Below are 115,343 nucleotides of genomic sequence, written 5' to 3'. Positions count from 1 at the left end.
TCGCCGAGCGCAGCGACAGCAGCCTTCGATGCACCGTAAGTCGTCATGTTGCGCGGCATCCCGCGCAGTGCGCTCATCGACGAGATCAGGACGACGTGCCCCGCATTGCGCGGACGCATGAGCTCGAGCGCCGCCTCACTCTGGGCGAGCGCACCGAGGAAATTGGTCTGCGCGGTCTGCACATTCGCGTGGAAGTAGCCCGTGCCCAACGGCTGCCCCTTGCCGAGACCGGCATTGACGATCACTCGGTCGAGACCGCCGAGTTCCTCGTCGAATTCCCGGAAGACCGTGAAGACGTCGTCGTGCCTGTTGACGTCCAGCGACCGCACCGCGATCGTGATGTGCGGGTGCTCGGCGAGCAGTTCCGACCGCAATGCGTCGAGGCGATCGACCCTGCGTGCCGCGAGCGCAAGATTGCTTCCACGCGCGGCGAATTCGCGCGCCATACCGGCCCCCAGACCGGAACTGGCTCCGGTGATGAGGATGTTTCGTCGCTGCGGCCGACTCATCGGCCCTCCTTCTCGAGTTGGTCGATGAGTTCGTTGCACCGAGAATCGAGGTAGCCGACAACCACCCAGAAGTTCTCGAACGCGGGATTGGTGGTGTGTCCGTGGTGATAGCGGTAGTAGATCTGCTGGGCGATCACGGCGAGCCGGAACAGACCGAAGACCTCGTAGAAGCCCCAGTTGTCCACCGGCAGTCCGGTTCTCTCGGAGTAGTACTCGACGATCTCGCGACGGGTGAGCATGCCGGGCAGATCCGACGGCTGTCGCTTGGTGGCGAGCATCATCGGGTCGTCGTCGGCCTGCACCCAGTACGCGAGCGACGACCCCAGGTCCATGAGCGGGTCGCCGATCGTCGCGAGTTCCCAGTCGAGCACCGCAACCGGCCGCAGCGGGTCGTTCTCGTCGAGGACGACGTTGTCGATACGGAAGTCTCCGTGCACGACCGTCGACGCGATATCGGCGGGCTGCGTCTCGTCGAGCCAGCGGATGACGCGGGCGAAATCGGGCACGTTGTCGGTCCGGGCCAACTCGTAGCGCTTCGCCCAGCCCGCGACCTGCCGCGCAACGTATCCGGTGCCCCGGCTGAATTCGTTCAGCCCGGTGGTCTCGGGGTCGACGCCGTGCAGTTCGACGAGCAGATCGACGATCCGCAGGCACAGGGCCCGGGTCTGTTCCGGCGTCAGGTCCAGGGTGGTCGGCGGGTCGGTTCGCAGGATCGTGCCGGGCACGCGTTCCATGACGTAGAAGTCGCTGCCGAGGACGCTGTGGTCGGTGCACATGCCGACCATGGCAGGCACGTGCGGGTAGGCCGGTGCGAGCTGCGACTGGATGCGGTACTCACGCGCCATGTCGTGCCCGGACGACGGCTTCGCCCCGGCCGGCGGACGACGCAGCACGAGATCGCGGTGCGGATACCGCAGTAGGTAGGTCAGATTGGATGCGCCACCTGCGAACTGGCGCACCTCCGGAATCCCCGCCATACCGGCGTGTTCCTCGAGCCATGTCGCAACGGACCGGACGTCGAACGTGTCCTCGTCGCGGACGGCTCGCGCGTTGTCAGGAAATTCGGTCACTCCTTGATCCCCATCTCAGTTGTGTTTACCGAGTTCGAATCGTGCCACGCGGCGTTCGTGCACCTCGCCGGGGCCGTCCGAAAGGGGCAATGCCGGCGCGGCGATACAGGCACCGAAGAAAGTCGTCGGTCAGTACTGCGGAAGACAATACTGCGGAAGACAGTACTGCGGACCGTCGTGACTGCAGACCGTCGTGCCCGACGGCCCCGCAGCACGCGACGTCACATCCCTGGGATCTGGATCGTGACGCCGGGAAACACTTCGATCTGCGGAGGCAACTGAACCTGCGGCGGAACCTCGATCGGCGGCGCCGGGATCGTGATCGGCGGCAGCTCACCCAGGCCGGGGAGTTCGAACGCGGGAACCGGACGCCCCGTGGTCGTCGGCGTGCTGATACCCGCGTCGGCCGGCACGCCGGCCTGTCCACCGATCGGGTCGGGCCACGGGAAGCTCTCCGCGTCGGTGTCCTCGAGCGCGGTGTCCATCGTGTCCTTCCAGATGTCGGAAGGCAGGCTCGAGCCGTAGATGGAGCCACCCCACAGATTGGTGATCGGCCCTGCATCCGAGGTGCCGATCCAGACGGCGGTCGAGAGCGACGGTGTGTACCCGACCATCCACGCGTCCTTGTTCATGCCGGTGTCGCCGAGCTGAGTGGTGCCGGTCTTCGCAGCCGACGGCCTGCCGCCTGCGAGCGCGTGGCCACGCGAGTACGCCGCGACCGGCAGCAGCGCCTGGGTCACGTTGTCGGCCACAGCCGGGTCGATGCGCTCCTCGGCGGGAGACGCGGGCCGGTCGAGGAGGACCTCACCGTCGGAGGTGGTGACCTTCTGCACGAAGTACGGCTGATGGAAGGTGCCCGACGCCGCGAGGGTTGCATACGCCGATGCCATGTCGATCACCCGCGACTGGTACTGACCGAGCACGATGCCGCCCTCCGGAATGCCGTTGGCCTCGCTGAGTGTCGTGCCCTCGACTCCCGGAATCTCCATGGGGATCCCGGCCTCGTGCGCCGCGTCGGCGATCTTCTGAGGACCGTTCTCCATCGACATCATGAGCCTGTAGAAACTCGTGTTCAGCGAGCGCTTCGTCGCCTCCGCGATCGTGCACTTACCGCACGATTCGCCTTCGACGTTGTTGATCTCGAGATTGCCGATGGTCAGCGGGGTGCTGTCGTAGCGGGCGCCGAGACCGATGCCGTCCTTCAGCGCCGCGACCAGACCGAACACCTTGAACGACGAACCGGTCTGCAGCGGCGCCTGTGCGTAGTCGTAACCCGCACCTTCCTCGCCGCCGTAGTAGGCCCGCACCGCACCCGACCTCGGGTCGACGGACACCACGGCGGTCCGCAGGTCCTCGGGTTCACCTTCGAGGTTGCCTCGCGCCGCGTCGACTGCACCTTGCTGGGCCACGGGGTCGATCGTGGTGACGATGCGCAGGCCTTCGGTGTTGAGCACCTGCTCACTGATTCCGGCTGCCGAGAGTTCACGCAGCACCTGCGACCGGATCAGTCCCTCGGGGCCGGGTGTCTCATTGGCTCGCGCCAACTGATCCGACGGGACGGTCTCCGGGAACGCCGCTTCCCCACGGTCTCCGGGGCTGAGCACGCCCATCTCGACCATGCCGTCGAGGACGTAGCCCCAGCGCGCCTCGATCGCGGGGCGGTTGAATTCGGGATCGAGCGACGACGGCGTCTGGATGACGCCGGCGAGGACGGCACCCTCGGAGACCGTCAGGTCGCCGACCGGCTTGCCGAAGTACGCCTGCGACGCCGCGGCGATTCCGTAAGCGCCCCGGCCGAAGTAGATGGTGTTCAGGTAGGCCTCGAGGATTTCGTCCTTCGACCATTCGCGGGCCATCTTCGAGGAGATGACCAGTTCCTTCATCTTGCGGGTGAGGGTGCGATCGGCGCCGACGAGCACGTTCTTGACGTACTGCTGGGTGATCGTGGAACCGCCACCGGCGGTGTCCTTGCCCAGGACATTGTCGCGGGCCGCACGAGCGAAACCGGAGACCGAGAAACCTGGATTGCTGTAGAAGTCGCGGTCCTCTGCGGAGAGCACTGCATTGCGGACGTGCTCGGGGACCTCGTCGATGCCGACCTCGACGCGATTGCCCTCCGGCGGCACCACCCGGGTGATCTCGGTGGTGTCATCGGCAGCGTAGATGCGGGCGATCTGGTTGGTCGTCATGTCGGACGGGCGAGGAACCTCTGTCGAGACATACGCACCGGCGAACACTCCGATCGGCGCGAGAATCAGCAGCACAACCACGACGAGTACGACATATCGGACGGTTCGCCACCGCCGTGACTTCGAATCAGCGGAAGAACGACCGCTGGTGGACGTCGACGGATTCGGGCTCACGCGTACCACTTTCTCCAGGATGGGACTCGGCAGATTCTTCCATCCTGCCGACCGCATGGTACGAAGTCACGCGCATAAGTGACGTACGCAGCACTACGACGAGTCTGTGCGACGCCACGCGCGATAGGTGAACCACCACGCGAGCGCGAAGGCTGCCAGCACCAATGACGGCACGATACCCGGCTCGGGTGACAACATCTCTGCGACCGCCCCCACCACCGCCATCACGGCGAAGATCGTGATGACACCGAGCAGCATCTCGAGTCGCTGACGGCGGGGGAGGCGACGACTCACGACTTCACGCCACCCGCCGTCAGACCCGAGATGATCCGGCGTTGGAAGATCAACACCATCACGACCAGCGGCACCATCACGAGCGTGCCACCCGCCATGATCGACGCATACGGCGTCACATAGGGATCGGTGCCCGTGAACCGCGCCATCGCCACCGTCACCGGGGCCGTCCGCTCACTCGAGAGTTGCGACATGAGCAGGTACTCGTTGACCGTCGCGATGAACGCGAGGATCGCGGTGGTGAACAATGCGGGGGCCGCGAGTGGCAGCATCACCAGGCGGAACGCCTGCCCGCGGGTCGCGCCGTCCATGCGCGCGGCTTCCTCGAGTTCCCACGGCAGTTCGGAGAAGAACGAGGTGAGCGTGTACACCGTCAGCGGCAGCACGAACGAGATGTTCGGGATGATCAACGCCTGGTAGCTACCGATCCAGCCGATGTCGGTGAACAGCTGGAACAGCGGTGTCACGAGCGCGACGACCGGGAACATCGACGCGCCGAGAATGATGCCGGTGACGAAGTACTTGCCCCGGAACTCGAAACGCGACAGAGCGTACGCGGTGAACACACCGATGAGCAGCGCGATCAGCGTGGTTGCCCCGGCGATGATGACGCTGTTCATCAGCGCGCGAGAGAAGTTGACCTTGGCGTCGGGGTCGAGTGCGTCGGCGAAGTTCTGCAGGGTCGGATTCGTCGGCCACAGACTCGTGCTGAACGTCTCCGACGGATCGCGCAGCGCCGTGACGACCATCCAGTAGCACGGAGCGAGCCCCCAGACGATGATGATCGCCACCCCGAGATAGGTGCCGATCGATCCCAGCCGGAACCTGCGCGCACGCTTCGGGCCGGGACGTGGGGTCTCGTCGGCAGTCGTCTCGGTTGCGGTGATCGTGCCGGTCATGCCGCGTCTCCCTTCCGCTGCTTCTCCTGCGTACTGACTGCATTGGCGCCGAGGAACCGCACCAGGATGAAGGCGACCGCGAAGATGATGAGGAATGTGATCGTCGACAGCGCGGACGCCGAGTTGGCACCCTGCCGCATCTGGTCGACGACGAGCACGGAGATCGTCGAGGTGGCGGGGTTCGAGCCCATCATGATGGCGGGCAGGTCGTACATGCGCAGCGCGTCCATCGTGCGGAACAGGATTGCGACCATGAGCGCAGGCTTGACCAGCGGCAAGGTGATCTGGGTGAAACGTTGCCAGGCGTTCGCGCCGTCGACCTTCGCCGCCTCGTACACATCCGACGGAATCATCTGCAGACCCGCGAGGATGAGCAGCGCCATGAACGGCGCCGTCTTCCACACATCGGCGACGATGATCGCGAAGCGGGCGGGCCACGGATCGGCGGTCCACAGGATGTCGGTACCGAGCATCTTGTTGGCGATGCCGTCGTTGGCGAAGATGAAGAACCACAGCTTGGCGGTGACGGCGGTGGGGATCGCCCACGGCACGAGGACCGAGGCACGCAGGAGGCCGCGACCGCGGAACGACTTGGCCATCACAAGTGCCATCGCGAAGCCGATCACGGTCTCGATCGACACCGTGACGACCGTGAAGAAGAACGTGTTGAAGATCGACTGCCAGAACTGGGCGCCCAGGGTGCCCGGCGGACAGGAGATCGATCCGGTGGCAGTACCACAGGTCTGGGTGATCCAGCGGGTGTAGTTCTCGATACCCACGAACCCGCCGGTGACGAACCGGCCGGTCTCGGGGTCGAGCGACTTCGCGTCACCGTGCAGCGACATCCAGATCGCTCTGCCGAGCGGGTACAGGATGATCACCGCGAGGACGATCATCGACGGCGCGATGAACATCCATACCGGCACCTTCCGCCGCGACTTCGCCGGCGGCGCAGTCATCGGCGGTGGTTCGGGCGTGCGGTGTCGTCCGGCCACACGTCCGCGGTCGGGACGATCCGTCCCGACCGCGGTGTGTGGCGGATCCGCGGGTGCCCCGACCTGCGGTTCTGCCATCTACTGCTCCTAGTGGATCAGTTGCCGGCGGTTTCGATGCCGGCCTGAGTGTCGTCCAGGGCCTGCTGGACGGGCTTCTCGCCCCGGATCGCAGCGTAAGCGTTGTCGGAGATCGCCTTCGACACGGCCGAGTAGTACGGCGACGACGGGCGGGGCTTCGCGCTCTCGAGTGCTTCCTTCAGCGTCGAGAAGTACGGGTACTGCGCGAGGATCTCCGGGTCGTCGTAGACCTCGGCGAGGACCGGTGCGCCACCGACCTCGGCGTAGTACTCCTGCGACTGACGGGTCGTCATGAACTCGAGGAAGTCGCGGGCCGTCGCCGGAGCGTCCGTGAACGCGCTGATACCGACGTTGTAGCCACCGAGGGTGGACACACCCGGACCGTCGACGCCCGGGAGTACCGCGATGCCGTACTTACCGGCGACCGACGACTCTTCGCCGTCGGTGTAGAAACCGGGCCACGTGCGCATGAACAGGGCTTCGCCGTTGCCGAAGGCTGTCTGCGACTCACCTTCGGTGTAGGTCTGTGCGGCGGCCGGGATGGTGCCGTCCTCGAAGGAGTCGACGATGAACTGCAGGCCCTCGGCCGTCTGCTCGTCGATGGCCGGGGTGAGACCGTCCTCGGCGACGAAGCTGCCACCGAAGGCATTGACGATCTCGGTGACGTTGACCGTCAGTCCCTCGTAGTTGCTGAACTGACCGATGTAGCAGGCGATACCCGCTTCTTCGGCCTTCGGGCATTCTGCCTTCAGCTCGTCCCACGTCGCAGGGGCCTGGTCGACGAGGTCGGTGCGGTAGTACAGGAACGCACCGTTGGTGTTCTTCGGCGCGGCGAACAGCGTGCCGTTGTAGGTGGCCGACTCGACGGTCGCGGGCAGCAGACCTTCGGTGTCGATCGCGTTGTCGCCCTCGAGCGGCAGAAGCCAGCCGTTGGCAGCGAACTCGGCAGTGTTCGTGACGTCGACCGCGACGAGGTCGTACTCGTCGCTCTGTGCCTGCATCCGCTGCGCGATATCGGCGTACTGGTCGTTGGCCTCGCGCGCGAGCGGCTTGAAGGTGACCTGCTCGTCGGGGTTCTCGGCATTCCAGTCGGCGATGATGTTCTCGAGTGCCGCGTTCAAGGGGTCCTGCCCCTCGACGATGGTGATCGGGCCACGGCCCTCACTGGATGCGGCGCCCGTGTCGGACGACCCCGAGTCGCTGCCACCGTCATCGGATCCGCACGCCGTCAGGACCAACAGCGCCGCCGAGGAGGCGGCGATGACAGCTCTGCGCATCGCCTTCTTCTTCGAAACCATGAACATCTCCCGTGTGAGTTCGGAAAATCAACTCGCCGGCAACCGCTCGGCCACCGACACCGGCCACTACTGTGGCACGGGACACCCTGAAAAGTCGGCATTCCGCCCACCCTTGATCGGTTCTGTGTCGGGCACCCCAGCACCCGACCAGGCCTGATCAGCCGATGCGCAGGCCGTCCGACGTCTTGAACACGTGCACCTGATTCGTATCGAACCGCAAGTGGAGTCGATCGCCCTTCTGAGGCGGAGTGCGCCAGTCGCTCCGCGCCACGATCTCCTGGCGGATCCCACCGACAGTGGCGTTGCCGTACAGGTACGCATCCGAACCGAGTTCCTCGACGACATCCACATCGACGGCGAGCCCGTCCTCGGCGATCTCGAGATGTTCGGGTCGGATGCCGAGCGTCACTTCCGACTCGGTGACCTGGCCGAGGGTGTCGCGCGGCACCTGGACGTGGACATCGCCCACCATGACCCCGCGGTCGACGACGGGGAGGGTGAACAGATTCATTGCGGGTGAGCCCATGAAGCCGGCCACGAACACGTTGGCCGGCTGGTTGTAGAGCGCGCGCGGCGACGCGCACTGCTGCAGGATGCCCTTGTCGAGCACCGCGACGCGATCACCCATCGTCATGGCTTCGACCTGGTCGTGAGTGACATACACGGTGGTCGTGTTGAGGCGCCGTTGCAGCTGCGCGATCTGCGTGCGGGTCTGGACGCGCAGTTTCGCGTCGAGGTTGGACAGCGGCTCATCCATGAGGAACACCTGCGGTTCCCGCACGATCGCACGACCCATGGCGACACGCTGCCGCTGGCCGCCGGACAGGGCCTTCGGTTTGCGGTCGAGATACTGCTCGAGGTCGAGCATCTTGGCGACCTCGGTGACCCGCTCACGAATCTGGGATCTCGGGGTCTTCGCGAGCTTGAGCGCGAATCCCATGTTCTCGGCCACCGACATGTGCGGATACAGGGCGTAGTTCTGGAACACCATCGCGATGTCGCGTTCCTTGGGATCCTGCGCGGTGACGTCGCTGTCTCCGATGAGGATGCGGCCACTGTGCACCTCTTCGAGGCCCGCGAGCATCCGCAGCGACGTCGACTTGCCGCAGCCCGAGGGCCCGACCAGGACAAGGAACTCGCCGTCCTCGATCTCGAGATCCAGTGCGTCGACCGCGGGTGTACTCGAGCCGGGGAACAGACACGTCGTCTTGTCGAAGGTCACCGAGGCCATCGCAGATCCTTTCCGAAGCGGACACGCTCGTGCGCTACCGGAATCTACCGTGCATCTTCGCGGTCCACCGCCACCGGCGCGTCGTCGTCGCCCCACACCTGGATCCCACGCACCCCCGGCACATCGCCGCGATGGAAGACCGGGTCGCGTCCCTGCTTACGTTGTGCGCTGTAGTTATGGAACAGCGCGTACGCAATACCCGACAACGGGACCAGCGCGATGAGGTTGACCGTCGCCATCACACCCATGGCCAGATCGGCGAGCGCCCACACGAGCGGCACCGAACCGATCGCACCGAGGAACACGCACACCACCACGGCCGAACGCAGATAGGGCAGGGCCTTCCTCGAACCGGTGAGGAACTCGATGTTCGATTCGCTGTAGTAGTAGTTGCCGATCACGGAAGTGAAAGCGAGGAAGAAGATGAGGACGGCGAGGAAGTGCACGGTCCAGTCGCCCAGCTGCAAGGCCATCGCGTTCTGAGTCAGCGCGGCCCCTTCGAGACCCGACCCGAACTCCGGCTCGGACAACAGGATGATGAACCCGGTGATCGAACACACCAGCCACGTGTCGAAGTAGACGCCGAGGCTCTGCACCAGGCCCTGCTTGACCGGATGCGACACCGACGCGGTCGCCCCGGCGTTCGGCGCCGAACCCATGCCGGCCTCGTTCGAGAACAGACCGCGCCGGATGCCGTACATGAACGCGGCACCGAACCCGCCTCCCGCAACCTCTCGGATGCCGAAGGCGTTCTCGAACACCAACTTGAACATCCCGGGGACCTCACCGATGTTGAGGACCACGACGATGATTCCGATGATCAGGTAGGCAATGGCCATGACCGGCACCACCACCTGCGACACACTCGAGATGCGCCGCACCCCACCGAAGATGACCAGGGCGACGAGGATCGCCACGGCGATGCCGATACCGACCTGCAGACCCGTCGTCTTCTCACCCACCGAGCTCGACACGGCGTCGACGATCGAGTTGGTCTGCACGGCGTTGAACACGAATCCGTAGGTGATCGTGATGATCACCGCGAAGATCATGCCCATCCATCGTTTACCGAGCCCGTATTGCATGTAATAGGCCGGTCCGCCCCGGAATGCGCCTTTGTCGCGCACCTTGTACAGCTGGGCAAGGGTCGACTCGACGAATGCGGTGGAGGCACCGATCAGCGCCATCGCCCACATCCAGAACAGTGCGCCGGGGCCGCCGATACTGATCGCGATCGCCACTCCCGCGATGTTGCCCGTTCCCACCCGTGACGCCGCCGAAATGGAGAATGCCCGGAACGCCGAGATCCCCTTCTCCCCGTCGGGGAGATCCTCGGGCTTCTCCACGATGGACCGCAGCATGTCGGGGATCAGTCGGATCTGGATGAAGCGTGACCGCACCGTGTAGTACAGACCGGACCCGACGAGAAGCGCGATGACCGCGTACCAGTACCAGTCGTTGATGTCGGTGACGAATTCGACCGCGGTGTCCATTCCACTGATCTTGGCGGTCGCGGAACGGTTCCGCACCGCTTTCGGCCCGGAAGCCCTCAGATCCGGTCGGCGAGCCGGGTGCCCTGCTCGATCGCGCGTTTGGCATCCAGTTCCGCTGCGACATCGGCGCCGCCGATCACGTGGGTCACCACCCCGGCGAGGGTGAGTCCGTCCAGCAGATCACGCACCGATTCCTGCCCCGCGCACACGATGATCGTGTCGACGGCGAGCACCCGGCGCTCGCTGCCGTCCTCGCCGAGACTGATGTGCAGACCGTCGTCGTCGATGCGTTCGTAGCCCACGCCCGAGAGCTCGTGGACACCCTTGTGTTTCAGTGCCGCCCGATGCACCCAGCCACTGGTCTTTCCCAGCCTCGCTCCGATCCGGCCGGCGGTGCGCTGCAGGAGATAGACCTCGCGCGGTGACGGGGACGGTTGCGGGGTGGTCAACGCTCCGGGCGCATCCTCTGCGTCACTGACACCCCATTCTCGTTTCCACTCGGCGAGGTCGGTCGCCGGGGAAGTGGTGTGCGTGAGGAACTCGGAGACATCCACGCCGATGCCGCCTGCGCCGATCACCGCGACCCGCTCACCGATCGGCGCACCGCCGCGCACTGCCTGCGCATAGGTCAGCACACTCGGATGGTCGATGCCGTCGATGGCCGGAACCCGCGGCGTGACACCGGTCGCGACGACGACCTCGTCGAATCCGTCGGTCAGATCTGCGACCGTGGCGCGCGTGTTCAACCGGACGTCGACGCCGGTGAGCTCGAGCTGGCGCGTGTAATACCGCAGGGTCTCGGCGAATTCTTCCTTGCCAGGGATGAGCCGCGCGATGCCGAACTGGCCACCGATCTGCGCGTCCGCTTCGAACAGGCTGACGCGATGTCCGCGTCGCGCGAGGTTCACCGCCGCCGACAGACCTGCGGGGCCTGCGCCGACGACCGCGACGGACTTCCTGCGGCGCGTGGGCGAGAGGAGCAGCTCGGTTTCGCGTCCGGCGCGCGGATTGAGCAGGCACGAGACGTGCTTGTTCACGAATGCGTGATCGAGGCACGCCTGATTGCAGGCGATACAGGTGTTGATCTCGTCGGGGGCACCCGCGGCGGCTTTGCGCACCCAGTCGGGGTCGGCGAGCATCGGCCGCGCGAGCGACACCAGGTCGGCGCGACCGTCGGCGAGGATTTCTTCGGCGGTCTCGGGCATGTTGATGCGGTTCGACGCCGCGACAGGAATGCTCACATGCTTCGCGAGTCTCGCGGTGAAATCCACGAACGCGGCGCGGGGCACGGAGGTGACGATCGTCGGTACCCGCGATTCGTGCCAGCCGATGTCGGTGTTCAGCAGCGTGGCGCCTGCTGCCTCGACTTCCTGTGCGACCGCGACGATCTCGTCCCAGCTCTGACCGCGGTCGACGAGATCTGCCATCGACAGCCGGAAGGAGATCACGAAGTCGGGGCCGACGGTCTCGCGGACCCCGCGGACGATCTCGACGGCAAGGCGGCGACGCTTCTCCGGGGTGCCGCCCCACTCGTCGGTGCGCCGGTTGGTGCGTTCCGCAAGGAACTGGTTGATGAAATACCCTTCCCCGCCCATGATTTCGACTCCGTCGTAGCCGGCCTGCTGTGCGAGCCGGGCACAGCGGACGAACGCGCGGATCTGCCTGCGCACACCCCACGACGTGAGTCGCCTGGGCCGGAACGGATTGATGGGTGCCTTGATCGACGATGCCGAGACGCTCAGCGGCCAGTAGCTGTACCGGCCCGCGTGCAGGATCTGCAGCACGATGCGGCCGCCCTCGGCGTGCACGGCGTCGGTGATCGTGCGGTGCCGTCGGGCCTCGATCCGGTTGGTGAGCTTCGCACCGAACGGCAGCAGCCATCCGGTCCGGGTCGGTGCGTAACCCCCGGTCACGATGAGCGAAACGCCGCCGCGGGCCCGCTCGGCGAAGTAGGCGGCAAGGCGTGCGGTGTTCTTGGCGCGATCCTCGAGCCCGGTGTGCATCGACCCCATGATCACGCGATTGGGCAAGGTGATCGAGCCGAGGTCGAGCGGCGACAGCAAGGTCGGGTAAGAGTCGGTCCCCGTAGTTCGCGTTGTCACGATTGTTCCTGTTCCGAAGGGGGTGTGAGGGCGTCGAGCATGTCCTGGCACCAGTCGCGGAAGCCTTCTTCGACGCGGACGCCGCCGCGCAGCACCAAGTACTGGTGCAGCGCAGGACCGGCGAGCGATGCCGGCGCCGGGAAGTCCCGTTTCTCGATGAGCCGATAGACGTCGAGGCGAGCGTCGTGAGCGTCACGGTGCCGGGTGATCTCCGCGAGCAACTCGGGCATGGTGTCGGGGCGGCCGGCGCGGATCTTGACGGCCAGTTCGCTGCGCAGATGGTCGGGTTCCGACGGTTCGGCGATCCAGCGGTCGAGTTCGGTGTGACCGGCTGCGGCCACGGTGTAGATCTTCTTGTCGGGCCGGCCGTCCTGTGGCACAGTTTCGCAGGTCACCCAGCCGTGTTCCTCCATACGTCGCAGGACCCGGTAGATCTGCTGATGGGTCGCGCTGTGGAAGAACCCGATGGATTTGTCGAAGCGACGAGCCAGCTCGTAGCCGGATCCGGCACGCTCGTCGAGTGAGACGAGCAGCGCGTGTTCGAGTGCCATGAACCTAGTATGCAACCAGGTTCATATGCAATCAAGTGCATTCCCTCGGTGACCCGATCGGCGAGCGCACGACCCTCTACGCTCGACGCGTGAGTTCGGACAAGATGCTGACCCGCATCGGCGGTCTGTTGCGCCAGGCGGAGTCGACCGACAATCCACACGAGGCCGATGCCTTCCTCGCCGCCGCCCAGCGGCTCGCGACCTCCGCCTCGGTCGATCTCGCGGTGGCCCGCGCCCACGCCACCGCCAAGGAACGTCGTGCGACACCGGTCCAGCGACTCATCACCATCGGCGAGGCCGGGAAGAAGGGGCTGCGCACGTATGCGCAGCTGTTCCTCGCGATCGCTGCCGCCAACGACGTGCAGTGCGACATCACCGCCACCTCCACGGTCGTCTACGCGTACGGCTTCACCGACGACATCGACGTGTGCGAAGCCCTCTACTCGTCGCTGCTGGTGCAGATGGTGCGCGCGTCCGATTCCTACCTGCGGTCCGGTACCTACCGGAACGAGACGACAGTGCGGACGGTGGTCGAGCGACGCGGGGGCAGGCAGGTCCGCACGAGGGTACGGAAGCCGGTCGCGGGCGTCACCGCACGCCTGAACTTCCAGTCGGCGTTCGCCGCGCGGATCGGCACACGCCTCGCCGAAGCGAAACAGGACACCGAGCGTGAAGCGGAGAAGTCGGCGCCAGGAACCGCTCTCGTGCTGCGCGGCAAAGAACTCGAGTTGCGCGATTTCTACCGCACGACATCGGAGGCACGAGGAAGCTGGCGGGGGAACCGTGTGGCGGCTCGGTCCACCGATGCGCAACGCGCCGGGGACCGTGCCGGACGTACGGCGCGACTCGGCAACTCGCCCGAGCTGCCACCTGCCGCGAGGAGGCTTGAACGGTGACCAAGGTGCGCGACACACAGAAGACCTCGGTCTACGAGGCGGAGGCGCTCGTACGGCGCATGTTCGATCTCGCGGATGAGCGCGGGCTGCGCACCGTGGAAGTGGCAGGGTCCCACGTCACCCTGCCCGTCGAACGACGTTTCGCATCGCTCGACTCCGCGCAGCAGTACATCGACAAGGTGCTTGCCCTGAACTGGGTGCGTGAGCGTTGGTCGCGCGCAGCACTGCCTGTGCGAGTCCGTGCGCGGTCGGGAAACACCGCGGCGCACTACGAGAGCGACTGCGCCACCATCGCTCTCCCCGTACATCGCGGCAATCAGGCATGGGCGTTCCGCGAACTCGTCGTGCTGCACGAACTGGCCCACCACCTCGACCCGCAGGACCCGGACGATCCGACCGAACCCGCCCACGGGCCCGCGTTCATCGACCGGTTCCTGACGTTGGTCGACGAGATCGTCGGGCCCGAGGCCGCATTCGTGTTGCGCGCGTCGGGGATCGCGGTCCGCGAGTGAACTCGCGTCACATACCGGCGATCTCCACACGCTCGTAGTCGCCGACACCTGCGGCAAGCACCCGCAAGTGGTCGTCCATGGTGCCGAGAGTGTGCTCGATCGCGGTGAGCCGGCTCAGATAGTGCCCGATGGAGTGTTCGGCGGTGACACCGATACCGCCGTGCATCTGCACCGATTCCTGACCGATCTTGCGTGCCGACCGCCCGACCTGCAGCTTCGCACGCGAAGCGATCACCGGGTCGACGATCCCATCGGCCAGCGCCATGGTCGCGTACAGGCTCATGCTCGCCGCCAGTTCGTACTGCACGTACATATCGGCGGCACGGTGTGTCAGGGCCTGGAATGTCGCGAGCGGAACACCGAACTGCTTGCGCTGCTTCAGGTAATCCGCCGTGGCGCGCACTGCTCGATCGATCGCGCCGGTCGCCTCGGCACACAGCACCGCCTGCGCCCGGACCTGCGCGGCGACGATCGCGGCCGACGCGTCGGTGGCCTCACCCAGCGCGACAGCGGCGACGCCGTCGAGCACGATCTGCGCAGCGCGTCGCTCGTCGTTGGTGTGGTACGCCGTGCGGGTGAGGCCGTCGGCCTCGGCGGAGACGACGAACAGGCCCACACCGCCGTCGGGAAGCTGCGCCGACACGATCAGCGTCTGCGCGCAATCACCGTGGAGCACAGGGTTCTTGCGTCCGGTCAGGGTCCAGGCGTCGCCGCTGCGCACAGCGGTGGTGGCCACGGCCGCGGACGGCCAGCGGGTTCCCGGCTCGTCGTGCGCGAACGCCATCAGCAACGCGCCTTCGGACAGGCGCGGCAGTAAATCGTCGCGCTGGTCGTCGCTGCCGACCTCCGCGACGAGTCCGCCCGGCAGGTATACGGCGGCAAGTACCGGCTCGGGTGCCAGGGCCGCGCCGAGTTCGGTCGCGACGGCCATGACCTCGACAGGGCCGGCGCCCATTCCGCCGTGCTTCTCGGGGAACGGCAGGCCGAGCACCCCGAGTTCGGCGAGCTGCTGCCACACCTCGCGGCTCCAGCCGAGCTCGCCCTCGGCGACACTGTTGCGGGTCTCCACGTCGTACGCGCCGGCGAGCAGATCGCGGACGGTCTTGCGGAGCAGGTCCTGTTCGGTATCGAGATCGAAGTTCATGTCCTGGGCCTCACAGTCCGAGAATCGAGGAAGCGATGATCGAACGCTGCACTTCGCTCGACCCGCCGTAGATGGTCACCTTGCGGTTGTTGAGATAGGTCCCGGTGGTGAGCTGCGCCCACTCCGGCGAATCGATGTCGGCGGAACCGGTGGGGAGCGAATCCGGGCCGGCGATGTCGACGAGGAGTTCGGTGGCGGCCTGCTGGAGTTCGGAGCCGCGCATCTTGAGCAGCGACGATGCCGGGTTCGGCTTGCCGTCGGCCGATCCTGCGACGACGCGCAGCTGGGTCAGCTCGAGAGCGATCAGCTCGTTCTCGAGTTCGGCGAGGCGGGCGGCGAACAGTGGGTCCTCGAGGAGCGTGCCCTCACCCAGCCTGGTCGCGGCGGCGAAGCTCTTGGCGCGTGCGAGCTTGACCTTGGTGGCCCCGACTCGGGTGATGCCGATACGTTCGTTGCCGAGCAGGAACTTCGCGTACGACCAGCCGGCGTTCTCGTCGCCCACGAGATTCTCCGCGGGCACCCGCACGTCCTCGAAGAAGACCTCGTTGACCTCGTAGCTGCCGTCGATGAGTTTGATCGGGCGGACGGTGATGCCGGGGGTGTTCATATCGATCAGGAGCATCGAGATGCCGGCCTGCTTCTTGACATCGGGGTTGGTGCGGACGAGGCAGAAGATCCAGTCGGCGTGCTGACCCAGCGTCGTCCAGGTCTTCTGACCGTTGACGATGTAGTCGGCGCCGTCGCGCACCGCGCGGGTCTTGAGCGAGGCGAGGTCGGAGCCGGCTTCGGGCTCGGAGAATCCCTGGCACCACCAGATGTCGAGGTTCGCCGTGGCCGGAAGGAAGCGCTCTTTCATCTCCTGCGACGCGAACTGCGCGAGGACCGGGCCGATCATGGAGGCGTTGAACGGCAGCGGCTCGGGCACCGACGCGAGCTGCATCTCGGTGAGCCAGATGTTGCGCTGCACCGGAGTCCAGTCCTTGCCGCCCCACTCGACGGGCCAGTTCGGGACCGCCAGGCCGTGCGCGTTGAGGATCTGTTGGGCCCGGACGAATTCGTCCTTGCCCAGAGACTTACCGGCCGCGACCTTCTCGCGCAGCTCGGCGGGGAATTCGGTGGTGTAGAAGGTGTGCAGTTCGTCGCGGAACGCGAGCTCCTCGGCGGTGAGTTTCAGATTCATGGGTGGCCCTCTGTCGCGGTTGTGCGGTGGGGAGACCAGCGGAAAGGCTGCTGATCTGTACTCCCGAACCGTAACCTGACACTGTAAGGTTGTCCAGTACGACAACAGGGAGGAGAAGCACATGGCGCGGCCACGCACCCCCATACTGAGCCGGGAACTCATCCGTGAGACGACATTGCGCCTCGTCGACGAACACGGCCTCGACGCCGTGTCCATGCGCAAGATCGCGAACGAACTCGACGTCCGCGCACCCTCGCTGTACAGCCACTACGCCAACAAGGACGAACTGCTCGACGACATCGCCCGCACCGTCGCCGAGAACGTCGACGTGAGCGGATTCGACGACGACGATTGGCAGAACGCCCTGCGTAGCTGGGCACGCTCGTACCGCAACGCCCTTGCCGCACATCCCAACATGGTGCCGTTCCTCGCCTACGGCCCGAGCGACCGACCCGTGGCTCTCGACCGCGCCGATGCCGTGCACGGCGGTCTCACTCGCGCAGGCTGGCCGCCACGGACCGCGACGATGATCGGGGCGTCGATCAAGTACATCGTCGTCGGCTCCGCGATCACGTCGTTCGCCGGTGGGTTCATCGACGACATCGACACCTACAACGAACGCTATCCACACCTGTCTCAGGCGCACCGGCTCCGCGAGTACGCCGCCGAGATCGACGAGGACAGTTTCGAGCTGGTCCTCGGCACGTTCTTGTCGGGTCTCGCCGCGCAATACGCGGCGCTCGAGAAGGGATGACGACGGTCAGGTACGCCGCAACCGCACGAACCTGATCCGGTTCCCCGCCTCACGGAAGTCACTGTCACTGCCGTCGACCTCGAATCCCATCGTCGCGGACAGCTTGACGGCAAGCTTCCGGTGGCGGCGCGCATAATGCGCGAAAAAGTGCGCACCCTCGTCCGGCTCGAGAAATTCCGCAGTGACCGCGACCCGCTCTCGTCGCGACTCGACGCGTGCGTGCGGATCAGCTCGCAGATTGCGATACCAGTCCGACGTGGCTCCGAAGCCGACCGCGACGACGAAACCGTCGTGTGTGTCGTCGTAATCGACGACCTCGAGCACCACATACCGAGGTTTCCCGGTCTTGCGACCCCGGTGCTCGAGGAGAAGAAAATGGCGCCCCAGCAGGAACCCGAGGTGCCACCGATACAACCGGATCGGCGAACGGAAGAGCCGACGCCGGATACCGGTGGGCGGTGCAGCGGGTTCCGTGACGCGCATGTCTTCCACCATGCACCGTCGCGGCGCCCGTGTCGACACGCCGACCCACGTCCTACGGGTTGCGCGCCACAATCACGCATAACTTCGATAAGCATGCAGCACAACGGCGAGTCTCGTCGGGCACGCAACCACCCCCGGTGGTGGCCTGCCATGCTGGGCCTCGCAGCGGCCGTGGCGTTCGTCGCGCACGATCGACTGCTCGGCTTCGACACCTTCTACGGATTGTTCGGCAACACGGTCGACGCCGAGGTCTACCGGTACGGCGGAACAACCGTCCGGACCGCCGAACCGCTGTACGACTTCGTCCTGCACGGCGCGCTGCCGTTCACCTATCCGCCGTTCGCCGCGCTGGCATTCGTGCCCCTGTCGGTCCTCTCCATCCATGGAACGGAAATCGCGCTCAACCTGGCCAATCTCGTGCTCGTGTATCTCGCGGTGTGGTTGTGCTGGCGGCAACTCGGCTACCGGGATTCGGGGCGGACCCGGCTGATCAGCATCTTTCTCGCGGTGCTGTTCACGTGGATCGAACCCGCACGCATGACGATCTGGCTCGGACAGATCAACCTCGTGCTGCTCGTGCTGGTGCTGTGGGATCTCGGGAGGCCCGAGCACTCCCGGCTACGGGGGATCGGGGTCGGGATCGCCGCGGGCCTCAAGCTCACCCCGCTGTTCTTCATCGCGTATCTCGCAACGCTGCGTCAGTGGCGCGCAACGGTCGTGGCCACTGCGACATTCGTCGCCACCGTGCTCCTCGGTTTCGTCGTGATCTTCTCGGACTCCTGGCGATTCTGGACCAGTACCATCATCCGGTCGGAGCGGATCGGGCTGATCTCGTCACCCGCCAACCAGTCGATCCGCGGGATCCTCGCTCGCACCCTGCACACCGAAAATCCCCCGATGTGGTTGTGGCTGCTGTGCGCCGGAATCGTCGGACTCCTCGGGTTGTGGGCGGCATACCTCGCGCATCGCAACGGCAAATACCTCCTGAGCCTGACCGTCGCGGGACTCACAGCCCCGATGGTGGCGCCGTTCTCGTGGGGACATCACTGGGTGTGGGTCATTCCCCTACTCGTGCTGTGCTTGGACCAAACCCTGCGCTGGCGGCGGTGGTGGGGATACCTCCTGCCGTTCGCCGCGGCGATTCCACTGCTGGCGTGGTACCGGTCGTATCCCGACGGCGTGGTGGCTATCGGAATCTTCATGACCCCGGGCACACCGCTGCAGCAAACGGTCCTGCAGGCCACCTACCCGATCGTCTACGCGGTGCTGCTCGTCGTCGTGCTCACGACCAATCGGCGCAGCCGTGCTCGTAGCGAACGGCCCCAGCGGAATCCGGCTGCGGCGCGAACCCGATCCGAATACGGTTGACGCATGACTCGCTCCATTCGCATCGGTCTCCAACTTCAGCCCCAACAACAGCCCGACTACGGGGTCATCCGCGACACGGTGCTCCGCGCCGAGGACGCGGGTGCCGACATCGTCTTCAACTGGGACCACTTCTATCCGCTGTACGGCGATCCCGACGGTGCTCACTTCGAATGCTGGACGATGCTCGGCGCGTGGGCCGAGCAGACCGAACGCGTCGAGATCGGCGCGCTCGTCACCGGCGGCGGCTACCGCAACCCCGACCTGCTCGCCGACATGGCGCGCACCGTCGACCACATCAGCGGCGGTCGCCTCATCCTCGGCATCGGCTCCGGCTGGTTCGAGAAGGATTACGACGAGTACGGCTACGAATTCGGGACCAAGGGGTCGCGGCTCGATCTGCTCGCCGAGTACCTGCCGCGCATCACCTCACGACTCGGCAAGCTGAACCCGCAACCCACCCGGCATATTCCACTGCTCATCGGCGGTGGTGGACCCAAGAAGACGCTGCCCCTGGTCGCGAAGTACGCCGATATCTGGCACAGCTTCGGCGAATTCGAGACCCACACGGAGAAGTCGAAGATCCTCGAGGCGCGATGCGCGGATGTCGGTCGATCACCGTCGGAGATCGAACGGTCGACGCCGTGGCCGGGGCTCGAGAATGTCGCGGCCTACGTCGATGAGGGCATCACCCTGTTCACCGTGAGCGCCGGGGGCCCCGACTACGACCTGACCCAGCTGGTCGAGGCGATCGGGTGGCGCGACGAGAATTCGCCACCCCCGCTGGCAGGTCTGGCGTAGCACGGACGACAGGCTACGCGGCCCGCATCTCCCCGTCACACCAGGTCGGCGTCGTGGACGAGCAGCGCGATCTGGGTCCGGTTGTCGAGTGCGAGCTTGGTGAGGATGCTCGACACGTGGGATTTCACCGTCGTGACGTTCATGGTCAGCGCCGCTGCGATCTCGGCATTGGTGTCCCCGTTCCCGACCCTCACCGCCACCTCGTGCTCACGGGGCGTCAACACCGCCAGCGCCGCGCGTGCGCGCTCGTACGTGCCCGCCTGTACGACAGTGCGCTCCATCAGCCGGCGGGTGATCGCGGGCGACAGGATCGGATCTCCGGCTGCGACACGGGCAACGGCCTCGGCGATCTGCGCCGGCGGAGTGTCCTTCAGCAGAAAGCCTGCAGCGCCGGCGCGAAGCGCGTGCAGGACGTTCTCATCGGTGTCGAAGGTCGTCAGCACGATGACCTCGGGCGGCCGAGGCCGTCCCCGCAACAGTGTCGTGGCGGTGATGCCGTCCACACGGGGCATCTGAAGGTCCATGAGCACCACATCGGGGCGGTGTGCGTCGGTGGCGGTGACGGCTTCGCCCCCGTCTCCCGCTTCTCCGACGACGACGATGTCGCCGACTCCGTCGAGCATCATGGAGAGGCCGGCACGCACGAGGGCGTCGTCGTCTACGAGGACCACACGGATCACGTCGGCAATGGTAGCCGTGCCCTGAGGTGGAACCGGCCGTCGATTCGCTCGTGGTCGAGCCGTCCTCCCGCGAGCCGGACCCGTTCGGTGAGCCCGACCAGGCCCAACCCACTGCCGGGCGCGGCCGGGGTGGTCCCGGGCGCGAGTAGCGCGTTCCGGATCTCGATCTCGAGTTCCGCCCCGGGCAAGCCGCTCAGTGTCACCTCGACCTCGTTCCCGGCTGCGTGCTTGCGCGCGTTCGTGAGTCCTTCCTGGACGATCCGGTACACGGTGCGACCCACCGAAGGCGGCAGATCGCCGGGGAACTCTCCGCACAACGTCACCTGTTGACCGGCCGCGCGGGTCTCTTCGATCAGCGCCTCCAGGTCCGCCGCAGTCGGGCCGGGGCCGCTCGATGCTGCCGCATCGTCTTCGCGCAGTAGCACGATCACCTGTCGCAGCTCCTCCAACGCCTGGTGTACCCCGGAACGAACCACCCCGGCGGCCAGCGCGACCTTCTCAGGCGACGCGTCAGGCCGGAATTCCAGCGCACCCGCGTGCGTAGCAACCAGCGACAGACGGTTGGCGAGGACATCGTGCATCTCCCGGGCCAGGCCCCGCCGCTCCGCCGCTCGGGCCTCGGCGACGAGGCGGCCCTGCTCGGCCTCCGCGCGGCGGGCGCGCTCCCGCAACGACATCACCAGATCGCGGTGTGACCGGGCCAGCGTGCCCCAACCCAGCAGCGCGAGGTAGGCGACCGTCACCAGGATCGCCCACCAGTCGAAGCCGAGGGCCGGTACGGGGTTCCGAACCCACTGGAGCAGATGCGCCGCGATCCCGGCGACCGCGACAGCCACAGCCGTGCCGAACCGCGTGCGCCACGCGACCTGGAGAGCCCCCACCGTCGCTGCGGTGGTAGCGATGGGCGAGAACGCCGCGAGGACGGTCGCGGCGAGGGCCCCGGCCACCGGCCGCCACAGTTGCAGCATCGCCGCGGCCAGGCCGAGGACCGCGACGGCGAAGTCCAACGGTCCCGGATCAGGTTGCGACCACAGTGTCAGTGCGGTCAGCACGCCGACTCCGGTTGCCATACCGATCAGTTCGCGGGGGCGGGGATTTCGGCGCTCGATCACGGGGCGATGCTATCCACGGATCGACCGGTTCCGTCACCTACGAAAGTAGGAGGCGCCCCGGCCTCGCGGCCGATGTGGCAGGGCTCGCACACGTACGACACTGACCGGCATGAGCATCCCTTTCGGCTACCTGATCGGACTCGCCGTCCTCGCGATCCCCGCCGTGCCCGTTCCGCGCCTCCGCGAAGGCGCAGGCACCGTGGTCTTCCTCCTGTGCATGGTCGTCAACGAACTGCCGTTCCTCGCGATCGCCGGTTTCGCCGCCAGCACTGCTCTCGCATACTCCGAGGGCGACCTCACCTCACCGCTCACCGTCGCTGCCGCCGTCGTCGCCGCGGCGTGCATCGGGCTGATCACGTGGAAGGGGATACGTACCCAGCGGGTCCTCCGAGACGCACTGGGCGACATCATCGTCACCCGTCGTGTCTCGTACTTGCGACTCCTACTGCATCCCTTCCCCTTCCGACCACGATCGGTCGAGCGGACCGCGAATATCGCCTACGGCACGGCGGGCAAGCGCAATCTGATGGACGTCTACCGGCACCGCTCGCACCCCACCGGTGCCCCCGTCCTCATCCACTTCCACGGTGGCTATTACGCCATGGGCCGCAAGAACACCCAATCCCGGCCGATGCTCCACCACCTCGCCTCCCGAGGTTGGGTGTGCATCAGCGCGAACTACCGGCTGCGCCCCGAGGCCGGTTTCGAGGACCACTTGATCGACGCCAAGCGTGTCATCGCCTGGGTCCGCGAGCACGGCCACGAGTGGGGCGCCGACCCCGACCGGATCGTCCTCACCGGCTCGTCCGCCGGTGCCCACATGTCGACGATGGCAGGCTTCACTCAGGGCAGGTCGGAGTACCAGCCGGGCTTCGAGGAGGTCGACACCTCGGTATCGGCAGTCGTCGGTCTCGGCGGCTACTACGGCCCGTACTTCGGTCGCGGCGACGACACCGATCCGTTCGCCCAGGCCCACGCGGATGCGCCCCCGGTCATGATCGTTCACGGCGACCACGATTCCCTCGTCCACATTTCCATCGCCCGCGCCTTCGCGAAGCGGCTGCGCGAGGTCTCGTGCCGGACGGTCTACGCGGAACTGCCCGGCGCCCACCACGGCTTCGACGTGTTCCACTCGCCCCGTTTCGACGCGGTCGTCGATTCGGTCGAGGCCTTCGCGACCCGGGCCTGGTCTCAGGCCCCGGGGCAGGCCACACGGTGAGCCGTCGCGTCGGGCACGGTGTGCCTCGTACGATCGGAACTGCATGCCAGATGTACCGACGCTTCCACCGTGCACCGCCGGCGACTGGGACAACGCTCGCCGGCGGCGGCGCCTGCGCGACACGAGGACAGGTCACAGCTGGCGCCGGTTCGGCCGGGCACGCCGGTTCCTCGCGCGCACCGCGATCGCCACGGTGCCGCTCATTGCCCTCTACACCCAGTACTGGCATTTCGACGTCGCACCCATGCGGGAGCAACTCGCCGAGACGCAGCCGCGCATCCATCACATCTACGACGCGCAGGATGCCGACGGCCGCGACACCGCCGTCGTCGACCTCGTCGGACTGGGCAATCTCGACGCCACAGACACCGCGAGGGCGCTGCCCGCGCTGAGCGGCCTCGGGGACGTGTGGGCAGTCGAGTACGACAACTCCGGTCTCGACACCGCCGTGGTGAGCCGTCTCGTCGCCGCACGCGCCGAGACCTTGGGCATCGACTCGGTGATCCTCACCGGCCACAGCATGGGTGGGATCATCGCGCTCGAGGTCGCCGAGCATCTGTATCAGGACACACCGCTCGAGGTGCTCGGGGTGATCCTCGACTGCACACCGATCGACCTGCACGCCGTGCGCGCAGACAGCCGCGATGCGGGCGAAGAGCTGCTCCGGTGGATCGGCTGGATCCCCGGTGCCCGTGAAAGCCGGATCATGCGGATGACCATCGAGATCGCGGCACGCCAGCACAGGTTCGTCCTTCCGTCGGATCGTTGGTACCGACGCATCGACGGCTCCGAATTCCTCGACGTCGTCGATGAGGTCCTGAAGGACAAGATCCTGTCGACCGACTCCGCGAGCAACGGTCTGATCGAATCGCAGTTCCGGGCGATCGTCGCATCCGGTGCCTCCGACAGCCTGCGGGTGCTCGCCACCGAGCAGGACGACAAGGTGCGACCGGCGATCGTGTTCGTGCGGCCACGGCACGCGCTGAACGACCAGGTCGTGGACGTCGAGTACACACAGCAGGCCCTCGTCGAACACTCCGGCGGTGTCGACGGCACCCTGCTGGTCGCAAAGATCGATCACACCGGTCACGCGAATCCGATCCAGGCACCCGAGGCCTACGACAACGCGATCACCGACCGGGTCGAACCGTTCATCGATCTACGCCCTGGAGAGAACCTCGGCAGCGACAACGACGGCGACACCGGCACGACAACCGGGCCGTCCGTCGGTCCGTGACTTTCTACGGCACCCACCCCACGTTCACCTTCTCGTTGCCTCCAACTCGCTTCGAGCTTCTACGGTCCCTCGGTTGAACCTAGAGACTGAGGGAGACAGCCCCGTGGCCCGCAAAGAGTTACCTCTGATCGTCATGCACGACGGAAAATCGTCGCGCTCGAACATCACCTGCAAGTACAAGTGCGGTGACGCCTGCTCGCACGACGTACCCAACACCTCCGGCGGTGCCTACTTCGGCGACATCGTGCGTCACGCGATGTCGCGGCGTGGCGTGCTGCGCGGCGGCGCGATGGCCGTCCTCGCCGTGGGCGCCGGCGGCGCACTCGTCGCGTGCTCCGATGATTCCGCCGCCGCGCCCGCCGAAGGTGGTGGCCAGGGAGCCGTCGATCTCGGCCCCAGCCCGGCCGGTACCGACTTCGTCGCCGTTGCCCCCAACACCGACGATGCGGTGACCGTACCCGAGGGTTACGAGCAGGAAGTCGTGATCCGCTGGGGAGACAAGGTTCTCCCGGATGCCCCCGAATTCGACATCGACAATCAGTCTGCTGCCGCACAGGAGAAGCAGTTCGGATTCAACAACGACTTCGCCGGGCTGCTGCCCGTCGACGGCGTCCCGAACACATACCTGCTCGTGGTCAACCACGAATACAGCACCGAACCGTTCATGTTCGCCGGGTACGACGGCGAGAATCCGACGGAGGAGCAGGTACGCATCGGTATTGCGAACCATGGCCTGTCCGTCGTGCAGGTCAAGGGAGAGTCCGGATCCGGTCGTCTCACACCCGAATTCGGCGAGTACAACCGTCGGATCACCGGAACCACCGAGTTCCTCGTCACCGGTCCGGCCGCGGGCAGTGACCTGCTGAAGACGACCGCCGACCCCACCGGCACGCGAGTCGCCGGAACGTTCAACAACTGTGCCGGTGGCGTCACGCCGTGGGGCACCGTGCTGTCCGGCGAGGAGAACTTCAACCAGTACTTCGCGAACGCCGAGACCGTCACCGACGCGGCCGGCGCCGAACGCCTCGCCCGGTACGGAATCGAAGGCGGCGCATCCGAACGCAAATGGGAGCGCTTCGATCCCCGGTTCGACATCGCCGCGGAGCCCAACGAGGTCAACCGGTTCGGCTGGGTCGTCGAGATCGACCCCTTCGATGCCTCCTCGACCCCCGTCAAGCACACTGCGCTCGGCCGATTCAAGCACGAGGCCGCGAACATCCACGTCACCGACGACGGCACCGTCGTCGCGTACAGCGGCGACGACGAGCGCTTCGACTACATGTACAAGTTCGTCTCGTCCCGCACGATGCAGGACGGAAACTCCCGCGCGGCAACGGCACACAACATGACACTGCTCGACGCAGGCACGCTGTACGTCGCGGCCCTCACGGGCGACAGTCCCGATGCGATCGACGGCTCCGGCGACCTGCCCGAAGGCGGCGCGTTCGCCGGTACCGGCACGTGGATTCCGCTGCTGCGCACGGGCGAGGACGGCACTGGCGAGTCGCTCGTCGACGGGATGAGTGCCGAAGAGGTCGCGGTGTTCACTCGACTGGCAGGCGACCGGGTCGGCGCCACCAAGATGGACCGCCCCGAGGATTTCGAGGCCAACCCGGTCTCGGGCAAGGTCTACGTCGCATTGACCAACAACACGAAGCGCGGTGTCGACGGTGGCGCTGCTGCCGACGAAGCGAACCCGCGCAACAACAACAAGAACGGTCAGGTTCTCGAGATCGACGACGACCACGCCGGTACGTCGTTCGCATGGAATCTCCTGCTGGTGTGCGGCGACCCGTCCACCGCCGACACCTACTTCGGTGGGTTCGACAAGTCGCAGGTCAGCCCGATCTCGTGCCCCGACAACCTCGCGTTCGACCCGCACGGCAACCTGTGGATCTCCACTGACGGCAACGCACTCGGCTCCAACGACGGCCTGTTCGCGGTGGTGCTCGACGGACCGCGCCGCGGCGAGACGAAACAGTTCCTCACCGTCCCGGTCGGTGCCGAGACGTGTGGTCCGATCATCGAGGACAGCCGCGTCGTCGTGTGCGTCCAGCATCCGGGTGAGACCGACGATGCGTCGTGGGACAGCCCGGGATCGCACTGGCCCGATGGCGGCACCTCGCAGCCGCGCCCGTCCGTGGTCGCGGCATGGAAGACCGGCGGCGGACAGATCGGCGTCTGACCCTTATGGTCGAAAGGTCAACCCAGCCAGTCCAACACCGCTGCAGCGGTCCAGGATTGCTGCATGCTACCCAAGGGCTCGCCGGTGAACGGCTCGTAGTATTCGGCGAACGAGCCGCCGGCGGCCTGCCGTAACCCTTCTGCTCGCAGGGTGTTCGCGCGTTCGACCCAACCGCGACGCGCGAACACCCACGAGAACAACCACGTCATGACGGGCCACACCGGACCCCGCCAGTACTCCCGCGACCGGAAGTCCACCGACACCGGCGACGTGGACGGCGGCACCGCGTATCGCAGGTCGGGGTGCCCGCAGAACTTCGGTCCTTCGAAGGTGTGTAGCAACGCCCGCTCGGTTTTCCGGTGCAGGCCACCACTGAGCAGCGGCGCGAACATCGCGAGAGTGTCGGTGGCCACCCACTTTCCGGTCCGCAGGTCGAAGTCCTTCGCCGCACCCATCCGCGCATCTGTCGAGTCGACGACGCCGCGACGGAACCTGTCGGCCCATTCGTGCAGTTCACGCACGTCGGCGTGGGGTCGCGATTCTTCTTCACCGATGTCGGCGAGCACCTCACACGACAACGCGAACACGGCGCTGACGAACACATCCTCGACCGCGAAACTCATTGTGGTGGCGAGTACATCGTCTTCGTACTGTGCGGTCTTCATCTCCTCGAGCAGCCACAGATAGCGGGCGTACTCGACGTTGCTGGGTCGCTCACCCGGATCCGCGACATGGGCGAGATCCTCACGACGGAAATCCGGGAGTGCGTCGACGACGACATTCGCATAGGCGGTGTCCCACCGGGGCGAGTTGTCCATGCCGGATTCCCAGCCGTGGTACACCGCGATGCGCCCGTTGCCGCCGACGTCCCTGGCCTCCGCCAACCACCGATGCCAGCGCATCAGATCGGGCCAGCGTCGGTCGAGGAACTCGTCGGCGACCGCCCGGGTGCTGCGACCGTGCCTGCGGGCGTGGTCGAGGATGCGCTGGACCGCGATCGCGTGCACCGGCGGCTGCGTGATACCCGACGTCTGCACCCCCTGCGGGGCATGGGCCGCGAGGCGGTTCACCTCCCATCGAGAGGGGCCTGGGAAGTATCCGTCGACACCGTTCGCGAACACGATGTGCGGAATCATCCCGTTCTTCCACTGCGCCGACAGCAGCGTGTCGAGCTCGACGACGGCACGTTCCACACTCAGCGGCGCGAGCCCGATCGACACGAACGCTGCGTCCCAGCTCCACATGTGCGGGTACAGCTTGGGTGCTGCGCTCGTCATGGTTCCCAGGTCGTTGCCGCGAAGAAGATACGCTGCGCGCGCTGCGAGCTGGGTGGGGGTGAAGCCGCGGTCCGCCATCGTCCCATTCTGAGGCCTCCCGGCGAAGATGCACGCCTTCGCCCACATCGCTCATCAGAAAGTATGGACCAGTACCTCTGGACGCGGCTCCCGCACAGCCCACCGGAAGCTCAGGCGTTAGGCTCGACGCATGGGCAGACGCAGGACTGGCCGGGAGAAGCCGACTGGGTCGAGCCATGAACCGGTTGCGGGGTTGTACGACACGGACACAGGCACATGTGAGCTGGTCAAAGATCCGTATCGCGACTCGGGATGGATTCTCGAGGTCAACGGTGTGCCCAGTTCCCACATCGATCCGGACGACCCGACGCTGCTCGAGTTCGAATACATGCGCTGGATCACGATGCTCGTGCACAGCCAGTTCTCCCGCGACACCCGGCTGCGCGCCCTGCACCTCGGCGGCGGTGCGTGCACCATGGCGCGGTACCTCGCTGCGACCTATCCCGATGCCAGGCAGGTTGTCGTCGAGATCGACGGTCGCCTCGCCGAGCTGGTGCGCGAATGGTTCGACCTGCCGCGCGCACCTATGCTGCGGATCCGGGTGGGGGAGGGCCGAGCAGTCCTCACCTCGCTCACCGATGCGACGCGGGACGTCATCATCCGCGACGTGTTCGCGATCAACAAGACACCGGTGGCGTTGACGACGCTCGAGTTCACCCGACATGTGCTGCGGGTCCTGGCTCCCGGTGGGCTGTACGTCGTGAACTGCGGCGACACCCGTGACCTGACCACTGCCCGACGTGAGGCCGCGACCATCGGCTCGGTGTTCGAACACACCGCGATGATCGCGGATCCGGCCATGCTCAAGGGCAGGCGCTATGGCAATCTCATCATCGCGGGCAGCGACCGGCCGCTCGGAGAGTCCGACGCCCTGGCCCGTGACCTGCTCGGTGGTGCCGTGCCCGCTCAGATCAGGCACACTGCGGAGACGCACAAGTTCGCGGCGGGTTCGAAGGTTCTCGACGACAGCGAAGCGCCTCAGCGGAGCACGGCGGCACCGCAGCGGGGAACACGTGGACCCCTCTGATCGTTGAAGCTTGCATGACCTCGACACATTCGCCCGTCCTCCAGGTATTCAAGCTGGGTTCGCCCTGGCAAACGATCGATCCGTTCCTGTTCGTCGCACACCACGTCGACGCGTATCCCGCCGGCAATGCCGATCTCGGGCCGGATGCGCCGCTCGACGGACGCCCGCTCGGCCAGGACTTCGGCAATCCTGCGGGGTGGAACATGTACCACGGCACCACCGTCCCGGGATTCCCCGGCCATCCACACCGTGGGTTCGAAACGGTGACGTTCGTCCGATCGGGTTTCATCGACCACTCCGACTCTGTCGGCGCGTCCGCCCGATTCGGGGAAGGCGACACGCAGTGGCTCACCGCCGGGCATGGCGTCGTGCACAGCGAGATGTTTCCGCTGCTGAACCGGGACGCCGACAACCCGCTCGAACTGTTCCAGATCTGGCTGAACCTGCCTGCCGAGTCGAAGACCGCCGACCCGCATTTCTCGATGCTGTGGAACGAGGACACGCCGACGGTGACGTTCACCGACGACGCCGATCGGGCCGTCTCCGTCCGGGTGCTCGCCGGAAGGCTGGACGACGCGACAGCGCCTGCGCCGCCGCCGCACTCGTGGGCGTCGCGCTCCGACACCGACGTGGCAATCTGGAATATCGACCTGTCGCCAGGCGCACAGTGGGTGCTGCCTGCGGCAGCAGGTGCCGGAACACAGCGTGTCCTTTACGTGTACAACGGTTCTCCGGTGCAGATCGGTGATCAACAGGTGAGCTCGGGGCACGGCGCCGTCGTCGATGCCTCCGAACCCATCACACTCTGCGGAAGCGACGACACCACCCAGATCCTGATGCTGCAAGGACGTCCGATCGGCGAACCCGTTGCGTCGTACGGCCCGTTCGTCCTCAACGACGAAGCCGGCATCCAGCAGGCGTTCGACGACTACCGCCGCACGGGTTTCGGTGGCTGGCCGTGGGAGAGCAACGACCCGGTACATGCTCCCGACGCCGGGCGATTCGCACGGTACCCCGACCAGCGGATCGAAAGGCCCTCAACGCCACAATCGTAGGTGAACGTCAGCGTGACGGCGACACCCTGACGATGCCGTGCCGCTTCATCAGTACCCTCGTCGATCGACGGTACGACGAGGGACGTGCCGGCAGAATCCACTGCGACAACCTGGTCAGAGGTCCTACGTTGGCATCGATTTCGTCGAGTACCTCATCGACCTGCCGTAGCGAAAACGGGATGATATTGGTTCCGCGAGCAGGTTTTCCCTCACTTCGCTCGATCATCCAGTCCAGTCGCGTCCGAACGAATTCGCGGCGTTGCTCCAGCGGTGGCAACTCTGCGCCACCCAGCAGGTGGTCGGCGGTCCAGAGAGCGGCGGCCTCTGCACTGAGCGGACTGAACAGCGACGACCCGTAGCCGATGAAATACAGATTGGACACATCCAATGGCAGGATCTGACGATAGAGGAGGAAGTTGCCCTCCAAATCCGTGAGACGTCGTTGGATCTCGTCGTCCAGAAACGGCACCCGTTGTTCGAACCCCGTTGCACACACGATGACGTCCGCAGGTACGACGCTTCCGTCGGACAGTTCGGCGACCGCGCGACCGTCCTTCTCGTACAACGCGGTGATGGCGGTTCCGCGACGTACCTCGATCGTGCCGGATTCCACTTTCTCGTAGAACCGCTCGGTCGCAAGGCTCACCGCGTGGCGAACAAGCCGCTCGAAGGAACCCTCGGGAACCAGGCCGACCCGATCGAGCGACAGTTGCCTTCGCACGATCCGCTGGATGAATCCGAGCATCCCGTCCCGCACGAACCTTCCCGGGCCCGTGAGGAACCGCCCGAACCCCCGCTGCTCGATATGCTCGAACAATCCCTCGCTGAGCCGGGTGAGGAGAATGTACTTGTAGTTCAGCATGTTTCCGAGCTTGCGGGGCATCTTCCAGGTGACCTCGCGAGCAACCACAGTCATCGTAGCCGAGACCTCACTGAGAGCCTCTGCAACATCGCATGCAGACTTTCCGTAGCCGACTACCAGCACGTGCTTGCCTGCCGCCTCGTCGAGATCGTGGAAATCGGACGCCGCGCACAGTCGGCCACCCACTTCCTCGAACTCCGCCACGCCCGGATACGAGGGAATGAACGGGTCGGAGAAGATTCCATTGGCAATCACAACGTGGTCGTACCAGGCATCCTCGGCGTGTCCGGTCGCGACGTTACGGGTCGAGACCGACCAGCGGCCGGTGTTCTCGTCCTGGAGCATGGAGGTCACTTCGGTTCCCAGTCGCAGGTACGACTCCAAGCCGAAGAACTCGACATAGCCGGCCAGGTACCGCTGAACCTGAGCGCCGGTCGGCCACTCCGGATACCACCGCGGCATCGGATAATCCGAGAACGCATACGTTCCTTTGTTGTTCTGGGTCATCACTCCCGGGTAGCGACGGGTCACACTCCACACGCCGCCCACATCCGGTGTCCTGTCGTACACGACCACATCGAATCCGAACTGCTTCAGCACCTTCGCGGTGCACAGTCCCGCAACCCCGGCCCCGACGATGGCAATCTTGGTCTTGTCCGCCGAGTGTCCCCCCGAGACCGGGCCGCCGTTCCGCGGAGTCGACGCCCATGAGTCGTTCACAGGACTTCCTCCGGCACGAGCGACTCACCGAGGAAACCGTCTACCAACTGCTGGAATCGCGTTGCGTGTTCGATCTGGGTCCAATGCCCGCACTTACCGAACACGTGCAGCTGAGCGTTCGGAATCATGTCGAACATGTGCCGTGAGGCCTCGACCGGTACCACGCGGTCCTCTCTACCGTGCACGATCAGCACCTCGTGTCCGATCTTCGCGAGGCTCTCGTCCGCTACGATCTGAGCATCGAGCCAGCGCTGCCGTGGCTCCGGGAATACCTGCTCGAAGGCTTCTTGGGCGCCCGGGCGGATCGTGGCACGATAGCGCAGTTCGGCGAGTTCATCGGTGACGAGCGTCCGGTCGTACGCCATGATGTCCATGATGTTCCTCATGTTCTCCACCGACGGCGTGTATCCCCACAGCGCGTCGAGCTCGGGCGTGAAATCGATCTTCACTCCACCCGCGCCCATGAGTACGATTCGGTCGAGCCGCTCAGGGAATCGGGTGGCGAGATGAAGGGCAAGCCCACCACCGAACGAGTTCCCGACGACGTGCACCTTCTCGATACCCAATCCATCGAGCAACGAGAGGATCTGATCGATCCAGGTGTCGAAGATCTCGAACCGGACAGGGTCGGGCAGCGTCGTGTAGCCGAATCCCACCAGATCGGGTGCGATCACCCGAAAGTTCTCCGACAGTACGGGAATCAGGCCCCGCCAGTTGGCCCACGCCGACACGCCGGCACCTGAACCGTGCAGTAGGAGGACCGGTGCTCCCACGCCGCTTCCCACGTCGTGATAGTTGGTCTCGAATGACCCTGTACGGAAGGTCTTCCCGATCTCGGGATTGGTTGCGTGTGTCATCGTGGATTCCTAGCTCTGGAAAACGGAAACGACCGACTGCAGAAGGTCGTCCTGGAGGCGTTCGGGAGACGGGTATGCACGCTTGCTGTGCGAAAGTCCGGTCTGAACAAGCATTTCGCACATCTTGTACGCGACGACACCGGGATTGAGGACGGGAACGTCGAGCACCGACGACAGATACGCGTGGCTCTGATGCATGGTGGTCGATCCGAGCACGATGACATCGGCTCCGTCATCCTCCACGGCGGCGCGCGCCTGACGTTCGAGCTCGGTGAAGACGAACTCTTCCTTCCCTGCAAGAAGTTCCGCTGCATCGGGCCGGACTCCGATGTCGCGTACCGACGCGAGGCGTGCGCTGATTCCGTTCTCCCGAGCGGCCTTGTAGTACAACTCGTGCCACTGGGGCCACATCGTGACAACCGAGAATCGCTTGCCGAGTAGACAGGCAAGCAGCATGGTTGCCTGACTCGGCGCGACCACCGGGATCGTCAAGCGCGAGCGAAGCGCGGCGAGGGCGGAGTCGCTCATCGAGTTGACACATACACCCACGTAACCCTGTTCCTGTGCCCGGCATCCTGCCTCGAGAACGAAGGCGTCGGCGAGAGTGGTTTCGTAGGCGCTGTCGAGCGTCGCGCCACCGGCCCTGGCCGAGACGAAGACATTCTCGAAGGATGGGTGGACGAACTCGCCTGACAGCTGGGCAGCGAAGGCATCCAATGCCTCTGGCGGTACGGGAACGGGAACGATATTGAGCACACGGTTCACAGGTCGAGTTCCTCTCTGGTTCGGGTGAGGGTGTCGACGACGGCGTAGGCTACGGCCTTGGTCGCCATCATCACGTCGGCCACGGAGGCGACACCCATTCCTCCTAGCCCCTCGTTCAGGTCATCGGGGGCAGTTTCCGGCGGCCACGGATATCCGATGCGCGCGCACGGTATTCCGAGACGCCGGATCAGTGTGCCGTCGGTCTGGCCACCGAGGAGCGGCGTCGTGGTGTACGGGCGACCCTCGACCTCCTCCCATCCTCGTCGGCACGACTGGACTATCCAGTTCTCCGGGTCGGTCATGCCGCCGGGCAGCGAGCCGTACATCTCCCAATCCAGATCGAGGTCGGGGTTCCGTCTGCGAATCTCATCGATCATCTGCGCAAATTGGTGACGAACGTCGCCCGGTGTCACGCGGGGATTGACCCGGACGTCGAGGTAGATCTCCGTGGTCGCGGACGGGAAGGCAGGCTTGTCCGGGCTCCCCGACCGGACGGCCGAGATCCAGCCCTCGGGAATGGTCGAACCGGACGTGTTGCGTGCGGTGTACTGGGGCAGCCACGCCTCGATCTCTTGGATCACCGTGGCAGCCGGCACGATCGAGGAGCGGAATCCCTTGGTTCCCCTTGTGATTCCGGCGTATCCGAAAGTCCCGCGCACCGACACCTTGAACCAGCACATACCTGGCTCTTCCGGGTATACCGCCCACCACGGCTTGAGCACGACGGCATGGTCGGGTGCCATTCCGTGGGTGAGCAGATGAAACACACCGCTACTCATCCCGACGTTGTCGCGTTCGCTCATCGTCACCGGCATCCCGCCGCCCGCGAACCCGATTGCGAGGTCCCCGATCAGGGGAAGATCGGCGTCGACGACGGCATGCATGACTTCGGTGAGCCCGGCGACCATGCACTTCGGATTCGAGGCGCCCAGGCCGACGACGAGATCCCCGTGAACCGTAGCTTCGGGAATCATGTCGGATCGCAACGATTTTCCGATCCAGGGGACATCCGATTCGGGATCGATGTGCGTGTCGATAGGGGCGTAGAGCAACAGCCTGCTACCTCCACCCGATCCCTGCATCTCGCCGATCGCGTTGCCGGTGTGTTCGGAGATCGGCTGGTATCGCGCATCGATCCCGACCCGCTCACGGAGGTGGGACGCCATGAACTCGGACGCTGCCCGCTCACGGCCGGTGGGACTGTGAATGCCGATCAGATCGACGAGCAAGTCCCGGAATCGATCAGCGTTCAGGTTCGCGCAGACGGCCTCGTACATCTCGCGCCGACGATCGTCGAGCGGGAGCGCCTTGGTTGTCGATATATCAGTCATCTGTTTCTCTCTCCGATATGCCGGGCCTCGCAGCCAGGCCGGCGCGATCCGTCAGACAGGTCGCTATGCGCACCAGCGCCTGATCCGCATGTGCGGGTGCCACAAGCTGGATTCCGAGAGGCAGGCCATGGACGCCGCGTCCTGCCGGGAGCCCGACAGCGGGACATCCGCTCACACTCGCGAGCTTGTTGAACACGGGGTCACCGGTTCCGGTACCGATCACAGGTGCTTCGCCCGGCGCGGCGAGCGTGACCAGCAGGTCCAGGTCGTCGAACAGGCGATCGACCACGGTGCGTGCCCTCCTGAGCACCGTTCTGGCAGACTGAATCGCATTCGACGGCGCCTCGCGACCCGACTGCAGGAAATTCGTCAGTTGCCTGCTGATACTTCCCGGACGCGACCCGTGGATACGTTCGGCGAGCGCAGCGGAGGCTTCGGCCGCCATGAGCAGGGTGTGCGCGTCGTCGAGGTCGGCGAGGTCGGCCGGAATCTGCACATCGACGATGTCGGACACCAGCCCACGCAGGCCGGAAGTGAAGTCTTCCAGGAGTGCGGCCGCCGCCGGAGTTGCGCGGTCGTCCCACGGTGGTCGCAGCACTCCGACCCGTAGTTCTCGCAGTGGTGCCAGCACGGTAGCCGGGGGAGGGACGTGTCCGGCGGTGGAGAGGGATTCGTCGATGGCGCCCAACCACGCGGGATGCCGGGCGAATGCGCCGACCGTGTCGAAGGTGAGCGCGACGGGCAGTACACCGTCAAACGGCCAGCGCCCGTATGTCGGCTTGAGCGTGAACACGCCGCAGAAGGAGCCCGGCCGTAGGACCGATCCGGCAGTCTGGGTTCCCAACGCCAACGGCACCTGGCCGTCTGCGACCGCAGCAGCAGAACCACTCGACGATCCTCCGGGAGTATGTCCCGTGTGATGTGGGTTGCGTGTCTCGGTCGGTCGATACGTTGCGAACTCGGTAGTGGTCGTCTTTCCCATGATCACTGCGCCGTCGCGGCGCAGACGCCGAACGACTTCGGCGTCGCCGTCGGGCCGGTGGCCTTTCCACAACTCTGATCCGTATGCCGTGGGCTGGTCATCGGTGTCGATGATGTCCTTGATACCGAACGGAATTCCGTGCAGAGGCGAGCGCCGTTGCTCGGAGTCACGTGCCGACGCCTGACTCAGTGCGAGCTCAGGGTCGACGTGTGCCCAAGCCATGATCGTCTCGTCACGTTCCTCGATGCGCGCCAAGCAACGCTCGACTGCCGCGACGCTTCGATGCTCGTCGGCCAGGATGTCAGTGATGGGGGAGGTGGGTGCGGTAGGGCCGGACACCGCGGTCACCCCGCCTTCTGTGGTTCGTGACCCCATCGGGACGGAGACCGGAAGGTCTTGACCTCCCACTCGTCCGAGTCGATGAGCTCGCCGCCGTATCCGATCTCTATCGCGAATCCCGATGGCGTGCGCATGTAGAAGGACGTCACGCCGTCATTGGTGTGGCGCCCGAATGTCATCTGAAGATCGATCCCTGCAGCGTTGATGATGTCGTATGCGCGGCCCACGTCGTCCAGGGATGCCGCTTCGATCATCAGATGATTGAAATCACCTCCGGTGAACGAGAAGCATTCGTTCATCAACGCAAGGCTGTGGTGCCGGGGGTTGCAGTGCAGGAACGTCGCGTCGGCACCGTCCCACACGATGTAGTCGGTGAGCCGGAAGCCGAGCACCCGGGTGTAGAAGTCCACGGCGGCCGGGTAGTCCTTGCACATCAGCACCACATGTCCGAGACCGAGGGTCCCGGTGACGAATCCGCTGATCACATTGCCGTGCACGAGAGGGGCATGGTCGATCGTCGGGCCGAAGCAGACCTCATTGGGGAATCCGTCGTGGTCGACGAACCGGAACGCTTCGACAGCGAACCGCTCCTCCGCGGGACCGGCCGGAATCCACTCGACGTCGATTCCCTCGGTCGTGACCCGGTCCGCCAGGGTCCGCAGCATATCGGGACTGTCGACCTCCCACGTGATCGACCGGATTCGGTCCTGTTCCGCGGGATACAGTGCGATGCGATGGTGGTGGTCATCGATTCGGATCAGCAGCGGATCCTGTTCCGTTTCGCGGGGGCGTGCGTACAGCCCCAGCAGGTCCACCAAGACGTGGCGCCAGGCCTCGAGGTCGGTGACCTCGACACTCATTGCGCCCAGACGGGAAAGGCTCATCTCTTGCCTCTGTTCGGAAGTAGCGAGTCAGCTGGGTAGGAACTGCTCGGCGTGGATACGCTCGGCCGGCATCCCGAGTTCGAGCAGCCGCTCCTCCGCGGCTTTCAGCATCGCCGGCGGGCCGCACAGGTAGGCGGAGGTGAGGGGGTGCTCGACGTCCGCTGCGTTCAGAACGCTGACGGGGTTACCCTCCAGCACTCCGGTTACGGCGGTCGGTTCGTCGACAACCACGCGCACGTCGAGTTTGGACATGAAGCCCTGCCGGGCTTCCAGCTCGTCGAGATGGAACAGGTCGGTTTCACGGCTGCAACCGAATACGAGCCTGATCGGATATTCGTCGCGTGCGGTCTGCAGCTTCTCGAGCATCGACAGCATCGGGGCCAGTCCGGTACCTCCGGCAATCATGAGAACCGGGCCGGACTCGTCGATGAGTCCGAAGCTACCTGTGGGACCCTCGATCTCGATCCGGTCTCCGACCACGGCGTTGTTGCGGAGGTAATCCGACATCACGCCGGTGGGTAGCACCCGGATCGTGAAGGTCAGTTTCTTGCGGTCTCGTTCGCCGGATGCCATCGAGTACGAACGCCATTCGTCGGTGCCGGGCACCTGCATTCGCACGTACTGCCCGGCTCGAAACGCAAAGCGCACCGACTTGGGCAATTTGAGTTGCAGTTCCACCGCAGTCTCACCGAGCCAGATGATCGCACCGACCTTTGCGGTCGCCGTGATCACGGGGTACTCGTCGAGCATCGATGCCGGGTAGTCGAGGTCGATCTCGGAATCGCCACGCACGTGCGATTGACACAACAACCTTTGGCCAGCGTCGATTTCGTCCTTCTTGAGCGAGTACACGCGCCCTTCGGGCATGATCACGTCACCGCGTGCGACCCGGCCCACGCATGTTCCGCACGTGCCCACCGTGCATTGACTGACCAATCGCACACCGGCTTCGGTCGCCGCTTCGAGAATCGTGGTATCGGCCGGTACCTGAACGGTTTTGGTTCCATCTGTGAAGTTGAGACGGACATTGCTCTGGGTGGCCATCGAGCGCTCCGGAAGAGTGTCGGTCGGGGCGATCGACACGACGCTAGTCCTCGTCCTCGTAGGGGGACTCGAAGAAGCCGCGAGGGTGCCGCGACGCCATCTTGCGCCATGCAACGATGGAATAATCCATGTCGCAGAGCATTTCATTGTTCCAACCATCGAATCTGGTGTAGTGCTCCTCAGTGGCTTCGCGTGCGAAGACGTCACTGTTGTTGAACCCCTCGAGTGCGAGAGGGAGCATGAAATTGTCGTACTTGAAGTTGAACTCGGCGATGTCTTCTTCAGTGGTCACGCGGGTGGCGATGACCTCCCAGTACTCGTGATGGTGATCGTCGATCGGCACGTAGAACTCGTACTGCACGTGATCGGTGATCGGCCAATGCTCAACCATCAGGACCCCCGGAACCCACAGTGACGTGCGGAAATAGTGCGGCACAGTACCTCGGGCCTTCATGTTGACCTTCGGGTTGTCCAGCACCGGCTCGTAGAGGTCCGGCCGGTCGTAACGGTTCATCACGCCCTTGGGACCGTCCGGGATGTCGATTTCCTCGGTCGCGGAGTCGGTCAGAGCGTTGACTCCGAGCGGCAGCGCCCGGTCGAGCGCTACCAGAATCTGGTTGTCCCAGTGCACCAGAAGGTGACCGGGATCGAGGCCGTTCTCCGCCGCAAGACGCCAGTTGCCCACCAGTTTGCGGTGGATGCCACGAATGACAATTCCCTCGTCCAGTAGGTGCGCGACTGGAGAATCGTTGGGGTCGTTGGTAACCGGTGCCGGAAGGTCGGCACTGAGAGGGGGTGGGGTGCCGTAGTCGTCCTCTCCCACGAACACGTAGATGATCCCGTTGACCTCTTCGACGGGATAGGTGCGGATGCCCACTTTCCCGATCAGTGAGTCATCGGGATTTCCTACAATAGTGGTGAGGCTGCCGTCCTCGAGTCCGTAGGTGAATCCGTGGTACCAGCAGGTAATGGTGCCTTCCGACAAGCACATCGGCTTGGCCGAGAGTTTCACACCTCGGTGGATGCAACGGTCGGAAACCGCGTATGCCTTGCCGGCCGAACGTCGCAGTGCGATGTCGTGACCGCCGATAGTGACACCTTTGGCAGTGTCGTCCTCGAGTTCGTGGGACAACAGTGCGGGATACCAGTGATTGGCGTAGCCCCAATCGGCCTTGACGTACGGCGCGTACTGCCGGGTGGCTCCGGCGGACGAGCCGCTGTGAGAGGTAGTTGTCATCGAAGTGACCTCCGGAGGATGTGGTCGGGGAATAGTGGCTCCCATCCGCATGGTCTTGCCGGATGGGCGAGCGGCCCGGGCTGATGGGCCATCGATTCGAAGTCGAAACAAGGGGGTGTTGCAGACCACAATATCCATCCTCCGTGGAATGTCAATCAATTTTCTATGAATGATCAACTGATCATTCGAGTCGTCGCTGGTAACATCTGTGTCCAACACCCCATGCGCAGCACAAGCCACCGACGAGCGGACTACGGAAGAAAAGATGAGCAACACCGAACCCCGGTCGTCCGGACAACCCGAGTCGCTGGCACCGGGGCGACGCTGGCACCTCGCGGACAACGCCTACGAAGAGGCGCTGACGGCCTTCGAGTTCGCGATCCTCCAGGTCGAGGGCGGCTTCCAGCGGTTCGCGGTCCAGGCCATTCGGGTTTCCTCCGACATCGACCTGACATTCAACGAGGTCGTCGCTCTACACGTCGTGCGCATGCAGGAACGATCGAAGGACACAGCGACGATCGCCCAGCTGACCAATCGGGACGATCTTCCGAATCTGCAGTACAACCTCCGGAAATTGGTGAGCCTCGGCTTGCTGGAGCGCACCAAGTCGGGGACTTCGTCGGTCTTCACTGTCACCCCGACCGGCCGTGAGGTCACCGATCGGTACGCCCAGTTGCGCCAGCAGACCTTGAGCACCAACCTCGAGGAGCTCAGCGACAGCGTGACGAAGATGCATCACGCGGTCCGGTCGATGCAAGTACTCACCGGCCTGTACGAGGCGGCCAGTCGCGAACTCGCAACAATCAACACGGCCGCATTCTTCGACCCTCTCCCCGGTGAGGGCGCCGAGTCCGAACCTCCCACGAAACCTGCCGGCTGAGTCCGCTCACGTACCGATCGCGCTCGGTCCTGACAGCTCGCACGGCCTCATGACAGGGCGGCGAAGTTCATCACGACCGCATCTTCCGAAGACGCGGACAGCAATGAAAACGCCGTTCATGCAACCTATTTCAAATACGATGGTTGACGAATACACGAGGAGATCATAGGCTGACGCAGCCATATGTAGCGCTCTGCTCCGAATGTGGACAGCCAATCACTCTGCCGCCCGAAAGGGACCTCCCCATGACAGCTCTCACGCCGCTGCCACTACTCACCGCTCTTCAGGATTCCGGCCACGGAGCCGACGGCCCCGATGCGGTCCGGGTGGGCGACAGCGCCCTCACCCGATCCGAACTCATCGCCGCAGCATCCGCAGTGGCAAACGAGATCGCCGGTGCTTCAAGCGTTGCAGTCGATGCCACGGCGAGTATCGAGACGGTCATCGCGGTAACGGGATGCCTCATGGCGGGCGTGCCGGCTGTTCCGGTTCCGCCCGACTCCGGCCCGAGCGAGCGTGCACACATCCTGAAGGACTCCGGCGCACAGATCTGGCTCGGCTCTTCGCGTGAGGACATCTCTCTTCCATCGGTCGCGGTCGACGCGCAAGCCCGTTCCTCGGCGACGCATCGCGAGCCGGATCCTGAGGCAACAGCGATGATCATGTATACCTCGGGTACCACCGGTTCCCCGAAAGGCGTCGTACTGTCCCGCTCCGCGATCGCCGCCGGGTTGGACGGCTTGGCCGAGGCGTGGAACTGGAGTCCGGATGACACTCTCGTGCACGGGCTTCCACTATTCCACGTGCACGGGCTCATCCTGGGCGTCGTGGGAGCTCTACGGCACGGCTCGCCCATTGTTCACACGGTACGACCTACCCCCGAGGCGTATGCGGCAGCATCCGGTTCGCTGTACTTCGGTGTTCCCACCGTGTGGTCGCGAATCTGCGCGAACACCGCGGCCGCACGGGCCCTCACATCGGCACGGCTCCTCGTCTCGGGCAGTGCCCCTTTGCCGGTTCCACTGTTCGAACGGATCGTGAAGCTCACCGGTCTCACCCCGATCGAGCGGTACGGAATGAGCGAAACCCTCATCACGCTCAGCACACGGTCCACCGGTGAACGCAGACCCGGCTGGGTGGGGAGTCCCATCCGCGGAGTGCGAACGCGCCTGCTCGACCAATCGGGCAATCCGGTCCCGCACGACGGGGAAACAGTGGGTCGGCTCGAGGTTGCGGGCGACACATTGTTCGGCGGATACCTCGGAAACCCAGCCAAGACTGCGGAATCCATGACTGCCGATGGTTGGTTCAAGACCGGCGACATCGCCGCGATCGACGAACAAGGCTTGCACCGCATCGTCGGACGGGAGTCGGTCGACATGATCAAGTCCGGCGGATACCGGGTCGGGGCAGGCGAAGTAGAGCAGGCACTGCTGAATCATCCCGAGGTTCGCGAGGCTGCGGTCATCGGTGTTCCCGACCACGATCTGGGGCAGAGAATCGTCGCGTACGTGGTGGGCGACTGTCACGACGATGGTGCGCTGCCTGATTTCGTCGCGCGCACCCTTTCGATCCACAAACGTCCGCGAGAGATCCGATTCGTCGATACCCTGCCGCGCAACGCGATGGGCAAAGTCCAGAAGAAGATCCTGATCGACGATCACCTGACGAAGCGATGAGCCTCGAGCGTGCCGAGATTCGGACGGAGACCCACCGGAACGTCGCAGTTCTCATAATCGATCACCCGCGCCGGCACAATGCACTCACCGGTGGGATGCTCGACGAATTGATTTCCGTACTAGAACAACTCGCGGACGACCCCGCGATTTCGGTCGTTGTACTCACTGGTACAGGAGCACAGTTCTGTGCTGGCATGGATATTCGTGAACTTCGATCGGCACGTGTAGAAGGCATCCGTATGGAAGATCGAGTCACCGATGCAGAGGAGGCGCTCGCAGCCTTTCCCAAGCCGACAATCGCAGCCATCCGCGGATACTGCATCGGCGGGGGTGCACAACTCGCTCTTGCATGCGACTTCCGGGTGGCTGCAGAAGGTTCCGAGTTCGCTGTCACTCCAGCGAAGCTCGGCGTGATCTACCCAGCGCGGACAATCCGTCGGATGGTGCTCACTCTGGGCCCTGCCACGACAAAACGGCTGGTGATCACGGGGGACCGTATCGGCAGTGCTCTTGCGGCACAACTCGGCGTCGTCACCGAGGTGGTCCCGGACGAGACGCTCGTCGCCCACGCCATGACTTTGGCGGAATCCATCGCGTCGAGGTCCTCGATCACGCAACGAGCTGCGAAGGAGATGATCGATGCGGCCGCCCGCGGGCGACTCGACGACGAGCTGGAGCACTATTGGCGAGACGCAACCAACCCCGATCTCGAGATCGGACTCGAGGCCTTCCTGTCCGGCAGGTCTCCGCAATTCAGCCACGCGATGCGCGAATCAACTCACGTGAATTCCATCGACTCGTCGATCCGGCCGAATCGCATCGTGGGTAGATCGAGCAGATAGTTCTGCCGCATCAACCACGGGCTCCGTGAACCCTGTTTCGGAAGAATGCTTTCCGAACGCGCGACATAACCCGACGTCAAACCGAGCAGCGGCTGCGGTGAGGTGTCGTGATGCGATACCGGCCGGGCGACGCGATAACCGCTTCGCTGCATGTGATTCAGCAGGCGGCACACGTACAGGGATGCGAGGTCGGCGCGCAGTGTCCACGACGCGTTCGTGTATCCGAGACACAGCGCAAGATTGGGTACGCCGCTGAGCATCATCCCGCGATAGGTGTAGTGACGGGCGAGATCCACGGTCTCACCGTCGATCGTGAATTCGACGCCGCCGGCGGGAACGAGGCGCAACCCGGTCGCGGTGACGAGGATTTCGGCATCGAGGTGGTCGCCCGACTTCAGCAGCACGCCCTTCTCGGTGACGGTATCGATGTGGCCGGTCACGATGTCCGCGGCACCGGAGTTGAGAACCTTGAACAGATCGGCGTCGGGCACCAGACACATTCGCTGATCCCAGGGCCGGTAGCTCGGGGTGAAATGCGGATCAACGGTCGACCCATCACGCAGATGTCGCTTCGCAAGCCGGCGCAGTACAGGTTTCGCCACCCCGGGAAGACGCTGACACAGCTGGTAGAAGCCCAGATTGGCCACCGTGTTCTTCGCGCGGATCACCCGGTGGGACACCTTGTCGGGCAAGTATTTCCGAATACGGGTCGCGATCGGATCGCGGGACGGCAACGACATCACATACGAAGGCGACCGCTGCAGCATCGTCACGCGCTCGGCCTTCTCCGCAAGCGAGGGCACGAGAGTCACCGCGGTGGCGCCACTGCCGATCACCACGACCTTCTTACCTTCGTAGTCGAGGTCGTCGGGCCAGAACTGGGGATGCGCGACGGTTCCGGCGAAATCATCCAGGCCGGGAATGTCAGGTAGATAACCGGATTCGTAGCTGTAGTACCCGCTGCACAGATACAGGAACGCACAACTCAGTTGTGTGTCCTCCCCGCCCGAGTCCTCACCGCCGGAGCGCACCCGGACTGTCCACCGCGCATCGGTGCTCGACCATGCCGCCGACACGACGCGATGCCCGAATCGGATCTTGGCGTCGATGCCGTACTCCGCGGCGGTGTCGCGCACGTACTGCAGGATGCTCGCGCCGTCGGAGATCGATTTCTCCCCGCGCCACGGCCGGAACGGATACCCGAGCGTGTACATATCACTGTCGGATCGAATTCCCGGGTAGCGGAACAGATCCCACGTACCACCGACACTGTCGCGAGCCTCGAGAATCGCGTAGGTGCGGTCCGGGCACTGCGTCTGCAGTCGGTATCCGGCACCGATACCGGACAGTCCGGCACCGACGACCAGCACATCGACGTGTTCCATGCCCACTCCTGCCTCCTCGTCCCTACCGACTCGCCCACGTCAACAGATCATCCACCGGCCACGCGTTGATCACCACGTCGGGTTCGACACCCCGCTCGGCCGCGCGCTCGCATCCGAACCCGAGCCAGTCGAGCTGCCCCGGGGCATGCGCGTCGGTGTCTATCGAGAACAGGCACCCGATATCCAGCGCGAGATCGATCAGTCGCGACGGTGGATCACGACGTTCGGGACGCGAATTGATCTCCACCGCGGTGTCGTAATCGCGGCACGCCGTGAACACTGCCTCCGCGTCGAACGTCGACTCGGGTCGCTGCCCGCGACCGCCGGTGACGAGCCTGCCGGTGCAGTGCCCGAGGACATCCACATTCGGATTCTCGACGGCCCCCAGCATCCGCTTCGTCATCGTCGCCCGGTCATCGCGCAGCTTCGAGTGCACGCTCGCAACGACGATGTCGAGGGCTGCGAGGAGCCCTTCGTCCTGGTCCAGCGACCCGTCGTCGAGGATGTCGACCTCGATGCCCGTGAGGATCCTGGTGCCCTGTGCGCTCTCGTTGAGCTCCGCTACGACGGACAACTGCGTGTGGAGGCGTTCGGCGCTCAGCCCGTTCGCCACCGTCAACCGAGGGGAGTGGTCGGTCAAGGCCATGTACTCGTGCCCGATCATCGTCGTGGCGGTCCGTTGCATCTCGTCGATGGGGCTGCCGCCGTCGGACCAGTCGGAATGGGTGTGCAAATCGCCCTTCAGCGCTTCGAGGAGTTCGCGACTGCCGCGACCGATCGGCTCGGCTTCGTCGCGCACACTCTGCAGGTAGTCGGGGACACTGTCGAACGCTTGCCGGATCACGGTCGCGGTCTTCGGCCCGATCCCGGCGAGTTCGGTCCAGTCGTCGGCGCGACGGTGCTTCGCTCGAGCGATTTCGGAGAGGCCCGCGACCACGTCGGCGGCATTCCGGTACGCCTGCACACGATAGGTCGACGCGTGCTGACGCTCGAGCCAGAACGCGATCTCGCGGAGCGCGGCCACCGGGTCCATCTCACCATTGTGGACGCGTGCCCACAGGTTGCGCTCCGTAATGTGGGCACCATGTCGAGACGTCGAATAGTGCTGCTCACCGGATGCATCGCGACCGGGTCGGCGTTTGTGTGGGTGTCCTCGCAGGTCGCTTCGTCTGCGCAGGGCCGGATGTACAGCCTCGCCGACGCACCACCGGCTCCCGTGGTGATCGTGCCCGGCGCGCGGGTACAAAACGGCAGGCCCGGTGCATTCCTGCGCGGGCGCCTCGACGTCGCGGTGTCGCTCGTCCGGGACGGCCGCGCCCACGCGGTCCTCGTTTCCGGCGACGCCGAGGGACGCTCCGGCAACGAGATCACCGCGATGATCGACTACCTCGTCGAGCACGGCGTGGACCGCGACCGCATCGTGGCAGACCCGTACGGTCTCGACACCTTCGACACCGCGCAGCGGGCGGTGCGCACGTTCGGGGTGCGAGAGGCGACTATCACGACGCAGCGGTTCCATCTGGCGCGTGCGGTCGCGTTGTGTCTGCGCGCGGGGATCGACGCGACCGGTGTCGTGGCGGGCGGACAGGTGCGGCTCGTGTCGCAGATTCGCAGCCATCTGCGCGAATGGGTGTTGTCGCGTCCGAAGGCATTCCTGGAACTCCGCTTTCCCCGCGACCCTGCGGTATCGACTCCTCCCGACGACACGCTCGCCGAGATCCTCGCCGTCCGCTGACCACCGGGTCGGTTCGGTCCCGCTGTGATCGCCCTAGTGTGATCGGATGCGACCTTCAGCTCTCATCACCGGAGCGAGCCGTGGCCTCGGCGCCGCGATCGCCCGCGAACTCGCCCCCACCCACGATCTTCTCCTCGGCGGCCGCCGACCCGACTCGCTCACCGCCATCACCGAGGAGCTCCCGGGCAGCAGGCCGTGGCCCGTGGACCTGCTCGATCACGACGCGCTGACCGCCGCGACGACCGGGATCGATCGGCTCGACGTCCTCGTCCACAACGCGGGTGCGGCCGAGCTCGGCACTGTCGCCGACAGTGACGTCGAGCAGTGGCGACACATGATGGACGCGAACCTCCTGTCCGTCGTGGCACTGACGCAGCTGCTGATCCCGGCATTGCGGGCCGCGAACGGACATGTCGTGCTGATCAATTCGGGAGCCGGTATCCGCGCGAATCCCGGATGGGGAGCCTATGCCGCGAGCAAGTTCGCACTGCGTGCATTCGGCGACGTATTGCGTCTCGAAGAACCGGCGTTGCGGGTGACATCGGTGCATCCGGGTCGGATCGACACCGACATGCAGCGCGCGATCGTCCAGACCGAGGGCGACGACTACGACCCCTCGCGGTTCCTGAAAGCGTCGACGGTGGCGCGTGCGGTCCGGAACGCCGTCGAGACACCCTCCGACGCGCATCCGGCCGAGATCATCCTGCGGCCGTGGTCGCCGCCCGGGTCCTGATCACGCGCTCAGAACGGTAGGGGAATCACTACAGGAGGCCCACCCGGCACGTTGATCCGGATCTGCGGGGGCGGCGGGGCCGGAGCAGGTGCGGGGGCCGGCGCGGGTGGAGGCGGTGGGGGTATCTGCGGCACCGGCTCGGGTGCCGGGGGCGCAGGCTCAGGCGCTGGAGGTGGAGGCGCGGGTGCCGGGGCAGGAGGAGGCGGCGGCGGTGCCTCTGCCCGGGGCGGCGGATTCGGTGCGGGGGCGGGTGCCGGTGCCGGGTTCTGCTCGACGGCGTCGGGTGTCTCTGCGAACCCGGAGGTCGAGGACGGGGCCGGTGATGGCGGCGGTGCCACCGGGGAGAGCGGACCCGCACCGATCGGCACCGCGAGTAGCGCGCCGGTCGTGATGTCGACGACCTTCAACTCGTTCACCGCATTGGCAGCGGCCTGCACGACGAACAGTCGTTCGGGATCGAACCCCGTCCACTCGGTGCCTTCGATATCGGTGTCCCTCGCCAGCACCGGTGGCGACAGGGGGTTACCGCGCGCGCACCGCACACGCGGCATCCCGCGGTCGTCGACCAGCACCACGGTTCCTGCCTCGAGCACCGCCTGGACGGGTCGGGCAGTGCCGTCGATGTAGTCGTAGCGCGTGACGCGGGTATCCGCGCGGAGCAGAACCGGAGTGAGGGCGTTCGTGTACTCGAGGATGTCGTCGGCACCGACCTTGGCCTTCCAGGCCGCCGCTTTGGCCGCGTCGCTCGTCAGGGTCGCGACCAGTTCGTTCCGGTCGCACAGTTCCCGGTGGAGGCTCCCCCCGTAGAGCGCGACACGGTCGCCCGCGACGGCGGGTGTTCCGTCCGACGAAACCGGATCTCCGGACTCCGCGAGGGCATCGTCGGGGGGTGGTGGAACCGCGACGGGAACCTGGGCCGGCAGTAGAAGTCCGGTCCAGGGGTGGTCGCTCTGTGCGGTCGCGATGTCGAGTCGCACGGGATCCGGAGAACCGGAACCGCCGGACGAACACGCACCTGCCACGAGCGCAGTCAGAGCGAGCACCATTCCGAATCCGCGTATTGCGGTGTCGGTGGCCACGATCGTCAGCCTAGGACGACGGGACCCACCGCGCCGGGTTATTCGAATCGTTTGCGGGGATACACGTCCGCTACGAAGTCGAGCAGCAGGTCGTCGACCTCACGTCGACGCTCCATTTGTACGAAATGACCGGCACCGTCGAGCAAATGGAGTCCCCGTAGATCGGGTACGGTCTGCCGCATCCGCTCGAGCGCATGCGGCCCGGACATCGTGATCACAGGGTCGGATGCGCCCGCGACGAACAATGTCGGTACCTCGATGTCCACACCCGCGTGGTGCGCGGATGCCTCCCAGTTCGCGTCGTAGGCGCGGTACCACGAAAGGCCACCGCCGAATCCGGTGCGGGAGAATTCGTCCGCGTAGTGCGCGAGTTCCGCCACACTGAGCCAGTCCCACGGAAGCTCCGGCGCCGCCGGCAGCACGTCGAGGTATCCGTGCCCCTCCGACGGATGGCTCCAGATGTCGAGATATCGGTATTCGCCCGAAAGTGCGAAGAACACACGTGCAAGAAACTCCGCCGCGCGCGGATCGAGCTCGGCCTCGGCGACACCCGGCTGCTGGAAGTAGTGCAGGTGCAGGAAATGCTTGCGGGCCATCGCGGCGTACAACTCTGTCGGTCGCGCAGGCAGCCGATCCGGCGCGTACGGCACCGCGAGCAGGACCAGGCCGGCCACTCGATCGGTATGCCGCAGGGCCATCGTCCACGTGACAGGGGCACCGAAGTCGTGTCCGACGAACACCGCCCGATGGATGCCGAGTGCGTCGAGAAGCCTCCTCAACCGATCCGCGACCGCGATATTGGTGTACTCCCCAACGGCCTTCGGGCGATCGGTGCCTCCGTAACCGGGCATGTCGGGAGCCACCGCGCGATAGCCCGCCGCGGCGAGCGTCTCCACCTGGTGTCGGTAGCTGTAGCCGAGGCCGGGGAAGCCGTGACACATCACGACCGCGGGTCCTACGCCCTCATCGTGAATGTTCCACGTGAAACCATCGACTTCGACCGAGCGGACCGGCATCAGGTCGCGGGTACCGTCTGCATGTCGTCCTGACTCCAGTACGCCCTCATACTGGTGATCTTCGCGTCGTCGTCGAAGGTCATGACATCGACGACCTCCATCACCATGTCCTGCTCGCCGAGGTGCGTGACCAGGCGGAACAGGAAGGCGGCATTGTTCTCGGCGATCTTGAGAGTGATCACCTCGCCGGCCTGGTCGAGCGGTTCGATCACGCTGTAGAACTCGCGGATCTCCGCCTCGGTGGTGCGCGCGGGGGTACCGACGGGATCTTCGACGGTCGCGCCCGGCGCGTAGAGCGCGAGGACATCCTCGGTGGTGCCCTTCGCAACCGCGCGGACATAGTTCTCGACGGTGTCGCGGATCGCGTCACGGGTCGGTGCCATGGTGCTCCTTTCAAACCTTAGAACGTGTTCTATTTTGCAGAGTAGTGCACGATCTCGCTCTCGACCAGAAGATGAACGTGCGATCCTGTGCGCACCATTCGTTCCCAGGACAGGAATGCAGTTGATGAGCGCCGACCCTGCTTTCACCGACCGTTCCGGCTCCACCGGAGGTTCTGGTTCCCCGGATTCCCACTCCACAGCAGACACCGCCTTCACCCTGGCGGGCCATTCGGTCATGCTTGCGGCACGGCGCTGGGAACCGGAGTCGCCCCGCTACATCGCGCTGCTGTGCCACGGCTACGGGGAACACTCCGGGAGATACGGATACGTCGCGACCCGCCTGACCTCCGACGGCGCCGTCGTCTATGCGATCGACCACATCGGGCACGGACTCAGCGACGGACAGCGGGTCCTCGTCGAGAACTTCGAGGACGTCGTCCACGACTTCCGGCTCCTCGACGTCACTGCGCGACGCGAACATCCCGGACTTCCCGTGGTGCTCATCGGGCATTCGATGGGCGGCATGATCGCCGCTCGGTACACCCAGATCCACGGCGACGCGCTCGCGGCAGTGGTGCTGTCCGGTCCTGTACTCGGCAGGTGGGCCACCGTCGACGCACTCCTTGCCGCCGACGAGATCCCCGATACCCCGATCGATCCGTCGACCCTGTCGCGCAACCCGGAGGTCGGACGCGCCTACGTCGACGATCCGCTCGTGTGGCACGGGCCGTTCAAGCGACCCACCGTCGAAGCCCTGAAGGGCTGCCTCGACACCATCACCGCGGCAGGGACCGTCGACACCGTGCCCGTGCTCTGGTTGCACGGCAGCGACGACAGTCTCGTCCCCATCGACGGCACCTCCACAGGCTGGGCGACATTCGCCGGTCGCGGTTCGTCGTCGAAGGTGTATCCCGGTGCGCGACACGAGATTTTCAACGAGACGAACCGCGACGAGGTGCTCGGCGACGTGCTCGATTTCGTGCACGAGCAGCTTCCGTAGCGGTACTCGTCGGACACCGTGATCGACGACCGAGAAGGTGATCCCGGTCGTTTCAGTTGCGGCGATCGCCACACGCCCTGTTACGATACGAAACGTGCCGTATCTTAATAAGGACGAGTTCGACGGGCGCCGGCCACGCACCCATCGCGGGGGACGCCCGCGCGATGACCAACGAGAGAGGGAGATCCTCGCTGCCGTACTCTCGCTCCTCTCCGAAGTCGGCTATGACGGAGTCACTTTCGAAGAGGTGGCCCGGCGGGCGGGCGCATCCAAGGCCACTCTCTACAGACGATGGAAGTCCAAGAGAGACATGGTGGTTTCCGCACTGAAAGCAGGCCCTTCACGCCGCGACGAGCCGGATGAAATCAACACCGGAAGTTTGCGCGGTGACCTGCTCGCCCTGTGTCGTCGCCTCGTGCAGTCCATGCGCTCTGCAGATGGCCAGACCGCGATGCTGCTGCTCCAAGCCGGCCTCGAGGATCCGGAACTCTGTGAGGAGATCGAACGATCCGTGGGGCCGACCGGGGCCCGGCTACCGAAGACCGTCGTCCGGGCGGCCATCGGTCGTGGGGAGTTGCCGCACGAGGGCACCGACCCGTTCCCGTTCGAAGAAGTTGCCGGCGCCGTGATCCTGCTTCGGCGCCTCAACGGATTGGAGATCGACGACCGCTACCTCGAATCCCTCGTCGACACCGTTCTGATCCCTGCACTACGCGCCACACCTTCCGCGGAACACTCACTTCCCGCGGGTATCTTCTCGGGCCGTACCGCTGCCGAACCGACCGACACCATTGCGAAGGACACCCTGTGAACCGATTGACCATCAATGGATTCCGCTACCGGACGCTACCCGGAGACGACGAAGTCGACCTCAACGTCGCTGTGACAGGTACCGGACCTGCGATCGTCCTCCTCCATGGGTTCCCGCAGACCCACTACATGTGGCGCCACGTCGCACATGAGCTCGCTGAACAGCACACGGTCATCGTCCCCGACCTGCGGGGGTACGGCGAGAGCGCCAAACCGGCAGAGCAGAACAGGGAGACCTACTCGAAGAGGACGATGGCCCGAGACATCCTGCGCATAGCCGAAGCGCTCGGCCACGACCGTTTCGGCCTGATCGGCCATGACCGAGGCGCCCTCGTCGGTGTTCGCGCAGGACTCGACCATCCGGAGTCGGTGCAGTTTCTCGGGATCCTCGACGTGCTGCCCGCTTTGGACACCTGGGACGTCCTGCACGGCGTCGACGCCAAGGTCGCCTGGCACCTCTACCTCATGGCACAGCCCACAGGTCTCCCCGAGAAGATGATCCGCGCCGTCGGGCCCGAGTTCTTCGGCTCGTTCCTGGACGCCTGGGACACCGATGGTTCGACGTTCCCGCCCGAAGTCCGCCGGCACTACATCGACAGCTCGGTGAGTTCTGTGGACTCCATCGTCGCCGACTACCGCGCCACAGCGAGTATCGACCTCGACATGGACCGCGAGGACCGCGAATCAGGCAAGCAACTCACCATGCCCGTCGGAGTAATTTCTCAGGACTGGGGCTCCCAGCTGGGGTTCGACGCCGCGTCGCTCTGGCGGGCATGGGCGCCCGATCTGGCGTATGAGCCCATCCAGGCCGGCCACTTCATGGCCGAAGAGAAGCCCGGCGAAATCGCCCGCTTCATCCGCGACCTCGCCGCCCGCTCCCACCGCAGCGCTGTCGGATAGACTGGGCGGTCCCGCCCATACAGCCTCGCCGGCTACCCGCCCGAACCGTATGGCCGGGTGATGATTTCGAGGTAGTGACCGGACGGGTCGAGGAAGTATGTTCCGCGTCCGCCGTCGTTTCGGTTGATCCCGTGCGCCGACTGGCGGGGATCCGCCCAGTGCTCGAGCTTCTGTTCGAGAATGCGCCCGTAGATCTTGTCGAAGTCGTCCTCCGACACCAGGAATGCGTAGTGCTGCGGCGACAACTCGACGTGCGGCGGTGGCTCCGCGAAGTCGAGGGTGACGCCGTTCTCGAGTTGAACAGCCAGGAAATGACCCGCCGGAACCGGATCCGGGAGGCCGAACAAGACGGTGAGAAAGTACGCCGAATGCTGCTTGTCTCTGGCGGCGACGATGGTGTGGTTGAGCGAGATGGTCAAGAGGAATCCCTAAGGGTTCGACGCCTCCATGCCTGACGCAGTCCGTCATCGACACGCGACGCTGTTTCCAGAAATACCAGGTTCGCGTGGAGTTGTCGAGACCACTGCTCGTTCAGCGCTACTCAGACTCCTTCGATCTTGCCGATCTGCAGTTCTGCCAGGTCGCTGACCAGCTGATCGTCGACCGGTCCCGTGGCGTTGATCTGGAAGTACACGCCGTCGACCGTCCCGGCGACGAGAGTGGTGGACTCGGCTGCCCCGCCCTGGTCCGCCTCCGCGCGGGCAGCGATCAACGTGTCGGCTCCCTCGACATCGAGATCCAGTGGGGAGACCCGGTAGGTGACAGACGCTTCGGTGTCGCCGGACGAGCTCGTCCGGGTGAAACTCGCGCACCCGTCGAGGTTCTCGGGTGCCCGAGGTCCGGTGTCGCTGGTGGTGACCATGATGGTGATGGCACTGTCGGATCCGTCGGTGCCATCGGAGGTGTACTCGGAGACGGCCGTGCCTGCCCGATCCTCGTTGAGTCGCAGCACAGTATCCACCGCGGTGGGCACGAGTACGCCGCACTCCGCGGGATCGGTGACGGTGCTGCCACTGATCTCGGTGAACATCGCGATCACCTCGTCATTGCTCACCTCACCGACATCCGAGTCGAGCGTGTCGGCCACATCGGTGTGGATGTAACCCGCCGGGGCATCCGGATCCGAGAGGACCACCTCCGAGGGAACGACCGCAGCCGACGGCGTGGACGTCGCGTCGGTCTCGGCACTACCGGAATCGGTACCGCAGGCGCTCAGCACACACACGGTGAGACACGCCAGGCCGGCGACGAGAGGCTTCTTCACAGCGCGAAAATCACTTTCTCTCGGGGATCCGGGGCGGAACCACAGATCCGTTGGCGGAGCTATCCAGAAGCGTACGTACCCAACGGACGCACCGCAGCATTCATTCGAATCTTCATTCGAGTAACACTTGTAGTTCGAAATTATGTTCTATACAATTCGATCATGGGTGGGGAACTCTGGAAACTCGACAACAAGCAACTGAGGGCCGAGACACTCGCCGTCTCCGCCGAAATCCACACCGCGCAGGTGCACCGCGTGGATCTGATGATCGCGATGTACGAACGCGACACCGTCAAAGACCACGGCTACCGCAGCCCCGCCCACTGGCTCGCCGCAGCAACCAACCTCGAACTCGGTGAATGCCACCGCATCGAATCACTGGCTCGTCTACTACGACTCGAACCGGAAGTGCGTGAGGCATACAGCTCGGGGCTGCTCGACGCAGACAAAGCTCGCCAGATCGCCTACTTCTGCCAGCACTACCCACGGAATATGAACCCGTGCGACTTCGAGAAAGCCCGCACCATCCTCATCGACCACGCCAGCAAGAAAGTCGCCACCAAGGCGACCGTCCGCGCCCTGATCCGCCGCCTCGAACACCTCTACGGCACCGGCGACGGACCACCACCCGGTGAAGACTCGACCCGCAACGAACTGTTCGTCTCCACCACCCTGCACGGCAGGGTCGTCATCACAGGCGACTTCGATGCCGTCACCGGAGCCCGCCTGCGGCACCTGCTCTCACCACTGTCGGCACCGAGGCCCGAAACGAACGGCATCACCGACGACCGACCGGCATCCAGACGCACCGCCGATGCGTTCGAGCAACTCCTGCAGTGCGTCGAAGCCGCCGGACTCGTCCCCGTCGAAGGCGGTGTGAAACCGCATGTGACGGTCACCGCGTCGATCACGGATCTGACCAAGAACACCGCCGTCAAAGAACTCTTCGCGAACTCCCCAGAACAGGGATACGCCACCGAACCGTGGGCCGGACCGTTGTCGATCGACACCGCCCGGATGCTCGCCTGCGACTGCCAGGTCACTCGGATCCTGCTCGACGAACACGGCGTGCCGTTGGCGCACGGCCGGACGCACCGTTCCGCGACGACGGCGCAACGCCGAGCGTTGACTGTGAGAGACGGCGGATGTGCTTTCCCGGGGTGCACCACCCCACCGGCGTGGGCGGATGCCCACCACATTGACCACTGGGTCGACGGCGGCGACACCGACCTCGACAATCTGGTGCTGCCCTGCGGACATCATCACCGGTTGATGCACCACACCGAGTGGGAAGTCGAGATGACTAAAGAGCTTCGGCCACAGTTCATTCCACCCGCGAGCATCGATCTGTTCCGGACACCGATACCAGGGAACAGGCCCGAGTTGGTCGCCTAGTTCACACCAGATCACAAAGACAGCCACCGTTACCAGGGCACCCGTGTGCCCTGGCAGCGGTGGCTGCGCGCTGTCCTCGACGTCCTACTTGACGATGTTGACCATCTTGCCGGGCACCACGATCACCTTGCGCGGCGCGGCACCCGCGAGCAGCTCGACGATCTTCTCGTCGGCCAACGCCGCGGCCTCGATGGCGTCGGGCGACGCATCGGCAGGAACGGTGATGCGGCTGCGGACCTTGCCGTTGACCTGGATCGGGTACTCGACGGAATCCGCCACCAGCCACTTCTCGTCGGCGGTCGGGAAAGGCCCGTGCGCAAGTGGTTCGGAGTTCCCGAGCCGCGACCACAGCTCCTCTGCGAGGTGCGGCGCGACCGGAGCCATCATCAACACGAGCGGCTCGACCGCGGTGCGCGGCGCACCCGACGGGTACTGCTTCGTCAGGTGATTCGTGTACTCGATCAGTTTCGCGATCGCGGTGTTGTCGCGCAGATGAGCGTAATCGTCGGTCACGCCGGCGACGGCCCTGTTCAGCGCGCGCAGGGTGTCCTCGCCCGGCTCGTCCTCGGTGACGCGGACAGCACCGGTCTCCTCGTCGACCACCAGACGCCACGCGCGTTGCAGGAACCGCGACGCACCCACGACGTCCTTGGTCGCCCACGGACGAGACTGGTCGAGGGGACCCATCGACATCTCGTACACGCGCAGGGTGTCGGCACCGAAGTCGTTGCAGATCTCGTCGGGCGCAACGGAATTCTTGAGCGACTTGCCCATCTTTCCGTATTCGCGGGCAACTTCCTGCTCACCTTCGGGACCCGTCCAGAAGAACTTGCCGTCACGCTCGACCACCTCGTCGGCGGGAACGTACACGCCACGCGCATCGGTGTAGGCGTAGGCCTGGATGTAGCCCTGGTTGAACAGGCGGCGGTACGGCTCGGACGATGTGACATAGCCGAGGTCGAAAAGCACCTTGTGCCAGAAGCGAGCGTAGAGCAGGTGCAGCACCGCGTGCTCGACACCGCCCACGTACAGGTCGACGCCACCCGGATCGTTCGGGCCGTGCAGTTCGGGTCGCGGACCCGTCCAGTACGCCTCGTTTTCCTTGGCGCAGAACTCTTCCGAGTTCGTCGGGTCGATGTAGCGCAGCTGGTACCACGAACTGCCCGCCCACTGCGGCATCACGTTGGTGTCGCGGGTGTAGCGCTGCAGCCCGTCGCCCAGATCGAGTTCGACGTTCACCCAGTCGGTGGCCTTCGCGAGCGGGGGAGACGGCTCGGAGTTCGCATCGTCGGGGTCGAACGACACCGGCGCGTAGTCCTCGACCTCCGGAAGTTCCACCGGCAGCATCGAATCGGGCAGTGCATGTGCGCCACCCTGCTCGTCGTAGACGATCGGGAACGGCTCGCCCCAGTAACGCTGGCGGGCGAAGAGCCAGTCGCGCAGCTTGTACTGGACGGTACCGGTGCCGGTGCCGTCTTCCTCGAGTTTCGCGATGATGGTCTTCTTCGCGTCGGCGATGCTCAGTCCGTCCAGCAGGCCGGAATTCACGAGAGTGCCGTCGCCTGTGTAGGCCTCGGTCGTGATGTCGCCACCCGAGATGACCTCGCGGATGGGCAGCCCGAACGCGGTCGCGAATTCCCAGTCGCGCTGGTCGTGGCCGGGGACGGCCATGATCGCGCCGGTGCCGTACCCGGTGAGCACGTAATCGGCGATGAAGATGGGGAGCTTTTCACCGTTGACCGGGTTCACGGCGTACGTGCCGAGGAACACACCTGTCTTCTCTTTCGACTCCTGGCGTTCCAGGTCGGATTTCGCGGCGATCGCCGCCCGGTACGCAACAACGGCGTCGGTGGGGGTCGCAGCACCGCCGGTCCAGCGCTCGTCGACATCGTCCGGCCACGCCGATGCGACGATCTCGTCGACGAGTTCGTGTTCGGGTGCGAGGGTGACGTAGCTCGCGCCGAACAGGGTGTCGGGGCGGGTCGTGAAGACCTCGACCGCGGCATCCGCACCGTCGATCGCAAATGCCACCTGGGCGCCGTTCGAGCGACCGATCCAGTTGCGCTGCATGGACTTGACCTTGTCGGGCCAGTCCAGGTACTCGAGGTCGTCGATGAGGCGATCGGAGTACGCGGTGATGCGCATCATCCACTGCCGCAGGTTCTTCCGGAACACGGGGAAGTTGCCGCGCTCCGAACGGCCGTCGGCCGTGACCTCTTCGTTGGCCAGCACGGTACCCAGTCCGGGGCACCAGTTCACGAGCGAATTCGACTGGTAGACGAGGCGGTACGAGTCCAACACCGCGGCGCGCTCACTCACCGACAGCGACGCCCAGTCGCGGCCGTCGCCGAGGGCGCGCGTGCCGTCGGCGAATTCGGCCTCGAGCTCGCCGATCCGGCGGGCCTTGCCTGCGGCGGTGTCGTACCACGCGTTGTAGATCGTGAGGAAGATCCACTGCGTCCAGTGGTAGAAGTCGACATCGGTGGTCGCGACGGAGCGACGGTCGTCGTGGCCGAGCCCCAGACGCCCGAGCTGCCGCTTCATGTTCACGATGTTGGCTTCGGTGGTGGTGCGGGGATGGGTGCCTGTCTGCACCGCATACTGCTCGGCGGGCAGACCGAACGCGTCGTAGCCGAGCGTGTGCAGCACGTTGTGGCCCTGCATCCGATGGAAGCGGGCGTAGACGTCGGTCGCGATGTAGCCGAGCGGGTGCCCGACGTGCAGACCGGAGCCCGACGGGTACGGGAACATGTCCTGCACGAACAGCTTGTCGGCGGGCACCCCGCTTGCAGGGTCACTGCCGGCGAGGTCGCCCACCGGATTGGGTGCGTGGAAGGTGCCGCGCTCGCGCCACAACTCCTGCCAGCGCTGCTCGATCTGCCCCGCGAGTTCCGCCGTGTAGCGATGCTGCGGGGTGGCGTCGGACGACGGTGTGGAGGACTGATGGGGACGGGTCACGGTGATCGCTATCTACTCGGCCGGCGTTTGTGGGCTCCAACCAGGGTAGAACGTGCCCGCACCCGACGGTTGGGGCGGCCACACGCGGCGGTATCCTGATCGGGTGCTGATCGTCGCCATTCTGCTTTTCCTTATCGCCCTCGCTGTCGGCGCGGTCGGTGTCGCGGCGCTGACCGGCAAGTTGCCGCGCAACCGCTGGGCGGGTGTGCGCACGTCGGAGTCACTCCGCGACGACGCCACCTTCGCCATGTCCAACAAGGTCGCCGCACCCAGCATGCTCGGCGCAGCTGCGCTGTGTGTCTTCGGTGGCGTCGCAGCGTTGACCCTGCCGACCGTCTGGGGCGTGGTCGCCGTCGTCGTGACCGTCGTGGCGGCACTGCTCACTGCGGGCGCCGGTGGGTCCATCGCCGCGCGGGTCGCGGAAGCCACGAAGCCCGAGGAGGCCGGCTGCGGGACGTCCTGCGGGTCGTGCAGCCTGAGCGGAATGTGCGAACCGACCGCCTGATCTTCACTCCTGCGGCTGTCCATACCATGTGGCCATGACCAGTCGCCGCACCATCGACCCCGCCGGCGCCGTGTTCGGGCTGGCGATCCCACTGCTGTGCGCTATCGCCGTTCTGATTCTCACCGCCGCATGGGAGCCGAGGCTGCCTGCTGAGGTCGCATCCCATTGGTCGGGCTCGACTCCCGACTCGTTCACGAGTCCGATGGCCGGCGCGTGGACGATGGCGCTACTGATCGCACTGGTCGGGGGCGGATGCTGCGCGATCGCGGTACTCGCCCAGGCACAGTTGATGATGCGGCGGTACATGCTGGTGATCGGGCTTGCGGTGACCTTCCTGATGGCGACGCTGTACGTCGCGACCCTGGCCGCACAGCTGGATGTGTCCGACCCGTCGGACGCGCCGTTCCCTGCGTGGTCACTCGGGCTGGGCATGTGTCTCGGTGTCGTGGTCGGATGGCTCGGCGCGGGCCTGCTCCGCGATTATCGGGAGCGTCCGATCGCGACGACAACGCCCGACCCGTCGCTGCCACGCGGCCCCGTCGAGCTGCCCATCGTCGACCAGGTCGGTACCGGCCGGCCCACCACCGTCGTGATCGCACTTCTCGTACTGGTCCCCGTGATCATCGTGTGCCTCATGATGGGGAGCTGGTGGCCCATGGCCATCGCACTTCCGTCGTGTCTCCTGATCCTGAGCCTGCTCCGATTCACTGTGCGAGTGGACGAACAGCGGGTGTCGGTACGCAACCTCGGCGCCTCCGCGCTCGACTACGACCTCGACGAGATCATCGGCGCGAAGGTCACCGAGACACGCCCGTTCCAGGACTGGGGAGGATGGGGGATGCGGATCAAGCGGCCCAACCGGTACGGGCTTGTCACGAACACCGGTCCCGCGCTGGTGATCACCACCGAATCAGGTCACGAACTCACGATAACGACCGACCGCGCCGAGGAGATGGCAGGCGCGATCAACACCCTCGCCGATCGACGGGCATAGTCCTTCTATTTCCACCCGGCGTTTCCTCCTCGGATCTGGCAACATCGGGACCATGGGCGGCAGGCGAGGTGAGAGCGGATCGATCCGATCCGTCTCAGGGGCAACCCCTGGGTGCAGTTCACAGTTGGTTCCTGCGACCGACGCCGCACCGCACGCTGCGCGTGCTGAACGGCGCCGCGACCACGAGGTTCAGGTCACCTCGCGTGCCGTCCATCCTGCATGCCGTCCGTCCTGAACAGCACCGTTCCCCTCTCATGACCGAACCGTCACTTCCCGCCGACGAGGTCTCGGAGGCGGCGGCCGCATTCTCACGGATCTACACCGCCTGGACATGGCCCGAAGTGCTGCGGGCACTCGACTCCGTCCTGCCCGGGGAGATCGCCCCCGATGTCGCGCATCGCTTGTTCCGTCTGGCACGGGCAGAGCCGCGTCACCCCGCCGCTGCCGTGGTCGACGCACTCGCACCGTGGACGATCCCCACGCCGGCGGCGCGTCGACGCATCGAATTGCACGAGCCGACGTCGACCGGGTCCGTGCTCGAGGGGTTACCCGACCTCTACGCCGTCGATCAGCTCGCGCACTGGCTCGATCTCACTGTTCCCGAACTCGAGTGGTTCGCCGACCGCGGCAACTGGTTGCGCACCGCCGGACCAACGCCTCGGCATTACCGAATCTGGCATCGCACGAAACGCGATGGTGTCCGCGTCATCGAAGCACCGAAACCACGGATGCGCGAGACACAGCGACGTCTACTCCACCGACTTGTCGGAAAGATACCTGTGCATCCGGCCGCTCGCGGGTTCGTTCCGGGTTCGTCGCCTGCCGCGTTCGCCTGGCCGCACACCGACCGGGGCACGGTGCTGCGCATCGACCTGCGCCACTGCTTCGAGACGATTACCCTCCGTCGTGTCAGGGGAGTGTTCGACCGCGCCGGTTACCCACCGCGGATCGCTCGCCTGCTCTCCGAGTTGTGCACGACCACGACCCCGGTCGATGCGCTTCCCGGTGTCGCCTCGGCGCATGCGGCTCTGCTGCGCGACAGGCATCTGCCGCAGGGCGCGCCGACGTCGCCTCACTTGGCGAACCTGGTGTTGCGGGCGCTGGACCGGCGTCTCGACGCATATGCCCGGCGCAACGACCTGCACTACACCCGATACGGCGACGACCTGGCGTTGTCGGGGAACACACTCGACGTCGACCGAACACTGTGGATGGTGATTCGAGTGGTGTCCGCGGAGGGATTCGTCGTACATCCCGACAAGCTTCGGATCATGCACCGGCATCAGCGGCAGCGCCTCGCGGGCCTGGTCGTCAACGACCGGCCACAGGTCGCCCGCTCCGAGTACGACACTCTGCGCGCGCTGCTGCACAACGCGGTCCGGGAGGGCGCAGCGTCTCAGAACCGAAGTGGCCATCTCGATTTCCGGGCCCACGTGTACGGGCTGATCGCCTGGATCGGCGCCACGTCACCGACACGCAGACAACGGCTGTTGCAGATGGCCGCGGCGGTCGACTGGGAATCCTGAGGGTCGCCGCATGCCCTGGGGTGAGTCAGTTCCGCTCGATCTCGATCGGGTGGGTTGCCAGCAGCGCCATCGGGAGCGGCTGGCGGCGCAGCACACTCGCCCACTGATCGATATCGGCCGGCGCCAGGATGTCGCGGGGCAGGGCGGAGACGACCATCCAGTCGTCATTGCTGAGTTCACCGTCGAGCTGACCGGCACTCCACCCTGCATACCCTGCGAAGATCCGCACTCCTTCGATGTGCTCGACGAGGGTCTCGGGGTCGGTGTCGAGGTCGATCAGCACGACTCGGCCCGCGATCCTGCGGACGCCTTTCACGTTGTCGACCTCGGCGCCACCGCGCGCGGTGCCGAGGCACAGCGCCGAATTCCGGTGCACCGGACCCCCCACGTACAGGGCACCCGGCGACGCCGACAACGGAGCCCAGCGGGGGAGCATCGCGCCGACGGCGGTGTCACTGATGCGATTGAGTACGACGCCGAAGCTGCCGGAGTCGTTGTGTTCTATGACGTAGATCACGGTGCGGCGGAACGTGGCTTCGGAGAGGTCGGTGCCGGCGACGAGCAGATTCCCCGCACGGACCTTGGGGGTCGACGGTGCGGTGCGATCCTCGGGGTCGTCCTGGTGCTGCGCCACTCCGTCATTCTCTCACCGCGGCTGTGCGTTTGTGGTCACGAATCCTGCAGTGTCGGCGAGAACCGCAAGGTGATGCTCGAACAGCTCCGACGTGTCCGAGAAGGTGTCGCGACCGTACTGACCGAAGACCTCGAAGTTCACCGCGCCGAACAGACCGGTCCACACCAGAACCCCGCGGGCAATGACTGCGTCGGGGAGATCGATGTCGAATGAACTTCGGATCCGCGCGAAATCGGACGACAGCGACACCTGGACCGGAACGGAGTCGATCGACTGCAACGCACCGACGGCATACGCGTCCGCCAGGATCCCGACGAGTCGGACGATGACCCGGGTGCCGGGTTCGGTGGTGCGTTCGGCGGGGGCCTGATAGCCCGGGACGGGACTGCCGAACAGCAACGCATATCGCGCCGGTTCACGCAGTGCCCATTCGCGTACTGCGCGACCGAGCGCGCCGAATTCCTCGAGCGGACCGTCTGCGGCGGCGACCGCGGCGTCGACCGCGTCTCCGAGTTCGTCGTACGCATCGACCACCAGCAGGGTGAGGAGCTCGTCGCGGCTCGCGACGTAGCGGTACACGGCGGACGACACCACGCCGAGGTCGCGAGCGACGGCCCGCAGCGACAGTGCGGCGGCGCCTTCGGTCGCCAGGTGGTCGCGGCCGATCCGGAGGATGTCGGCCATCGTGCGGGCGCGCGCCTTTGCGCGAGGTGTCGTCATGTCTCCAGCCTGACCACTACCGCGAGCACTGTCAACAAATGTGAGCACTGCTCTTGACATCACCACACTCGGCGGTGCAGTCTGGATTCAGAACAGAGAGCAGTGCTCACATTTTACGAAAGGCGGACACCATGTCGAAACTCCACGTAGTCGCCGGCGCCGGACCTGTCGGCACCACCGTCGCGGAACAACTCGCAACACAGGGACTCCGCGTCCGCATCCTCACCCGCTCGGGAAGCGGGCCCCACCACCCCCGCATCGAGCGCCTGCGCATCGACGTCAACGACCCCCGCGCCCTCGACGACGCACTGACCGGCCCCGACGGCGACAGTGCCGTTGCCTTCTACATGTGCATCCACGGCTCGACCTACTCCGCCGAGGTATGGGAGAAGGAACTGCCCGCCGCCGAGCAGGTCGTGCTCGATGCTGCGGGTCGCGTCGGCGCAGTCGTCGTGTTCCCCGAGAGCCTCTACTCGTACAGCTCCCCGCACGAGGTCATGACCGAGGACTCACCTCGCAACGCGACCCGCGGCAAACTCGGTGTACGCACCCGTCTGCTCGCGGCCCGCGACGCCCACTCAACGCCGACGGTCAGCGTCGTGGCGTCGGACTTCTTCGGCCCACACGTAGTGAACGCCCATGCGGGCGAACGCATGGTCCCCACGGTTCTCGCAGGGAAGACGTCCCGCGTGCTCGGATCAGCGGATACACCGCACTCGTTCACCTACGTGCCCGATCTCGCCGCCGCCATGATCGCCGCCGCCAGCAACGACGAGGTGTGGAACCGCGTCCTGCACGCACCCACCTCGCCGGCGGTGACGCAGCGCGAGCTGGCCACTGCCTTCGCCGCCTCCGCAGGAATGACCGCTCCGAAGGTGGCGGCCATCCCCAACTGGGTCCTGCGTGCCGGTGCGGTCGTCAGCAGCGACATGCGCGAACTCGCGGAGACCGTCTACATGTTCACCGATCCGTTCGTCATGGACTCGAGCCGCACCGAGGCCGTCCTCGGATTGTCGCCAACCCCGATCTCGGAAGCCGCCGACACGACCGTCCGCTGGTGGCGCGGCCGCGTCCGATAGGCCGCCTTCCACACCGCGCCCGATAGGCCGCCTCCCACACAGATAGTCTGGGAGATTGTGCAGGACTCGAAGCGGCAGGCGTGGCATTCGACGGTCTCCGCCCTCCGCGGATCGCCGGGGCTCGCACGTCTGACACTCGTCCGCTTCGCAAGCCAGTTCGGCGACGGCATGTTCCAGGCCGCCCTCGGCGGAGCAATCCTGTTCAATCCCGAACGGCACGCAGACCCCGTGGCCATCGCCGCGGGGTTCGCCGTCCTCCTGCTCCCGTACTCGGTGATCGGCCCGTTCGCCGGCGCACTCCTGGACCGCTGGGATCGCCGCCTCGTTCTGGTGTGGGCCAACGCGCTACGCGGCGTGTTCATTCTCGCTGCGGCAACAGTGCTCGTCACCGGAGGACCGCAGACACCGCTGATGTTGCTCGCACTCGCCGCTGTCGGGGTGAGTCGCTTCGTTCTCGCCGGAGTATCGGCGTCGCTCCCGCATGTGGTGGAACAGTCCTGGCTGGTCCCGGTCAATTCCGTTCTCGCGACGGTCGGCTCCGCCGTGTCGGCGGCCGGTGCCGGAGCCGCGGTCACCACGATCGCTCTCGTCGGCGCCGGCGACCTCGGGTCCGGAATCGCCGTCGCACTGGGCGCGACCGGATCGGTGATCGGTGCAGTGGCAGCAGGAGGATTCGCACACCAGGCGCTGGGGCCGGACGACGCGCGGCCACGGGCGGTGGTACTGACCGTCGTCGCCGGTCTACGCACCGGAGCCACGGCCGTCTGGGAGGCCCCCGGTGTCGCCGCCGCCATGATCGGAATCGGTGCGCACCGCATCGTCTTCGGCATCGACACGCTGATCATGGTGCTCGTGCTCGGCAACACCGAACACGAAACGTCGCTACCCGGCGGATTCGCAGGATTCGGCGTCGCGGTGGCCGCCACCGCCGCCGGTATGCTCATCGCCGCGATCGTCGCACCGTTCCTCATCCCGCGACTCGGCCGTCCGCGCACCGTCACCCTCGGGTTGATCGTCGCGGCGGTGGTGCAACTCCTGTTCGTCACCACCGTGACCCAAGGCCCGCTGCTCATCGCCGCGTTCCTGCTCGGAGTCGCGGGTCAGACGATCAAGCTGACCGGCGACGCCGCGATGCAGATAGACATCGACGACGCACGGCGCGGACAGGTCTTCGCGTTGCAGGACACCGTCTTCAACATCGCGTTCCTCGCCGCGCTCGCAGCGGCGGCATACGTCGTGGCACCGGACGGCCGCTCGCCCGCACTCGCTGTCGCGGGCTCTGTGGTCTACGTCCTCGGTGTGATCGGGGTTCTTGCGGTCAGGCGCTACCGGATCGACAGTCGGCGCTGATCATGCCGCCCTGTGGATCCGGACCTCGGTGGCCTTGACCACAAACCACACCCTCGTCCCCGGTTCGAGTGTCAGATCAGCGGCCGCGGCCGTCGTGATCTCGGCCGACAACCCACCCGATGCACGCACCAGCACCGTCGCGCCGCGCGCCTCGAGCTCACCGACCGTGACGCGTAGCGCGTTCCTCGGGCTTCCGTGCGGAGGCTCGGTGTAGACGGCGACCGCAGAGGGCGGAAACACCGCGGCCGCCACGGCACCGGGGGTGCAGTCGTCGTCGGCGAGTCCGTGCACGACACCGACTTCCGTGGCGAGACCGTCTGCTTCGACGGTCCCACCGAGCAGGTTCGTTCCGGCGATCCGCGCGCCGAACGCACTGCGCGGCCGCGTCAGGACCCGCGGCACGGTGCCGTCCTCGACGATGCGTCCGCCGTCGACGACGATCACGCGATCGGCGAGGGCCAGGACATCGAGGGGATCGTGCGTGACGATCAGCGCGGTACGACCGTCCTCGCGCAGCACCCTGCGTAGCAGCGACCGCACCGCCGGTGCCGTGGCGACATCGAGCGCAGCCATCGGCTCGTCGAGGAGGAGCAGTTCAGGAGCCGCCGCCAATGCCCGCGCGACCGCGATGCGCTGAGCCTGACCGCCCGACAGCTGATGCGGTGTGCGATCGGCGAATTCCACAGCGTCGACTGCCTTCAACCAGCTCATCGCGACCTCACGTGCAGCGCGACGCCGTGTCCCTGCGCTACGGGGCGCGAATGCCACATTGTCGACGGCGGTGAGGTGCGGAAACAACAGTGCCTGCTGTGCAAGTAACGCAACGGAGCGTTTGTGGGGCGGCACCGCGACGCCCGACACGGTGTCGGTGAGGACCCGGTCGCCCAGTTCGACGCGACCCCGGTCGGGCCGGAGCAGTCCGGAGATCACATCGAGCAGCGTGGACTTTCCGGCTCCGTTCGGTCCGAGAACCGCGACGGTACTACCCGCGTCCACTTCGAGATCCACGGTGAAGTCGCGCACGTCGACACTCGCGCGAACACGCAGCCGGCTCACTGAGCTGTTCCCTTCGGCCGTCGCGAGTGGACGGCGACGACGATCACCAGGGCGACGACGATGAGGAGCAGCGACAGGGCCACCGCCGCATCGGGATCGGTCTCACGTCGCAGATAGATCTCGAGAGGGAGCGTGCGTGTGGTGCCCTGCAGACTCCCCGCAAAAGTGAGTGTCGCGCCGAATTCGCCGAGTGCGCGGGCGAATGCGAGGACCGCACCGGACGCGAGTCCCGGCAGCACCAGGGGCAGGGTGACGCGGCGGAAGACCGTGGTGGGTCGGGCGCCGAGCGTCGCTGCGACGTTCTCGTATCGGTGTCCCGCTGTGCGCAGGGCGCCTTCGAGGCTCATCACGAGGAACGGCAATGCGACGAAGGTCTGCGCCACCACGACCGCGGTGGTGGAGAAGGCGATGCTGATACCGAGCACTTCGAGGTGCTCACCGATCAGGCCGCGGCGGCCGTAGGTGTAGAGCAGGGCGATACCTCCGACCACCGGGGGCAGCACGAGCGGAAGAAGCACCAGCGCGCGCACCACCCGTAGGCCCCGAAAGGTACTGCGCGCCAGCACCACAGCCATCGGTATCCCCAGAGTTGTGCACAGCAGTGTGCTGAGTGACGCGGTCACCAGACTGAGTTCGAGTGCGTCGAGCGAAGCCTCGGACGTGATCAGCGCGGGATAGTTCGCCCAGTCGACCGTGAGCAGCATCGCCACCAACGGGACCGCGATGAAGGCGAACCCCACCGCGGCAGGCACGTACATCCACAGGGGGATCCCCGTCGACGTGCGCGCTGCGCTCACGGTGCGCCGAATCCTGCCTCCGCGAGGAGTGCACGACCCTGTTCTCCGGTGACGAAGTCGACGAATTCTGCCGCCAATTCGGCGTTGTCGGCGTTCGCGAGATCGGCAATCGGATAGGTGTTGACCGCTCCGGCCGATTCGGGGAACGGAACCTCGGTCACCGACTCACCCGCATCCGTGGCGTCGGTGACGTAGACGAGGCCCGCATCGGCCTGCCCCGAGGTGACCTTACCGAGAACATCGGTGACGGACGATTCTTCCGAGACCGGGGTGAGGGTGACGCCGGATGCTTCCTCGACGTGTTCGGTCGCGGCTCCGCACGGCACCTGCGGTGCACACACGACGACGGATACGCCCTCTCGGGTGAGATCGGCGAACGAGGTGATGTTCTCGGGATTGCCCGGCTCGGTGACGATGGTGAGGACGTTGGTCGCGAAGTCGACGGGCTCGCCCGCCACGAGCCCGACGTCGACCACGTTGCCCATGGTCTTCGTATCGGCCGACGCGAAGACGTCGGCGGGCGCACCCTCTTCGAGTTGCGTGACGAGTGACGAAGATCCGGCGAAGGAGAATTCCACGGTCACACCGGGATTCGCATCTTCGAACAGGTCGCCGATCTCGGTGAATGTCGACTGCAGTGAGGCTGCCGCGAAAACCGTCACCGTCTCGGAGCCCTCATCTGTGGAGCTGCTGCCCCCACAGGCAGTCAGGGCGAGAGCGGCAGCGACCACCGCGGATGCTGCTACGACGATACGGGTCCTCATGCCTGCCCTCCGGGGGTTTCGACGATGACATTGGTGGACTTGACGACGGCGACCGAGATGCTGCCCGGTTCGAGACCGAGTTCCTCGACGGCCTCGGTGCTCATGAGCGAGACGATCCGGTGAGGACCGCACTGCATCTCCACCTGCGACATCACCGTGTCGGACACGACCCGGGTGACGAGGCCGACCAGACGGTTACGGGCAGAGCTGCCGACGCCGAGGAGATCGGGCGGCGCGGCGGACTGGGAGCGAGCGAAGGCAGCGAGTTCGCTGCCTTCGATCACCTTGCGTCCGACGTCGTCCTTGGTCGCCGAGAGCAGGCCTTGATCGACCCAGCGCCGCACGGTGTCATCGCTGACACCGAGCAGTGCAGCGGCGTCCTTTATCCGCACATTCGTCATGAAGTGGAAGGTACTGACGCATTCACGGATCCACAAGCCGACTGCGGCGTCAGGTGCGCCTCACGGTCGAGGTCGACCGCCGTCCTTCTGTGGCGCAGTCGGGAAGATTTTGACCAGCGCCTTTGCCCCGCGCTCGTCGACCCCGTACTCGGCGACCCGAGGTGCAGGATCGGGCGTGACCGATCCCGCTTGCGCCTCGGAAGGTTCGCCCTCACTCATCCACTGCGCGACCGCGGCGTCGCGGCGTCGATCCTCACGGTTCGGGGCGAGCAGCAGTGCTGCGATGGGCAATGCGAGCACAGCAATGCCGAGAACGAAGGCCGGGAACAGAAGTGACAGCACCGTCAGCCCATAGGGCTCCGGCGCGCTCACATCGACCGTGGCCTTCACCCCGGCCATCCCCGTGTAGTGCAGCGCGACCACAGCGCACCCCATGATCAGGGCCGCAGCGGCCCGGGCAGCAAGACGTTCCGCCACACCGGCCAGCCACAGTGCGGCTGTGGACGCGACGATGCCGATGACGACGGAGGCCACCACGAAAGCCTGATCGTGCTCGATCGTGCCTCTGATCCGGATCGCCGCCATACCGCTGTAGTGCATGAAACTGACGGCCAGGCCCATCACCAGTCCACCGACGGCGAGCGGGACACCGCGAGGCACCCGCGTCTTCCATCCGGCACGTGAATCCACGATCCAGAGCCCGAACAGCGTGGCGCCCACCGCGAGCACGACGGAGAACAGCGTCGGCGCGAGGGCGTACCGAATCGTGGAGCCCGGTACCGCGAATCCCATCATCCCGATGAAATGCATCAACCAGATTCCCACTCCACCGATTGCGAGTGAGGCCATTGCGAGCCACCGTATTCTGGCGTTCTTGCCGTCGTCCTTGAAGGACTGTCGCACGCAGGACAGGCCCACATACGATCCGACGACCGAGGTCGCGTACGCCAGGAAGAAGACCCACAGACCCATCGTGAAATGGTGCAGTTCGTGCGACATCCATATCTCCGTATGGCACGTCGGGCTGTTGCCCCAGATTCGGATGGGACGTGCCGTACCGACCGATCGAGACCGCACGAAGTCCCCGACGCGGCGTAAGCGACCTTACCTCACGTCACAGTTTTATAACCCTGCGACATAGTTTCGATCACAAGGATGCCGGTGGTCCCGGCCGCACGGGCTGTCTATTCGGGGCTCGGGTCGGGAATCTCGTCCGGCTTGTACGCCGGGAGCCGCGAAGCCGGAAGGATCGCAACGGCACTGATCCCCGCAAGAATCAACAGCCCGGTCTTCAGGGCCCGCAGACGTGCATCGGTGTTGATCTGCACGGCCGCATCGACCACCGCCGGTGAAGCACTCGTCTCGCTGAGCACCTCGCGAAGCTGGTCGTTGCTCACGAAATTGACATCGTCGAGGTCGACCTCCGCGACGACGGACTCCGGAATCTCGACATCGTTGGCGACCGACTGGGCGATATTGAGCCCGAGGATCGTCACCAGCATCGCTCCCGCCACCGCGGTACCGACAGCAGAGGCCAAGTTCTGGGTCGTACCTCGAATCGAGCCCACATCGCCGGCCAACTCTTTCGGCGCCGAGGTCACGAGCACGTTGAACACCAACGTGACCAACGCGCCCTGCCCCACACCGAAGACGATCAGACCCGCGATCGTGGGAAGAGTTTCCCAGTCGTTCGTCACGACGAAGGCGAGCCAGACCAGGGCCGCCGTGGTCAGGACGAACGAGAACATCCCGATGGTTCTGGGGCTGAACCGTTTGTAGAAGCGAATGATCAGCGTGGCCGTGACGAACACCGTCAGATTGAACGGCATCATCGCCAGTGAGGTGTCGAACGGCGAGCGTCCCTGCACGATCTGGATGTACAACGGCACGGTGAAGTTCAAGGCCGCTTCCAACGCGACCACCACGAACATCGCGTAGAGCGCTGCCCTCTCGCGGGACGAGCCGAGCACCGAGAGACCGACCAGCGGAACCTTGCCGACCTGCACCCTGCGTCTGGTCCAGACCAGGAACGCTTGACCGAGTACCACACCGAGGACGATGAGAATCGGTGCCGGCGACAGGCCGACGACATCGAACGGCGCTCCGTCACGAGCGATGAGCAGACCCCAACCGTTGAGATTGTTGAATCCCAAGGTCAGCACCACGATCGCGACGCCGATCAGCATCGCGGCGACCACATCGATCTCGACCGACGAATTACCCCGGTCCGAACGAAGAGTGAAACTGAAGACGAACACCGCCAGTGCAACGACCAGCACGATCCCGAACACCGGACGCCACCCGACGGTCGAACCGAGCGCACCGCCGATGAGGAATGCACTCATGCCGGAGAAAGCACGGGCCGATCCCAGCGAGCCGATGGCGGTCGCCTGCTGGCTACCGTGATAGTTCTCCGCGATCAACGCAACCAGCGCCGGCACGATGACGGCCGCCGACATTCCCGCGAGAGTCTGCGCTGCGATGACGAATTCGATGGTCGGCGCGAAGATCATCATCAATGAAGACGCCGCGAATACGACGACGACGATGCGGAACACGAGGACCCACCCGAAACGGTGGCCGAGTTTCGCACCGAGCATCACGAGCGCGGCCACGCCGATTCCGTACATGACGATGGCGGTACTCACCGCGGTCGGAGGCGCACCGAAATCGTCGACCATGCCACCGATCGACACCGGCAATGCCGCCACGTTGAACGACATCAGGATCTGGCCGAGGAACAGCCCGATCATCGGCAGCCACGAGTTGCGCTGTTCGACGATCGCGGTGTCTTGTCCGGTGCTCATCGGACGAATCCCTTCTGTCGAGAATGTGCAGCAGAAGCAAATATGTTCAGGCCCAGCACCCTCGACAGATATGCCGTCGCACGCTGCCCACGAACACTGTTTCCCGCGGAGTCCAGGAGCGGTGAGAACACACCGATTCCGCACTTGCCGGGCGCGATCGACACGATCCCACCCGCGACCCCCGATTTGGCGGGCAAGCCGATCTCGAACAGCCACTCACCGGAGCGTTCGTACAATCCCGTCGCAGACAGAACGGCCAGCGTGTCGCGACACACTCCGGGAGGTACGACTCGTCTACCGGTGAGCGGGTTGATGCCCCCGTCTGCGAGGGTCGCGCCCATGACCGCGAGGTCCCGCGCATCGACCTTCAGAGAACACTGCTTCGTGTACACATCGACGACCTCGTCGGGGTCGAGTTCGACGCGCCCATAGCTCGCGAGTAGCTGGGCGATGGCGCGGTTGCGCTGATTCGACTCGGATTCGGACCGGTAGACGGCGTCGTCGAGTTCCAGCGTCCGCCCAGCGAACTCGGACAAACCCGCCAGGACGGCATCCCATCGCTCGTCAGCAGAGGCGCCCGGCACGAGGGCCGTCGTCGCGATCGCCCCGCATTGACCATGGGGTTCATCGGGTGTCCGTCGTTGAGTTCGATAGCGATGACCGAGTTGAAGGCAGCCCCGGAGTTGTTCACACCCACACGTTCACGGACGAGTTCGTGACCGAGTTCTTGGCATGCCAGGGCGTAGACGAACGCTTTGGAGATCGACTGGATCGAAAACTCGATATGCGTATCCCCGGACGAATGAACACCACCGTCCGTACCCACCACGCACACGCCGAACCGCCCCGGATCGGCCTCGGCAAGTGCCGGAATGTACTCGGCCACCGTGCCGTCGCCGACAGACCGATATCGTCGATACGCAGCTTCGACGAGCGCGTCCACCTCGTTCCATACAGGCAGATCACCTGTGGATACTTCCTGGGAGACGTCCCCGAGCCCCAATTCCACAGCAACCTCCCCCGAACCATCGGTGCCACAAGTGTTCCGGGACGGACAGTAGACGGTTCGAATACGACCGCGCGGCGAAACGCGTCGATCTTGGTCCGGAATTCGAGATGCGGTCAGTACACGTCGCGCACGTAGCGTCTCCGAGCGATGAGCGCGTCGACATACGCGGTCGCCTGGTCCTGGTCGAGCCTGCCGTGGGCCTGCACCACGTCGCGCAGCGCCGCGTCCACGTCCTTCGCCATCCGCGCTGCGTCGCCGCACACGTAGAAATGGGCGCCGTCCTCGAGCCAGCGCCACAGACGCGCACCGTGTTCGCGCATGCGGTCTTGGACGTAGATCTTCTGTCGTTGATCCCGAGAGAATGCGAGGTCGAGTTCGGTGAGGAATCCGTCCGAATGCATCGCCTCGATCTCGTCCCGGTACAGGTAATCGGTGTCGATTCTCTGGTCGCCGAAGAACAACCAGTTGCGGCCCGTGTGTCCCGACTCCCGGCGATCGTGGAGGAACGCGCGGAACGGCGCGATTCCCGTACCCGGCCCCACCATGATCATCGGTGTATCCGGCGACGACGGTGGCCGGAAATGGCTGCTGCGCTGCACGAAGATCGGGATGTCTGCGCCCTTGCTGTGGTCGGCGAGGAAACTCGAGCACACCCCGGCCCGCCCTCGACCTTCGTTGTTGTACCGCACCACCGACACCGTCAGCTGCACCTCCCGAGGATCGACCTTCGGGCTCGACGAGATCGAGTACATGCGTGGCTGAAGTCGTTCGAGCAGCGGCAACCATTCGTCGAGCGGTGCCTTGAACGGATATTCGGCGATGACGTCTGCCGCCTGCTTACCCCACAACCACCGCTGCAACTCGAGCTTGTTGCCCGGCCGGAGGCGTTTTGCGAGCTCGGCACTTCCAGTCTGCTGCTGCACGAATTTCAACAGGTCGGGTGTCACTCTGGTGATGTCGAGGTGCCGGGTCGCGGCCTCGCGAAGCGGGATCGTCGGAAGCCCCGGGATCTCGGTGGGGGCCTCCGCGTCGAGAACGGTGACCTGGAGCCAGTCGTCGACGGTGTCCGGGCCGTTGGTGGGCACCACGCCGAGGGCATCACCCGCACTGTATTCGAAGGCCGGATCGAACAACTCGAACCCGAACTGGCGCACTTCCTTCGACGAACCCCCGCCACTGAGGCACACATTGCGGGTGATCCGCGTGACCAGCGGGGACTTCCGCGAATACGACAGGAGAGCCGGAGCGGAGGCGACAACGGGTCGCTCGAGCCCGGTAGCGCCACCGAAATGCGACTCGATCTCGGCGAGCCACTGCGCCGACCGTTCCTCGAAGTCGGGTTCGCAGTCGACGCGGGGAGCGAAAGCGGTTGCGCCGAGCTCGGTGAGACGCTCGTCCAGCTTTCTGCCGAAGCCGCAGAAGTCGTCGAAGCTCGAATCACCCAATGCGAGAACCGCGTACCGCAGCTGTGCGAGCGCGGGAGCGCCGTCGTCGGCCAACGCGGTGAAGAAGGTGCCGCCGTTGTCCGGGGCCTCGCCGTCGCCGAAGGTACTCGCAACGACCAGAAGATTCGGAATGTCGGCGAGACCGGCGACACCCAGCTCGTTCAACGACATCGACCGCACCGCGCAGCCCGCTGCCCGCAGTCGCTCGGCACACGTTCCGGCGAATTCTTCGGCGTTGCCGGTCTGCGAAGCCCACGCGACGACGACCGGTGTCCCGACGGATTCAGCTGCAGAAGCGTCCGACTCGGAACCTCGCGAGTAGACGCCCGCCAGCAGGCCCTCGATCCACGCACGCTTCGACGGAGAGAACGGTGCCGACGACGGAAGCACCGGAACACCGCCGAGATCACTCGAGTGGATCCCGGTGAGCATGCCGGACAAGTAGATTCGTTCGGTCTCGTCGAGCACAGGTGCCTCGATGTCGCCGAGACCGATCACCGACGCCACACGGCCGGCGGGGTCGGCGATCACCTGTTCCGGTGTCGCCACCTTCAGCAACGAGACCGCACACACCTTGAACTCGGGTTGATGCGACTCGGGATCGGTCGCGTCGTTGGTGACGGCGTTGATGGTGAGGTCCTCACCGAACTTGTCGTTCCAATGGAACGGTGCGAAGCAGTTGCCCGGTCCCACCCGATCGGTGACCACCGCGGGGAGCACCGCACGACCGCGCCGCGAGGTGATCTCGACGCGATCACCGTCGACGAGTGTCAGTCGCTGCGCGTCGTCCGGGTTGACCTCGACGAACGGTCCGGGCTCGAGCTTGTTGAGTTTGGCGACACGGCCGGTCTTCGTCAGGGTGTGCCATTGATGTTGGACCCGTCCGGTATTGAGGATCATCGGGAAGTCCTCGTCGGGGAGTTCCGCGGCCGGCACGTGCGGACGTGGGAAGAAGCGGGCCCGGCCGTCGGGGGTGGCGAACACCAACCGGGGGGTGGTGCCGTCGTCACGGACCAGTTGCGGTCGGGCGGTGCCGTCGTTGATATAGCGGATGGGATTGCGGGCGCCGGCTCCGGGCGGGCACGGCCACTGCACCGGCGATTCACGCAACCGGTCGTAGGTCACTCCGCGCAGGTCGTATCCGGTAGCGGGGTTCGCGAATCCGGTGATCTCCTCGAAGATCTCGTCGGCGCTCGAGTAGTCGAATGCGCTGCCGAATCCCATGGCCGTAGCAACCCGAGCGATGATCGCCCAATCGGGCATCGCGTCGCCGACCGGGTCGACGGCCTGCCCGATGAGATTCAGGGTTCGGTCGGAACCGATGGTCACGTAATCGGATTCGGACCACAACGCCCCCGGCAGCAGGACGTCCGCGTGGTCCGCTGTCTCCGTCTCCGCAAAACTGTCCTGCAGGATCACGAGTTCGGCCTTCTCGAGACCCTCGAGAACGGTCTTCCGGTTGGCCACGGTCGCGACGGGGTTGGTGCAGATGATCCAGCATGCCTTGATCTCGCCGGCGGCCATCTTCTCGAACATGTCGATCGTGCCGGTACCCACCTCGGTGCGCAGCGTGCCACGCGGGACACCCCACCTGTCTTCGACGAACACGCGATCCGCCTCCGACAGCACACTGCGCTGCCCGGGTAGACCCGGTCCCATGTAACCCATTTCGCGTCCACCCATGGCGTTGGGCTGGCCGGTGAGGGAGAACGGGCCGCTGCCGGTTCGGCAGATCGCGCCGGTCGCGAGATGGAGGTTGCAGATCGCATTGGTATTCCACGTGCCGTGGGTGCTCTGGTTGAGCCCCATCGTCCAGCAGCTCATCCAGTTGCCGGCCTCGCCGATCCACTTCGCTGCGGTGCGGATGTCTCCTTCGTCGATTCCCGTGATCCGGGCGACCACGTCCGGCGTGTAGTCGGTGAGGAACTCCTCCATCGCGTCCCAGCCATCGGTGTGCTCGTCGATGAAGTCCCGATCCACATGACCGTCGTCGACGATGAGATGCAGCAGACCGTTGAGCAGGGCGAGATCGGTTCCGGGGGAGATTCGCAGGAACAGGTCGGCCTTGTCGGCCGTCGCGGTACGACGAGGGTCGACGACGATCAGCTTCGCTCCGGCCTTGACTCGATCCATCATCCTCAGGAACAGGATCGGATGGCAGTCGGCCATGTTGGAACCGGTCACGAAGAACACGTCGGCGTGGTCGAAGTCCTCGTACGAGCCGGGCGGGCCGTCCGATCCCAACGACTGCTTGTAGCCGGTGCCTGCGCCCGCCATGCACAGCCGCGAGTTCGATTCGATCCCGTTCGTGCCGATGAACCCCTTCGCGAGTTTGTTCGCCAGGTACTGCGACTCGAGAGACATCTGCCCCGACACGTAGAGCGCAACGGAGTCGGGCCCGTATTCGTCGATGATGACGTTCAGGCGCCGTGCGGTATCCGAGATCGCGGTCTCGAGTGCGACCGGAACGTGATCGGTGCCGCGCTCCGGGCGCACACGCGCAGTCTCGAGACGACCACCCCCGGCGAGCATCGCGGCACTCGTCGCACCTTTCGTGCACAGACGACCCCGGTTGGTGGGGTGGTCCTTGTCGCCGTACGCGGCCTGGACGGATCGCGTGCCTGTGTTCGGATCGATACCGACCTCGAGCACCATCCCGCATCCCACGCCGCAATACGAGCAGGCGGTCCTCACCAACGCGGTCGCGTCCTGCATTCCCAACTCCTGCCCGGCGCCGTCTCGTGAATGGCCCGGTGTCCATGCTGCGGACACGGTGTTGCGGGCGGATCAAACGCGGTGAGCAGGTTGTGACATCTGGCTCACCGAGCCGGGGAGCCCCTGTGAGGAGACAGAAACACTCATGCCTTCGGCTGCTGGTCCCACCACTTCAGGAGTTCGGCCTCGGCCTCGGCCCGCTCGAGCGGGCCGCGATCGAGGCGCAGGTCCGTGAGGAACTTCCATGCCTTCCCGACCTGCGGGCCTGCAGGAATTCCGAGCAATTCCATGATCGCGTTGCCGTCGAGGTCCGGCCGGACCCGTGCGAGGTCCTCCTGCTCGGCGATCACCGCGATGCGCTGCTCGAGATCGTCGTACGTGGCCTGCAACGACGCGGCGCGGCGCTTGTTGCGGGTGGTGCAGTCGGCGCGCACGAGCTTGTGGAGCCGGGGAAGGAGATGCCCGGCATCGTGCACGTACCGGCGCACCGCCGAGTCCGTCCACTGGCCCTTGCCGTACCCGTGGAACCGCAGGTGGAGGAACACGAGCTGACCGATGTCCTCGATCATCTGCTTGGAGTACTTCAGTGCCCGCAACCGCTTGCGGACGAGCTTCGCGCCGACCACCTCGTGATGGTGGAAGCTCACGCCGCCACCCTCCTCGTTGCGTTTGGTGCCGGGCTTACCGATGTCGTGCAGGAGCGCCGCCCAGCGCAACACCAGATCGGGGTCGTCGTCCTCGAGATCGATCGCCTGCTCGAGGACCGTGAGCGAATGCCAGTACACGTCCTTGTGCTGGTGGTGTTCGTCGATCTCGAGTTTCATCGCCGGGATCTCCGGAAGCACGCGCTGCGCGAGTCCCGTCTCGACCATGATGTCGATGCCCTCGATCGGGTATGTGCCGAGAATCAGCTTGTCGAGTTCGGCCTGGACGCGTTCGGCGCTGATCCGCAAGATCTCGTCGGCCATCTGCACGATCGCCGTACGCACACGCTCGGTGAGCGTGAACCCCAGCTGCGACACGAACCGCGCGGCACGCAGCATCCGCAGCGGGTCGTCATGGAAGGAATCCTCGGGCCGCGCCGGGGTATCGAGCACCCCCGCGACCAGCGCGTCCATCCCACCGAGGGGATCGACGAACTCGCCCGCGCCGTCGGGGCCGATCCGGACGGCCATCGCGTTGACGGTGAAGTCGCGGCGCACCAGATCGTCCTCGAGCCGGGTGCCGTATTCGACGATCGGATGGCGCGTGATGCGGTCGTACGCATCGCTGCGGAACGTCGTGATCTCGATCTGTTCGTGGCCCTTCGACGCGCTCACCGTGCCGAAGTCGATGCCGGTGTCCCACTGGTGGTCGGCCCATCCGCGAAGAAGTTCCTGCACGAGCTCGGGGCGGGCGTCGGTCGTGAAATCGAGATCGGTGCCCAATCTCCCCAGCACGGCGTCGCGGACACTGCCACCCACCAGGTACAGCTCGTACCCGGCCTCGGCGAATCGCGCCCCGAGCGGAGCCAGGACATCCGACAGTGCGCGCAGCGTCGAGTCGGCGCCGGCGAGCAATCGGGCGCGGCGCTCGGCGTCCGTAGTGGGAGAGTTCACGCCTTCGAACTTTACCGAGCTGCCCATGCTCGTGGTCGGACAGGCACCGACGTGTGGTTGAACCGGCACGGTGGCCGTTACAACTACTATCGATCAGGTGTCGCCCGCAGAACGTGCCAACCGCAACCGCCGCAATCCGCGGCGGCGCGGTTCGGGCGGCAAATCACCGGTGCGAGGAGGTGCAGCTGCCTCGGCTGCGACGCCGCACCCCCGGATGCGCACCGTTCGGGAAACATCTGCGGGAGGTCTCGTCGTCGACGGTCTCGGCGGCCCCCCCGACAAACTGTGCGCTGCACTGATCGGTCGCACCGACCGCCGCGGCCGTCTGCTGTGGTCGCTGCCCAAGGGCCACATCGAGAAGGGCGAGACGGCGGAACAGACCGCGATGCGCGAGGTCCACGAGGAAACCGGGGTGCGCAGCAAGGTCCTCACCGAGCTCGGCAGCATCGACTACTGGTTCGTGACCGAAGGACGCCGCGTCCACAAGACCGTCCACCACTATCTCCTCCGATACCTCGGCGGTGAGCTCTCCGACGCCGACATCGAGGTCACCGAGGTGGCCTGGGTACCGCTGACCGAATTGCGGTCGCGGCTCGCCTACGCAGACGAACGCAAACTCGCCGACATCGCCGATCAACTCATCGCAGACATCGACCCCACGTGGCTCGAGGATGTCGACGATCCGGGGGCCGCACTCGGATGACGGTGGTGTTCTCTCGGACCGGCGCCGTGGTCCTGGCTGTGTTCGCGCTTGTCCTCGTAGCTCTGGGTGGGCCGATTCCCGGCTCCGCAGCTGCACAGACGGCCGACGAACCGCAGTTCCTCCGGATCGACATCGCCGAGGTCACCCCATCTGCGGTGTCGCTGACCAGCGACCCGTTCGTGTCCGTGACCGGCACTGTCACCAACATCGGCGACCGCGACGTCGAAGACGTGTGGGTGCGTCTGCAGCGTGCGCAGGCCGTCGCGGATTCGGAGACCCTACGCAGCGCGTTGACGCTGGACCAGTCCGGGTACGACACGGTCGGGGAGTTCGAGGTGGTCAGCGACCGTCTCGGTCAGGGGGACACGGAGGACTTCACGCTCGAACTGCCGCTGCGCTCGGATCTCGTGCCGTCCCTGAACATCACTGTTCCCGGTGTGTACCCGTTGCTCGTCAACGTCAACGGTGCCCCCGAGTACGGCGGTCAGGCGCGCCTCGATGACGCCAGGTTCCTACTCCCCGTCCTCGGGGTGCCCGCCGCCGACGAGGTCACCGACACCGACGAGACCACGAGCGGGCCGACCTCGCTCGGGGAGACGTCCGCCGGTGCCGCAGGAAAGGATTTCCCCGCGGTACCGCCTGAGGGGTCGTCTCCGGTCCCGACGACCGTGCTGTGGCCGCTCGCCGACCGCCCCCGGATCGCGGCGGGGGTGCCCGGGTCGGCGACCGATCCGGTCCGCCTCGTCGACGACGATCTTGCGACCTCCCTCGCCGAGGGTGGTCGTCTCGACGGTCTGCTCGGTGTCGCGGAAGACGCCGTGGCGAACGAGGAGCAGGTCTCGGACGCAATGTGTCTCGCGATCGACCCGGATCTGCTGGTCACGGTCGCGAACATGACCCGCGACTATCTGGTGGTCACCGACCCCGCCGACCCGACCGGCGACGCAGAGCCCGGCGCCGGCACCGACGCGGCGATCGCGTGGCTCGAACGGATGCGGGCGCTGTCCGCGCGGATGTGCACGACCGCAGTGCCGTATGCCCAGGTCGATCTGACGGCGCTCGCTGAGACCGGCAACGCAGCACTGATCGAATCCGCCCTCGATTCACCCGCCGAGATCATCGATTCGACCCTCGGCATCGCCTCCGTTCGCTCGGTGGTCTGGCCCGACTCCGGCGTGCTCACCGAGAAGGCCGGCACGATGATCGCCGCGAACGGGCCGGTGACCGCACTGCTCGCCGACGACGCCGTGCAGCAGGCGGACCCCGGTGCGGCGGGTGTCCGCATCAGCGGTGTGAGCGGCCTGACGGCCGGTCTGTTCGACAGCGCCGCGGGTGCCGCACTGGCTGCGATGGGCGACGAACCGCAGACTCCGTCGTACGTGCCCGAGTCGTCGCGCTACACCCTCACCGACGATTCGACGACTGCCCGGCTCCAGGACGCGCTCGGCGCCATCGCCTGGCCCGCGCTGGATTCGTCGTCGGAGTCGGTACCGCCGGCCGGACCACATTCGGTGGTGCTCGCGCCGCCGCAGGTGTGGTCGGCATCCGCCGGCGATGCTGCTCGAGTCCTGTCCATGGTGTCGACGCTGATGAGATCGGGGCTTGCGACGGCGCAACCGTTCCAGGAGATGATCGCCGCCGCCACCGCGACCGGCAGCGACCCGGTCGCGTCGCTGCTGACGTATCCGGAGCAGGCGATCACCGACGGTGCACCCGCGTCGGTGGCGCACGAGGCGTCGGTGCAGATGCCTCGACTCGACGGGCTCGAGGACGCCTTCGTCGAAGATCCACAGGCCCAGCTGACCCCGAGCGCATACACCGCGCCGCTGCGGAACGACCTGCTGCGCTCGATGACGCTGGCGGGGCGCCGCGGCACCGATCCGGACAGGGCCGTTGCAGAGGCCGAACAGCGGGCGACGGAAGCCCGTGAAGCCGTCGATCGGATGTTCGACTCGGTCACGGTGCTCGCACCGGGCGGGGTCTTCACCCTCACCTCGGAACAGAGTCCACTGCTGTTCGTGGCCCGCAACGATCTCCCCGTGGGCATCACCGTCCGGCTGCGTGTGGACGTGCCCGACGCAATGGACATCACCGACATCGGACCCACCCAGCTTCCGCCGAGGGGTAGCCGCACACTCACGGTGCCGGCCGAGATCAGCGACTCGAGGAAAATCGAGGTCGAGTTCGCACTCACGACCGAGTCCGGTCTCCCACTCGGCAACCCCACGCAGGTCACGGTACGTTCCAATGCGTACGGCCAGATCCTCGCCATCGTCACGGGCTGTGCGGGAGCACTCCTGTTGTTCCTGGCGGGGCGGCGACTTCTGCACCGGTTCCGGGGAGAGCCGGATCCGGCGGATGAAGGATACGGAGAGCAATGACCGGGAACCCCACCCGCACCGGCACCGGGGGCACCACCGGCCACAGTGAGCCCCACGGACCGACGAGGCCTCAGGGGCCGACGACGTCCCCGGACATCACCGGGTCGGCTCGGTCGCGTAAGCCCCAGAGCCTGCTCGCGGCGACCGGGTCGATCGCGATCGCCACCCTGATCAGCCGCATCACGGGCTTCCTCAAGCAGCTGCTCATCCTCACCCTGCTCGGCGCGGGAGTTGCGAGCTCGTTCACGGTTGCGCACCAGATCCCGAACATGATCTCCGAGCTCGTGCTCGGTGCCGTGCTCACTTCGATCGTGGTGCCGGTCCTCGTCCGCGCCGAACGGGAGGACCCCGACGGCGGTGAGGCCTTCATCCGGCGGTTGTTCACCGCCGCGCTGGTACTCCTCGGCACAGCGACGGTGCTCGCCGTCGCGGCGGCCCCGCTCCTGACGACACACGTCTTCCTCGACGACTCCGGGAAGGTCTCGACGTCGCTGACGACGGCACTGTCCTATCTGTTGTTGCCGGCGATCGTCTTCTACGGCATGTCGGGCCTGTTCACGGGCGTCCTCAACACCCGGCAGGTGTTCAAGCCCGGCGCGTGGGCGCCGGTATGCAACAACGTCGTCGTGCTCTGCGTGCTCGTCCTGTACTACCTGATGCCCGGCGAGATCACCCTCGACCCGGTACGGATGAGCGACCCGAAACTGCTGGTCCTCGGGATCGGTGTGCTCCTCGGCGTGATCACCCAGGCTCTGTGCCTCGTCCCCGCGCTGCGGCGGGAAAGCATCAACCTCAAGCCCCTGTGGGGCCTCGACGACCGACTCCGCCAATTCGGCGGGATGGCCGGCGCCATCATCCTGTACGTGCTGATCAGCCAGGCCGGCATGGTTTTCGCGACACATGTGTCGTCGGGGGCAGACGAAGCCGGCCCGGCCATCTACAACAATGCGTGGCTGCTCCTGCAGCTGCCATACGGCGTGCTGGGCGTCACCGTGCTCACCGCGATCATGCCGCGATTGAGCCGTAACGCCGCCGACGGCGACACGCCCGCCGTCGTCGACGATCTTTCCGTCGCGACACGTCTGACGATGGTCTCGCTGATTCCGATCGTCACTTTCCTCACGATCGCCGGTCCGCAGATCGGCGCCGCCCTGTACGGCTACGGAAACTTCGGCAGCGGCAACGCCGAACTGCTCGGTCGCGCGGTGAGCTGGTCTGCGTTCACACTCATCCCGTATTCGCTCGTGCTGATCCACCTCCGGGTGTTCTACGCGAGAGAGCAGGCGTGGACACCCACGTGGATCATCCTGGGCATCACCGCTGTCAAGATCGGGTTGTCGGCGTTGGCGCCCGTTATCGCGAGCGACGGCAGTCAGGTCGTCGTGCTCCTCGGTGTCGCGACAGGTGTGGCTTTCACGGTCGGCGCGTTCATCGGCGGATTCCTGCTGCATCGCACGCTCGGCGACCTGCAGATGGCGAATGTCGGTCGGACGGTCTGGCATGTGGTGTTCTCGTCGGCTGCCGCTGCGGTGGTGGTGTTGCTCGCCGACAAGTTACTGCAGCTCGACGCGCTGAGTGAGCGGTTCGACGGTCTCGGTTCTTTCGTGCGGGTCGGGATCACCGGGGTGCTCATGGTCCTGGTCGCCCTCGTCGGAATGTGGCTGCTGAAGGTTCCGGAGATCCTCTCGATCGAAGCCATGATCCGGCGCAAGCTGGGTGCGCGGCGCGGCGACCCGGCGGACGACACGCCGGGATCCGCCGGTGCCGGAACCGATCCGACGACGACGCCTCCGCCGACCGGACCGCTCCCTGCCCCTCGACGCTACGACTACCCCGAAACCGACGTGGAGCGCACCGTTGTGCTCCCGCGTATCGACTACGGGGAGTACGGAGTCGGTCCGTACGACGCGATCACAGAGGTCATTCCTGCGATTCGGGAGTTGCCCCGTCCCGTCGATGGCCGGGCGCAACTCCCGTACCCTGGTCAACAGATTCGACCCGGGCGGCGTGGACCGCGATACTTCGTGGCTCCCGGCGATCCCCGACTCCGTACAGAGGGCGGACGAGTCGACAACGAAGGAGTAAGGGTGAGCGACGACCACGCTGCCGGCAAGTCCGCGCTCGATTCAGCGAACCGGAACGACACCGGCTCCGCGGCCGAAGGAGCGAAGGATACCGCCGGCTCGACGGGCGCAGCGAACCGTACATCCGCACCCGGGGCACGGAACCCCGATGCCGCCCCACGGCGCGATACCCACACCGACACGGGCGTCATCCCGATCGGTTCGCCGCAGTTGCCGCCCGTCCGCGTGTCGGGCAACGCACCTCGTCGCACGATGCGCGGACCAGAACTCATCGCGGGCGCATCGGTCGCGGGAGGTCGCTATCGGCTGCTCGCACCTCACGGAGGGGCACGCGGACTGCGGTTCTGGCAGGCGCTCGACGTCAAGCTCGACCGTGAAGTGGCGCTGACATTCGTCGACGCCGACCAGCGAGCCTCCGACGCGACCGGACCCGACTCTCCGCAGGCCGTGCTGTCACGCTCGCTGCGACTCGGACGCATCAACTCGCCGGGTCTCGCGCGTGTTCTCGACGTCGTGCGCGGAAGCTCGGGCGGCATCGTGGTCGCCGAGTGGACACCGGGCCGGTCGCTGAAGGAAATGTCGACCACCGACCCGTCACCGATCGGGGCGGCTCGTGCCGTGCGGGCACTCGCCGCGGCTGCGGAGGCCGCCCACCGAGGTGGCAGCGCGTTGTCGATCGACCATCCCGATCGAATCCGCATCAGTGTCGCGGGCGACGCGGTGCTCGCGTTCCCGGCCACGTTCTCCGACGCCGACGCGATCTCCGACGTCCACGGCCTCGGCGCAACTCTGTACGGGTTGATCACCGGTCGCTGGCCGATCGACGAACCCGGTATCCCGGGGGCCCCGAAGGCTGCTCGGGCGCGCAGTGGCGGCACGGTCGGTGGAATGCCGATCGCCGAGCACGGTCCGGACGGTGTTCCGGTCGAGCCTCGCGCTATCCGCCCTGACGTTCCATTCGAGATCTCTGCGGTCGCGGTGCGTGCGTTGTCCACCGACGGCGGTATTCGTACGGCGGCGACGGTGCAGCACATCCTCGACCAGGCATCGGTGGTCGATCAGAAGACCGACATGATTCCCGCGTTGCGGCTCGGACAACGAACGCCTGCCATCGAGAACCATGCCCTCGCCGATCCGGAAGCGCTGGCGCAGAAGAAGAAGCATTCCGAGCGGATGCTCATGGCACTCGTCGGCCTCGGCGTCGTCACCGTGATCATCCTCGCGTTGATCGGCTGGTGGATCACCAATCTTCTTGCCGGCGATTCCAGCGACGCGCCCTTGACCAGCCAGGAATTCGGGCTCACCCCGACGGCCGAGGCTCCGGTGACACCGGGCAGCAACGAAGGCGCGGGCGAGTCCGCGGCTCCCGTTGCCGCCGGCCCGGTCGCTGCGACATCGGTCGAGGTGTTCTCTCCGCAGGGCACCCCTGATTCCCCGGCGACCGCGTCACAGGCCATCGACGGCGATCCGAGCACCGAGTGGAGCACCGACGCCTACTTCGATCCGTTCCCGTCGTTGAAGAACGGTGTCGGCCTACTGGTCACACTCGCCGATACCGCCACGTTGTCGTCGGTGACCGTCACCACCGATTCGCCCGGCACGGTCGTCGAAGTGCGTAGTGCGCCGTCGGCTCAGTCTTCTCTTGATCAGACACAGGTGATCGGTTCTGCCACACTGGGTTCGGGAGAGACAGAGATTCCGGTCGAAGCCGATGGGGGCACATCTCATGTGCTGCTGTGGATCACCGATCTGAGCACCAGCGGCGGCAGCCACAAGAGCACGATCTCCGAGGTCACCTTCACCGCCGAGAAGTAAGGTCCTCGCGCACTGCAGGGGAAACATCCGGCAAATCGGATACCATCCGCGCGTGCGAATTTTCGGGGGGATCGCAAAAATCGCTGTGCCCGACATCGGTGAGATGTCGGATGCGGAGTTGCTGTCAGCGCATGTCGGAGGGGACCGGGACGCGTTCGGAACGTTGGTGACGCGACATCGCGACCACCTGTGGCACGTGGCCAAGCGCACGAGCTATTCGGACGAGGACGCAGCAGACGCCCTGCAGGACGCGATGCTCTCGGCCCACCGGATGGCCGCCACGTATCGAAAAGATGCCGCAGTGCTCAGCTGGCTGCACTCCATCGTCGTCAACGCGTGCCTGGATCGCATCCGCCGCAATCGAGTACGTCCGATCGCTGCCCGCTATCCCGATGACGTCGAGCAGATCCGCGACGAACGCGATCGGATCTCCGATCTCGAGATCACCCTCGATGTCGAGGCCGCGTTGTTCGCGCTCCCGCCCGATCAACGTGCCGCAGTGGTGGCCGTCGATGTCGAGGGTTGTTCGGTGAAGGAAGCAGCCCGCCGACTCGGTGTCCCCGAGGGCACGATCAAGAGCCGATGCGCGCGCGGCCGAAAGAAACTGGCCTTCGTTCTCGACGACCTTCGATTCGGGGGGAACCGATCGTGAGCCGCGTACGTCCTACTCTGGTGAGGGCACCCGAGTCGCCGAGGAGAATCGCGCATGAACGAGGACGAGTTTCCACGTCCGCCGTACTCCGACGATCTACTCGCTGATCTCCACGCGGGGGCATTGGACGACGAGCTCGCCGAGAGACTGTGGCCGCTCGTGCGGCAGGACCACCACGCCATGGCTGTGATCGACCGGCTCGACGCCGTGCAGGCACGACTACGCACGTGGGGGGAGGAACCCACTGCCGAACCGATACCGCCCGATGTGGCGGTACGTCTCGATTCGACGCTGCACCGACTCGCGACCCAGAGTTCCGAACGGCGCCGTGGGGGGCCACTCCGCGACCGACGGATCCTTGCGGTGACGGGTATCGGGGCCGCGGCGGCCTTCGCGGTCGTGTTCGCTCTGGTCTTCCGCGGCATCGGTGCCGCCGACGACACCGTCGGACCGCCGCTCGCATCCGGTGCCTCGCCGTCGCAGGATGATTCCTCTTCGGGCGAGAATTCGCTCACCCCTGCATCTCTGAGGCAAATCGTCGGTTCCACCGGCCTCGGACCACTGTCGGAAGAAGAACGATTGCGAGACTGCCTGTCGGCGAACGGAGTCGACCCGGACAGTCCGATTCTCGGGTCACGCGAGATCCGAGTGGGCGACTCCGATGCCGTCGCGATCCTCCTCGGCGGACCGAAGGCACCGCAGATCACGGCGCTCGTGGTGGGTACTCGGTGCGGCGCGGACGATCCTGCGACGATCCAGGTCGAAGTGCTGGGGTGATGTTGCTCGGTCAGTCTTCGGCCGCCGGGAGCAGCAACTCGAGGATCCTCGCGCGTAGTTCCGGGGTGTCGTCCTCTGCGGCGATGAGCCCCGCGAAGAGTGCCGAGCCGGCAGCCATGACCAGGATCGCACGCGCATCGATTTCGGAGTCGTGATCGGTCTCGCCGGCGAACAGGGCCGTGCTCGGCCCGCTGAACGTGCGCCACAGCGTGTTCCGGAGGTCATCATGGTCGCGTAGTGCGGCAAGCAGGCCCGGTAGGGCAGAACGCACCTCAGGGCGTGAAAAGAGCTCCACACTGCCGGTGACGACCCATTCGATCCAGCCGCGGCGATCGATCCCCGTGTACGGCCCGAGGTCGGGCGCAGATCCGAGTAGCGCGTGGAGGACCAGGTGCGCTTTGGTGGGCCAGCGACGCGTCAGGGTTGCTCGGCCGACGCCTGCCCGCACGGCAAGCGCGCGCATGCTCAGTCCGTCCCAACCGACCTCGATGAGCATCTCGCGGGCAGCGGCCAGAACTTCGGCATCGATTCGGGGGTCGCGGGGGCGCCCGGGAACAACATCGGACATGCAGCCTGTATTTCTCTTCGGACGGATCATGGCGTCAGTGGTGCCACGCGCGCTATAGTCAGATTCTAATTACGGTACCACTGGCATCGAAAGTAGGGGCATGACTTCGCCGCGACCCACCGTCTTCGAGCCTGCCCGGCTCGGACCGCTCACCCTCCGCAACCGAATCATCAAGGCCGCCACGTTCGAAGGCGTCATGCCTCGCGGAGCCGTCAGCGACGAACTCGTCGAATTCCACGCCGAAGTCGCGCGCGGCGGAACAGCCTTGACAACCGTCGCCTACTGCTCGGTGTCCGAAAGCGGCCGCGTCCACCGCGACACCCTCGTTCTCGACAGCGCATCCGTTCCCGGCCTGCGACGTCTCACCGATGCCGTGCACGCCGAGGGAGCGCTTGCGTCCGCCCAGATCGGTCACGCCGGCCTCGTCGCCAACCAGATATCGAATGGCATGAGCACGATCGCACCGTCGACACGCATCAGCGCACCGGCCATGGGTCTCGTCCGCGGCGCATCCCTCGAGCAACTCGACGAGATCGTCGAGTCCTACACCTCTGCGGCCCGTCACGCGGTCGACGCCGGATTCGACGCCGTCGAGGTCCACCTCGGACACAACTATCTTCTGAGCTCCTTCATGAGCCCGAACCTCAACAAGCGCAAGGATCGTTACGGCGGGAGCATCGCCAACCGCACGGCATATCCGCGCCGGGTGCTCGAGGCCGTGCGACGCGCGGTGGGGGACAAGATCGCTGTGATCGCGAAGTTCAACATGACCGACGGGGTCCCTCAGGGATTGTGGCTCGACGAGTCACTGCCGATGGCACAGCTCATCGAAGCCGACGGTCACATCGACGCAATGCAGCTCACGGGCGGCAGCTCACTGCTGAACGGCATGTACTTCTTCCGCGGCGACGTCCCGATGAAGGAATTCGTCGCGTCACAGGCCAAGATCGTCGGGTGGGGACTGAAGTTCTACGGTCCGAAGATCTTTCCGAAACTTCCGTTCGAGGAGGCCTTCTTCCTGCCGATGGCCCGACAATTCCGCTCGGAACTGTCGCTGCCGCTGATCCTGCTCGGCGGCATCAACCGTCTCGACACGATGGAGACCGCGCTCGACGAAGGATTCGAGTTCGTCGCGATGGGCAGGGCACTGTTGCGCGATCCGGATGTCGTCAACAAGTTCCGCAATGCCACCGCGCGCGAGGGACTGTGCATCCACTGCAACAAGTGCATGCCGACCATCTACACCGGCACCCACTGTGTCATCCGCAGAACGCTGCAGGACGTCCCGACAACCGTCTGACACCCACCACCTGATCGAACACTTCCGGATCGCCTCCGGGGTCCTCCGCACCGACTGTGGCGTGAGGCACGGCGAGTAGGGAACAACACCGTTTACCCTGGTGTTGATACTTGAAGCTCGTTCGTGCCCTCACCTGCACGGACGACTGTGGCCGCTGACTGCGTCCCCACCCCAGCACACGACCCCGGAAGGCTCGCATGACGACTTCGCCCACGATCCACGACCTCATCATCGTCGGCTCGGGACCGGCCGGATACACCGCGTCGATCTACGCGGCCCGTGCCGAACTCTCCCCGCTCGTGTTCGAAGGAACCCAATTCGGTGGCGAGCTCATGACCACCACCGAGGTCGAGAACTTCCCGGGCTTCCGCGAGGGCATCATGGGCCCCGAGCTGATGGACCAGATGCGTGAACAGGCTCTGCGATTCGGTGCCGACATCCGCACCGAGGACGTCGAGGAAATGGACCTGACAGGCCCGATCAAGACCGTCGTCGCGAACGGCGAAACATACAGCGCCCGCGCCGTCATCCTCGCGATGGGCGCAGAGCCGCGCTACCTCGGCGTACCGGGGGAGGAGAAACTCCTCGGCCGCGGTGTCTCCGCGTGCGCCACATGCGACGGCTTCTTCTTCCGCGATCAGGACATCGCCGTCGTCGGTGGCGGCGACTCTGCGATGGAAGAGGCCACGTTCCTCACCCGCTTCGCACGCAGCGTCACGCTCATCCACCGTCGCGAGGAGTTCCGCGCGTCGAAGATCATGCTCGAGCGTGCACGCGCGAACGAGAAGATCCGTTTCCTCACCAACGCCGCCGTCGCCGAGGTCCAGGGTGAGAACAGCGTCACCAACCTCGTCATCGAGGACACGGTGACGGGCGCGCGCAGCGACCTCGCCGTGACCGGTCTGTTCGTCGCCGTCGGCCACGATCCGCGGAGCTCGCTTGTCGCCGGACAGGTCGCTCTCGACGACGAAGGCTACGTGCAGGTCTCCGCTCCCGGCACCGCGACATCCGTCCCCGGCGTCTTCGCTGCGGGCGACCTCGTCGACCACACGTACCGCCAGGCGATCACCGCCGCGGGTACGGGTTGCTCCGCCTCCATCGACGCGGAGCGTTGGCTCGTCGCCAACCGCGAGGCGTCCGTACCGGTCGCTGTCCAAGCCTGATCGCCACCACTGACGTCCCCTCTCGACCCCACCCACCATTGCGCAGGAGAACAACATGACCAACACCGTCAACATCACCGACTCGTCGTTCGTCGAAGACGTACTGCAGGCCGACAAGCCTGTGCTCGTCGATTTCTGGGCGACGTGGTGCGGTCCCTGCAAGATGGTTGCCCCGGTTCTCGAGGAGATTGCGGGTGAGCACGGCGAGAAGCTGACCATCGCCAAGCTCGATATCGACGCCAACCCGTCGTCGGCTCGCGACTATCAGGTGATGTCCATTCCCACCATGATCCTGTTCTCCGGTGGCAAGCCCGTGAAGACGATCGTCGGCGCGAAGGGTAAGGCGGCGTTGCTCCGGGAGCTCGACGAGGTCCTGTAGTAACGTCCCAGGATCGACCGCGCGCCCGTGAGCATCGACCTCGGGCGCATCTGAGACAATTCCGTTCGATGCTGCCCCGCGTGTGCTGGGCGCTCCGGTCAGCACGGAAAGGCCCCCGACACATGCGCCCTCTTCGTCACGGCGACCACGGTCCTGCTGTCGCAGAAATCCGGAACACACTGGCCGGATTAGGGTTTCTCCACGGAGGATCAGACGCCGGCGACGAGTGGATCGGTTCCGACGTCGTCTTCGATCAAGAACTCGACGGTGCCGTGCGTGCCTTCCAGCAACAGCGTGGTCTGCTCGTCGACGGCATAGTCGGCGCGGCAACGTATCGGTCGCTCAAGGAAGCGTCGTACCGTCTCGGTGCCCGCACCCTGATCTATCAATTGTCCGCACCCCTGTACGGCGACGACGTGGCGGCACTGCAGACTCGTCTGCAGGATCTCGGGTTCTATGTGGACCGGGTCGACGGATATTTCGGTCCCCGAACCCACGCCGGACTCAGCTCCTTCCAGAAGGAGATCGGTCTCGCACCCGACGGAATCTGCGGACCCGAGACCCTGCGGGCACTCGAACTCCTCGGCACCCGCGTGTCCGGCGGTTCGCCGCATGCCATCAGTGAAGAAGAGATCGTCCGGCGGTCCGGTCCGCAACTCAGCGGTAAGCGGATCGTGATCGATCCGGGTCTCGGTGGCAATCATCACGGCATCATCCTCCGCAGTCCGCACGGCACCATCTCCGAGGCCGACATCCTGTGGGATCTCGCCCGCCGGCTCGAAGGACGCATGGCTGCCACCGGCATGGAAACTTTCCTGTCGCGGCCGTACCACGCCAACCCCACCGACATCGAGCGCGCCGGTACCTCCAACGCGTTCGGCGCCGACCTGATGATCTCGCTGCGCTGTGATGCGAGTTCGAATCTCTCGGCAAGCGGTATCGCCAGCTTCCACTACGGCAATTCGCACGGCTCCGAATCGATGATCGGTCAGGTGCTCACCGGGTACATCCAGCGCGAGATCGTCGCGCGCACACCTCTCCAGGACTGCCGCAGCCACGGACGGACCTGGGATCTGCTGCGTCTGACGAACATGCCGACGATCCAGATCGATCTCGGTTACCTCACCAACGCGCACGACGCCATGGTGCTCGCCGACCCCCGTCACCGCGACACGATCGCCGAAGCTGTACTCATCGCCGTCAAGCGTCTGTACCTGCTCGGTCAGGACGACCAACCGACCGGGACGTACACTTTCGCCGAGCTTCTCGCCGAAGAGCTGTCGATCACCGAGACTCGCTGAACCACACTCCACAGAAGAACGGGCTCCCTCGGCGGCGAGGGAGCCCGTTCTTCTGTTCTTCTGTCCTACTGCGGGAGGTAGGGCTACTGCACTCCCACCGTGGTCCGGCCGGCGAAATCTTCGACAGTGATCGACGCTGCCTCGATCAGCCGATCCAACGCTGCTTCGACCTCTTCCTTCCACCCGTGGTCGCGGTCGAGCTCGAGCCGCAGCCGCGGGTACCGGTGGTGTGGTGCGACCACGTCGAACCCCATGTCCTCGAGGAAATCGGCGGAGATCATGCACTCGTGAGGGGAGCACGCGTTGGCCGCCGTCGCGGAGGGAGTGTCACCGACCACATCCGCCTCGGAATCCGCTCTGATCCCGAACGCTTCGAGCGCACGCACATTCCGTCGGACGAGATCGTCCACGACGGCACGAATGAGGTCGGCGCCCACATCGAACCCCTCTGCGTGCGGTTCGATCCGCATGGCCGTAAGGAGGATCGCGTCGGCACTCACCGGCGAGGTGGGAAACAACTGCGCCCGGGGCACCATGCTGGGTGGGGCGTAGAACGCGCACGCGGAAACCTTCTCGTCGACGGTCGCGATCTGCGCGCACGACCCCCACTGCAACATGACCGTCGACAGCCAGGCTTCCTTCTCGAACTCGGGGTCCGCGAATTCACGTGCCTCGTCAACGGTGTCGGGGTCCATTTCCCAGAACACACACCGTCGGGAGTGTCTCGGCAACCGATCGATACCGCTCAACGAGAGCGGCGTGACTCGTGTCGACACGAGATTCCTTCGCCTCCACCTCTGGTCTAGACAGTCGTCCTGCTCCGGCGGGGAGTCAGGAAGGGTTCTGTTGGTCGCCCTACTTCTGCGATTCCATCAGGGTCACGATGCGCTCGAGATCGTCGACCGACCCGAATTCCACCACGATCTTGCCCTTCCGCTTACCGAGGCTGACGGTGACGCGGGTATCGAACGACGACGACAGCCGTTCGGCGACGTCCTGCAGTCCGGGCATCTGGATCGGCTTCCGCCGCCCGGGAGCCGCCACGTCCGGTGGTCCCGCACGATTCGCGAGAACAACCGCTTCCTCGGTGGCCCGCACCGACATGCCTTCCGCCACGATTCGAGCGGCAAGCACCTCCTGGGCGTCGGCTCCCGCGTCCAGGGAAAGCAGCGCGCGAGCATGGCCGGCCGACAACACGCCCGCCGCGACACGACGCTGGACGGCGATGGGGAGTTTGAGGAGCCGGATCATGTTCGTGACCACCGGACGCGAACGGCCGATGCGTGCCGCGAGTTCCTCGTGGGTGACTTCGAACTCCTCGAGCAACTGCTGATACGCGGCGGCTTCTTCGAGCGGATTGAGCTGCACGCGATGAATGTTCTCGAGGAGCGCATCGCGGAGGAGCGCGTTGTCATCGGTGTCGCGCACGATCGCGGAAATGGTCTGAAGCTCGGCCTGCTGAGCGGCACGCCAGCGTCGCTCACCCATGATGAGTTGGAACCGGTCACCGTCGGTCCGACGCACGACGATCGGCTGCATGAGCCCGAACTCACGGATCGAGTGGACGAGCTCGCCCAGCGCCTCTTCGTCGAAGACCTGCCGCGGCTGCTTCGGATTCGCCTCGATGCGATCGATCGGGATCTCGAGGTACACCGCCCCGCTGGGGGAGGGGAGGGGTTCGGTCGCCGCCGACTTCTCCGACGTATCCGTTTCCGGACCGGCAGTGGTCGATTCAGAAGCGACCGACTCTGCGCTCCCGTTCGAGGCCGCCTTACCGTCGCCGATGATCACATCGGCCGCTGCGGTCCCGAGGCCCGACGGGGAGATCGTCAGGCCGGAGGTACCGACCGGCCGACGAGTGAGCGACTTGATCAGTGGCTGCTTTTTCTCCGAAGCGGGTACCGGCGCACGGGCAGCGCCCGCGTCCACCGCGGTATCTGTCTGCACCGCGGAATCTGTCTGCACTGCCGTATCCGTCTTGGTTGCGGCGCCCTTCACGGCTGCAGCTTCGTCGGATGTCCCGACGGGCGGGCCCGTCGGAATCAATGCCGCCAAGCCGCGCCCGAGTCCACCCTTACGTGTCGCACTCATCGGTTCCCCTGGTTGTCCTGAAGCCCACGTGCCGCCAATTCGCGCCCTGCGTCGAGGTAACTCATTGCACCGCGCGAACCTGGATCGTAGTCGAGAACCGTCGTCCCGTACCCGGGAGCTTCGGAGACCTTCACACTGCGCGGGATCACCGATCGGAGGACGGCATCGCCGAAGTGCCGCCGGACTTCGGCCGCGACCTGGTCTGCGAGCTTGGTCCGTCCGTCGTACATGGTCAGGAGAACGGTCGACACATGCAGCGCAGGATTGAGGTGCGACTGAACGAGCTCGATGTTGCGGAGAAGCTGGCCGACTCCCTCGAGCGCGTAGTACTCACACTGGATGGGAATGAGAACTTCCTTCCCAGCAACGAGGGCGTTCACCGTGAGCAGTCCGAGCGACGGCGGGCAGTCGATGATGATGTAGTCGTAGTCGCGGTCGCCGAGGGCTTCCTTGGTGACCGCATTTCGGAGCCGATTCTCGCGGGCCACCATCGAGACGAGTTCGATCTCGGCGCCCGCAAGATCGATCGTCGCCGGGATACAGAAGAGTCGTTCACTGTGCGGACTCTGCTGCACCGCGTCGGCGGCAGTCACCTCACCCAGTAGGATCTCGTAGCTCGACGGGATGCCGGAGTGGTGTGGCACTCCCAACGCCGTGCTCGCGTTGCCTTGAGGATCGAGGTCGATGACAAGGACAGTGAGTCCTTGAACCGCGAGAGCGGCGGCAAGGTTGACGGCGGTAGTCGTCTTACCGACTCCACCCTTCTGATTTGCGATCGTGAGAACGCGGCGTTCACGCGGCTTGGGAAGTGCGTTCGCCTCACTGGGGTGCAGAACCTGACTCGCGCGATGGGCAGCCGCTCCGATCGGAGTGTCCATCGACGGGAAGCTGTCGACGGGAACCGGAAAGAAATCGTCTTCGCTTGCGGCCTCGGTTTCACGTGAAACAGCGGATTCAGATCCACCCGACATAGAACGCTCCTTAAACGTAGATCCGCTCGGTTCGCACGCTACATCCTTGACGCGTCCGACACTCGCTATGCGCGGCGGTTGCAGCGAAGACGTGGACTCCCGAGGGTGATGCGCGAGCTGAGATCCGTGAACGTGCGTCCCCGGCACGTGTCGCGTGTCCACTTCTTCGCTCGCGATCAAGTATGTCAAAAGAAATCTCACAGGTGACGCCGACACCTCGCCGTTCACGTTTCACGTGAAACGTGAACCCGATTGTTTCACGTGAAACCTTCGATGGAGGGGCGATCGCACCTCACCGTTTCACGTGAAACATCGTCCCGCGAGACCGAGCACACCCGAAGCCTGCGTGACAACACACTTCCACTCAATGATTCTTGAAATCCTGTGTATTGGAACACTATTGGCAATATGATCATCGAAACCGGCAGTGCTGCAACATATTTCGCTACTTTTGAACGCAACCGGCCAGATAGGGCTGGAACAACTGTCACAGTGACGAAACTACTGCGGGTCACAGTACACCCGCCTACATCGCACATTTCGTCGCAATCGGCCTCGAAATTGAAACCCCTCCCACTCCAGCGGGGAGGGGAGGGGTCGACTTCACGTTTCACGTGAAACTGTTCATCGCATCTTCCGACGTCGCTGAGGCTTCGCAATCCGTTCGGCTTTCACCACAAGTGTCGGAACCTCGAGGAGATCGGCCCCGCACTCGAGTACCTCGAGGTTGCCCGCACCGAGTTTGGCAAGCTCGTTACGATCACGCTCGATCTCTTCTGCCGCGGAACTTCCCTTGAGCGCAAGCATCCGCCCACCCTCATGGATGAGCGGCAACGACCACTTGGCGAGTTTGGCGAGCGGAGCCACTGCCCGCGACGTCACCACATCGGCGCCGCCCGCTTCCTGAACCACACCCGGTTGCTCGGCGCGGCCACGCACCACGAGCACGTTCTCGAGTCCGTGTGTCTCGACGAACTCGGCGAGGTACACAGAACGTCGCAACAACGGCTCTACGAGTTTCACTCGAAGATCAGGACGGGCGATGGCAAGCGGGATACCCGGAAGACCGGCACCACTACCGACATCCACAACCTGCTCGTCCGCTTCGATCAACTCACCGAGCACGGCGCAATTGAGGATGTGTCGCTCCCACAACCGCGGGACCTCCCGGGGTCCGATGAGTCCGCGTTCGACGCCGTCCACCGACAACGACTCGTAATAACGCTGCGCAAGGTCGAATCGGTCTCCGAAGATGCGGTGAGCGATTCCGAGTAGGTCGGACTCTTCGTGTTCCACGTGAAACATCCTCTCCCGTAAACGGGTAGTGCAAACAGACGGTGGTCCATCCGTGGCGCCTACCGATGAAAAAGAGGAGCCCGGGCCGGCCGGGCTCCTCTTCGAATCAGCTGTTGATCAATCTCGGATGATCACGACTCGCCGATTGGGCTCGGCACCTTCGCTCTCGCTGGACACACCATCGATCTGAGCAACGGCGTCGTGCACGATCTTGCGTTCGAACGGCGTCATGGGGGTCAGCTCCTCGCGCTCACCCGACTCCAGGACCCGCTTGGCGGCCGACGTACCGAGAGCGCTCAGTTCGGAACGCTTACCCGCGCGCCAGCCGGCAACATCGAGCATCAGTTTGCTGCGTTCGCCGGTGGCCTGCTGGACTGCCAATCGCGTGAGTTCCTGGAGCGCGTCCAGAACCTCGCCGCTCCGCCCCACGAGCTTGGACAGATCCTTGCCGCCGTCGATGCTGACCACAGCGCGGTCACCCTCGACATCCAGGTCTATGTCACCGTCGAAGTCGAGCACGTCGAGCAACTGTTCGAGGTAGTCGCCGGCGATCTCGCCCTCTTCGATCAGGTCATCGTCATCGCCTGCGTCGAGTTCTGCATCCCGCGGCTCGGTGGTCACCTCGAGGTCCTCCTGTGCCTTGTCAAGGTCACTGGCCATATTCAGCTCTCTTCTACTTCGGTCAGCGCCGCTTGCGCTTGGAGTTCTTGGGACGGCTGCCGGGCTTCGGTGTGCTCGCACCGGAAGCCTTCCCGCCGGCCTGGGGATCGATCTTCTTCAGCGACACATCTCCGGCCTGTGCCGTGGTGTCGTCACTCGAGGAATCCTCGGATGCAGGTTCGGCATCCGTCGCCGCTGCGGAGGCTGCGCCGCCCTTCTTCTTGTTCTTGGTCGGACGGGCGCCCGGCTTGGGTGCGTTCTCGTTTCGGCGAGTGAGGGCTTCCTGACGCTTCTCCTCTTCCTCGCGGTCGATCTTGCGGAAGACGAGGTGCTGCTGACCATAGGTCCAGACGTTGTTGCTCACCCAGTACAGAAGGATCGCGATGGGCAGGAACGGGCCGCCGACCATCACGCCGAGTGGGAACACATACAGCGCGAGCTTGTTCATGATCGCGGCCTGTGGAGCGGCCGCGGCCTGGGCGCTCTGCCGGGCAACAGATGCGCGCGAGTTGAAGTGGGTCGCGATACCCGCGATCACCATCAGTGGAATCGCCACCACGGCAATATCCAATCGCGAGGGCAGGCTCCCACCATCGATCGTGAACGCCTGGAGCGACTCGATCGGCTGGGTGATCCACGACGAGATCGGCGCATTGAAAATTCGTGCGCTCAGGAACGACTGGACGTCATCCGGGCTGAAGGCATAGTTGCCGAGCTGCGCGTTCTCTTCAGGTGACAGACCGAGCTGACCAACACCGGTACCCGTGCGGTTGAACGAGCGGAGCACATGGAACAGACCGATGAACACGGGTACCTGCAGCAGCATCGGCAGGCAACCCATCAGCGGATTGAAGCCGTGTTCCTTCTGCAGCTTCTGCATCTCGGTGGCTTGCCGCTGGCGATCGTTCGAGTACTTCTTCTGCAACGCTTTGATCTGTGGCTGCAGTTCCTGCATCTGACGCGTCGTGCGGACCTGCTTCACGAACGGCTTGTACAGGATCGCGCGAAGCGTGAAGACGAGAAACACCACGGACAACGTCCACGCCAGTCCGCTGTCGGGCGCCAACACGAAGGAGAAGGCTTTGTGCCAGACCCACAGGATCCAGGACACGGGATAATAGATGAAGTCGAGCACGGCTCTAGGTACTCCTCTGGTCGTCCATGATCGCCACGCAACGGCGTCGGTCTCAGGTCTTCAGGCGCCGCTCAGGTTCCCGCCGGCGACGGTCGGTGTCGGCGCTCCGGCACCGGATCCCAACCACCAGGGTGCCAGGGTCCACACTTGAGCAGTCTCACAGCCGTCAATACAGAACCGACGACGACACCCCGCGCACGAAGCGCGTCGACCGCGTATTCGCTGCACGTGGGGAAGAATCGACAGGTCGGCATCCGGGTGGGCGACACGTAGACGCGATAGAGCTCGATGCAGAGGATCAGTCCCCGAGCCGGCGCAGTGCGAACAGACCGCAGCGCAGCACTCCACCCGGGCGAATTCACTGCTGTTCCTCGCTGTCGAGGATCCCGAGTCGCTTCAATCCCGAGCGGACCTGCCGCTCGAGATCCCGGGATTCGGCTATGGCTGCTCCCGGCAGCGCACGCAACACCACATCGGTGCCTTCAGGAATCGACTCGACCAACTCGACGCAGATATGACGAAGCCGGCGTGCGACTCGATGTCGAATCACCGCCGGCCCGACAGCCTTACTCACGACAAGCCCGAAACGAGGACCGTCGACACCATTCACCACGAAATCCGGCTGCTCCCGCTGTAGAGCGTGGACAACCAGATCTCGGCGCCCCTGACGACGACCACGGCGCACGGCGTCGGAGAAATCCGAACGGCGCCGCAATCGATACGGCTCAGGTAACACCCCGAGCTCCCGGTAACGGGATCAGGCGGTGAGGGAAGCGCGGCCCTTTTGGCGACGCGCTGTCACGATGGCGCGGCCCGCACGGGTCCGCATCCGGAGACGGAAGCCGTGAACACGCGCGCGGCGTCGGTTGTTCGGCTGGAACGTCCGCTTGCCCTTGGCCACGGTCAACACTCCTCGATAATCTGCGGCACCAGGAGGCGCCATTGGTCCAACGTTTACGGAATTTCGCATGACCCGCGCGCTGTGACACAGCACGGACCAGCCACTGCAGTACGAGTGACTGTTCGAGGCTACTCGGGTTCGGATGCGAAATCAAACCGCGGCGGTGGGGATCACGCAACCCGACACGCCGATGCTGACTTCACCGAATCCTTCCGAGACGCAATGTGGCGGCCATCACCTGCGGTACGCTACCGCTCATGACATCGAGGGGGATCGTTGTCGCCCGGCCACCGTGTGCCACAGTCGGTTCGCGTCAGGCCACCGCCGCCGGCCTTCGCCGATGACGAATGCGGTGCATTCTGCACACAATTTCACGCATCCATCCCCAGCCCGACCGGGCAATTTCCCCTGGTTGTCCACACCTGTGGATAATCATGTGGAAATCCGGTCGACTCTGTGGGAGGAAGCTTCGTGAACGACGAGCCTAACGCGCTTGCCGATGTATGGGCGGACGTCGTTTCCGAGCTCACCGTGGACAACGGTGGATTGTCGAAGAGTCAGAAGGCATGGCTCAATCTCGTCAAACCCATCACCCTGGCTCAGGGCTTCGCGCTGCTCTCGGTGCCCTCCACGCTTGCGCAGCAATCGATCGAGCGTGATCTGCGCGAGCCCATCCTGCGAGTCCTCAACCGCAATCTCGGGCAGGGTGTGGAAGGACTCGGCGTTCGCGTCGAACCCAGAGAGCGGGTCGACGACCCTGCCGAGGATCCCTACGCCGAACCGCGCGACACATTGCCTCTCGAGGGGCTTCCGACAGAACCCGCCTCGCGTGAGTCCAGGCCGCGCGAAACCGCACGTCGCGACGCCGATCCGAGGGAACGGCGCACCCCCCGCGACGCCATGCCCGGCGGCGACGGCAGGGGTCCCTATCATCGCCGTTTCGGACCCGGATACGACCACGAGCCTCTCGAACCCGACCACGGGGACGTCGACGAGGTCGACGACGATCATGAGGCGCTCACCGCGGTGCGCGAGTCCTGGCCGTCGTACTTCACACAGCCTCCGCCTCCCGAAACGCCGGCGATCGGCAGCAGCCTCAACGCCAAATACACGTTCGACACTTTCGTCATCGGTGCGTCGAACCGCTTTGCGCACGCCGCCGCCGTGGCGATCGCAGAAGCTCCGGCCCGCGCCTACAACCCTCTGTTCATCTGGGGTGCGTCCGGCCTCGGCAAGACACATCTCCTGCACGCCGCGGGGCACTATGCACAGCGACTCTTCCCCGGGATGCGAGTGAAGTACGTCTCGACGGAAGAGTTCACGAACGACTTCATCAACAGCCTCCGCGACGACCGCAAGGTCGCGTTCAAACGTCGCTACCGCGAGACGGACATCCTCCTCGTCGACGACATCCAGTTCATCGAAGGCAAGGAAGGCATCCAGGAGGAGTTCTTCCACACCTTCAACACCCTCCACAATGCGAACAAGCAGATCGTCGTCTCCTCGGACCGTCCGCCCAAGCAGCTGGCCACGCTCGAGGAACGGCTGCGGACCCGTTTCGAGTGGGGCCTGATCACCGACGTCCAGCCGCCGGAACTCGAGACGCGCATCGCCATCCTCAGTAAGAAGGCACGGATGGACGGGCTCGACGTGCCCCACGATGTGCTCGAGCTCATCGCCAGCCGGATCGAGCGCAACATCCGCGAACTCGAGGGCGCACTCATCCGGGTCACGGCGTTCGCCTCCCTCAACAGGCAGCCACTCGATCTGACCCTCGCCGAAGTGGTGCTGCGCGACCTGATGCCCGATTCGACGGCACTCGAGATCAACGCCTCGACGATCATGGCGGTGTGCGCCGAGTACTTCGGTATCTCGATCGACGACCTGTGCGGACCGGGTAAGGCACGCCCGTTGGCCCAGTCCAGGCAGATCGCCATGTACCTGTGCCGTGAGCTCACCGACCTGTCACTTCCCAAGATCGGACAGACGTTCGGTCGCGACCACACGACAGTCATGTACGCGGACAAGAAGATTCGCAAGGAAATGGCCGAACGGCGCAAGATCTACGATCAGGTGCAGGAGCTCACGGCCCGCATCAAGCAGCGTTCGAAGCGGTAGCGAATACGCACTGCACGGCCACTCACCAATCGGGAGCGTCGACACGACGCTCCCGATTTTTTCTGTCCACAGCCTGTGGGCAACCTTCCGATTCCGTCCCGGATCTCGAGAAAACAGACGCACTCACACTTGTGGACAACGGTGTGCAGAACGTGGGATCTTTGTGGACGAACGGTGGACAGAAGAAGAACAGTCTCGAGGAGTCCACATTCATCCTCGAGAATTCCTCGAGTTCATCCTCGAGTAGGACCCCCTCGAGAAGACCGCCTCACCAGCCTAGACGGTTGTTCGTCCACAGATTCCACAGGACCTATTACTACTTCTGTGAGTTCTTCTCAGAAATACTCTTTCAAAACAGGTGTGTGGATCCCTCGAGTCCACAGGCCCTCGAGAGTCCTGTCCTCGCAACGGTGTCCGGCTTTCCAAGCAGAGCTCGAACGCCTACCGTGGAGCCGCATCCCCGACGCCGAGCAATGGAGTCGGGGCCGTGTGTCAGACTCGTAAGACTTGTCGATGACCACGATCGAGAGAGGATCCCCCGGGCGATGGAGCTTGGAAGCATGAAGTTTCGTGTTGCTCGCGAGGACTTCGCCGACTCTGTCGCATGGGTGGCACGAAGCCTCCCGTCGCGCCCACCGGTTCCGGTGCTCGGTGGAGTGCTGCTCGGAGCCGAGGAGCAGGGCCTGACGGTGTCGGGCTTCGATTACGAGGTCTCGGCGCAGGTACATGTCCCCGCAGAGGTCATCACTCAGGGCCAGGTGCTCGTGTCGGGCAAGCTGCTCGCCGACATCACCCGCTCACTCCCCAACAAGCCTGTGGATGTCGTCCTCGACGGCACTCGCGTGCTCATCAACTGCGGTAGCGCGAAGTTCTCCCTGCCGACGATGCCGGTCGAGGACTACCCTCAGCTTCCCGAGCTTCCGCAGCAGACGGGTGCGCTGTCGGGCGATCTGTTCGCCGAGGCGATCGGCCAGGTTGCGGTCGCTGCCGGCAAGGACGACACACTTCCGATGCTCACCGGCATCCGTGTCGAGATCGAGGGCACCGACATGGTGCTCGCGGCCACCGACCGTTTCCGGCTCGCGGTGCGCAAGCTCGAGTGGATGCCCACCGGTGAGAGCACCAGTTCGGCCGTGCTGGTGCCGGCCAAGACCCTTTCCGAGGCCGCGAAAACTGTTGGTGGAGCGTCTAGTCCGGTGGTCCAGCTGGCACTCGGCAGTGGCTCCTCCGTCGGTGCCGACGGTCTGCTCGGCATCGTCGCTGACGGTCGTCGTACCACGACGCGTCTCCTCGACGCCGAATTCCCCAAGTTCCGCCAGTTGCTTCCGGCCGAGCACACCGCGATGGCCACGGTCGAGATCGCACCGCTCGTCGAGGCGATCAAGCGCGTTGCTCTCGTCGCCGAACGTGGAGCTCAGGTCCGTCTCGAGTTCAGTGAGGGCAGCGTGCTCCTCTCGGCCGGTGGCGACGACGCGGGACGCGCCGAGGAATCTCATCCCGCCGAGTTCCATGGCGAACCGATGGTCATCGCGTTCAACCCGGGATACCTGCTCGATGGTCTGACGTCGCTGCACACCGACAAGGTGTCCTTCGGGTTCACCACGTCGAGTCGTCCGGCAGTCCTGCGTCCGGCCACCGACGAGGAACCGGTACCCGACGAGTCGGGCACGTTCGCTGCCCCCGACAGCGCCTATACCTACCTGTTGATGCCGGTGCGCCTGCCGGGCTGACAGGCAAGCAGAAAGTGGACGGTCCGTGTACGTTCGCACCTTCGCGCTGCGCGATTTCCGGTCATGGGAGACCGCGTCGGCCGATTTGACTCCGGGCCCAACGGTTTTCGTCGGGCCCAACGGACACGGCAAGACCAACCTGATCGAGGCGCTCGGGTACCTGTCGGGGCTGTCATCGCATCGCGTGTCCTCCGATTCTCCGCTCCTGCGCGCCGGGACCTCACGAGCGTTCGTGGGTGCTGTGGTCGTCAACGGTGGCCGTGAACTCGGCATCGACATCGAGATCAACGAAGGCAAGGTCAATCGCGCCCGGATCAATCAGTCGCCGGCGAGGAGACCGAGGGAGGTCGTCGGGATTCTCCGGACGGTGTTGTTCGCGCCCGAGGATCTGTCTCTGGTCCGCGGCGACCCGAGCGACCGTCGTCGGTTCCTCGACGAACTGCTCACCACCCGTTTTCCTCGCCTCGGGGGTGTGCGCGCGGACTATGACAAGGTTCTGCGTCAGCGCTCGGCGTTGCTCAAGACCGCCGGCGGGGTACTGCGCCGGGGCGCCCGCTCGAGTGATGGTGCGAGCGCGCTGGCGACGCTCGAGGTGTGGGATCGACACCTCGCAGCGCACGGTTCGGAGTTGCTCGCCGCACGAATCGCGCTGCTCCACGATCTCGCACCGCACGTTGTCGAGTCCTACCGGTCCATCGCGCCGGAATCACGTCCGGCGGTCCTGCGATATCGAAGCAGCCTCGGCGAGGTTCTACCGGCAGAGTTCGCCGATCCCGCGCGGGTGCCCGAACGTGACGACCTCGAACTGATCGAGGCCGCGTTCCTGCGCAGGCTGTCTGAGACGAGCTCCAAGGAAATCGAGCGGGGTGTGTGCCTTGTCGGTCCGCATCGCGACGACCTCGAGTTGATTCTCGGTGATCAGCCTGCGAAAGGATATGCGAGCCACGGGGAATCCTGGTCGTTCGCTCTGTCACTGCGCCTCGGTGCGTTTACTCTGCTCCGGTCCGACGGTACGGATCCGGTGCTCATGCTCGACGATGTGTTCGCCGAGTTGGACCGTCGGCGCCGAGCGGCGCTCGCTTCGGTTGCGGCGACGGCCGAGCAGGTCCTCATCACCGCGGCGGTACCCGAGGACGTGCCGTCCGAACTGATCGGTGCGAGGTTCCCTGTGCACGCCGAGGAAACCGAACGTGGCCGTATCTCCGTGCTCGGTGTGGCGGAGCGAGGAGAATCGGTCGGGGAGGTATCCGATGACGCACGATGACGGCGCCCGCTCGAAGGGCGACCGGACAGAACCCGACAACGGGGCAGAGCCCGAGCTCCGCGGAGTCGATCTGGCACGGCGCGCACTCGAGGAAGCTCGAGCTGCTGCGAAGGCCAGCGGTAAATCGGTCGGTCAGGGGCGTGCCTCGGGCGGCCGGGTGCGGCCACGTCGCCGCAAGCGTGGATGGTCCGGTCCCGGGCCCGACGACCGCGACCCCCAGCGGCTGGGCGCGTTGACCGGCGCCATCTCGAAGCAGCGTGGATGGTCCTCACACGTGTCGGAAGGAACGGTGCTGGGCAGTTGGGCGCGGGTCGTCGGCGAGGACATCGCCGCGCACGCACAGCCCACGACCCTGCGTGACGGGATCCTCCATGTCTCGGCGGAGTCGACCGCGTGGGCGACGCAGCTGAGGATGATCCAGTCGCAGATCCTTGCGAAGATCGCGGCGTCCGTGGGACACGGTGTGGTGAAGGAATTGCGGATCACCGGCCCCACCGCGCCGAGCTGGCGCAAGGGTGAACGACACATTCGCGGTCGCGGCCCCCGCGACACCTACGGCTAGACCGGAGCCCGCTCTCCGTGCGAGCGCCGAAAATTCGGCCGATGTAGGAATTCACTTTCGCCGGTCCGCGCCGAGCCGACTGTGGGGACGTCAGCGGTGCGGCAACCGCGCTCTGTGTCGCGGGGGGCATATGGACTCAGGCCAAGTAGAATGGACAAGAATGCGCCGCGCGCATGTGCGCGAGGCCGAGGCGGAAAAGGAGAGCTACCCACCCGTGGCTGCCGAGAAGTCGAACAAGAACAAAAGTGACTACGGTGCGTCTTCCATCACCGTCCTCGAGGGCCTCGAGGCGGTTCGTAAGCGTCCCGGCATGTACATCGGCTCCACGGGCGAGCGTGGTCTTCACCACCTCATCTGGGAGGTCGTCGACAACTCCGTCGACGAGGCGATGGCAGGTCACGCTACGAAGGTGGAGGTGACCCTTCTCGCGAACGGTGGAGTCCAGGTCGTCGACGACGGCCGCGGCATCCCGGTGGGAATGCACTCGTCGGGTGTGCCCACGGTCGAGGTGGTGCTCACTCAGCTCCACGCCGGCGGCAAGTTCGACTCCGACGCGTACGCGGTGTCGGGCGGCCTGCACGGTGTCGGTATTTCCGTCGTCAATGCGCTGTCCACCAAGCTCGAGGTGGAGATCGACAACGACGGCTACCACTGGGAACAGACGTACACGAACTCGAAGCCCGGCGAGCTGATCAGGGGCGAGGCGACCAAGCGCACCGGAACGACGGTGCGGTTCTTCGCCGACGACGGGATCTTCGAGACCACGCAGTACAACTTCGAGACGGTCGCGCGGCGCCTGCAGGAGATGGCGTTCCTCAACAAGGGACTGACCATCACGCTCACAGACGAGCGGGTGCTCCCGGAAGAGGTCACCGACGAGGTCGTCGCGGAGGTCGCCGAAGCGCCGAAGACTGCCGAGGACGAGGCCGCCGAGGCTGCCGAGCCTCCGGTGCACAAGACCAAGACCCGCGTCTACCACTACCCGGGTGGTCTCGAGGACTATGTCCGCCACATCAACCGCACGAAGACGCCGATCCACAACTCGGTGGTGGGGTTCACCGCGAAGGGCACCGGCCACGAGCTCGAGCTCGCGATGCAGTGGAACTCGGGTTACTCCGAGTCCGTCCACACTTTTGCCAACACCATCAACACCCATGAGGGTGGCACGCACGAGGAAGGTTTCCGTGCGGCGCTCACGAGCGTGGTCAATCGGTATGCGAAGGAGAAGAAGCTCCTCAAGGACAAGGATCCGAACCTCACCGGTGACGACATCCGAGAGGGCCTGTCCGCGATCATCTCGGTGAAGGTGGCCGAGCCGCAGTTCGAAGGTCAGACGAAGACGAAGCTCGGCAATACCGAGGTCAAGTCGTTTGTGCAGAAGGCGTGCAACGAGCACATTTCGCACTGGCTCGAGGCCAACCCTGCCGACGCCAAGACGATCGTGACCAAGGCCGTGTCGTCGGCGCAGGCCCGTGTCGCAGCGCGTAAGGCACGTGAGTTGGTGCGCCGTAAGAGCGCCACCGACATCGGCGGCCTGCCGGGCAAGCTCGCGGACTGCCGGTCGAAGGACCCGAGCAAGTGCGAGATCTACATCGTGGAGGGCGACTCCGCAGGTGGTTCGGCGAAGTCGGGACGCGACTCGATGTACCAGGCGATCCTCCCGCTGCGCGGAAAGATCATCAATGTCGAGAAGGCACGCATCGACCGCGTGCTGAAGAACGCCGAAGTCCAGTCGATCATCACGGCGTTCGGCACGGGCATCCACGAAGAGTTCGACATCGCAAAGCTGCGCTATCACAAGATCGTGTTGATGGCCGACGCCGACGTCGACGGGCAGCACATTGCGACCTTGCTGCTCACGCTGCTGTTCCGCTTCATGCGCCCACTCGTCGAGCATGGCCACGTCTACCTGGCGCAGCCGCCGCTGTACAAGCTCAAGTGGCAGCGTGTGGAGGCCGAGTTCGCGTACTCGGACCGTGAGCGCGACGTTCTTCTCGAGTCGGGCCTCGCGGCAGGCAAGAAGATCAACAAGGACGACGGGATCCAGCGTTACAAGGGCCTCGGCGAGATGAACGCCAAGGAACTGTGGGAGACGACGATGGATCCGAGCGTGCGCATCCTGCGTCAGGTCACCCTCGACGACGCCGCTGCGGCCGACGAGTTGTTCAGCGTGCTCATGGGTGAGGATGTCGAGGCCCGGCGTAGCTTCATCACTCGCAATGCGAAGGATGTGCGCTTCCTCGACGTCTGATCCTGCGGAGATGTGAAGTCGGGGCAGACTGCCCCGTCTCCGGCGTGTCGTGCCGGTAGGGCCTGCGATGTGTGATATTTCATGTCGCAGGCCCTACTGATACTCTCATTTCGGACTAATGCCGCTTACATTCAGCGGTTACTCATGAGTACACTCCTATCGGCCATCCGTATGCATGGCCGCCGAACAGGGCCATGAAGGGAATCACCCGGCGTATGTGGAAACCCGTCTTCCATATCCCCTGTATGTCCCGATATGGTGCCCTCACCCAGAAACGTCTCGTTCGACTGCATTCCAGCGGAAATCATGCTCACCGGTCGAGTGGGTTGGTCGTGAATGCTCGTCGCGCGGCGCGAACGGGTTGGAAGGAGAGCTGTAATCCATGAGTGACGAGTCACCGCGCCGGCAGCGGTGGTGGAATATCGAGGGGTGGGGACTTCGCAGGAAGGTCACTGCCGTTCTCGCCGTTCCGGTAACAGTGGCGATGGTCCTCGGTGGACTCCGCGTCGAAGCGGAACTCAGCAATGCGGTCCATTTTTCGTCCGCCGCTGACCAAGTCGTGGGTGTGCCCGACATCGTCGACTTCTCGACTGCTTTCGCAACTTCCACCGCGACCAATGCCTCCGGCACCGCCCGGCCGGACGACCTCGAGCTCCTGCGGGAATCGTTCGAGAAGATCAAGCCGCTCGCCGAGAACCCCGAGTTGGATCCCGCTGTCACCTCCGACCTCACCCAGACGATCGCCGCCGCAGAGACCCTCTACGGGCAGATGCAGGCCGGCCCCGTGCCGGTTGCGCAGATCGCCACGGTCTACAACGAGGTGCGCGACAACCTCAACCGCATCGTCGAGGCGATTCTCGACCAGATCGACGACCCGGACGTTCTCGATCACGGAACACGCCTGATCAACGCGTGGTACTCGCAGCGCTATCTGTTCGGTCAGGTGCTCGGCATCATCGAGATCCTCGAGAATCCGACGACTTCCGGCACCGCTCTCGTCACCGCATCCGGCGGCGAACTCGCGATGCTCGACCTCCTTGCCCGTTCGTTCCCTCTTGCCGACGCGCAGATCGCAGACCTGCGCAGCGGTATCGACCAGCGCACCGCGATGGTGGAAGCTGCAGGTCAGGGACCGCTTCCGGTGATGGATCTGCGGGAATCGATGCTCCACAGCGTCGATGTATACGCCAACATCATCAACGAAGCCTCACAAGCGATCACCACGACTGTCGTCGACCGCGCGGCGGAGACTCGTTCCGCCGCACTCCGAGATACTGCGTTCGTGCTCGCCGCGCTGCTCGTAGCCCTGGTCCTCGCGTTGCTCGTGTCGCGATCGCTGGTCGGCCCGATCCGTCGCCTGCGGTACGGCACCCTCAAGGTTGCGCGTCAGGAACTGCCCGAAGCCATCGACCGGATCAAGGTCGGCGACAGTATCGAGGACATCGAGTTCACTCGGGTTCCGGTGCACACGACGGAAGAGATCGGTCAGCTTGCCCGCGCCGTCGACGATATGCACGGTCAGGCTCTGCGTCTCGCCGGCGAGCAGGCGCACCTCCGTTTGCAGATCAGCGACATGTTCGAGACGCTCGCGCGTCGAAGCAAGTCGCTCGTCGAACAGCAGCTCGGGCTCATCGAGCGACTCGAGTACGAAGAGAAGGATCCGTCCCGTCTCGAGAGCCTGTTCAAACTCGATCACCTCGCGGCACGTATGCGCCGTAACGGCGACAACCTCCTGATTCTTTCCGGTACACGTATGCGCCGTGGCCAGTCCGCACCGGTGCAGCTCGGCGACATCCTGCGTGCTGCGATGTCCGAGGTCGAGGACTACCAGCGAGTCGAGATCGGTTCCACGCCCGACGGTGCGCTCAGTGGTGCCGTCGCGACGGACATCGTCCACCTGCTCGCAGAGTTGGTGGACAACGCGCTGCGTGCTTCTCCGCCGGACAGCACAGTCACCTTCAGCTTCGCGCGTGCCGTCGACGGTGGTCTGCTCGTCGAGATCGCCGACCGCGGAATCGGTATCCCCTCCGACGAACTCGAGTTGATCAACGACCGTCTCCGCCAGGGTGGCGAGGTGGGCCCGGACACCGCTCGTCATATGGGTCTGTTCGTGACCTCGCGTCTTGCAGATCGCCACGGGCTCACCGTGCGCCTGCGGCCGACGTTCGACACCGCGCGCAATCCCGGTATTACTGCGAGCGTTCATATCCCCGACGTTCTGCTCATGTCGCCGCTGGCGCTGGCCCAGCCGAGTCCCGTCGTTGTCGACGCCGAGGCGGAGGAGATCTCCGTCGAACAGCAACAGGAATATGCGCTGCCCGCGCCGGACGCCGACGAGGCGCCGGACCACGAACACTCGCAGCCGATTCCGGAATACCTTCCGGTGCGCGCCGACTCGCATCAGGACTCCCGCGTCGACGACCAGCTCACAGAAATCCGTCGTCCGGACACTGCCCCGGCAGGGTTCCAGCAGTCGGAGCCGGTGTACCGCGAACAGCGGCAGTCGCAACCGGTGTACCGCGAACAGCCGCAGCCGCAACCGGTGTACCGCGAACAGCCGCAGCCGCAATCTCAGCCGCACCTTCAGCCGCAGGCGTTCCACTCGGCTCCGGCCGCTCCGCCTCGGCAACAGCCGCCGCGCGAGCAGGCGCCGACTGGTCTGCCGCAGCGTCAGCCCGGTTCTACGCCGGGTCTTCCGCAGCGCAGCCCAGGCTCTACTCCCGGACTTCCGCAGCGCAGCCCAGGCTCTACTCCGGGTCTGCCGCAACCGGATGGACAGCAGGCTCCGCGAAGGATCCAGCCGGATGCCGCGGCAGCATTCGCGTCGGCGCTTCCGTCGCGTGCCAACCGCACACCCGTGGATCCGAGCGTCGAGAGCGGGCGTCGCGAGAACCTCGAGCGCAAGCATGACCAGCGTGAGCGGCAGGATCAGCAACCGCAGGGCGGGCTGCCGCAGTTCGGTGCACCGGATCAGGAGTCGTCGCGTCACGAGGCCCCGGTTCGGGAAGCACAGAACCAGGACGAGCAGAACCGAGAATCGTCCGGCCACGCAGCGCACGCCATGGCGGCCCCGCCGGTTCGTGAGTCGGGCCTTCCTCAGCGTCGTCCGGTTCAGGATCAGGCTCCGCAGCACCGTGGTTCGGAGCAGGGACGGTCGGCAGTTGAGGGCTCTGATCTTCCGCAGCGTCGCCCGGGTGCAACCCCCGGTGTTCCGGTGCGGGCAGTGCGGCCGCCGCAGGACGCCCCCGAGTCGGGTCTGCCGCAGCGCAACCCCGGTTCCACGCCGGGCCTTCCGCAGCGTCAGCCGGGCTCCACTCCGGGTCTGCCGTCACAGAATCAGAGTGGCCACACAGAGTCGAACGGTCGTGCAGCACAGCCGACTCGAAGCGAGCAGGATGCTCGACCGCCAGAAGTCACCTCGTCCGGACTTCCGCAGCGTCGTCCCGGTGCAACACCGGAAGTGGCGCCTCTGCAGGCAGGCCCGCCGACCAGCAGTGAGAACCGTCGTGGTGGAGCTTTCGGCCTGCCGCGTCGGCAGCCGGGTTCTTCGCCGCGTATCCCGCAGTCTGCGGCCCGGCCGGCAAGTATCGCCGATGGTGGTTCGGTGTCGGAGCAGTCCGATGCGCAGAATGCCGCCCGGCATCGTTACCGCACGAACTCGGCGAAGACCGCGTCGTTCTTCCAGCCGCGTCCGGATGTGGGTTCGCTGAAACCGCACTCCGCGGCAGGCAGTCCGATCTTCTCCGACATGATGTCGGACTGGCTCGTCGATCCGACGAACCTTCCCGAGGATCGACGGAAGCGCGAGTGGCATTCGGCGGCCGACTCCGGATGGCAGGCCGCGCAGCGTGCAGCGGAAGTGCCGGTGGAGGAACACACCACCTCCGGTCTTCCCCGTCGCGCGCCGGGCGAACGCCTCGTCCCAGGTGCGGTGCGCCAACCTGTGACCACGGAACAGCGCGCACTCCGACGTCGTGACCCGGAATCCATTCGGGCCAATCTCAGTCGCCACCAGCAGGGCGTTCGTAATGGGCGCGCGTCGGCGACGACAAGTAATCGCGAGAACAATGAACAGGGAGTTCGATGAACATTGATCATGGATCCGATGTAGCTCGTCCATTGGACTGGTTGGTTTCCAACTTTGCGCGCGAAGTCCCAGGTGTCTCGCATGCGGTGCTCGTGTCGGCCGACGGCCTCCTCATGGCGGCCAGCGCACATCTTCCGGTCGACCGAGCCGAGCAGCTCGCTGCGGTGACGTCCGGACTCGCGAGCCTCTCCAACGGAGTTTCGCAGTTGTTCGACGGTGGCGGAGTGTTGCAGTCCGTCGTCGAAATGCAGCACGGTTACCTGCTGCTCATGAGCGTCGGCGACGGCTCGCACCTCGCTGCGCTCACTGCTTCGGAATGCGACATCGGACAGGTTGGCTACGAGATGGCACTCCTGGTCGACCGCGTCGGTGCGTCGGTCGAGGCGACGCCTCGGGTCGGCCTGGGGTCCTGACGTCGAGGTGGCCATGGAACCGCGCAAGCCGGAGTCGGTGCCGGACCAGCCAAGTCTGGTCCGGCCGTACTCGCTGACTTCGGGACGCACCAGTCCTGCGGTCGAACTGGCGTTGGAAGCATTGATCCAAGCAATTCCGGGGACGGACAGTCGGGCCCGGGATCTGGACAACATCAACGCCACGATCTTGGAGCTGTGCAAGGAGTCCCCGTCGGTCGCCGAGATCGCAGCGAGGGTGGGTGTGCCGCTCGGCGTTGCCCGCGTGCTCGTCGCCGACCTCGTCGAAGCCGGGCATGTACAGATCTTGGCCACGCTGAAAGACGATTCGAGCGACGCGGAGCGTCGTGAGCTGATTGAAAGGGTCCTCAGTGGACTTCGCGAACTCTAACGCTACGAAGCGCGTGACCTCGACCAAGATCGTGATTGCCGGCGGATTCGGTGTCGGCAAGACCACGCTGGTGGGGGCTGTGTCGGAGATCGTTCCGCTCCGCACGGAAGCGCTCGTGACGAACGCCAGCGATGGCGTCGACAACCTTGCGGCAACGCCGCAGAAGTCGACCACGACCGTGGCCATGGACTTCGGCCGAATCAGTTTGGCCGAGGACCTCGTGTTGTATCTCTTCGGTACGCCGGGCCAGCATCGGTTCTGGTTCATGTGGGACGACCTCATCCGAGGTGCCATCGGTGCGATCGTACTGATCGATACCCGCCGACTGGACGAGAGCTTCGCCGCTGTCGATTTCTTCGAAGCGCGCAACCTCCCGTTCATCGTCGCGATCAACGAATTCGACGATGCGCCGCGGTACCCACTCGAAGACATCCGCCAGGCCATGGCCATTTCTCCGGAGGTGCCGATCGTGTCGATCGACGCTCGCTCGCGTGAATCGGCCAAGCAGGCACTTGTCACCGTCACCGAATACGCACTCCGGAAGTTGCATCAGCCGGTGGCGCAGTAGGGGATTCGGGTCGGCAGCCGTTCATCATGGGTCATGGATGACGGCGCGGGACACCATCACCTCGGCAATCGGGGTGTTCGTCGGAGTGGCGAGTGCGCGTACGCGCGCACTGCGTCAACCGGCGGAGTCCGTGTGTGGTGGTTGGGTATTGCCGCGTCGCGATCGATGACAGGTGGGTCACACTTGCCGTAACGGCGTCGGCTTGGTCTCTTGAATGGTTTCTCGTTCAGGGGTTTTCGATGTTCGTGACATAGTGTTTCTTCGGTATCGGGGGCCTTGCCGAATATTCGATCCATGTCACACGTCCACCGAGGATGTGTCGGTCCCCAGGGGGAACGTATGTCGCACGAACTTCACCACTTCTCCATGGGAATGTGGGTCTTCTTCCTGGCTTGGCTGACCTCGATCGTGGGGTGTTACATCGGCTTGACCTGCGCGCGCCGCGCGAGGGAGGCCACCCACCGCCGGGACAAGCGCCGCTGGACTGCATTGGCGAGCGTCGCGATCGGCGGGGTCGGCGTCTGGTTGATGCATTTCACCGGCATGATCGGCTTCGAGATTCCGGGAGTCGTCATCCGTTACAACCTCTGGCTGACTTTGCTGTCCGTTGTGCTCGCTGTCGGTGCCACCTGGTTCGGCCTCGCCGTCATCGATGCCGACGAGCCCTGGATGCAGTGGATGCGCGACGACCTGCGACTCCCGCTCGGGGGTGTGATCATGGGCCTCGCCGTGGGTGCGATGCACTACAGCGGCATGGCCGCGGTTCGTGTGGCAGGCACGCTCGATCAGGCGCTGACCTACGTCGTCGCGTCGTTCGCGATCGGAATCGTTGCCGCCTTCACTGCCTTGTGGCTCAGCCTCAATGTCGATAGTCGCGTGGTGCGCTTACCGGCTGCTGTACTGATGGGCTGTGCGGTCGTCGCACTGCACTACACAGGGATGGCGGGCGTGTCCGTGGTCCTGGATCCGATGGCGCAGGTGCCGGAGGGGATGCCCGCAGCGACGTTGCTGTTCCCGGGTTTCGTCCTCGGCGTCATCGCACTTGCGGCCACGGTTGTGCTGTTGATGGCGGCGCCCAGCGACCAGGATCTCCAGGACGAATACGAGATCGCGGACTGGATGGACGACGTTCGTTGAGGCACTGGTTCGGAGAAAGTGCCTGTCCTTGACGGCGGTAGCTGACCTGCACCTATAGACTCGGGTGGTTGCGAGACGTTCGTCGGGCCCGAGCTCGGATCGGACGTTCGAGCCGAGTAGAAGAAGGAGCTCATGACCGACACCACGTTGCCGCCGGAGGGTGCGGGGCACGACCGCATCGAGCCCGTCGACATCCAGCAGGAGATGCAGAACAGCTACATCGATTACGCGATGAGCGTGATCGTGGGCCGCGCCCTCCCCGATGTGCGTGACGGTCTGAAGCCTGTGCACAGGCGCGTGCTGTATGCGATGTTCGACAACGGCTTCCGTCCAGACCGTGGCTATGTGAAGTCTGCGCGTGCGGTTGCAGAGACGATGGGTAACTACCACCCGCACGGCGACTCGTCGATCTACGACACCTTGGTGCGTCTCGCCCAGCCGTGGTCGATGCGGTACCCGCTCGTCGACGGACAGGGCAATTTCGGTTCCCGAGGAAACGACGGCGCGGCAGCAATGCGGTACACCGAGTGCCGTCTGACTCCGCTCGCCATGGAGATGCTGCGGGAAATCGACCACGACACGGTCGATTTCCAGCCGAACTATGACGGGCGTACCCAGGAACCGACGGTTCTCCCCAGCCGTATCCCCAACCTGTTGATCAATGGTTCGGGCGGTATCGCGGTCGGTATGGCGACCAACATTCCTCCGCACAACCTCAATGAGGTTGCCGAGGCGGTCTACTGGGCTCTCGAGAATTTCGAGGCCGACGAGGAAGCCACGCTCGCGGCGGTGATGGAGCGCATCAAGGGCCCCGACTTCCCGACCTCAGGCCTGATCACCGGTTCGCAGGGCATTCACGATGCCTACACGACCGGGCGTGGTTCGGTGAAGATGCGCGGCGTCGTGGAGATCGAAGAGGACTCCAAGGGGCGGTCGTTCATCGTCATCACCGAGTTGCCGTACATGGTGAACCCGGACAACCTGATCACGTCGATCGCGGAGCAGGTGCGCGACGCGAAGATCGCGGGCATCTCCGATATCCACGACGAGTCGTCCGACCGCATCGGCATGCGCATCGTCGTCACCGTCCGCCGCGACGCTGTCGCCAAGGTCGTGCTGAACAACCTCTACAAGCACACGCAGCTGCAGACGAGCTTCGGGTGCAACATGCTGTCGATCGTCGACGGGGTGCCGCGCACGCTGCGCCTCGACCAGATGATCCGGCTGTACGTCGTCCACCAGATCGAGGTCATCGCCCGACGGACGCGGTACCTGCTGCGCAAGGCCGAAGAGCGGGCCCATATCCTGCGTGGCCTGGTCAAGGCTCTCGACGCCCTCGACGAGGTCATCAGGTTGATCCGCGCGTCGCAGACCGTGGACATCGCCCGCGCAGGCCTCATGGAGTTGCTCGACGTCGACGAGATCCAGGCGGACGCCATCCTGGCGATGCAGTTGCGCCGGCTCGCGGCCCTGGAGCGCCAGAAGATCGTCGACGACCTCGCCGAGATCGAACGCGAGATCGACGACTACAAGGACATCCTCGCCAAGCCGGAGCGACAGCGCGCAATCGTCCGCGACGAACTGAAGGAGATCGTCGAGAAGTACGGCGACGAGCGGCGCACCCGCATCGTTCCTGCAGACGGCGACGTGACCGACGAGGATCTGATCGCCCGCGAGGACGTGGTCGTCACGATCACCGAGACCGGCTACGCCAAGCGCACCCGCACCGACCTGTACCGGTCGCAGAAGCGTGGAGGCAAGGGTGTCAAGGGCGCCGACCTCAAGCAGGACGACATCGTCAAACACTTCTTCGTGACGTCGACGCACGACTGGCTGCTGTTCTTCACCACGAAGGGCCGCGTATACCGGGCGAAGGCGTACGAACTTCCCGAAGCGAACCGCACGGCCCGTGGCCAGCACGTCGCGAACCTGCTGGCATTCCAGCCGGACGAGCGGATCCAGGGAGTCATCCGCCTCACGACATACGAGGACGCCCCGTACCTGGTGCTCGCCACACGCAACGGCCTGGTGAAGAAGTCGCGACTGTCGGACTTCGATTCCAACCGGTCGGGCGGCATCGTCGCGATCAACCTGCGCGACGAGGACGAACTGGTCGGCGCCGTGCTGTGCTCTGCCGAGGACGATCTACTGCTCGTGTCGGAGCTGGGCCAGTCCATCCGCTTCTCGGCCACCGACGAAGCGCTGCGCCCGATGGGTCGCGCGACGTCCGGTGTCCAGGGCATGCGGTTCAACGGCGAGGACAAACTGCTGTCCTTGAACGTGGTCAAGGAGGGCACGTACCTGTTGGTGGCGACCTCCGGTGGCTATGCGAAGCGCACGCCCATGGACGACTATCCGGTCCAGGGTCGCGGTGGTAAGGGTGTTCTGACGATCCAGTACGACAAGCGACGTGGCACCCTGGTCGGTGCACTGATCGTCGAGGACGACGACGAGTTGTACGCGATCACGTCCGGCGGCGGTGTCATTCGTACTGCTGCCAAGCAGGTACGCAAGGCAGGCCGACAGACCAAGGGTGTGCGTTTGATGAACCTGGGCGACGGCGACACGTTGCTTGCGATTGCACGCAACGCCGACGAGCCCGAGGAGATCGACGCATCCGAATCGAAGGAGTCGTAAGTGAGCACTCCCCAGGGGCCGAACGGATCCGACCAGGGAAAATCCGCCCGGAAGCCCGAGGACCGGAACGGACGCGAGGTGGAGACCGATCCGAGCGGCCCAGCCGCTGAGAAGCAGCCGAAGCCTGCGGGTGACGCCGTGAAGCCGAGCGCTGCTCAGTCGGGGAAGCCCGTCGAGAAGCCTGCGTCGGAGTCCGAGAACCAGCCGATCCAGAAGTCGGCCGTGTCCTCGGAGTCCGTCGCGAACGCGGGCAAGGGCGACCCGGCTCCCGCCGAGGAGCAGGCGACGCGGCCGGTGCAGCGTTCGAACCCCACGGCGCGTCCGACGGGTCAGACACCGCCGTGGCAGCGTGGGCAGCAACCGACTGCCGACAAGCAGGGTTCTGCGCCGCAGCAGAACACCCCCCAGACCAATCTCCCCGGGGTCGGGCCGGGCCTGGGGAAGGCCGTGAATCGCCCGTCAGGGACCTCTCAGCGCCCCGCAACGGGTCCCCAGCCCGCTGTAGGTAAGCCTGCTGCGGCGAAGAGCAGCCCTGCTGCGAAGAACAACCCTGCTGCGAAGAACAACCCTGCTGCGAAGAGCAGCGCTGCGTCGACGCGTCCTGTCGTCACCGGTACAGCGGCGGCATCCATGACCGGAGGCGCGCAGGGTTCCGATCGTGCCGCCGCGAAGGCGAAGTCTGCGGTCATCGACGGCCCGACCCGGCACATCGAGCGCAAGGATCTGGCGAAGGACCTGCCGGACCTGTCGAGCGTGAAGCATCCGACGCCGGCGGCACCGGTGGCGGCGGAAACACCGCACGCGAGTCCCGTCGTCGTGGCACCCACCGCGGGTGACGCGCTCAGGGCGACTGTGCAGCTGCGCCGCATCGACCCGTGGTCGATGCTCAAGGTGTCCGCAGTGATCTCCTTGTCACTGTTCTTCGTGTGGATGATCGCGGTGGGCTTGCTGTACGGCGTGCTCGCCGGCATGGGCGTGTGGGATCGGTTGAACAGTGCCTTCACCGACCTCGTGTCGGAGTCGGGCAGTGACGGATTGATCACAGTCGGCCAGGTGTTCGGCTACGCGACGGTCATCGGTCTCGCCAACATGATTCTGATGACCGCTCTTGCGACGCTCGGTGCATTCATCTACAACCTCTGCAGCGACCTCGTCGGGGGCGTTCAGGTCACTTTGGCCGACCCGGACTGACCTGCAGGAACACTGCTCCATCGATGCAATTTTGTTCTTCCAGTGTCGTTGGGGTAGTGTTCCGAATCGGTTCGAGGGCCTATAGCTCAGGCGGTTAGAGCGCTTCGCTGATAACGAAGAGGTCGGAGGTTCAAGTCCTCCTAGGCCCACTCCCCGTGCCGAAAGGGCAGCAGAATGAAGGTTCTCATCGCGATGGGAACGGCATTTCTGGTGGCCTTCGGAATCGCTCGGATGCTCCGAAGCGAGGACGAATGGCACGAGGTACCCAGCCGGTAGATCGGCGAACGGGGCCTTAGCTCAGTTGGTAGAGCGCTGCCTTTGCAAGGCAGATGTCAGGAGTTCGAATCTCCTAGGCTCCACAGTTGAAGGGCGCTTCCGAGAAATCGGAAGCGCCCTTCAGTCGTTCGAGACGAAGATCAGGACCGCAGCAGCCGGGCGATGGCGTCGGTTGC

The 115,343-nt window shown here is 65.2% G+C and carries 99 protein-coding genes, 2 tRNA genes and 1 pseudogene (2 of these 102 cut by a window edge); 47 read left to right on the top strand and 55 right to left on the bottom strand.

The features are described from left to right. The 11 genes from ACZ46K_RS05055 to ACZ46K_RS05005 form a co-directional block, all read right to left on the bottom strand. Nucleotides 1-509, bottom strand: partial view of an SDR family oxidoreductase gene (locus ACZ46K_RS05055; protein WP_464746998.1) — the 5' portion only. Its footprint begins 250 nt before the window's first position; only the first 509 of its 759 coding nucleotides appear in the window; its start codon is at nucleotides 507-509; its stop codon lies beyond the left edge, outside the window. Then, complete coding sequence (locus ACZ46K_RS05050) at nucleotides 506-1,579, bottom strand: phosphotransferase family protein (RefSeq protein ID WP_464746996.1); 1,074 nt, start codon at nucleotides 1,577-1,579, stop codon at nucleotides 506-508. The genes ACZ46K_RS05055 and ACZ46K_RS05050 overlap by 4 nt, the downstream gene beginning before the upstream one ends. 221 nt (nucleotides 1,580-1,800) lie before the next feature. Beyond that, the gene (locus tag ACZ46K_RS05045; RefSeq protein ID WP_464746994.1) at nucleotides 1,801-3,999 is read right to left on the bottom strand and encodes a transglycosylase domain-containing protein; all 2,199 of its coding nucleotides are present in this window, start codon (nucleotides 3,997-3,999) and stop codon (nucleotides 1,801-1,803) included. A gap of 36 nt (nucleotides 4,000-4,035) precedes the next feature. Next, entirely contained in the window at nucleotides 4,036-4,236 is a 201-nt protein-coding gene (locus ACZ46K_RS05040) for a hypothetical protein (RefSeq protein WP_464746991.1), read from the bottom strand. After that, on the bottom strand, nucleotides 4,233-5,135 hold the full coding sequence (locus ACZ46K_RS05035) for a carbohydrate ABC transporter permease (protein ID WP_464746989.1): 903 nt from the start codon (nucleotides 5,133-5,135) through the stop codon (nucleotides 4,233-4,235). Before ACZ46K_RS05035 ends, ACZ46K_RS05040 begins: the two co-directional genes overlap by 4 nt. After that, nucleotides 5,132-6,208 carry an ABC transporter permease subunit gene (locus ACZ46K_RS05030; protein WP_054810021.1) on the bottom strand — a complete coding sequence of 359 codons (1,077 nt, stop codon included), beginning with the start codon at nucleotides 6,206-6,208 and terminating at the stop codon, nucleotides 5,132-5,134. Before ACZ46K_RS05030 ends, ACZ46K_RS05035 begins: the two co-directional genes overlap by 4 nt. 17 nt (nucleotides 6,209-6,225) lie before the next feature. Continuing rightward, nucleotides 6,226-7,506: an ABC transporter substrate-binding protein gene (locus tag ACZ46K_RS05025; RefSeq protein WP_464746987.1), complete on the bottom strand. Its 1,281-nt coding sequence runs from the start codon at nucleotides 7,504-7,506 to the stop codon at nucleotides 6,226-6,228. 157 nt (nucleotides 7,507-7,663) lie between these two features. After that, nucleotides 7,664-8,737 carry an ABC transporter ATP-binding protein gene (locus ACZ46K_RS05020; RefSeq protein ID WP_054806009.1) on the bottom strand — a complete coding sequence of 358 codons (1,074 nt, stop codon included), beginning with the start codon at nucleotides 8,735-8,737 and terminating at the stop codon, nucleotides 7,664-7,666. Nucleotides 8,738-8,781: 44 nt separating this feature from the next. Continuing rightward, nucleotides 8,782-10,230 (bottom strand): alanine/glycine:cation symporter family protein, encoded by a 1,449-nt coding sequence (locus tag ACZ46K_RS05015; protein ID WP_464746985.1) that lies wholly within the window; start codon nucleotides 10,228-10,230, stop codon nucleotides 8,782-8,784. A 56-nt stretch (nucleotides 10,231-10,286) separates the two neighbouring features. Further along, complete coding sequence (locus tag ACZ46K_RS05010) at nucleotides 10,287-12,332, bottom strand: NADPH-dependent 2,4-dienoyl-CoA reductase (RefSeq protein ID WP_464746983.1); 2,046 nt, start codon at nucleotides 12,330-12,332, stop codon at nucleotides 10,287-10,289. Then, nucleotides 12,329-12,883 (bottom strand): PadR family transcriptional regulator, encoded by a 555-nt coding sequence (locus ACZ46K_RS05005; RefSeq protein ID WP_054806011.1) that lies wholly within the window; start codon nucleotides 12,881-12,883, stop codon nucleotides 12,329-12,331. Before ACZ46K_RS05005 ends, ACZ46K_RS05010 begins: the two co-directional genes overlap by 4 nt. A gap of 89 nt (nucleotides 12,884-12,972) precedes the next feature. Between ACZ46K_RS05005 and ACZ46K_RS05000 the strand changes: the two genes are divergently transcribed. Further along, the gene (locus ACZ46K_RS05000; RefSeq protein WP_054806013.1) at nucleotides 12,973-13,779 is read left to right on the top strand and encodes a DUF2786 domain-containing protein; all 807 of its coding nucleotides are present in this window, start codon (nucleotides 12,973-12,975) and stop codon (nucleotides 13,777-13,779) included. Then, nucleotides 13,776-14,291, top strand: coding sequence for a TIGR04338 family metallohydrolase (locus ACZ46K_RS04995; protein ID WP_054810022.1), 516 nt, complete (start codon nucleotides 13,776-13,778; stop codon nucleotides 14,289-14,291). The genes ACZ46K_RS05000 and ACZ46K_RS04995 overlap by 4 nt, the downstream gene beginning before the upstream one ends. Nucleotides 14,292-14,298: 7 nt before the next feature. On the opposite strand, the gene ACZ46K_RS04990 is transcribed toward ACZ46K_RS04995, so the two are convergent. Further along, the gene (locus ACZ46K_RS04990) at nucleotides 14,299-15,435 is read right to left on the bottom strand and encodes an acyl-CoA dehydrogenase family protein (protein WP_464746981.1); all 1,137 of its coding nucleotides are present in this window, start codon (nucleotides 15,433-15,435) and stop codon (nucleotides 14,299-14,301) included. 10 nt (nucleotides 15,436-15,445) lie between these two features. Beyond that, nucleotides 15,446-16,615, bottom strand: coding sequence for an acyl-CoA dehydrogenase family protein (locus tag ACZ46K_RS04985; RefSeq protein ID WP_054810589.1), 1,170 nt, complete (start codon nucleotides 16,613-16,615; stop codon nucleotides 15,446-15,448). A 121-nt stretch (nucleotides 16,616-16,736) separates the two neighbouring features. On the opposite strand from ACZ46K_RS04985, the gene ACZ46K_RS04980 reads away from it, so the two are divergent. Further along, entirely contained in the window at nucleotides 16,737-17,369 is a 633-nt protein-coding gene (locus ACZ46K_RS04980) for a TetR/AcrR family transcriptional regulator (protein ID WP_054807294.1), read from the top strand. Between the two features lie 6 nt (nucleotides 17,370-17,375). On the opposite strand, the gene ACZ46K_RS04975 is transcribed toward ACZ46K_RS04980, so the two are convergent. Then, nucleotides 17,376-17,852, bottom strand: a complete 477-nt coding sequence (locus tag ACZ46K_RS04975) for a nitroreductase family deazaflavin-dependent oxidoreductase (protein ID WP_464746978.1) — start codon at nucleotides 17,850-17,852, stop codon at nucleotides 17,376-17,378. Between the two features lie 93 nt (nucleotides 17,853-17,945). On the opposite strand from ACZ46K_RS04975, the gene ACZ46K_RS04970 reads away from it, so the two are divergent. Continuing rightward, a complete protein-coding gene (locus ACZ46K_RS04970; RefSeq protein WP_464746976.1) occupies nucleotides 17,946-19,220 on the top strand; it encodes a glycosyltransferase 87 family protein in 1,275 nt (424 codons plus the stop codon). Between the two features lie 3 nt (nucleotides 19,221-19,223). After that, nucleotides 19,224-20,018 carry an LLM class F420-dependent oxidoreductase gene (locus ACZ46K_RS04965; protein ID WP_054807292.1) on the top strand — a complete coding sequence of 265 codons (795 nt, stop codon included), beginning with the start codon at nucleotides 19,224-19,226 and terminating at the stop codon, nucleotides 20,016-20,018. Between the two features lie 35 nt (nucleotides 20,019-20,053). Here the strand turns inward: ACZ46K_RS04965 and ACZ46K_RS04960 are convergent, their stop codons facing one another. Together ACZ46K_RS04960 and ACZ46K_RS04955 are read right to left on the bottom strand one after the other, a co-directional pair. After that, the gene (locus tag ACZ46K_RS04960) at nucleotides 20,054-20,698 is read right to left on the bottom strand and encodes a response regulator transcription factor (RefSeq protein WP_464746974.1); all 645 of its coding nucleotides are present in this window, start codon (nucleotides 20,696-20,698) and stop codon (nucleotides 20,054-20,056) included. Next, entirely contained in the window at nucleotides 20,695-21,810 is a 1,116-nt protein-coding gene (locus ACZ46K_RS04955) for a sensor histidine kinase (protein ID WP_464746972.1), read from the bottom strand. Before ACZ46K_RS04955 ends, ACZ46K_RS04960 begins: the two co-directional genes overlap by 4 nt. Before the next feature lie 109 nt (nucleotides 21,811-21,919). Here ACZ46K_RS04955 and ACZ46K_RS04950 point away from each other — a divergent pair, with 109 nt between their 5' ends. The 3 genes from ACZ46K_RS04950 (at nucleotide 21,920) to ACZ46K_RS04940 (ending at nucleotide 26,451) form a co-directional block, all read left to right on the top strand. After that, the gene (locus tag ACZ46K_RS04950) at nucleotides 21,920-23,029 is read left to right on the top strand and encodes an alpha/beta hydrolase (protein ID WP_054807807.1); all 1,110 of its coding nucleotides are present in this window, start codon (nucleotides 21,920-21,922) and stop codon (nucleotides 23,027-23,029) included. A 43-nt stretch (nucleotides 23,030-23,072) separates the two neighbouring features. Beyond that, complete coding sequence (locus ACZ46K_RS04945) at nucleotides 23,073-24,266, top strand: alpha/beta fold hydrolase (protein ID WP_464746970.1); 1,194 nt, start codon at nucleotides 23,073-23,075, stop codon at nucleotides 24,264-24,266. 103 nt (nucleotides 24,267-24,369) lie between these two features. After that, nucleotides 24,370-26,451, top strand: coding sequence for a PhoX family protein (locus ACZ46K_RS04940; protein WP_464746968.1), 2,082 nt, complete (start codon nucleotides 24,370-24,372; stop codon nucleotides 26,449-26,451). A 17-nt stretch (nucleotides 26,452-26,468) separates the two neighbouring features. On the opposite strand, the gene ggh is transcribed toward ACZ46K_RS04940, so the two are convergent. Beyond that, complete coding sequence (gene ggh, locus ACZ46K_RS04935; protein ID WP_464746966.1) at nucleotides 26,469-27,806, bottom strand: glucosylglycerate hydrolase; 1,338 nt, start codon at nucleotides 27,804-27,806, stop codon at nucleotides 26,469-26,471. Nucleotides 27,807-27,936: 130 nt separating this feature from the next. On the opposite strand from ggh, the gene ACZ46K_RS04930 reads away from it, so the two are divergent. After that, complete coding sequence (locus ACZ46K_RS04930) at nucleotides 27,937-28,833, top strand: spermidine synthase (RefSeq protein WP_464746964.1); 897 nt, start codon at nucleotides 27,937-27,939, stop codon at nucleotides 28,831-28,833. A gap of 14 nt (nucleotides 28,834-28,847) precedes the next feature. After that, on the top strand, nucleotides 28,848-29,888 hold the full coding sequence (locus tag ACZ46K_RS04925; protein WP_054806068.1) for a pirin family protein: 1,041 nt from the start codon (nucleotides 28,848-28,850) through the stop codon (nucleotides 29,886-29,888). Nucleotides 29,889-29,895: 7 nt separating this feature from the next. Here ACZ46K_RS04925 and ACZ46K_RS04920 read toward each other — a convergent pair whose 3' ends face one another. From ACZ46K_RS04920 to ACZ46K_RS04885, 8 genes are read right to left on the bottom strand one after another with little or no spacing between them, the layout of a single operon-like run. Then, entirely contained in the window at nucleotides 29,896-31,470 is a 1,575-nt protein-coding gene (locus ACZ46K_RS04920) for a flavin-containing monooxygenase (protein WP_464746962.1), read from the bottom strand. Further along, the gene (locus ACZ46K_RS04915) at nucleotides 31,467-32,327 is read right to left on the bottom strand and encodes an alpha/beta fold hydrolase (protein WP_454842285.1); all 861 of its coding nucleotides are present in this window, start codon (nucleotides 32,325-32,327) and stop codon (nucleotides 31,467-31,469) included. Before ACZ46K_RS04915 ends, ACZ46K_RS04920 begins: the two co-directional genes overlap by 4 nt. 9 nt (nucleotides 32,328-32,336) lie before the next feature. Beyond that, complete coding sequence (locus ACZ46K_RS04910; protein ID WP_054806069.1) at nucleotides 32,337-33,092, bottom strand: aspartate/glutamate racemase family protein; 756 nt, start codon at nucleotides 33,090-33,092, stop codon at nucleotides 32,337-32,339. Beyond that, nucleotides 33,089-34,423, bottom strand: coding sequence for a M20 family metallopeptidase (locus tag ACZ46K_RS04905; RefSeq protein ID WP_454842286.1), 1,335 nt, complete (start codon nucleotides 34,421-34,423; stop codon nucleotides 33,089-33,091). The genes ACZ46K_RS04910 and ACZ46K_RS04905 overlap by 4 nt, the downstream gene beginning before the upstream one ends. Beyond that, nucleotides 34,416-35,753: an amidase gene (locus ACZ46K_RS04900; RefSeq protein WP_464746960.1), complete on the bottom strand. Its 1,338-nt coding sequence runs from the start codon at nucleotides 35,751-35,753 to the stop codon at nucleotides 34,416-34,418. The genes ACZ46K_RS04905 and ACZ46K_RS04900 overlap by 8 nt, the downstream gene beginning before the upstream one ends. Further along, nucleotides 35,750-36,628, bottom strand: a complete 879-nt coding sequence (locus ACZ46K_RS04895) for a VOC family protein (RefSeq protein ID WP_054809916.1) — start codon at nucleotides 36,626-36,628, stop codon at nucleotides 35,750-35,752. Before ACZ46K_RS04895 ends, ACZ46K_RS04900 begins: the two co-directional genes overlap by 4 nt. A 27-nt stretch (nucleotides 36,629-36,655) precedes the next feature. Then, nucleotides 36,656-37,711 (bottom strand): FAD-binding oxidoreductase, encoded by a 1,056-nt coding sequence (locus tag ACZ46K_RS04890; RefSeq protein ID WP_464746958.1) that lies wholly within the window; start codon nucleotides 37,709-37,711, stop codon nucleotides 36,656-36,658. A 4-nt stretch (nucleotides 37,712-37,715) separates the two neighbouring features. Continuing rightward, a complete protein-coding gene (locus tag ACZ46K_RS04885) occupies nucleotides 37,716-38,909 on the bottom strand; it encodes a Rieske 2Fe-2S domain-containing protein (RefSeq protein WP_054806070.1) in 1,194 nt (397 codons plus the stop codon). A 265-nt stretch (nucleotides 38,910-39,174) separates the two neighbouring features. Here ACZ46K_RS04885 and ACZ46K_RS04880 point away from each other — a divergent pair, with 265 nt between their 5' ends. The 3 genes from ACZ46K_RS04880 to ACZ46K_RS04870 all read left to right on the top strand — a co-directional run bounded on the left by ACZ46K_RS04880 (nucleotide 39,175) and on the right by ACZ46K_RS04870 (nucleotide 42,310). Further along, nucleotides 39,175-39,789: a helix-turn-helix domain-containing protein gene (locus ACZ46K_RS04880; protein ID WP_464746956.1), complete on the top strand. Its 615-nt coding sequence runs from the start codon at nucleotides 39,175-39,177 to the stop codon at nucleotides 39,787-39,789. Between the two features lie 245 nt (nucleotides 39,790-40,034). Beyond that, entirely contained in the window at nucleotides 40,035-41,468 is a 1,434-nt protein-coding gene (locus tag ACZ46K_RS04875; protein ID WP_054806071.1) for an acyl-CoA synthetase, read from the top strand. Next, nucleotides 41,465-42,310: an enoyl-CoA hydratase/isomerase family protein gene (locus tag ACZ46K_RS04870; RefSeq protein WP_464746954.1), complete on the top strand. Its 846-nt coding sequence runs from the start codon at nucleotides 41,465-41,467 to the stop codon at nucleotides 42,308-42,310. Before ACZ46K_RS04875 ends, ACZ46K_RS04870 begins: the two co-directional genes overlap by 4 nt. Here the strand turns inward: ACZ46K_RS04870 and ACZ46K_RS04865 are convergent. Together ACZ46K_RS04865 and ACZ46K_RS04860 are read right to left on the bottom strand one after the other, a co-directional pair. Next, nucleotides 42,247-43,701 carry a flavin-containing monooxygenase gene (locus ACZ46K_RS04865; RefSeq protein ID WP_464746952.1) on the bottom strand — a complete coding sequence of 485 codons (1,455 nt, stop codon included), beginning with the start codon at nucleotides 43,699-43,701 and terminating at the stop codon, nucleotides 42,247-42,249. The genes ACZ46K_RS04870 and ACZ46K_RS04865 overlap by 64 nt on opposite strands. Before the next feature lie 16 nt (nucleotides 43,702-43,717). Continuing rightward, complete coding sequence (locus tag ACZ46K_RS04860) at nucleotides 43,718-44,728, bottom strand: PHP domain-containing protein (protein ID WP_054806073.1); 1,011 nt, start codon at nucleotides 44,726-44,728, stop codon at nucleotides 43,718-43,720. Nucleotides 44,729-44,779: 51 nt separating this feature from the next. Between ACZ46K_RS04860 and ACZ46K_RS04855 the strand changes: the two genes are divergently transcribed. Beyond that, nucleotides 44,780-45,430, top strand: a complete 651-nt coding sequence (locus ACZ46K_RS04855) for a SanA/YdcF family protein (protein WP_464746950.1) — start codon at nucleotides 44,780-44,782, stop codon at nucleotides 45,428-45,430. Between the two features lie 46 nt (nucleotides 45,431-45,476). Then, the gene (locus ACZ46K_RS04850; protein ID WP_464746948.1) at nucleotides 45,477-46,163 is read left to right on the top strand and encodes an SDR family oxidoreductase; all 687 of its coding nucleotides are present in this window, start codon (nucleotides 45,477-45,479) and stop codon (nucleotides 46,161-46,163) included. Nucleotides 46,164-46,171: 8 nt separating this feature from the next. Here the strand turns inward: ACZ46K_RS04850 and ACZ46K_RS04845 are convergent, their stop codons facing one another. From ACZ46K_RS04845 to ACZ46K_RS04835, 3 genes are read right to left on the bottom strand one after another with little or no spacing between them, the layout of a single operon-like run. After that, entirely contained in the window at nucleotides 46,172-47,242 is a 1,071-nt protein-coding gene (locus ACZ46K_RS04845; RefSeq protein ID WP_464746946.1) for a DUF6777 domain-containing protein, read from the bottom strand. 38 nt (nucleotides 47,243-47,280) lie between these two features. Beyond that, complete coding sequence (locus tag ACZ46K_RS04840; protein WP_464746944.1) at nucleotides 47,281-48,258, bottom strand: alpha/beta hydrolase; 978 nt, start codon at nucleotides 48,256-48,258, stop codon at nucleotides 47,281-47,283. After that, nucleotides 48,258-48,641: a nuclear transport factor 2 family protein gene (locus ACZ46K_RS04835; protein ID WP_054807281.1), complete on the bottom strand. Its 384-nt coding sequence runs from the start codon at nucleotides 48,639-48,641 to the stop codon at nucleotides 48,258-48,260. The genes ACZ46K_RS04840 and ACZ46K_RS04835 overlap by 1 nt, the downstream gene beginning before the upstream one ends. A 235-nt stretch (nucleotides 48,642-48,876) precedes the next feature. On the opposite strand from ACZ46K_RS04835, the gene ACZ46K_RS04830 reads away from it, so the two are divergent. From ACZ46K_RS04830 to ACZ46K_RS04820, 3 genes are all read left to right on the top strand, one after another. Beyond that, nucleotides 48,877-49,641, top strand: coding sequence for an alpha/beta hydrolase (locus tag ACZ46K_RS04830; protein WP_464749238.1), 765 nt, complete (start codon nucleotides 48,877-48,879; stop codon nucleotides 49,639-49,641). A gap of 94 nt (nucleotides 49,642-49,735) precedes the next feature. Continuing rightward, nucleotides 49,736-50,452: a TetR/AcrR family transcriptional regulator gene (locus ACZ46K_RS04825; RefSeq protein WP_054810563.1), complete on the top strand. Its 717-nt coding sequence runs from the start codon at nucleotides 49,736-49,738 to the stop codon at nucleotides 50,450-50,452. Beyond that, nucleotides 50,449-51,351, top strand: coding sequence for an alpha/beta fold hydrolase (locus ACZ46K_RS04820; protein ID WP_464746942.1), 903 nt, complete (start codon nucleotides 50,449-50,451; stop codon nucleotides 51,349-51,351). The genes ACZ46K_RS04825 and ACZ46K_RS04820 overlap by 4 nt, the downstream gene beginning before the upstream one ends. Before the next feature lie 32 nt (nucleotides 51,352-51,383). Here ACZ46K_RS04820 and ACZ46K_RS04815 read toward each other — a convergent pair whose 3' ends face one another. Further along, nucleotides 51,384-51,770, bottom strand: coding sequence for a glyoxalase/bleomycin resistance/extradiol dioxygenase family protein (locus ACZ46K_RS04815; protein WP_054807282.1), 387 nt, complete (start codon nucleotides 51,768-51,770; stop codon nucleotides 51,384-51,386). A gap of 122 nt (nucleotides 51,771-51,892) precedes the next feature. Then, nucleotides 51,893-52,615 carry a hypothetical protein gene (locus ACZ46K_RS04810; protein WP_054807283.1) on the bottom strand — a complete coding sequence of 241 codons (723 nt, stop codon included), beginning with the start codon at nucleotides 52,613-52,615 and terminating at the stop codon, nucleotides 51,893-51,895. Nucleotides 52,616-52,777: 162 nt separating this feature from the next. On the opposite strand from ACZ46K_RS04810, the gene ACZ46K_RS04805 reads away from it, so the two are divergent. Beyond that, nucleotides 52,778-54,010 (top strand): HNH endonuclease signature motif containing protein, encoded by a 1,233-nt coding sequence (locus ACZ46K_RS04805; protein WP_464746939.1) that lies wholly within the window; start codon nucleotides 52,778-52,780, stop codon nucleotides 54,008-54,010. Nucleotides 54,011-54,094: 84 nt separating this feature from the next. Here ACZ46K_RS04805 and leuS read toward each other — a convergent pair whose 3' ends face one another. Beyond that, nucleotides 54,095-56,968, bottom strand: a complete 2,874-nt coding sequence (gene leuS, locus ACZ46K_RS04800) for a leucine--tRNA ligase (protein ID WP_464746937.1) — start codon at nucleotides 56,966-56,968, stop codon at nucleotides 54,095-54,097. 103 nt (nucleotides 56,969-57,071) lie between these two features. Between leuS and ACZ46K_RS04795 the strand changes: the two genes are divergently transcribed. The 3 genes from ACZ46K_RS04795 to ACZ46K_RS04785 all read left to right on the top strand — a co-directional run bounded on the left by ACZ46K_RS04795 (nucleotide 57,072) and on the right by ACZ46K_RS04785 (nucleotide 59,993). After that, nucleotides 57,072-57,473 (top strand): SdpI family protein, encoded by a 402-nt coding sequence (locus tag ACZ46K_RS04795; RefSeq protein ID WP_464749237.1) that lies wholly within the window; start codon nucleotides 57,072-57,074, stop codon nucleotides 57,471-57,473. A gap of 34 nt (nucleotides 57,474-57,507) precedes the next feature. Next, nucleotides 57,508-58,467, top strand: a complete 960-nt coding sequence (locus ACZ46K_RS04790) for a DUF1648 domain-containing protein (protein ID WP_054810693.1) — start codon at nucleotides 57,508-57,510, stop codon at nucleotides 58,465-58,467. A 254-nt stretch (nucleotides 58,468-58,721) separates the two neighbouring features. Continuing rightward, the gene (locus ACZ46K_RS04785; RefSeq protein WP_464746935.1) at nucleotides 58,722-59,993 is read left to right on the top strand and encodes a reverse transcriptase family protein; all 1,272 of its coding nucleotides are present in this window, start codon (nucleotides 58,722-58,724) and stop codon (nucleotides 59,991-59,993) included. 25 nt (nucleotides 59,994-60,018) lie between these two features. Here ACZ46K_RS04785 and ACZ46K_RS04780 read toward each other — a convergent pair whose 3' ends face one another. Both ACZ46K_RS04780 and ACZ46K_RS04775 read right to left on the bottom strand, forming a co-directional pair. Further along, a complete protein-coding gene (locus ACZ46K_RS04780) occupies nucleotides 60,019-60,627 on the bottom strand; it encodes a YqgE/AlgH family protein (protein ID WP_464746933.1) in 609 nt (202 codons plus the stop codon). A gap of 12 nt (nucleotides 60,628-60,639) precedes the next feature. Beyond that, nucleotides 60,640-61,347, bottom strand: coding sequence for a TetR/AcrR family transcriptional regulator (locus ACZ46K_RS04775; RefSeq protein WP_464746931.1), 708 nt, complete (start codon nucleotides 61,345-61,347; stop codon nucleotides 60,640-60,642). 131 nt (nucleotides 61,348-61,478) lie between these two features. Between ACZ46K_RS04775 and ACZ46K_RS04770 the strand changes: the two genes are divergently transcribed. Continuing rightward, a complete protein-coding gene (locus tag ACZ46K_RS04770; protein WP_054811011.1) occupies nucleotides 61,479-62,426 on the top strand; it encodes an NAD-dependent epimerase/dehydratase family protein in 948 nt (315 codons plus the stop codon). A 57-nt stretch (nucleotides 62,427-62,483) separates the two neighbouring features. Then, nucleotides 62,484-63,776: an MFS transporter gene (locus tag ACZ46K_RS04765; RefSeq protein WP_464746929.1), complete on the top strand. Its 1,293-nt coding sequence runs from the start codon at nucleotides 62,484-62,486 to the stop codon at nucleotides 63,774-63,776. Here the strand turns inward: ACZ46K_RS04765 and ACZ46K_RS04760 are convergent, their stop codons facing one another. From ACZ46K_RS04760 to ACZ46K_RS04720, 9 genes and pseudogenes are all read right to left on the bottom strand, one after another. Further along, nucleotides 63,777-64,832 (bottom strand): sulfate/molybdate ABC transporter ATP-binding protein, encoded by a 1,056-nt coding sequence (locus ACZ46K_RS04760; protein WP_464746927.1) that lies wholly within the window; start codon nucleotides 64,830-64,832, stop codon nucleotides 63,777-63,779. Further along, nucleotides 64,829-65,590 (bottom strand): ABC transporter permease, encoded by a 762-nt coding sequence (locus ACZ46K_RS04755; RefSeq protein WP_054806284.1) that lies wholly within the window; start codon nucleotides 65,588-65,590, stop codon nucleotides 64,829-64,831. The genes ACZ46K_RS04760 and ACZ46K_RS04755 overlap by 4 nt, the downstream gene beginning before the upstream one ends. A 35-nt stretch (nucleotides 65,591-65,625) precedes the next feature. Further along, on the bottom strand, nucleotides 65,626-66,393 hold the full coding sequence (gene modA, locus ACZ46K_RS04750; protein WP_054806285.1) for a molybdate ABC transporter substrate-binding protein: 768 nt from the start codon (nucleotides 66,391-66,393) through the stop codon (nucleotides 65,626-65,628). Further along, on the bottom strand, nucleotides 66,390-66,794 hold the full coding sequence (locus ACZ46K_RS04745) for a TOBE domain-containing protein (RefSeq protein WP_054806288.1): 405 nt from the start codon (nucleotides 66,792-66,794) through the stop codon (nucleotides 66,390-66,392). The genes modA and ACZ46K_RS04745 overlap by 4 nt, the downstream gene beginning before the upstream one ends. Nucleotides 66,795-66,854: 60 nt before the next feature. Further along, on the bottom strand, nucleotides 66,855-67,793 hold the full coding sequence (locus ACZ46K_RS04740) for an MHYT domain-containing protein (protein WP_464746925.1): 939 nt from the start codon (nucleotides 67,791-67,793) through the stop codon (nucleotides 66,855-66,857). Nucleotides 67,794-67,978: 185 nt separating this feature from the next. After that, nucleotides 67,979-69,601, bottom strand: coding sequence for an MFS transporter (locus tag ACZ46K_RS04735; protein WP_464746923.1), 1,623 nt, complete (start codon nucleotides 69,599-69,601; stop codon nucleotides 67,979-67,981). Continuing rightward, nucleotides 69,598-70,436, bottom strand: a pseudogene (gene glsA / locus ACZ46K_RS04730) (glutaminase A). Before glsA ends, ACZ46K_RS04735 begins: the two are co-directional and overlap by 4 nt. Nucleotides 70,437-70,723: 287 nt before the next feature. Then, complete coding sequence (locus tag ACZ46K_RS04725) at nucleotides 70,724-74,770, bottom strand: molybdopterin-dependent oxidoreductase (protein ID WP_464746921.1); 4,047 nt, start codon at nucleotides 74,768-74,770, stop codon at nucleotides 70,724-70,726. A gap of 143 nt (nucleotides 74,771-74,913) precedes the next feature. Next, nucleotides 74,914-76,395 (bottom strand): CCA tRNA nucleotidyltransferase, encoded by a 1,482-nt coding sequence (locus ACZ46K_RS04720; protein WP_464746919.1) that lies wholly within the window; start codon nucleotides 76,393-76,395, stop codon nucleotides 74,914-74,916. A 70-nt stretch (nucleotides 76,396-76,465) separates the two neighbouring features. Here ACZ46K_RS04720 and ACZ46K_RS04715 point away from each other — a divergent pair, with 70 nt between their 5' ends. From ACZ46K_RS04715 to ACZ46K_RS04695, 5 genes are all read left to right on the top strand, one after another. Then, a complete protein-coding gene (locus ACZ46K_RS04715; protein WP_054806286.1) occupies nucleotides 76,466-77,071 on the top strand; it encodes an NUDIX domain-containing protein in 606 nt (201 codons plus the stop codon). Next, entirely contained in the window at nucleotides 77,068-79,452 is a 2,385-nt protein-coding gene (locus tag ACZ46K_RS04710) for a DUF6049 family protein (RefSeq protein ID WP_464746918.1), read from the top strand. Before ACZ46K_RS04715 ends, ACZ46K_RS04710 begins: the two co-directional genes overlap by 4 nt. Continuing rightward, nucleotides 79,449-83,351, top strand: coding sequence for a murein biosynthesis integral membrane protein MurJ (gene murJ, locus ACZ46K_RS04705; protein ID WP_464746916.1), 3,903 nt, complete (start codon nucleotides 79,449-79,451; stop codon nucleotides 83,349-83,351). The genes ACZ46K_RS04710 and murJ overlap by 4 nt, the downstream gene beginning before the upstream one ends. A 103-nt stretch (nucleotides 83,352-83,454) precedes the next feature. Further along, on the top strand, nucleotides 83,455-84,003 hold the full coding sequence (sigM, locus tag ACZ46K_RS04700) for an RNA polymerase sigma factor SigM (protein ID WP_054805909.1): 549 nt from the start codon (nucleotides 83,455-83,457) through the stop codon (nucleotides 84,001-84,003). A 54-nt stretch (nucleotides 84,004-84,057) separates the two neighbouring features. Next, complete coding sequence (locus tag ACZ46K_RS04695; RefSeq protein ID WP_464746914.1) at nucleotides 84,058-84,780, top strand: hypothetical protein; 723 nt, start codon at nucleotides 84,058-84,060, stop codon at nucleotides 84,778-84,780. Between the two features lie 10 nt (nucleotides 84,781-84,790). Here the strand turns inward: ACZ46K_RS04695 and ACZ46K_RS04690 are convergent, their stop codons facing one another. Then, nucleotides 84,791-85,348 (bottom strand): TetR/AcrR family transcriptional regulator, encoded by a 558-nt coding sequence (locus tag ACZ46K_RS04690; RefSeq protein WP_054809981.1) that lies wholly within the window; start codon nucleotides 85,346-85,348, stop codon nucleotides 84,791-84,793. Nucleotides 85,349-85,448: 100 nt separating this feature from the next. On the opposite strand from ACZ46K_RS04690, the gene ACZ46K_RS04685 reads away from it, so the two are divergent. The 4 genes from ACZ46K_RS04685 (at nucleotide 85,449) to ACZ46K_RS04670 (ending at nucleotide 89,491) form a co-directional block, all read left to right on the top strand. Next, on the top strand, nucleotides 85,449-86,648 hold the full coding sequence (locus tag ACZ46K_RS04685; protein ID WP_054805906.1) for an NADH:flavin oxidoreductase: 1,200 nt from the start codon (nucleotides 85,449-85,451) through the stop codon (nucleotides 86,646-86,648). A gap of 197 nt (nucleotides 86,649-86,845) precedes the next feature. Continuing rightward, the gene (gene trxB / locus ACZ46K_RS04680; protein ID WP_054809980.1) at nucleotides 86,846-87,811 is read left to right on the top strand and encodes a thioredoxin-disulfide reductase; all 966 of its coding nucleotides are present in this window, start codon (nucleotides 86,846-86,848) and stop codon (nucleotides 87,809-87,811) included. A 55-nt stretch (nucleotides 87,812-87,866) separates the two neighbouring features. Further along, entirely contained in the window at nucleotides 87,867-88,190 is a 324-nt protein-coding gene (gene trxA / locus ACZ46K_RS04675) for a thioredoxin (protein WP_054805905.1), read from the top strand. A 122-nt stretch (nucleotides 88,191-88,312) separates the two neighbouring features. Then, nucleotides 88,313-89,491: an N-acetylmuramoyl-L-alanine amidase gene (locus ACZ46K_RS04670; RefSeq protein ID WP_054805904.1), complete on the top strand. Its 1,179-nt coding sequence runs from the start codon at nucleotides 88,313-88,315 to the stop codon at nucleotides 89,489-89,491. Nucleotides 89,492-89,574: 83 nt separating this feature from the next. Here ACZ46K_RS04670 and ACZ46K_RS04665 read toward each other — a convergent pair whose 3' ends face one another. The 9 genes from ACZ46K_RS04665 to rpmH all read right to left on the bottom strand — a co-directional run bounded on the left by ACZ46K_RS04665 (nucleotide 89,575) and on the right by rpmH (nucleotide 96,545). Then, entirely contained in the window at nucleotides 89,575-90,267 is a 693-nt protein-coding gene (locus tag ACZ46K_RS04665) for a hypothetical protein (RefSeq protein WP_054805903.1), read from the bottom strand. A 79-nt stretch (nucleotides 90,268-90,346) separates the two neighbouring features. Next, nucleotides 90,347-91,582: a ParB/RepB/Spo0J family partition protein gene (locus tag ACZ46K_RS04660; RefSeq protein ID WP_054805902.1), complete on the bottom strand. Its 1,236-nt coding sequence runs from the start codon at nucleotides 91,580-91,582 to the stop codon at nucleotides 90,347-90,349. Continuing rightward, nucleotides 91,579-92,553, bottom strand: a complete 975-nt coding sequence (locus tag ACZ46K_RS04655) for a ParA family protein (protein WP_464746912.1) — start codon at nucleotides 92,551-92,553, stop codon at nucleotides 91,579-91,581. The genes ACZ46K_RS04660 and ACZ46K_RS04655 overlap by 4 nt, the downstream gene beginning before the upstream one ends. 624 nt (nucleotides 92,554-93,177) lie before the next feature. Further along, on the bottom strand, nucleotides 93,178-93,858 hold the full coding sequence (rsmG, locus tag ACZ46K_RS04650) for a 16S rRNA (guanine(527)-N(7))-methyltransferase RsmG (protein WP_054805901.1): 681 nt from the start codon (nucleotides 93,856-93,858) through the stop codon (nucleotides 93,178-93,180). Between the two features lie 108 nt (nucleotides 93,859-93,966). Further along, on the bottom strand, nucleotides 93,967-94,509 hold the full coding sequence (locus ACZ46K_RS04645) for a Jag family protein (protein ID WP_054805900.1): 543 nt from the start codon (nucleotides 94,507-94,509) through the stop codon (nucleotides 93,967-93,969). A 22-nt stretch (nucleotides 94,510-94,531) separates the two neighbouring features. Further along, a complete protein-coding gene (yidC, locus tag ACZ46K_RS04640) occupies nucleotides 94,532-95,644 on the bottom strand; it encodes a membrane protein insertase YidC (protein ID WP_464746909.1) in 1,113 nt (370 codons plus the stop codon). Nucleotides 95,645-95,715: 71 nt separating this feature from the next. Beyond that, complete coding sequence (gene yidD / locus ACZ46K_RS04635; RefSeq protein WP_054805899.1) at nucleotides 95,716-96,006, bottom strand: membrane protein insertion efficiency factor YidD; 291 nt, start codon at nucleotides 96,004-96,006, stop codon at nucleotides 95,716-95,718. Beyond that, the gene (gene rnpA, locus ACZ46K_RS04630) at nucleotides 96,003-96,380 is read right to left on the bottom strand and encodes a ribonuclease P protein component (RefSeq protein WP_464746907.1); all 378 of its coding nucleotides are present in this window, start codon (nucleotides 96,378-96,380) and stop codon (nucleotides 96,003-96,005) included. Before rnpA ends, yidD begins: the two co-directional genes overlap by 4 nt. Before the next feature lie 21 nt (nucleotides 96,381-96,401). Next, nucleotides 96,402-96,545 carry a 50S ribosomal protein L34 gene (rpmH, locus tag ACZ46K_RS04625; protein WP_054809984.1) on the bottom strand — a complete coding sequence of 48 codons (144 nt, stop codon included), beginning with the start codon at nucleotides 96,543-96,545 and terminating at the stop codon, nucleotides 96,402-96,404. Nucleotides 96,546-97,016: 471 nt separating this feature from the next. Between rpmH and dnaA the strand changes: the two genes are divergently transcribed. The 14 genes from dnaA to ACZ46K_RS04555 all read left to right on the top strand — a co-directional run bounded on the left by dnaA (nucleotide 97,017) and on the right by ACZ46K_RS04555 (nucleotide 115,250). Beyond that, on the top strand, nucleotides 97,017-98,663 hold the full coding sequence (gene dnaA / locus ACZ46K_RS04620) for a chromosomal replication initiator protein DnaA (protein WP_464746905.1): 1,647 nt from the start codon (nucleotides 97,017-97,019) through the stop codon (nucleotides 98,661-98,663). Nucleotides 98,664-99,208: 545 nt separating this feature from the next. Beyond that, nucleotides 99,209-100,393: a DNA polymerase III subunit beta gene (dnaN, locus tag ACZ46K_RS04615; protein WP_054805897.1), complete on the top strand. Its 1,185-nt coding sequence runs from the start codon at nucleotides 99,209-99,211 to the stop codon at nucleotides 100,391-100,393. 25 nt (nucleotides 100,394-100,418) lie between these two features. Then, a complete protein-coding gene (gene recF / locus ACZ46K_RS04610) occupies nucleotides 100,419-101,657 on the top strand; it encodes a DNA replication/repair protein RecF (protein WP_464746904.1) in 1,239 nt (412 codons plus the stop codon). After that, nucleotides 101,644-102,219 carry a DUF721 family protein gene (locus tag ACZ46K_RS04605; RefSeq protein WP_464746902.1) on the top strand — a complete coding sequence of 192 codons (576 nt, stop codon included), beginning with the start codon at nucleotides 101,644-101,646 and terminating at the stop codon, nucleotides 102,217-102,219. The genes recF and ACZ46K_RS04605 overlap by 14 nt, the downstream gene beginning before the upstream one ends. A gap of 214 nt (nucleotides 102,220-102,433) precedes the next feature. Further along, complete coding sequence (gene gyrB, locus ACZ46K_RS04600; RefSeq protein ID WP_464749236.1) at nucleotides 102,434-104,470, top strand: DNA topoisomerase (ATP-hydrolyzing) subunit B; 2,037 nt, start codon at nucleotides 102,434-102,436, stop codon at nucleotides 104,468-104,470. 382 nt (nucleotides 104,471-104,852) lie between these two features. Further along, entirely contained in the window at nucleotides 104,853-108,557 is a 3,705-nt protein-coding gene (locus ACZ46K_RS04595) for an ATP-binding protein (protein WP_464746900.1), read from the top strand. Beyond that, nucleotides 108,554-108,970 carry a roadblock/LC7 domain-containing protein gene (locus ACZ46K_RS04590; protein WP_054805599.1) on the top strand — a complete coding sequence of 139 codons (417 nt, stop codon included), beginning with the start codon at nucleotides 108,554-108,556 and terminating at the stop codon, nucleotides 108,968-108,970. The genes ACZ46K_RS04595 and ACZ46K_RS04590 overlap by 4 nt, the downstream gene beginning before the upstream one ends. Before the next feature lie 13 nt (nucleotides 108,971-108,983). After that, the gene (locus tag ACZ46K_RS04585) at nucleotides 108,984-109,358 is read left to right on the top strand and encodes a DUF742 domain-containing protein (protein ID WP_054805600.1); all 375 of its coding nucleotides are present in this window, start codon (nucleotides 108,984-108,986) and stop codon (nucleotides 109,356-109,358) included. Nucleotides 109,359-109,371: 13 nt separating this feature from the next. Next, a complete protein-coding gene (locus tag ACZ46K_RS04580) occupies nucleotides 109,372-109,926 on the top strand; it encodes a GTP-binding protein (RefSeq protein ID WP_054715879.1) in 555 nt (184 codons plus the stop codon). Between the two features lie 339 nt (nucleotides 109,927-110,265). Then, on the top strand, nucleotides 110,266-111,063 hold the full coding sequence (locus tag ACZ46K_RS04575; RefSeq protein WP_054805601.1) for an MHYT domain-containing protein: 798 nt from the start codon (nucleotides 110,266-110,268) through the stop codon (nucleotides 111,061-111,063). A gap of 132 nt (nucleotides 111,064-111,195) precedes the next feature. Continuing rightward, on the top strand, nucleotides 111,196-113,700 hold the full coding sequence (gene gyrA / locus ACZ46K_RS04570; RefSeq protein ID WP_464746897.1) for a DNA gyrase subunit A: 2,505 nt from the start codon (nucleotides 111,196-111,198) through the stop codon (nucleotides 113,698-113,700). Next, nucleotides 113,701-114,891 (top strand): DUF3566 domain-containing protein, encoded by a 1,191-nt coding sequence (locus tag ACZ46K_RS04565; RefSeq protein ID WP_464746895.1) that lies wholly within the window; start codon nucleotides 113,701-113,703, stop codon nucleotides 114,889-114,891. 75 nt (nucleotides 114,892-114,966) lie between these two features. Next, nucleotides 114,967-115,040, top strand: a tRNA-Ile gene (locus ACZ46K_RS04560). A 137-nt stretch (nucleotides 115,041-115,177) separates the two neighbouring features. After that, nucleotides 115,178-115,250: transfer RNA gene (locus ACZ46K_RS04555), tRNA-Ala, on the top strand. A gap of 57 nt (nucleotides 115,251-115,307) precedes the next feature. On the opposite strand, the gene ACZ46K_RS04550 is transcribed toward ACZ46K_RS04555, so the two are convergent. After that, a protein-coding gene (locus tag ACZ46K_RS04550; protein ID WP_054805603.1) for a metal-sensitive transcriptional regulator crosses the window boundary here: on the bottom strand, nucleotides 115,308-115,343 show its 3' portion. The gene runs 312 nt beyond the window's last position; only the last 36 of its 348 coding nucleotides appear in the window; its start codon lies beyond the right edge, outside the window; the stop codon is at nucleotides 115,308-115,310.

It is taken from the genome of Rhodococcus sp. JCM 9793, assembly GCF_055380405.1.
This window is presented reverse-complemented; position numbering and strand designations above follow the sequence as displayed.

What these genes read in the sequence shown, in the direction of transcription:
- ACZ46K_RS05045 (WP_464746994.1), bottom strand. Translation starts at nt 3,999, where the DNA reads ATGCGGTCGGCAGGATGGAAGAATCTGCCGAGTCCCATCCTGGAGAAA.
- ACZ46K_RS05035 (WP_464746989.1), bottom strand. Translation starts at nt 5,135, where the DNA reads ATGACCGGCACGATCACCGCAACCGAGACGACTGCCGACGAGACCCCA.
- ACZ46K_RS05030 (WP_054810021.1), bottom strand. Translation starts at nt 6,208, where the DNA reads ATGGCAGAACCGCAGGTCGGGGCACCCGCGGATCCGCCACACACCGCG.
- ACZ46K_RS05025 (WP_464746987.1), bottom strand. Translation starts at nt 7,506, where the DNA reads ATGGTTTCGAAGAAGAAGGCGATGCGCAGAGCTGTCATCGCCGCCTCC.
- ACZ46K_RS05020 (WP_054806009.1), bottom strand. Translation starts at nt 8,737, where the DNA reads ATGGCCTCGGTGACCTTCGACAAGACGACGTGTCTGTTCCCCGGCTCG.
- ACZ46K_RS05015 (WP_464746985.1), bottom strand. Translation starts at nt 10,230, where the DNA reads ATGGACACCGCGGTCGAATTCGTCACCGACATCAACGACTGGTACTGG.
- ACZ46K_RS05005 (WP_054806011.1), bottom strand. Translation starts at nt 12,883, where the DNA reads ATGGCACTCGAACACGCGCTGCTCGTCTCACTCGACGAGCGTGCCGGA.
- ACZ46K_RS04990 (WP_464746981.1), bottom strand. Translation starts at nt 15,435, where the DNA reads ATGAACTTCGATCTCGATACCGAACAGGACCTGCTCCGCAAGACCGTC.
- ACZ46K_RS04985 (WP_054810589.1), bottom strand. Translation starts at nt 16,615, where the DNA reads ATGAATCTGAAACTCACCGCCGAGGAGCTCGCGTTCCGCGACGAACTG.
- ACZ46K_RS04980 (WP_054807294.1), top strand. Translation starts at nt 16,737, where the DNA reads ATGGCGCGGCCACGCACCCCCATACTGAGCCGGGAACTCATCCGTGAG.
- ACZ46K_RS04975 (WP_464746978.1), bottom strand. Translation starts at nt 17,852, where the DNA reads ATGCGCGTCACGGAACCCGCTGCACCGCCCACCGGTATCCGGCGTCGG.
- ACZ46K_RS04970 (WP_464746976.1), top strand. Translation starts at nt 17,946, where the DNA reads ATGCAGCACAACGGCGAGTCTCGTCGGGCACGCAACCACCCCCGGTGG.
- ACZ46K_RS04965 (WP_054807292.1), top strand. Translation starts at nt 19,224, where the DNA reads ATGACTCGCTCCATTCGCATCGGTCTCCAACTTCAGCCCCAACAACAG.
- ACZ46K_RS04950 (WP_054807807.1), top strand. Translation starts at nt 21,920, where the DNA reads ATGAGCATCCCTTTCGGCTACCTGATCGGACTCGCCGTCCTCGCGATC.
- ACZ46K_RS04945 (WP_464746970.1), top strand. Translation starts at nt 23,073, where the DNA reads ATGCCAGATGTACCGACGCTTCCACCGTGCACCGCCGGCGACTGGGAC.
- ggh (WP_464746966.1), bottom strand. Translation starts at nt 27,806, where the DNA reads ATGGCGGACCGCGGCTTCACCCCCACCCAGCTCGCAGCGCGCGCAGCG.
- ACZ46K_RS04930 (WP_464746964.1), top strand. Translation starts at nt 27,937, where the DNA reads ATGGGCAGACGCAGGACTGGCCGGGAGAAGCCGACTGGGTCGAGCCAT.
- ACZ46K_RS04925 (WP_054806068.1), top strand. Translation starts at nt 28,848, where the DNA reads ATGACCTCGACACATTCGCCCGTCCTCCAGGTATTCAAGCTGGGTTCG.
- ACZ46K_RS04915 (WP_454842285.1), bottom strand. Translation starts at nt 32,327, where the DNA reads ATGACACACGCAACCAATCCCGAGATCGGGAAGACCTTCCGTACAGGG.
- ACZ46K_RS04905 (WP_454842286.1), bottom strand. Translation starts at nt 34,423, where the DNA reads ATGACTGATATATCGACAACCAAGGCGCTCCCGCTCGACGATCGTCGG.
- ACZ46K_RS04895 (WP_054809916.1), bottom strand. Translation starts at nt 36,628, where the DNA reads ATGAGCCTTTCCCGTCTGGGCGCAATGAGTGTCGAGGTCACCGACCTC.
- ACZ46K_RS04885 (WP_054806070.1), bottom strand. Translation starts at nt 38,909, where the DNA reads ATGACAACTACCTCTCACAGCGGCTCGTCCGCCGGAGCCACCCGGCAG.
- ACZ46K_RS04880 (WP_464746956.1), top strand. Translation starts at nt 39,175, where the DNA reads ATGAGCAACACCGAACCCCGGTCGTCCGGACAACCCGAGTCGCTGGCA.
- ACZ46K_RS04875 (WP_054806071.1), top strand. Translation starts at nt 40,035, where the DNA reads ATGACAGCTCTCACGCCGCTGCCACTACTCACCGCTCTTCAGGATTCC.
- ACZ46K_RS04870 (WP_464746954.1), top strand. Translation starts at nt 41,465, where the DNA reads ATGAGCCTCGAGCGTGCCGAGATTCGGACGGAGACCCACCGGAACGTC.
- ACZ46K_RS04860 (WP_054806073.1), bottom strand. Translation starts at nt 44,728, where the DNA reads ATGGACCCGGTGGCCGCGCTCCGCGAGATCGCGTTCTGGCTCGAGCGT.
- ACZ46K_RS04855 (WP_464746950.1), top strand. Translation starts at nt 44,780, where the DNA reads ATGTCGAGACGTCGAATAGTGCTGCTCACCGGATGCATCGCGACCGGG.
- ACZ46K_RS04850 (WP_464746948.1), top strand. Translation starts at nt 45,477, where the DNA reads ATGCGACCTTCAGCTCTCATCACCGGAGCGAGCCGTGGCCTCGGCGCC.
- ACZ46K_RS04840 (WP_464746944.1), bottom strand. Translation starts at nt 48,258, where the DNA reads ATGCCGGTCCGCTCGGTCGAAGTCGATGGTTTCACGTGGAACATTCAC.
- ACZ46K_RS04835 (WP_054807281.1), bottom strand. Translation starts at nt 48,641, where the DNA reads ATGGCACCGACCCGTGACGCGATCCGCGACACCGTCGAGAACTATGTC.
- ACZ46K_RS04830 (WP_464749238.1), top strand. Translation starts at nt 48,877, where the DNA reads ATGCTTGCGGCACGGCGCTGGGAACCGGAGTCGCCCCGCTACATCGCG.
- ACZ46K_RS04805 (WP_464746939.1), top strand. Translation starts at nt 52,778, where the DNA reads ATGGGTGGGGAACTCTGGAAACTCGACAACAAGCAACTGAGGGCCGAG.
- ACZ46K_RS04790 (WP_054810693.1), top strand. Translation starts at nt 57,508, where the DNA reads ATGACCAGTCGCCGCACCATCGACCCCGCCGGCGCCGTGTTCGGGCTG.
- ACZ46K_RS04785 (WP_464746935.1), top strand. Translation starts at nt 58,722, where the DNA reads ATGACCGAACCGTCACTTCCCGCCGACGAGGTCTCGGAGGCGGCGGCC.
- ACZ46K_RS04775 (WP_464746931.1), bottom strand. Translation starts at nt 61,347, where the DNA reads ATGACGACACCTCGCGCAAAGGCGCGCGCCCGCACGATGGCCGACATC.
- ACZ46K_RS04770 (WP_054811011.1), top strand. Translation starts at nt 61,479, where the DNA reads ATGTCGAAACTCCACGTAGTCGCCGGCGCCGGACCTGTCGGCACCACC.
- ACZ46K_RS04755 (WP_054806284.1), bottom strand. Translation starts at nt 65,590, where the DNA reads ATGTACGTGCCTGCCGCGGTGGGGTTCGCCTTCATCGCGGTCCCGTTG.
- modA (WP_054806285.1), bottom strand. Translation starts at nt 66,393, where the DNA reads ATGAGGACCCGTATCGTCGTAGCAGCATCCGCGGTGGTCGCTGCCGCT.
- ACZ46K_RS04745 (WP_054806288.1), bottom strand. Translation starts at nt 66,794, where the DNA reads ATGACGAATGTGCGGATAAAGGACGCCGCTGCACTGCTCGGTGTCAGC.
- ACZ46K_RS04740 (WP_464746925.1), bottom strand. Translation starts at nt 67,793, where the DNA reads ATGTCGCACGAACTGCACCATTTCACGATGGGTCTGTGGGTCTTCTTC.
- ACZ46K_RS04735 (WP_464746923.1), bottom strand. Translation starts at nt 69,601, where the DNA reads ATGAGCACCGGACAAGACACCGCGATCGTCGAACAGCGCAACTCGTGG.
- ACZ46K_RS04725 (WP_464746921.1), bottom strand. Translation starts at nt 74,770, where the DNA reads ATGCAGGACGCGACCGCGTTGGTGAGGACCGCCTGCTCGTATTGCGGC.
- ACZ46K_RS04720 (WP_464746919.1), bottom strand. Translation starts at nt 76,395, where the DNA reads ATGGGCAGCTCGGTAAAGTTCGAAGGCGTGAACTCTCCCACTACGGAC.
- ACZ46K_RS04710 (WP_464746918.1), top strand. Translation starts at nt 77,068, where the DNA reads ATGACGGTGGTGTTCTCTCGGACCGGCGCCGTGGTCCTGGCTGTGTTC.
- murJ (WP_464746916.1), top strand. Translation starts at nt 79,449, where the DNA reads ATGACCGGGAACCCCACCCGCACCGGCACCGGGGGCACCACCGGCCAC.
- sigM (WP_054805909.1), top strand. Translation starts at nt 83,455, where the DNA reads ATGTCGGATGCGGAGTTGCTGTCAGCGCATGTCGGAGGGGACCGGGAC.
- ACZ46K_RS04695 (WP_464746914.1), top strand. Translation starts at nt 84,058, where the DNA reads ATGAACGAGGACGAGTTTCCACGTCCGCCGTACTCCGACGATCTACTC.
- ACZ46K_RS04690 (WP_054809981.1), bottom strand. Translation starts at nt 85,348, where the DNA reads ATGTCCGATGTTGTTCCCGGGCGCCCCCGCGACCCCCGAATCGATGCC.
- ACZ46K_RS04685 (WP_054805906.1), top strand. Translation starts at nt 85,449, where the DNA reads ATGACTTCGCCGCGACCCACCGTCTTCGAGCCTGCCCGGCTCGGACCG.
- trxB (WP_054809980.1), top strand. Translation starts at nt 86,846, where the DNA reads ATGACGACTTCGCCCACGATCCACGACCTCATCATCGTCGGCTCGGGA.
- trxA (WP_054805905.1), top strand. Translation starts at nt 87,867, where the DNA reads ATGACCAACACCGTCAACATCACCGACTCGTCGTTCGTCGAAGACGTA.
- ACZ46K_RS04670 (WP_054805904.1), top strand. Translation starts at nt 88,313, where the DNA reads ATGCGCCCTCTTCGTCACGGCGACCACGGTCCTGCTGTCGCAGAAATC.
- ACZ46K_RS04660 (WP_054805902.1), bottom strand. Translation starts at nt 91,582, where the DNA reads ATGAGTGCGACACGTAAGGGTGGACTCGGGCGCGGCTTGGCGGCATTG.
- ACZ46K_RS04655 (WP_464746912.1), bottom strand. Translation starts at nt 92,553, where the DNA reads ATGTCGGGTGGATCTGAATCCGCTGTTTCACGTGAAACCGAGGCCGCA.
- rsmG (WP_054805901.1), bottom strand. Translation starts at nt 93,858, where the DNA reads ATGTTTCACGTGGAACACGAAGAGTCCGACCTACTCGGAATCGCTCAC.
- ACZ46K_RS04645 (WP_054805900.1), bottom strand. Translation starts at nt 94,509, where the DNA reads ATGGCCAGTGACCTTGACAAGGCACAGGAGGACCTCGAGGTGACCACC.
- dnaN (WP_054805897.1), top strand. Translation starts at nt 99,209, where the DNA reads ATGGAGCTTGGAAGCATGAAGTTTCGTGTTGCTCGCGAGGACTTCGCC.
- ACZ46K_RS04605 (WP_464746902.1), top strand. Translation starts at nt 101,644, where the DNA reads ATGACGCACGATGACGGCGCCCGCTCGAAGGGCGACCGGACAGAACCC.
- ACZ46K_RS04595 (WP_464746900.1), top strand. Translation starts at nt 104,853, where the DNA reads ATGAGTGACGAGTCACCGCGCCGGCAGCGGTGGTGGAATATCGAGGGG.
- ACZ46K_RS04590 (WP_054805599.1), top strand. Translation starts at nt 108,554, where the DNA reads ATGAACATTGATCATGGATCCGATGTAGCTCGTCCATTGGACTGGTTG.
- ACZ46K_RS04585 (WP_054805600.1), top strand. Translation starts at nt 108,984, where the DNA reads ATGGAACCGCGCAAGCCGGAGTCGGTGCCGGACCAGCCAAGTCTGGTC.
- ACZ46K_RS04575 (WP_054805601.1), top strand. Translation starts at nt 110,266, where the DNA reads ATGTCGCACGAACTTCACCACTTCTCCATGGGAATGTGGGTCTTCTTC.
- gyrA (WP_464746897.1), top strand. Translation starts at nt 111,196, where the DNA reads ATGACCGACACCACGTTGCCGCCGGAGGGTGCGGGGCACGACCGCATC.